This window comes from Bowmanella denitrificans (genome assembly GCF_039522935.1).
GTDB lineage: Bacteria > Pseudomonadota > Gammaproteobacteria > Enterobacterales > Alteromonadaceae > Bowmanella > Bowmanella denitrificans.
In genome coordinates this window covers 1-115343 of the sequence record NZ_BAAAEI010000021.1, presented here as the reverse complement: position 1 = coordinate 115343, position 115343 = coordinate 1, and the positions used below count along the sequence as shown (strand labels likewise).

Genomic DNA, 115343 nt, shown 5'->3' with positions numbered 1-115343 from the left:
AGGCTTTAGATGAGGTATCCAAAAGTACAGGACCACAACTTTTGGAAATTCTTATTGCCAAAGGTTCTCGTGATGATTTGGGACGTCCAACCTCAAGTCCTCAACAAAACAAACTCAGTTTTATGCTCCAGGTAGGAAGTACCTGATGTATGGGGAAATACTGTTAAGCGAACCGCTGGTTGTTTTACAAACAGACAATGTACTTGAGACCTGTAAGGGACTTTTGGCGAACAAACAGGTGTTGTTAGTGACCAGCAACAGTTTCAGCAAAGCCGGTTGGCCCCGAACATTGCAAGAGCAGACGGGAATTGATATTTGTGCCGTTGTTGACAACATCCAGCCCAACCCACAGAGGAAGGATTTGGAATCACTGCATCAGCGTCTTAAAGGTGAGTCTGTCGAGTGTGTTTTGGCCTTAGGTGGTGGCAGCGTGCTGGACAGTGCTAAAGTGCTATCCAGGATGCTTACAGAGCAGTCCTTAAGTGAGAACTGGTTAGCTCCTGAATGCCTATGGGAGGGACCACCCATACCCGTGATAGCAATACCCACCACGGCCGGCACAGGTTCAGAAGTCACGCCATTTGCGACTGTTTGGGACAGTCAGGAACAGAAGAAATACTCATTAGGGCAAGTTCGGCCAACTACGGCTATTTTTGCACCGAGTCTGACTCTAAGTCTGAACAGAGAGCAAACCTTATATCCGGCCCTCGACGCCTTATCCCATGCATTGGAATCTTTGTGGAACAGACATCGTTCAGAATTAAGTGAATCCAGGGCACTTAAAGCTATTGCCCTCATATGCGATGCTCTGCCTAAGACGCTGGCTCAGCCGCACAACATTGAGGCCCGCACCGCTCTGCAGCAAGCGGCGATGTGGGCTGGGCTGGCCATTAGTGAAACCAAAACGGCCATAGCCCATGCGATTTCTTACCCGCTGACCTTAAGTTATGCGATGCCTCATGGGTTGGCATGCAGCTTTACCTTAAAGGCGATATTGGCCGAGCAACAGGCTTGCTTTAATGTTCCGACACAATATGTCGATAAAATAAAAGCGCTACTGGATAAGTTGCAGTTGAGTGTGGAAGTTGAGCGGTTCGTATCGCCGAGCAAACTTTTGGCCGAATTCAATACTGATTTAGACCCGACTCGTGCGGCGAACTATGCGGGAGACATCAGTCACCAGGCACTAAAACGGATCTTAGAACGCAGCCTGTATACCAGCAAGAGGTGCTAATGAAGATTCAAACATTATTATTCGGCGCAGGACAGGGTGCAGGTGTGTTTATTGACAATACCGCATCCGAGCGTGAATTTGTTGGGTTCCTGGATAATGACCAGAGAAAATTTGGCAAACAATTTTACGGAATTCGAGTGTATGCGCCAGCGGATGTCAAAAGCCTGCAATTTGACGAAATAGTTATTACAACCCAATGGGCTATAGATGTAAAAAATCAGTTGCTAAATGAACTGGATATTCCCGATAAAAAAATAATACTACCGCATAAAAATTTACTTAAAAAACCAACACCATTTGTTCAGAAAGAAACATTGGGTTTGGCTAGGCTAATTGTTTTAGAACTCAGTTCCCTAGCGCAAAAGTTAGATGTTCCAATGGTGGTGGATTTTGGCACACTGCTTGGATTAGTCAGAGATGATGATATCATTCCTTGGGATGATGATGTTGATTTTTCCGTACCATTGTCCTTTAAGAATGAGGCGGAAGAGTTATTGCTGAATTTTTTATCCTTGGAACTTGGTGGGGTAAATTGGCGGGTTGAAAGAATTATAGATAAAAACGAAAATGTTTCAGGTTTATTGCTTAAGTTTTCATGTCCAAGTCAATATCTAAACGAGTTTACAACATCTATCTGCTTTAGAGAAGTCCGAAATGGTCAGGCATTACATTTACCCAGCCTGGGAATGTGGTATGCACCTGAGAAACATTTTAAAGATATAGATAAAATTTTTTGGCGAGAGCAGATTATTCAAGTTCCGCTCGATTATGAAGACTATTTGACATTTCAGTATGGTGACTGGAAAACTCCCAAAAAAGATATGCAGTTAACTGACTATGCCAATTTGAATACGGTTTCCTTCCAAGAGGTTGAGCTGGCATCCCTTCAATCAGTCATTATACAGAAAGGCTGACTTGTGCTGACTGAATCCACTAAGTCTTTATTGAAAAAATTGAAGCCAGTCACTTTCGAACAGCTGGGAAAATATCGCTTTATGTTGTTCGGTAGTGGTGGATTCGCTAAAAGAATATATAAAGAGTATAAGAAATGTATTGTTGGTCTTATTGAGTACGAAAACGCTTTACTCAATGCCAAACCAAGTCACTTTGAATCTATTTGGTTTCTGCCTGAGCAGGCATCGGGTACAGTTTTGCTAGGGACAGGTAATGGGACTTTCCAGTTCAATCAATTGTGCGCTCTTTCTGAACAGGCTGCAGATAGAATAGATGAAATTCTTGTGGTTGACCCTTACCTGAGTCTGAGAGGTTTTCAGTTTAGTTCCCTCGATAAAAATATCCTGCTTTTCGAGCATGCAGATGGAGTTGTCAGGCACGGAAAACATTTGTCAAAATTAAAAAAATACTTTTCTAGACGGGGCTTTAATACGTTATCAATATGCCCACTTATGCTCCTGTACTATAGAGATTTTTTAAAGTGCGAAAATCTGTTGATATTTAATGGTCAGCGTAAACTCTATGATATTGTTTTTGACTCGTTTCCTAATAAAAAATTAACCTATATAGAATATGGTTTTTTTCCTCAGAGTGAATATTACTATTTTGATAAGAAGGGCGTGAACCATCGATGTTCGCTAATGAATGATAGCTTGGATTGGATAGACAAACATCATCTACTTGAACTTGAAAAAATAAAATCTTTCTTTTTAAAAGATTTTAAATCTGTTGCTCTTGACTATATACTAGTGCCATTGCAAGTTCCTGATGATGCCAACATCTTGAATTGCAGTAGATTCACTAATGGTATGCAGGAATTCATTGACTATATTGATAGCGAATACTCAGCGCGAGAAAGAGTGGTTTTTAAACCTCATCCTAAGGATCCCTATCAGCATCAGTATGATTATAGGGGCCGCGAAGTGTCGGAGTTACCTTTTCTGACTTTGCTGAAGCATGCCAAATCTGTTCACGGTATTACGTCAAGCACATTGTATGAAGCCGCGTTAGCCGGCGTTGACGTGATCTCTGAAGGAACATCAGTTTTAAACCAGCATATAGACCAGAAAGACAAGTTACTCGCTGCAATGGTAGAGCGTCAGATTCATGTTGAAAACAGCGACCCGCGCTATTGGTTAGATAAGTATAGTCATATCGATCTTACCATTTGTTAGAGATATACCGGTTGTTTAGTTTGATCTTGATTTAAAAGTTATTAGGTGAGCTCTAATGAGTAGAAAAATTCTAGGTGGTTCAATATACGTAGGTTGTGGGGATGATCGTAGAGAAGGATTCCTACATTGTGATACCAGGGCCATAGCTGGTGTGGATGTCGTTTGCGACGCTTGGGAATTATCTAAACATGCGCAAGATTTAAGTGAAGTCTACTCCCGCCATATGTTGGAGCATCTAACTTCGATGGAGGCCGATGCCGCATTAATTGATTGGCACAAAGCGCTTAAAATCGGAGGGAAAATTTATATTGTTGTTCCAGATATGGATTTTCACGCCAGGCAATGGCTTGATGCCGAATGGAATGAAGATACGTTAAGAGATAAAACATCCCAAGCTCGCCATAGTTTTGCTGGATTCTATGGTTGGCAACGAGAGTGTAACCCCAAAATGGCTGATTATAATAGGTCGTATTGGGATGTTCACAAGTCGGGTTATAACAGTAAGAGACTTAAGTTTTTGCTGGAAAGAGCAGGCTTTGTGAATGTTAAAACAGAAATAAAGAATCATGTCCACTTGGTCGCTACAGCAGAAAAGAGTATGAATAGAGGTGAGAGACAGATCTCAAATACCTATGCTAATATACGTAATGACCATAAAAATCGATATGAGTTTGCTGGTGTTCAGATCGGATATGCTCCTCACTTACATATATTAGATTTGGCATGCGGAATTGGTTATGGGACGTTGATGTTGTCAAAGATGTGTGGTGCAAATGTCACTGGGGTTGATATTGACAAAGGCGCTGTCGATTATGCTAATGAACATTACTGTGATAGCCATATTCAATACATTTGTGCTGATGCATTAAACGTTGAGCTGAATGATAAATTTGATGTGATAGTTTCGTTTGAGACTATAGAGCACGTACATTTTGATTTGGCTTTGTTGAAGAGATTTTACACATTTATGAAACCAGGTGGGCGATTGATTTGTTCTACGCCGAACCAAGATGTGATGCCTTTTGACCCAGATAAATACTCATTTCATGTCAAACACTACACCAAACGAGAAATCTCTCAGCTATTAGACTATGCAGGTTTCGAAAATATTCAGTTTTATACTCAGTACGACTCGGTAAATGGTGTAGTAAAAGAGGGGGATGATGGTTCCTTTTTTATCCTAACTGCAGAAAAAGGTGGAGTCTAGGTAATGCAAGATGACACGCCTATTGATGATTTAATAAAAGGAAAACGCTGTATTGTTGTTGCCCCATCAGGGTATTTGAAAGGGAGAGGTTGGCCGTCCAAACAATTTATCGAATCCTTTGATTTGGTAGTTAAAGCTTCTGATACTTGCGAGATATATGATGCGCATGGTGAACTTGGATCCCGATGTGATATTTGGTATGGACTACCACTCACAAACACATTTGAAGCAGATTTACAAGCACTCATTAATCAACAAGTTAAATTAATGGTGTTACAACCATGTATTGAAAGTTACAAGTTGATTTGGGATGAATGTATAGTTTGGTTGGATAATAAACTACGTACTGCTCCTTTACAGTATGATATTGCAGATGTTGAGCACTATAAAAGTATCGTGAAGAAGATAGGCTGTTTCCCTTATAGCGGTCTCTTTGCCATCAAAGACTTGCTACACAGAGGAGCCAGTGAAGTTTATGCTTATGGCCATGATTTTTTTCGTACAGGTTATTTTAAAGATTCCGAAATTTACGATGTGATTAATTCAGGCTGGCATCTACTTGAACCTCAGATGCAAGCAATGTGGCAGTTGCTTAAAGATGAGCCCAGATTTAATTGCGATTTAAATCTAAAAGAAATACTGCATAAGAAATATGCTAAGAATGAAGAGATAGTTCCTTTTAATGAATTTATTGTTGCAGAGCTTAAGCACTTTAGTAGATTGTCTCACTTTTCAAAGCCACTGATATTCAGAAGTTTTACTGCGGACAAGTTTCATCAGTTTTGCACCGCACTGGTTGAGCACGTTTCACCATCATCAATGACCATAGTCTGTCAGGAAAATTTTTCGCTTGGTCTCAATATGCAAGGTTGTAGCGTGCTGGAGGTCTCGACAGGACAGTTTTCAACATCCGAAATCCTGACGTTACTGGCCGGGGAGGTGGGAAAATTTGACAGTTGTTTCATTCCTTATAATGGACAGCAGCTGCATACATACTTAGATATTTTTGCTGTAGTTAAGGAACTTAAGATTAAGAACCCATACCTTGTGAGTACAAGGGGAGCTATGAAGCGAATTATTAATATTGAAGAAATCATTGACGAAGCCTCCAAATATAAGGAGCTGCGAAAAGAGTTTCGCTATCTACAAGACAAATATGACAGAAAAGAGGTGCTCTAGTGGCCGTTCCGTCTAATTATCCAACCTTTGCCTTTATCGGTTGTGGTCAAGTCGGTAGTCGTCACCTACAAGCATTGGCACTGTTGCAGGAGCCGGTGAATATCACGGTAGTTGACTCAGCAGAATCGGCGCTAACGAGGGCGATGGAGCGCTTTGGCGAAGTGGGGGGCGACGTTGAACGGCTTGAACTACTTACTGAACTACCCAGTAATCGCCATTATGATCTGGCAATTTTTGCATCTAACGCTGACATAAGATTTAGCTTGTTGAAAGGACTGGCTGCCTGTAATTCTGTGAAAAATATCTTGTTTGAGAAGGTACTTTTTCAGAAAGTAGAAGATTTACGTGAGGCTCAATCCATTCTGGAATTGAATGGCATTTCCGCATGGGTAAATTGTCCCAGACGTTTTATTGAAGGGTACCGGCAGATAAAGCATTGTATTGATACTGGCATGCCCATTACGGTCGAAGTCAGGGGAACGGATTTCGGATTGGCCAGCAACGCAATTCATTTTATCGACTTGTTTGCGTTTCTGGTAGGAACTGAATGGTTCGAAAGTTGGCAATATGATTTTGAAGAATCGGTCAGACCCGCGAGAAGGGCTGGCTGCTTTGAGGTGTTTGGGAAAATCTCAATTAACCATGGCCCTCATAAGTTTGTCATGGAATGTGTGCACCAAGATGATATTGAACGTATCGAAGTGTGTATTGCTAATGAAGTTAAGGTGTTCCGGATAAATGAAATTGAAGAGCGGATTCACTTCACGGACAAAGTGAGTGGTGAAGAACGACATGAGATTTTTCACATACCGCTGCAAAGCCAGGTGACTCAGCATCATGCCAAGAGCATTGTAACTAGCGGGCAATGTTTGCTGCCTACTTTTCGACAATCTGGCGTGTTACATGAGCGGATACTCTCAATGTTCCAGACATTCTTGGCTGCGCAAGGAGTGGACACCAGCCATGGTTGTCCAATCACATGATTAGGTGGAAAAAATGCTCTGGTTGATTGGTGCAGGCCCGATGGCCGTGGAGTACGGCCGTGTATTGAATGCGCTGGGGCGGTCGTTTATTTGCATTACAAGAAGTGAACGTTCGGCTCGGGCATTCGCCAAACAGATTCAGGCTCCTATTTATAGCGGAGGCCTGAAGGCATTTCTGGCTAAACAACCAGAAATGCCCGAAAAGGTGATCGTCGCCACAGGTATTGAGGTTTTGGCTGATTGTACTCTGGCGTTAATCGCTTATGGGGTGAAACAACTGTTGGTGGAAAAGCCTGCCGGGGTTGACCTGGCTACCATTGAAGGGCTGGAGCATGCGGCGGCCGGTCACTGTGCTCAAGTCTTTGTGGCCTACAATCGTCGATTTTATGAATCGGTACTTTATGCAGAGAAGCTGCTTAACGAGGACGGTGGTATCAAGTCTTTGGTATATGAGCTGACCGAATGGTCCCACTTGATCGCCGATCATCCCTTCGACAATAAGGTTAAGCACAATTGGTTTTTGGCCAATACAAGTCATGTAGTGGACTTGGCCTTCTATTTTGGCGGCCGTCCAACCTCTTGGTCCAGCTTCACTGCAGGCGCTGTAGACTGGCATCATCGCAGTGCTAATTTTGCCGGGGCAGGTTTGACACAAAAGGGAGCGTTGTTTAGTTATCATGGCAATTGGCAAGCTCCTGGACGTTGGAGTCTGGAGTTACTGACACAGAAACGTCGATTGATTTTCCGTCCTATGGAGCAATTGCAAGTACAGCTGCTGGGCTCGGTGGAGATAACACCGGTTGAAATGACCTATGCATACGACCAGCAGTTTAAACCGGGTGTCTACCTGCAGACAGCCAATTTCCTTGAGGGGCAGTTTGCACGGCATTGTGGCCTTGCAGAGCATGTCATAAATGCCCGGCTCTACTGCAAAATGGCAGATTATGAACAGTAGCGGCTCGACATTACTTAACGATATTACAGTGGTGATATTCACCTATGAGCGCCACTGTTTTTTAAAGAGAAAACTCGCATTTCTGTCAGAAACCGGTCTAAAAACACTGATCGCCGACGGCAGTAGCAGCAACTACGATGGCCCACTGCCGGACAACGTCCGGTATTTCCATCTCCCCGAGTTAAACGTTTATCAACGTCTGACGTTTCTGGCCAATCATGTGGATACGAAATACGTGTTGCCTTCGGCCGACGATGACTTTGTGTTTCTGCCTACCCTGGAACAAGGCGCATCCTTTTTAGAACAAAACCCGGATTTCAATTCGGTGCAAGGTAGCTGCTTCGTATTCCAGCAATATTTCTCAAAGTCCAGTGTGCAGTTCTTTGAAGTTGGCAGATATGCCAGGGAATTTTCACTGGTGGATGAGGATCCTGCGCTTCGTCTGAAGACACACTTTGGGAATTACATGCATAACTTTTATGCCTTACAAAGAAGCTGTGTCTGGCGCGAGTTTTATAAGGAATTTAATCCCTACCTGATGCCGCACAGTAGCTACTACCAATACAAACCGGCAATGGGGGAGTTTTGCCACAGTTTTGCATTAGTATCCTTTGGCAAGCATAAGGTATTGTCAGAACCTTGGATGTTACGCGAAAACATGCCCAAGTTTGATGTAGTGACAGTAGATTACGAAGAGGCTGTTGAAAATTTGGATAAGGATTATCTTGGGATACTTGCCGACTTTGTCGTTGCCCTGGAAACATATCGAGACCCGGCCTTCGATTGGAAGTCTCTTACCAAAGAGCGATTAAGGGATTTTATTAAGTTTGGTGCCGGGTTGGTGCCTAAAACCCCCAATATGGCCTTCGGCGACCTTGAGACATTGTTGGCCGAGCAACCATTCAGTCAGTCCATCATTTTGGCATTTCATGATTGCCATCAACTTATCACCTCCCATTCAGAGGCTGTGTATGCTTGGATGATTCAAAATTGTGATCCATTGGAAAGTCTATATGGTCGGGGGTGGCGAGAGGACATGAAACGTCGTTTTAAAATCTTGGTTGAGACAATGGATAACTATGTACTGTTTGGGGCTGGGGAGCATACTAAGGCTTTGCATGAAATCGGTGCGCTTGATGAAAGACTTGTTGCTATCGCAGATAACAATTCTAAAATTTGGGGTACAAACTTACTTGAAAAGCCTTGTATTCAACCAGATCGTTTACTTGCTTACTCTGCCAATGTCATCATTTCGTCAAAACAGCATATTGCCGAAATTCAAGCACAGCTAGCGACGTGTTTTGGTGCCCGTGTTAATGTTTATACGCTGTATTGAGCGTCGCTTCGTCAAATAGTGTTCGCGACTGTGTTCTCACGTTCGATTTGTCATACCGGATGGCTCAGGAGTTTGGGCGTGCAGCCGATAACAAGGTGTCGTGCATAGCGGTTAGACAAAAGCTTAAATGACCTGCTTGGATTTAGGCATGATTTTTTTGAAATTTTTCGTGATAGGGTGTCATGTCGTTAGATAACTTATCAAAGCAATTGCCTCCCCTGCTGGTATTAGCGGGTGGCTTGGGTACCAGATTGCAATCGATGGTCAATGAGGTACCAAAACCCCTGGCACCAGTCTGTGGCAAGCCATTTATGACCTATCTTATCGAGAACTGGATTGCACAAGGTGTGCGTTCTTTTATTTTTTTACTGCATCATAAAGCCGCTATTTTTGAACAATATATCGCATCAGCCGCGATGACTGAGCTGCTGAGTCATTGTTCTGTTACCTGTGTGCGTGAGCCCAAACTGCTTGGCACAGGGGGCGCTGTTGCGAATGCCATCCGTTTACTGAAATTGAACGGGGATGTGCTAATTACCAACGCTGATACCTGGTTGGACCGAGGGTTTGACCAATTTCCACAAGATGATCGCAACTATATTGGTGGCGTCAACATACAGGATGCAAGCCGCTTTGGTACCCTGGCCCTCATCGGAGAGCGAGTCACCGCATTTAGGGAAAAACAGGGGGGGCAAGTGTCGGGCTGGATAAATGCCGGAATCTACCGATTGAAAACGGAGACATTCCTGGGTAAGGGCGACGGTCAATTCTCCATTGAGCATGATGTTTTACCGCAGTTGGCTGCTCGGGGGGAGCTGTCCTGTGTGAAGTTGGACGGCGACTTTATTGATATCGGCGTTCCTCAAGATTATCTGCGTTTTTGCAATTGGATTGCACTAGAAAGGCTTTGTAAATTGTGAACTTAGCATTATTCCAAATTCGTGAAAACGCCACCATCCGCAATGCGTTGAAGCAGATCGACCTGAACAACTATGGTGTTATTTTTGTCACTGACATTACCAATGCGGTAATTGGTATCGCCACAGACGGCGATATCCGAAGAAGTTTGTTGCAGGGCAAAACCCTGGATTGTCAGGTCAGGGAGAGCGCAAACACTAACTTCGTCTGGGCAGATGATAATGCGAACAGAGAGTTTCTGCTCAAACAGCTGGATCACTGCATCAAGATCATCCCTATTCTGGATAGCGCCAAACATTTGATTGGTCTGGTATCCAGAGACAGCGTGCCACTACGTGACGAGTCACCCGTGTATGCCAGGGCCAGGGCACCGGTGCGGATCAGTTTTGGCGGGGGCGGCTCTGACCTGACCCACTTCTTTGCCAAATCGATGGGCGCAGTGATCAACAGCACCATAGGCATATACAGCCATGCAACATTGCGATTACGGGGCGATTCGAAGGTCTTTATTCATTCCCGGGATCTCAGGCAATCGGTTTGCTTCAACAATATTGAAGAAGCTAAAAACATTAATGGCAACTTTAGGTTAATTGCCGCTTTGCTCAAGGTCATCCAGCCTGAATTCGGTTTCGAATTGTATCTTTATTCTGATTATCGAATGAAATCTGGGTTGGGAGGCTCGGCTGTATTGTCGGCTGCCGTGCTTGGCTGTTTCAACCAGTTTCGTCAGGATCGTTGGGATTTGCATGAACTGGCGGAGTTGGCCTACCAGGCCGAACGCCTCTATCTGGGCGTTGCTGGCGGTTGGCAGGATCAATACGCCAGCGTGTTTGGAGGGTTCAATTTTATGGAATTCAAGATGGAGCAGAACATCGTTCACCCGTTGCGAATTCACCCTGACGTGTTGTGTGAACTGGAAGAAAACCTGCTGTTGTGTGACTCCAACCTGGAGCACGATTCTGGTGAAGTGCATGAAGATCAGCGCCGCCAAATGCAGAATGAGCATGTCAATGACAAGGTAAAGCAAAATGTTGAGTTGACCTACTGTATGCGCAACAACTTGCTACGGGGACGCTTGGACTGCTTTGGTCGGGATCTCGATACAGCCTGGCAGTTAAAACGTCAGTTCAGCAATAGAATCTCAAACAGTTACCTGGATCGTGTCTATGACGAAGCAAAAGCCCAGGGTGCGTTGGGTGGAAAATTGCTCGGTGCTGGTGGTGGTGGCTTTTTCTTATTTTACGTTCCGGCGTTTCGGCGATTAGAGTTAATGGATGCGTTGGAATCCCAGGGAAATAGAGTCCAGCAATTCAGATTCGAGGCGGACGGGCTGAGAGCCTGGACCGTGCGCGATAACAATTAGTAAGCAAAAGATTATGCAGTTAAATATTGGTAAATTCGAAATTGGTGCCAACCGCACCTTTGTTATCGCCGAGATTGGCAACAACCACAATGGCGATCTTGCCAGGGCCAAAGAACTGGTGGATCTGGCGGTTGAGATGGGAGTGGATTGTGTCAAATTTCAAATGCGTCATCTCGATCAACTTTATCGCAAAAGTTCTCTACAGCGCTCTGGCAATGACTTGGGCACTGAGTACATATTAGATCTGCTTTCGCGTTTTGAGTTATCGCTTGCCGAACATCGGCAATTGGCAGATTACTGCCTCAGCAAGCACATCCTTTATCTGTGTACTCCTTGGGATGCAAGTAGTGTGGAGATATTGGAATCCTTTGGTGTACCGGCTTATAAAGTGGCGTCGGCTGACCTGACTAATATTCCTTTATTGTCCAGGTTGGTAAAAACCGGCAAGCCACTGATCCTTTCCACGGGCATGAGTACTGAAGAAGAAGTGCGCATGACGGTGGATTTTCTTAATGCACATGGTGTGGCTTTTGTGTTGTTGCATTGCAACAGCACCTATCCGGCACCTCTGCATGACATTCAATTGCGTTGGATGGAAACGCTCAGAGCGTTGCATCCGCTGGTCGGTTACTCAGGGCATGAACGAGGCATCGCCGTATCCCTGGCCGCTGTGGCACTGGGTGCTAAAGTCATTGAGCGACATTTTACCTTGGACCGAACCATGGAAGGTCCAGATCATGCAGCAAGCCTGGAGCCCTCGGAGTTCAAAGCATTACTTACCGGTATCCGCGAAATAGAACAAAGTTTGGGCAGCAATCAGCACAGACAGTTGTCACAAGGCGAAATGATCAACAGGGAAAACTTGGGTAAAAGTCTGGTGGCCGCCAAGTCACTGAAAAGGGAACAGGTGCTGACGGAGACCGATATTATGGTACGCAGCCCCGGTCAGGGTCTGTCACCCCAGTGTTTTATGCAATTGGTGGGCAAAACCCTGCAACGTGACATGCAGGAGGAAGATTTCTTTTTTCCGTCGGATTTAAAGGAAATAGCCATTTCGCCAGGCCAATATCGGTTCAGTCGCCCTTGGGGGGTGCCGGTGCGCTACCATGATTTCAACCAATATCGCGCTTTGGTCAAACCTGACTTTTTTGAGTTTCATCTTTCCTATGCAGACATGGATCTGCCCATTGGCAACTACCTTTCGGGTACCTACGATATGGACTTTATCGTCCATGCACCTGAACTCTTCGCTAACAGCAGATTGATGGACTTGGCCTCACAGGACGAACAGTACCGGCGTTATTCGATTGCCGAAACGCAGCGGGTTATTGATATCACTCGTGCCCTCAAAAGCTATTTTCCCAGCACTGCACGTCCTATGATCGTTGCAAATATCGGCGGATTTACCATGGATGCGCCGATGAATGGCCAGGACAGAACCCGCTATTACGAGACCTTTGCCGACAGCTTGCAATACCTGGATCTTGACGGGGTGGAATTGATCCCGCAAACCATGGCGCCCTTTCCCTGGCATTTTGGCGGGCAGCGCTATCAGAATCTCTTTGTGGACGCCGATGAGTCTTTGCAATGGTGTGAGCGTTTGGGATTGCGCATGTGTTTCGATGTGTCTCATTCGCGACTGACTTGTAACCATTTCGGACAGGACTTTTATCAGTTTGCCCGCAAACTGGCCAAGGTGACAGCTCACCTGCATCTTGGCGATGCCAAAGGCGTCAATGGTGAAGGACTGCAGATTGGCGAGGGCGATCTGGATTTTGCCAGGTTGGCAGAAGTGCTCAGAGAAGGTTGTCCTCAGGCCCCTTTTATTCCAGAAATCTGGCAGGGGCATAAAAATAATGGGGAAGGTTTTTGGATTGCCTTGGAGCGCCTTAATGGCGTTCTGTGAGCACATCAGGTGTGATTGAGGGTACGCAGATGGACAAAGAAAATCTATTGGGAGTCATGCAGGGACGGCTGTTACCCAAATATCAGGGGCGCTACCAGGCGCATCCGCTGGGCTACTGGCAACAAGAATTTACCATCGCTGCACAGTTGGGGCTGGACTGTATCGAGTTTATCGTTGATCTCAACGATCTACAGGATAATCCCCTGATGAGTGCGCCGGGTAGGGACGAGATTCGGGTATTGACTTTACAGACGGGGGTTCAGGTTAAAACCTTTTGTGCCGATATCTTTATGCAGCAACCTTTGCATGATGAGAATAGCAATAAATCCGGGGCGAGCCTTATGGTACTGCAAAGCTTGTTGGTGGCTGCCAAGGAGTTACAGGTTTCAGATATCGTTATACCTTGCGTCGATCAATCCTCATTGGCGAGTGATAAGCAGATGGAACGTTTTGTTCAGGCCATTAAGCCGCTGTTGTCTGAATGCGAACATTATGGGGTCAACTTGTCTCTGGAAACAGATCTGGCTCCGGAACCTTTCGTCCGCTTACTGGACCGGCTCAGTTCCGCGCGTGTGACCGTTAACTACGATATCGGCAATAGTGCAGCCTTGGGTTATGACCCTAAGGTAGAACTGAGCCATTATGGTGACAGGATCAGCGATATCCATGTCAAGGACCGGGTACTGAATGGTGGTCCGGTAGTGCTGGGGCAGGGGGATGCCGATTTTGAACGCTTTTTTGATGCGTTGGCCGCTTATCGTTATAAAGGTCCGTTTATCATGCAAGCTTATCGAGATGAACAAGGGGTGGACATTTTTAAGCAACAGCTAGATTGGGTGAGACCCTATTTGAGGAGTCATGGTGAGTAATGTGATCTGTATTATTCCTGCCCGTTCAGGATCCAAGTCAGTCGCAGACAAGAATATCGCCCCTTTGGGTGGTTTTCCTATAATGGCTTACAGCATTGCAGCAGCTAAGCTCTGCCAGCAAGTCGATCGAGTCATGATTTCCACCGACTCTCGTCGTTACGCCGATATCGCGCAGAAATTTGGCGCAGAGGTACCGTTCTTGCGCCCTGAAAATCTGTCTACTGACACGTCGACGGACCGCGACTTTCTGCTGCATGCCATGCAGTGGCTACAAACCAACGAGGGACACTGCCCAGAATACTGGCTGCACTTGCGTCCAACTACGCCTTTGCGGGAAAGTCACTTATTGGGGCTGGCGATCGAGCAGATCCAAATGAATGAACAGGCCACCTCACTGCGTTCGGGACATAAGTCACCGGAGTCGCCGTTGAAATGGTTCACCCGCGATAGCGACGGATGTTTTCGTGGGCTGGGTGACGATGATGGCAGGGAGAGATACAACCTGCCCAAAGAACATTTCCCCCAGGTTTATATTCCCGACGGCTACGTGGATGTGGTCAAGGCGTCCCATATTCTGAATCATCCTACTATTCATGGGGACAGTATGATGGGTTTTGTATCTCCGGTCTGTACCGAGGTCGATTCGCCGCAGGAACTGGATTACATAAGATATCAACTCGAGGTCAACGGCAGCGAGTTACTCGATTATTTGCAGCAACATTTTTCCGAACTTAAGGGGTGCTATTAATGGCTGGCGGTTGTTTTTCCCATGTCCCTGTAGATGTCAAAAAGATTGAGAGTCGCTATCGTCGTATTGTCACGCCCATCCCTGTGCCACAAAGTGTTCCGTTATTGGAGGAGATGTATCGCCTGGAATCCCGTTCCATGCATGGACAACTACCTATCTTGTGGGACAAGGCCGAAGATTTCCAGGTACATGATGCCTGGGGCAATACCTGGATCGATTTTACCAGCACGATTTTTGTCGCTAATGCTGGTCACGGCAACAGGCGTATCTTGCAAGGGCTGCAAGAGGTTTTGGATAAGCCTCTATTGCATACTTATACCTACGCCAATAAGCCACGTTTAGATTATTTGCGCTATCTCATCGCTAATACACCAGCCCAGTTCGAAAAGGCGTTTATGCTGTCTGCCGGCACCGAAGCAACGGAAGTGGCGTTAAAGTTAATGCGTTTGCAGGGTGAAAAAGCTGGCAAGAAACGAGGGGGGATTGTCTGTTTTCAAGGTGCCTTTCATGGCCGTACTTTGGGGGCACAGATGATGACAGGCAATGATGGCGCTAAGGCGTGGATTGGCTATCAGGATCCGAATATTCATCATTTGCCCTTCCCATATCCGTGGGACGACAAGGTGAAGGCAGACCCCCGAACCTTTTTCCGTCAGCAACTTGAGAGTTTGCTTGAAAAACACCAGTTGGATGCGGGTAAAGATATCTGCGGCTTTATGCTGGAAACCTTTCAGGGCTGGGGCGCGGTATTTTATCCAAAAGAGTTTGTCCAGGAGTTGGTGGCCTTTGCCAAAGCGCATCAGATTTTAGTGGCCTTCGATGAGATGCAGGCCGGATTCGGCCGCACGGGGGAACTGTTTGGTTATATGCACTACGAGGTTGAGCCGGACCTGCTATGCCTGGGCAAAGGAGCGAGCTCAGGTTTACCTTTAGCGTTGGTAATGGGGTCGGCAAAGATTATGGATCTGCCTGATGTGGGCTCAATGAGTTCCACTCACTCGGCCAACCCTTTGTGTTGTGCTGCAGGGCTGGCGAATCTGCAGGCTATGTTGGAAGACGGCCTGATAGACAACTCCCGGCGGTTGGGGCAGTTGTTCCACGAGCAATTGAATGCATTGAAGGATAAATATCCTCAGCAGCTTCGTATGGTTTGTGGCAAAGGTTTATTGGCAGCCCTGATTTTTCAGGATGAAGCTGGACGTCCTTTGAGCAAGCTTTGTGATTTGATCAGCGAAAAAGCCATGCAGAATGGATTATTAGTGGTGCATACCGGTCGTGAATCCATCAAGTTGGCACCGCCTCTGAGTATTCATCAGGAGGCCCTACTCGAGGGCATTTCGGTGTTGGACGAATGCATTAGCTCGGCTTTGGAAGAATGTCATGATTATTGATGTGCGCCACACTGGTATAGTGGTATCGGATTTGCCCCGAGCCGTTGCTTTTTATAGTGCTCTGGGTTTTGTCGAGTTTTCCAGAGATGTTGAAACCGGTGCCTTTATTGAACAGGTGACCGGCATTGATGGCGTGAGATTGGAATGGGTTAAACTGAAGGCTCAAGACGGCTACCTTCTGGAGCTGTTACAGTACCACTCCCATCCTGACACACCGTCCACCCGAACAGCCCCTTCCAATCAATTGGGCTGTTCCCATCTGGCCTATTCGGTTGCTGATATTGTGCTGGCCTGTCAAAAAATCATCGAAGCGGGTGGATCCTGTGTGAATCCACCTGCCATTTCCCCGAATGGCAAAGCGAAAGTGGCTTATTGCCATGATCCTGAAGGCGTACTGATGGAGGTAGTTCAACCCTTATGACCACAAAAAGGAAACTTGATTGTTGTTTATGCCAGCATAACAGTGCCACGGTGCACTACCAAGGGGTGATTCGGGATGGGGACTTTGGCAGATGGACGCAGGCTGAACAACAGGTGGTTCGCTGTGACGGTTGCGGTCTGGTCAGATTATCCGACAATCCCAACAGCCCCGACTACTACCAGTCTGAGGAGTATCGCCAGGCATACAATGGCAGTGCTGTCCATCAGGACTACATCCGTATGCATGACGGCGAACAACCGCCTCGTCTTGAACATGTTGGTATTGGTCATTTTCGTGACAAGCAGGTACTGGATTTCGGGGCTGGCGGCGGTGCCTTTTTGGACCATATAAAAGGTGTGGCTAAGCAGACCTATGCGATTGAGCCTTTTATTGGTTACCACCAAGCTCTGAGCGCTCGTGGTCATCAGGTTTTTAGTGACGCCCACATAGCCAAAGGCCAGGTTGCAGAGCAGATAGATACCCTGGTGTCATTCGGTGTTATTGAGCATGTCGACGACCCCTTACAGTTCTTATGCGATGCCTATGACTTATTAAGGCCTGGCGGTAAGATGTTTCTGGAAACTGACAATCTCAATGACGTTCTGCTGCAATTGGGGATACCGGCATTCGAGCCTTTCTTCTACCGCACAGCCCATCTTTGGTATTTCGACCAGGCTAGTTTGGTCAGGCTGGCGCAAAAGGCGGGCTTTGCTGATATCAAAGTCTCTTTCCGGCATAATTTTGACCTGTCCAACGCCCTGATGTGGGCAAGAGATGGTAAGCCGACCGGCAACGCTAAGCTGCCTCTGCTCGATGAGCGGATCAACAGTGCATGGCAGGATTTTGTGATTGGGGCCGGCCTGGCGGACTTGATCTGTGTGCAGATGGTAAAAGGGTAGCAAAATCTTGGAATTGGGACTTGAAGGTAAAAGAGTGGTGGTGACCGGTGCCAGTAGAGGGATCGGAGCCGCTATTGCTGAGCGCTTTTTGGCAGAAGGCGCACATGTTTGTCTGGTTGCCAGACACCAACCTGATCTGGGTGCTCTGCGCCTATTGTTACAAGAGCGCTATGCTCATCGGGTAGTAGCTCAGTCTTGTGATTGTACACAGCCGCAACAATTAGACGAGCTCCGGGCATATCTGATGGATACTTGGGGAGGCGTGGATATCCTGGTGGCTAATGTGGGCGACGGTAGAAGTGTTGCTGACCCCATTCCAACCCCGCAGCAATGGCAACAGACTTGGCAAAGCAATTTTGAGAGTGCTTTACAGACCGCACGCACTTTTATTTCAGATCTGCAGCATAGCAAGGGAGTCTTGTTGTTTGTGTCATCTATCGCTGGCAAAGAGGCCTTTGGCGCACCGGTGGACTATTCGACCGCAAAGGCGGCTCTGATGGCCCTGGCCAAAAATATGTCGGCAAAGCTGGCAAAGCAGGTTCGTGTGAATGTGATCGCACCTGGCAATGTGTATTTCCCAGGGGGAAGCTGGGATGAAAAACTGCAAAAAGAGCCGGAGCGTATCCAGCGCCTGATTGAAACATCCGTGCCCATGGGGCGTTTTGCTACACCAGAGGAGATTGCCGCGCCGGCGGTTTTCTTATGTTCTGATCTGGCTTCCTTTATCACGGGGTCTACCCTAGTGGTGGATGGTGGTCAGACTGTGGGAGTGGGATAAATGGCGTCAGACTTAGACCGGCTTTTCAGACTCGACAATCGCGTAGTGATCATCACCGGCGCGATGGGGTTGTTGGGGCAACGGCATGCGCGTGCAGTGGCCGCATATGGGGGCATACCTGTGCTGTTGGACCTCCAGAAACAACCTTTACAGAAGTTTGCCCAGCGTTTGGCGCAGGAATTTGCCATCGATGTGGGCGCATATAGTGTCGATATCACCGATGAAATACAGATAGCCGCAAATTGCCATGCACTGCTGGAGCGTTACGGCAAGATTGATGCTCTGGTCAACAATGCTGCCAATAATCCGAAAATGGAGCAGGGCAGTGACAAGAGCTTTTCCAGATTGGAATATTTCTCTGCGCAGATATGGCAGCAAGACATCGCCGTCGGGCTGACCGGAGCTTTCCTATGTGCTAAACATTATGGCTTTGCCATGACCGAGAATCCTGCGGGGGGAAGCATTGTGAATGTTGCCTCCGATTTGGGCCTCATTGCACCAGACCAGAGGCTGTATTCGCAAGCCGATATGCCCATTGAACAACGACCGGTCAAGCCTGTTACCTATTCAGTGGTTAAGACTGGTCTTATAGGCCTTACCCGCTACCTAGCCACCTATTGGGCTGAAAATGGGGTGAGAGCCAATGCTATTTGTCCGGGAGGGGTCGAGAATGGTCAGCCTCAGGATTTTATAGAGCGGTTGTCTTCCAGGATCCCAATGAACCGTATGGCGCGGGTGGATGAGTACCAAGGAACGCTGGTATGGATGCTGAGTGATGCTTCCAGTTATTTAAACGGGGCCGTGGTTGCCGTGGACGGCGGCAGAACAGCTTGGTGATGATTATGGATACGACAACTTCCAATTCGCGCCATGTTAATTTAAGCGCCTACGAAGGGGTGGAAGCCCTTGAAAACTTTACACCTGAACGTTTTGCCGACTATTGTCGCGATAAGTTGCTGTCTAGTGATAAGTTTGTCGAATTTATCCGACAGCACTGCGCGCACGACCCGGACTGGCAAGGCAAGGTGGCCGAAATAGGATCGGGCAACAGCAAGTTACTGTACAATTTGGAAAAGCAGGGACTGCTGAAGGAAGGGCTGGGGATTGAAATCAGTCGAAGCCGTCACGAGTTTGCCAATAAATTTGCAGAGCATATCGGTAGTCAGCGGGTCACAAACCTCAACGAGGATGTATTTAATCTTCCCACACTAACTGGGTACGACTTGGTAATTGGCGTCGATATAGTGTTGCAATTGATATCCCCATTATTTGATAAGGCCGAAGATCGTTTGCTGGACTGGGTGCATAGCTCACTTCGCCCAGGTGGCCGGGTGTTGTTCGAATTGTGGGATTTTGAATATTTTAAAGCCTTGTTGGCACAGTCCGATAATGCGTTGAGGTTATGGGAGGAATTTCCTGCCAGTGATCCTTTCGAATACTGCCTCGCTACGCTCTCCTTCGATGATAACAAAGACATTGTCTGGGATAAAAGATTCATTAGGCGCAGTTGTGGGCAGCGTTCCGAATTCTCCAATATCTTGCGACCCTACTCACCAGAAGGAATAACCAAGATATTAGCCCAAGCCGGTTTTGTTAATCCATTGGTTATCGACTGCTCAAAGGAGGGGCCGGACGGGGCTCAGGGCGAGTTCCTGGTGTTGGCACAAAAGGCATTGTAGTGATGCAGGAAGGTAACCTAGTCATTATCCTAATAAGGCAGTGAGGCCAGTTGGCTAAAGTAAAAATGTAATCAGTCGATACTTAGTAATAGCAGTGGGTTGGGCAGAATATGAAAGCAGTAATCCTGGCAGGTGGGCTGGGAACAAGGATAAGTGAAGAGTCGCACCTAAAGCCAAAACCTATGATTGAGATAGGTAACAAACCTATCCTTTGGCACATCATGAAGATTTATTCTTCCTATGGAATCAATGATTTCATTATCTGCTGTGGTTACAAAGGGTATGTCATCAAAGAGTACTTCGCGAATTATTTCCTGCACACCTCTGATGTCACCTTCGATTTGGGTCAAAACTCAATGCAGGTGCATTCTAATCATGCTGAACCCTGGCGAGTGACTTTGGTAGATACTGGTGAAACGACTCAAACAGGTGGAAGAATAAAGCGAGTCGCGCAATATTTGGATGATACTTTTTGCTTGACCTATGGCGATGGTGTTGCCGATGTTGATTTAAACAAGTTGATTGATTTCCATCACTCCAATGCGGGACTTGCAACCGTGACTGCTGTTATGCCGCCTGCACGATGGGGAGATCTCACGCTGTCTGGTGACAACCGAATAGAGATGTTTAATGAAAAACCTGTCAATGATGGTCGTTGGATTAACGGGGGGTTCTTCGTATTGTCTAAGAAGGTTCTAGATTTCATTCAGGATGACTCCAGTGTTTGGGAGAGAGAACCAATGGAAGCCCTCGCTGCAGGAAAAAAGATATTTGCCTATCAGCATAAAGGTTTTTGGCAGGCCATGGATACGCTCAGAGAAAAGAACTTGCTTGAGGAGTTGTGGGCTTCCGGCAAAGCGCCTTGGAAATTATGGGACTAATATTAAAAAGAAATAATATCCTTGCGTGCAATAGATAACGATTTAATTAGAGTGGTGAAGAGTATTTTATGAAACTGGATAAAATTGAAGTTGATTTCAAAAATGGTTTGGTTAATTACGAAGTCAATAGTGAAAAATATTCTGCCACAGTCAACAGCAATGAAGGCTTCAATGCTATTGCTTCCGCCATGTTGAGAACCGGCTGGGACAATAAGTATGTATATAGTTTTACTTGGCTTGGTCGCCCTATTATTCAACTGCCAGATGATATGATTCGTATACAAGAAGTTATCTATAAAGTAAAACCAGATGTTATTGTTGAAACTGGTGTTGCTCATGGTGGTTCTTTGATTTACTACGCTTCCATATTAAAAGCTATGGGCAAGGGACGGGTCATAGGAATAGATATTGAAATTAGACCACACAATCGTGTTGCGATTGAAGAGCACAGGATGTTTGATGCCATCACCTTGATTGAAGGTGATTCAGCGGCGGAGCAAACCATTGAACAGGTGAAAGCTCAGATAAAAGAAAGTGAAAAGGTAGTAGTTTTTTTGGATGCAAGACACACCAAGGAACATGTTCTGAAAGAGCTCGAAGCTTATTCGGAGCTAGTGTCCCCTGACTCCTATATCGTCGCTATGGATGGCATTATGAGAGATCTAGAAGGAGCCCCGCGAGCTGACGACGACTGGTCATGGAACAATCCGTGCGAAGCTGCCTTAGAATTTACCGAAAAGAATAGTAACTTCAAACTGGAAGAGCCCGGCATTCCTTTTAATGAAGGTAACATTAGCGATCGGGTACTCACTTATTGGCCATCGGCTTATATCAGGCGAGTTATCTGATAATAGTAGTGCCGACCTATTTTACACAGGAGATAGCCATGCCCAGCGTATATTTTTCTGAAGACGACATGTGTACAACGCAAAAACTTCAGGTAGCAAGAGTGCAAAAATGGTTTTTAGTTAATGGTTGGGATGTTGTGAAAGACCCGGCCGATGCAGATATGCCTATTTGTCTTACATGTAATGGTTGGAAATTGCTTACTGAAAACTCTTTCAACCGAATTAACCGCTTGCAAAAAGCAGGGGTGGCCGAAAAATTGGTTGTTTTGGGCTGCATTAATGACGCTCATCCTGAGAAAGTGGCAAAAGTCCATTCAGGTAAGACAATATCCAATGCAAAGCTGGATGAACAAATCGATTCTTTGATTCCTGATGCAAAAATTAAATATGCAGATGTGCCACATTGTTCTGAATTCAGAACCAAAGAAGACTATCGTGTTTACGATATAAGTAAGCAGTTTGTTAATATTGCTAATGGTTGTTCCTTTAATTGCTCTTTCTGCCATCATAAACCTGGCCTAGGTGAGAGAAGAAGTCGCACTAATGAAGACGTTCTGGCGCAGATCAAAAGGTTGGTTAAGTTGAATGTCAGAAAAGTAGTTTTAACGGGTATGGAAACCTCCTTTTATGGTATGGAGCACGGCACTAATTTTGCGGAGTTGTTGGATGCCGTTTTAAAAGTTGACGATTCGTTTGAGGTACATATTGCCCAATTTCAACCTCAGGGCATTCATAAAATGTTTGATACATTGTTACCGCTAGTGCAATCCAAGCGCATCACTGATTTCCAATTGCCCATTCAAACAACGAGTTCCCGTCTCTTGAAAATGATGAAGAGGACAGACAGAACGTCGGACGTTGCCAGCTTTATCGAAAAGATGAGAGAAAAGAATAATCGTGCCATTTTACGGACGGATCTGATCGTCGGCTGGCCTACGGAAACAATGCAGGAATTGGACGATTCTCTGGCGTTTGCAGTGAAGTACTTTGATGAAATAGCTGTTTATGCGATCGAGCTGGATCCTGACTTACCGGCCTGGAAATACCATGAACAGGAGTACAGTGCTGAAGAAAGAAATCGACGCGTCAGGTATGCGCGTGATTACATTGAAAAGCATGGGAAGATGGCGCATTGCGGCCAGCAAGATGATGCCACTATGCAAGAGGTCGAAGCCAAAAGGCAGCAGATGCGTATGGCTCGTGGCGTTGCGTAATGAGCATTAAAGAATGAATATCATGAACAACATTCTCATTACCGGTAACCAAGGGTATATAGGACCTGCGTTAGTTGCCATTCTCAAAGAGCAATATCCATCGAGCACTGTCACGGGGCTGGATACCGGTTTTTTCGAGAGCAGGCCGACAATACAAAGAGCCTATCCCCAAATATTACCAGATTACCAGATGGTCGGAGATGTGCGCCAGTTAGATGCCTCCGTACTCAGCGGCTTTGATGCTGTTATCCATCTCGCTGCCATTTCAAATGATCCTATGGGGGAGACATTTTCTGATGTAACCAAACAGATCAACTTGGAAGCTTCGAAAGATTTAGCCCGGCGGGCGAAGATGTCTGGCGTAAAGCGTTTTGTATTTGCTTCCAGTTGCAGTGTTTATGGTGCATCTGATGACAATGCTTTCGTCAATGAAGAATCGCCTCTTGTGCCTGTTACAACCTATGCGAAAAGCAAGGTGTTGATGGAGAAGTATCTCTCCTCATTAGCCAGTCCCGATTTTCAAGTTGTTTGTCTCAGGTTTGCCACTGCTTGCGGCGCCAGTTCACGCTTACGTCTTGATTTGGTGTTGAATGATTTTGTGTACACGGCTCTCACAAGCAACAAGATAAAGATCCTTTCAGATGGCTCTCCCTGGCGTCCTCTGATTGATACTCAGGACATGTCTAGGGCATTGATTTGGGCATGCTACAAGTATTCTGATTCAGCCCTGCCTTTTTTAGCAGTAAATGTTGGTCGTAACGATAACAATTTTAGGATTTCTGAATTGGCAGAATGTGTTGCCTCGCAGCTCCCGCGAACGCAAATTGTGCTCAATAAAGATGCTTCGCCTGACAAGCGTTCTTACAAAGTCGATTTTAACCGATTCAAGCAATTGGCCGGAGCTGATGTACCTCAGATGTGTATCACGCAATCAATTTCGCAACTAATTGACTGTATCGAGCCCATGCTCAGTCAGGGAGGGGGGACACAAATGAATGACTATAAACGCTTACATATTCTCAAAGGGCTAATAGAAGCCAAACATCTTGACAGTTGCTTGTACTGGAATAGGAGCCCGGCTGTATGAGCCAGTGCCGAGCTTGTGGAGGAGAACTGGCTTATATGATGGCAAATCTTGGAGTAACGCCTTTGGCCAACTCATATCTCCAAGAAGACAGATTGGATAAGGAATCTGCCTATCCCTTGGAAGTTAAGGTGTGTGGTGAGTGCTATCTTGCACAGGTGACCACTGCCGTAGATCCAAAGATTATCTTCTCTCAATATGACTACTTGTCATCTTATTCCTCTAGTTGGCTTCAACATGCTAAGCAATATTCGTTAGCTGCAGTTGAAAGTCTTGGATTGGGAAAAGACAGTTTAGTAGTAGAAATTGCTAGTAATGACGGATATCTGTTAGGTAATTTTGTAGAGAGGGACATTCCTGTTGTGGGGATTGAACCTGCGAGCAATATTGCTGAGTTGGCTAATTCTAAGGGGATCCGCACAGAGTGCATTTTCTTTGGAGAGACGTCGGCTAAGCAATTGCTCAACAAATATGGTAAGGCCGATCTGATGGTTGCTAATAATGTGTTGGCGCATGTGCCCGATATTTGTGACCTTATTGCAGGAATGTCCTTAATGTTGTCTGACGATGGATTGTTGAACATTGAGTTCCCGCACCTACTCAGCCTGTTACAGCATAACCAATTCGACACAATCTACCACGAGCACTATTCTTATCTGTCGTTGACCACAGTAGATACTCTTTTCCATCGATTTGGATTACGTGTCCATCATGTGGAGGCGCTGAGCACACATGGCGGGTCTTTGCGAGTCCATGCCAGTAAAATTAAGCGTGATAGGGTGGTCTCTAACGCCGTCTTAGAAACAAAAGAAGCCGAGCGCACTTATGGTTTGATGGATGCCAATGCTTATGTCCATTTTCACCATACAATCAAGAAAATACAGTCTCAACTGGTGCAATTTATTGTTGAGGCTAAAAGGTCTGGTCATAGCCTGGCAGCTTATGGTGCGGCAGCAAAAGGAAATACATTGCTCAATTATTGTGGGTTGAGCAAGGATGACATCGATTTTGTCGTAGACCTTAATCCATTGAAACAAGGTAAATTTCTACCTGGCAGCCATATTCCAATTTTGCCACCAGAGGCACTGGCAGAGCATAAACCCGCCTTTATTCTGATTCTGCCGTGGAACTTGAAACAAGAGATTACGGAGCAACTTGCTTATTGCAGAGATTGGGGGGCAAAGTTCCTCGTGGCTGTTCCAGAACTCACCCTACTCTAGGATACGTATGACTGAATATCATCATGACCTTCAAGCTGAAGCAGAAGCTTTCAATGAGCGAATATCTGAACGAACCAAAGCCGGATTTGTTCCTGATCTCAGGCGTGCACAGCGCTGTGAATATTTCTATAAAAGTTTTTGGCGCGACCCTAAGTTTATGGATTTATATGTTGGCGAGATGTACCGCAATTATTCGCGGATGATTACCGCCTTTGCTGGCAGTAAAAAGCGGATTCTTGATGTCGGTTGCGGTCCTGGATATTTCGCTCTAGAACTTGCCAGGGAAGGGCATGAGGTTACTGGAATTGATATTGCTGCAACAGCAATAGCAGAAGCTGAACGCGTTGCGGAAGAAAATCCTTATGTGGAGCATTTTGGTTCACTTAACTACGATGTTTGTTCAATTGAAGACCTAAGTGAGGAAGATAAACAGTTTGATGTCATCCTATTTTCCGGCGTGTTACACCACTTGGAAGATATAAATTTGGCCTTGAACAAGGCCAAAAAGCTGTTAAGTCCAAATGGTATTATTCTCGGTCATGAGCCCTGCCATGAAAAATGGCAAGACAAAGATGCTGCAGTTGTTGGCGTCATACGTTGTTTGCTGGCTGCTACAGGTCACTGGTATGAGAAAATTGGTGATGTTTTATCTGACACCAGCGAATCTGCATGGCCACAGTTAGCGAGTGATATTAAGGAAGAATATGTTGAAGAAAGGGACAAATCAGAAGCAGGCCAGTCGCCCCATGACAATACTTTTACGGGAGAAGCAATATTGTCTTGTGTGCAAAAGCACTTTCGGTTGTTGGAATACAAGCCCTCCAGTTCTTTCATTTATAGGGTCTTAGGTGGCATCAGAGGTGATTTACATAAGGAGCATCAAATTGCGGAATTGCTAGCTGCGTTTGACAAGTATGCCGTGGAGAGCCAAATCCTCAATCCTAATTACTTCTATTTCTGTGCCAGAACAGTATGAATGTGCAGTATCTGAAAATCGATGGAGCAGCGTTGATAAATTTAGAGCGGCATTGTGATGGTAGGGGTTATTTCCGACGAAACTATTGTGCATTGTGGATGAAAGAGCATGGTTTTTCCGCACTGCCTCTTCAAATAAGCGAGTCTTTTAATACACACCAATTCACGTTGCGAGGTATGCATTTACAATCTGCTCCTCACGAAGAAGTTAAGCTTGTAAGCTGTATTAAAGGTAAGCTTTTTGATGTGATAATTGATTTGAGACCATTGAGTAAAAGCTACTTGCAGAGTTACTGGGTTGAGTTATCAGAGTTTGACGATCTCTGTTTATATGTCCCAAAAGGTGTTGCTCATGGTTTTATGACTTTGGTCGATAATACTATTATAGAATACAAAATATTTGAGGGGACCTACTCCCCTGAGCATGCTAGAGGTATCAGTTGGAATGACCCTGTTCTCGATAAGATCCCTTGGCCTGCAGCCCCCCAAGTGATTTCCGAGCGTGATAGCAGCTATCCTTTTCTGAGTCTATGTGAGTAATAAAGATGGATGTATTAATATTTGGTACAGGTCGTGCTGGTCAAGAGGCATATAAAACCCTAACCAGTAGCGGAAGGTACAACATCGTGGGATTTTCCGATAACAACTCAGAAAAATGGGGAGACAAATTTTTCTCTCTGGATATCATAGCTCCAGCGGACATAGGTAAGCATATTAGTTTTGACATTGTTTTAATTGCAAGCGAATGGTTTCCTGATATTAGACAGCAGCTGTTGATAGAAAATATATGTAAGGATGAAGAGATATTTGAATTCACTATCAATACCAGCGTTGATATTAGCAAGATTAACTCGGTCTACAATCAAGATAACTTAAAAACAGTCGCAAATCATGACTTCATGCATGATGCTCTCTTTCAGGCCGCCTATGCAAGAGGGTTAAAAGCGCTTCATCATAGAAATAGTTCAAAACATATAGAGTACTTTGTCGACTGGCGTGCGCATACCCTGATTTGGGCAGCAAAGCAAGCTCTCGCCACAAAGGGGGACTTCGTCGAATGCGGAGTGAACTACGGATTTTTTAGTTCAGTATTGATGGAGTATTTAGATTGGGATATACATGACAGAAAATTTTATCTCTGTGACACATTTTCGGGCTTAGACGAAAATTTACTTTTAGACGAAGAAAGAACTTCAGGTGCCGCTGAATCAAGTGATAAAGCTAAATTGAAAGGAGCTTATGTGTCCAATGTTGAAAGTGTAAAAGAAAACTTTTCTCAATGGAGAAATGTTGCTTTTATTATTGGAAGCGTGCCCGACTCACTTTCGCAGATAAAAGCTGGGAGAGTCGCATTTCTACACATTGACATGAATTGTGCGAAGCCTGAAGTTGAGGCGTTAAGGTATTTTTGGAATTTACTTTCACCGGGTGCTATTGTGCTGCTTGATGATTATGGTTTTCCTGGGCATGAGATGCAGAAAAGAGAAATGGATAAGTTGTCGACAGAGTATGGATTTAATATTCTCAGTCTTCCTACCGGTCAAGGATTAATCGTTATTAATTAGTTTCCATTCCAAGGGGGGGGTATGTTTAAATCTCAGCTTGATTTGACTTTTAAAAATGTGACTATTAAGAAGGGGGCTGTTTTAACTGAAGATCAAATAAAGTTTTACAATGATAAAGGGTATGTGAAGCCTATTAGAATATATGATGAAATTGAGATGGAGGAAATAAATTCTTATATTGAAAGTTTATTGAGTGCGTCAGCTAAAATAGGTAGATATGGACTCAATTGTTATCACTCCAAGTTGCAAGGTGTGTGGGATATAGCTACAAATAGCCGAATTTTAGACTGTGTGGAGGATATATTAGGCGAAGATATTATATGCTGGGCTTCAGCTGTTGTGTGTAAAAACGCTCATTCGTCGAAAGTTATTCCGTGGCATCAAGATGCTGTTATATGGAATTTGACACCTGCACGAACTGTGAATGTATGGTTAGCTCTAGATGATGCTGATGTAGAAAATGGTGCAATGCAGTGGATCCCCGGAAGTCATAAAAAAGGCCCAGTGAAAATCGATTCTGAGTTTTCAAGTAATGAAATAGATATCAACTTGTTAGAGACTAATTTACCTCAAATAAACAGCTTGAAGGCGGGAGAGTGCTCGATTCATGCAGATATGTTAGTACATGGCTCCCCAGCCAATTTAAGCTCGAGAAGACGTTGTGCTATAGTTTTTAGATATTGTAGCCCAGATGTTAGAAGTATTGATGAAAAATGGGCCGAAGAAATTGAGTCCATTATTTGTAGAGGACAAGATGAAAGTGGCTACTGGCGTCATCATCCAAGGCCTCTCAATAATGATCTTGCAAAAGTAAGCGAATCTGCATTGTCTTCTGTAAGGAGGCAGTAATTCTATCTACCCATCTAAATGATTGTTATAAAATTCATGTAAGCTACATGCTCAACCAGCATAGTATGTAGTACAAATTGAAGGTTATTTGGGAGCTCGTTTTGGACTTGATTTTTATAAGATGAATGACTTCAGCATATACAATGTATAACAAAGTATAACTCTCCATACTATTGCGACAGCGCATTGCTTACTTTCCAGCCAACCCTCTGCTATTCTTAGGGCTGAGGTTTGAGGGGGGCTTATGTTAGAGATTAACAGTACCAAATCCAATGCGTCTTTACTGCAACAAGTGCAGCAGAAGCAGAATTCGCTGTTTGAAAAGCTGGCTTCCGGTAAGCGGGTGAACAGTGCGGCTGATGATGCGGCGGCCCAGCAGATTATTGATCGTTTGACGTCGCAAACATCCGGTGTGCGTCAGGCCTATAACAATGCCTATGACGGTGTGTCCTTGGCCCAGGTGGCTGAAGGCGGGTTGTCTGGCATTAGCAATGATGTTAACCGTATTCGCGAACTGTCTGTGCAGGCCGGTAGTGGCATTTTGACCGATGCGGACCGTAAGGCACTGCAAAAAGAAGTGTCGCAATTACAAGACAATATTAAGCAGACCATCGACCAGACCGAATTTGCCGGCAAGCCGCTGCTTTCTGGTGAAGGCAATGTAGATTTTCTGGTGGGTGCCAATTCAGGGCAGTCCATCAGTGTTGGCACCAAAGATATTGCCGGTGGTTTGAGTGATGTGCTGAATATTGATATCAGCACCGCCAAAGGTGCCTCTGATGCCTTAGAAGTTGCCGACAGTGCCGTAGAGTATGTTGGTTCTGCCCGGGCTGACCTGGGGGCCACCCAGAATCAGTTTGAAAGTGCCGCACGTAATCTGGCTAATACCGAAGTGAATGTACAGGCGGCCAGAAGCCGTTTGCAGGATCTGGATTATGCACAGGGCTCAGCGGACAAAGCGGCCAATGATATATTGGGGCAGGCATCCATTGCCGTACAGGCCCAGGCTAACCAGCAGAAAGGGCAGGTGCTGGCGCTGCTTGGTTAAACTTTGCATTTTGAAATATGATAACGCCGCACTTGTTGCGGCGTTATTGTTTGTTTTCCTATTTCTTCACAATGCCGGCCAGTTTGCCGTTGTCCAACACCAGCAAAGAGGTAATGCGGTTTTTTTCCATCAGAGCAAAAGCTTCGGCCATCTTAGCATTAATATCGATGCTCTTGGGATTGAGCGTCATCATCTGTGCGGCAGTTAAATCGAACACGTCTTTTTTATACCGGGTAAAACCGCGGCGAATATCACCGTCTGTGATAATGCCATAGCCCTTGTCTGCCTCGACAATAGCTATGCCTTGCTGACCACCGCTAATGGCATCGACGATGTCGGCAAAGCTGGCGCTGGTTTTAACTAACGGCAGATGATCTTTAATCATTTCATCCTGCACGCGCGCCAGCAGGCGTCGGCCCAGACTGCCGCCGGGATGAAAGCGGGCAAATTCTTCGGGCTTAAAATCCCGAGCTTTCATCAACGTCACCGCCAGGGCATCGCCCATGGCCAGGGTGGCTGTGGTGGAGGCGGTGGGGGCCAGTTGTAATGGACAGGCTTCTTTTTCTACCCCGACATTTAATATGGCATTGGCGGCCCGGCCCAGACTGGATGTGGTGTCCCCGGTCATACCAATCAGAAAGTTACCATTTTCTTTTAAAAACGACAGCAGTTTGACCACTTCTTCTGTTTCACCGGAATTGGAAATAGCGACAAAAATATCTTCCTTGGCAATCATTCCCAAATCGCCATGGTAGGCTTCGCCCGGATGCATAAAAAAACTGGGGGTGCCGGTACTGGCGAGCGTTGCGGCTATTTTTCTGCCAATCTGCCCAGATTTGCCCATGCCGCAGACCACCACCCGCCCTTTCGTGCTGAGTATGCTTTCTACCGCCAGGCTGAATTGACTATCCAGTTTGTCTGACAGTTGGCTGATAGCCTGGGCTTCGATGTCAAAAACGTCTTTGGCAATATCTAGGTAATTCAATGGAACACTTCCTGAACAGGCTTGGCCTTGGCTATTTGGGGTATTTTGACCGATACAACGGGGATTTGTCGAATCTGTTGGTGGTTTTGGGATTGGGGGGCGTCGTTTCAGATGAAATTTTGTCTTACACGTCCTTGTGTAAGACCCTTCGGGCCGCCATTAGACTGCTGGCGTCAAATTTCATTCCAGATGATTTTTTGCAACCAACATCCTTGTCGGTTGCCCTTCGGGCCGCCATTAAACTGCTGGCGTCAAATTTCATTCCAGATGAAATTTTGCAACCAACATCCTTGTCGGTTGCCCTTCGGGCCATCATTAAACTGCTGATGTCAAAAATCGCTCCTGGCGATTTTTTGCTGTTACCGTCCCTGGTAACAGCCCTACGGGCCGCCATTAAACGACTGGCGTCAAAAATCGTTCCAGACGATTTTTTGTGCGGTTCTTAAGCGCTTGATCACAAACCTGAATCTCTCAGGTTGCGATTGACCGGGTAATGGTTAAAATCCAAGGGTAGAATGTCGGATACAAAGATATCAATCAGTTATCCGTTTCTTTATCGAGGGCTGAATGCCATTTCAGTCAGGTTTAATGTCACGCGTGGGTTGTCCGCAACTTTGAGGTCGCTAAGGTATGAGTAAAATTCTGATTATCAGTGGGCTGGAGGCTCGCCGGATAAGTCTTCAGACGGTACTCACCTTTATGGGCGAACACTGCGATTGCGTTGCGCCTGACCAGGCCTTTGACTATCTGGCTAAGCAGGGCCCCTATGCCTGTGTGTTGCTGGATGCCGATAGCGGCGAACTTAACGATAAACTGTTACAACTGCATCCGGCTCAGCCTTTTATTATGGTGGGGGCCGATGGTATGGAACATCAGGGCAACCTGGTGGGCGTATTACCAGAGCCGGTAACCTATCCCCAACTGACCCAGATGTTACATCGCTGTCAGGAATACCTGCAACGCCGTCCCAGCCAGGGTGGCGCGGTACAAAACAAAACAAAACTGTTTCGCAGCCTGATAGGTAAAAGCAGCGGCGTGCAGTTGGTGCGCCATATGATTGAGCAGGTGGCACCAACCGATGCCAATGTGCTGGTACTGGGGGAGTCTGGCACCGGTAAAGAGGTGGTGGCGCGCAATGTACATTACTTGTCTAATCGTCGCGAAGGGCCGTTTATTCCGGTCAATTGTGGTGCCATTCCTGGTGAACTGCTGGAAAGTGAGCTGTTCGGGCATGAAAAAGGGGCATTCACTGGCGCGGTGAATTCAAGAAAAGGCCGGTTTGAACTGGCCGAAGGTGGCACGTTATTTCTGGATGAAATTGGCGATATGCCGCTGCAAATGCAGGTTAAGCTGCTGCGGGTGCTGCAGGAACGCAGTTACGAGCGAGTTGGTGGCACTAAGCCCATTCAATGTGATGTGCGGGTGATTGCTGCCACACACCGCGATCTGGAAAATATGATCACCGACGGCAAATTCCGTGAAGATTTGTACTACCGGTTAAATGTGTTTCCTATCGAAAGCCCGCCATTGCGTGAGCGTAAAGAAGATATTCCGCTGTTGTTGCAGGAACTGGTGTCCCGTGCCCTGAGTGAATCCGGGCGCAGCATCAAGTTTACCGAAGGTGCGTTGAAATCCCTGATGGAGCATCACTGGGCCGGTAACGTTCGTGAATTGTCGAATCTGGTGGAACGCCTGCTGATCCTTTACCCGGATAAGGTGGTGGATGTCAGTGATTTACCGCATAAATACCAGCACCATCAGGCCGATGATTATCAGCCTGAGTATCCGGAAGAATTGCTGGAACGCGAAGCCATTAATGCCTTGTTTGGTGATTTTACCGAAGAAGATGACGAACCCGATGATACCGGCTTCAGTCAAGCAGAAGACCTGGAAGCCGGCGGGCAGTCCCAAGCTCTGCCAGAACAGGGATTAAACCTGAAAGAATACCTGGCTGAGCTGGAGGTTAGTTTAATTACCCAGGCACTGGAACAGCAGGAATGGGTGGTGGCCCGGGCCGCCGAAGTGTTGGGTATGCGCCGTACCACATTAGTTGAAAAAATGCGCAAGTACGGTATGAGCAAAGGCGACGAATAGCCCCACGCCTCATTATGCTGCCCTATCAACCACTGGCTTTTTTCTGAGCCAGTTCTGGATTGTACTGTGTCTTGCATCTGACCGGTTGGTAATTGTAACCAGCAAGGTTAAGCTGACAGTTCCTTAACGCAAATTGAGATGCACACTATGCCACGTATTCTGGCTTTTTCCGGCAGCAGCCGTAAGGATTCATTTAATCAGAGGCTGGTAAGCATTGCCGCTGATGCCGCCAGGCAGGCCGGTGCCGAGGTCTCGCTGATTAATCTTGGCGATTATCCTATGCCAATCTATAACCAGGATTTACAGGATGAGCAGGGGCTGCCCGAATCTGCGGTGGCCTTTAAGCAACTGTTAATTGAGCATGACGGGCTGCTGATTGCGTCACCTGAATACAACAGTGCTTTTAGCCCGCTACTTAAAAATGCCATTGATTGGGCGTCCAGAGCCACTGAACCTGGTGAGGCGCCGCTTGTGGCCTATCGAGGTAAAACGGCGGCCATTATGTCTTGTGCGCCAGGTGCGTTGGGGGGCTTACGCGGCCTGGTATTTTTAAGAATGCTGTTACAAAACATTGGCGTGATGGTGCTGCCGGGGCAGCGAGCCATTGGCCAGGCGGGCTCTGCATTCACCGAACAGGGGCAGTTAAAAGACGCTGAGCAGCAACAGGCTATCAGCAAATTGGCTGTAGAGCTGGTGGACACCCTGAATAAGCTAAGCCGTTAAGGAGCCGTTTATGCAAGATGAGGCCTTGATTCACGCACTGCTGCTGGATGGCAAAGGCGGTGCGTCGGTATTGGATTGGCAAGGAGTGAAAAACTGGCAGCCGCAGGACGGGGTGTTGTGGGTGCATCTGGATTACAGCCAGCCGCAAAGTATTGAGTGGCTGGAGCAGGGGGCTGACCTTAATCCCGTGGTCACCGATGCATTACTTACCGGTGAAACGCGTCCCAGAGCCATTCGTATCGACAACGGTTTGTTGCTGGCCTTGCGTGGCGTCAACTTAAACCCCGGTGCCGATCCCGACGATATGGTATCGATACGGCTGTGGGTTGAGCCAGGGCGCATCATCAGCACCAGAAAACGTCGTTTGCTCTCTGTCACCGATGTTGCCAATGAATTAAAAGCCGGGCAGGGCCCGGCTCGCACCGATGAAGTACTGGCCAGTTTATTGTCCAGACTGGTGGCGAGAATGTCTGATACGGTGGATTATTTCGAAGATCAGGTGGCTGAATTCGAAGAGCAGGCACTGGAGCAGCAAAATGCCCAGATGCGCGCCGAACTTGGTCGGGTGCGGCGGCAGATTATCTCTCTAAGGCGCTATTTGGCGCCGCAACGTGAAGCCATCTCTCAGTTGTTGTCTGACCGTATCGATTGGTTTAGCCGCGATGTACGATTAAGTTTTCAGGAAACCCTGGACAGCTTAATGCGCCATGTGGAAGACCTGGATGCGGTGCGTGAAAGGGCTGCCGTTACTCAGGAAGAAATAGGTAATCATCTGGCCGAGCAGATGAACAGTCGCATGTATGTGTTGTCTATTGTGGCCGCGTTCTTCTTACCCTTGGGTTTTCTGACCGGGTTGCTTGGCATTAATGTCGGGGGCATTCCTGGTGCCGAGAACCCATTGGGCTTTGGAGTGTTTATTGCCCTGTTGGTGTTGGTTTGTGGATTGCAGATTGTGTGGTTCAGGCGCAAAGGCTGGCTGTAAACTCAAATTTTATACAATTTAACCGAGAGCTATTGAGTTTTTAGCCAGTTGCTCCATATTGAAGTTATGAGCATTCTTCGGTACCGCCACGTGCGTCAAGCTGTATACCGGCCTCGTTACTTTAGTCTTTTTACAACGGCGTTGTGTTTGCTGGTTTGTTGGCTGGGTAACAGTGCAAGTGTTACCCGTTCCGTCGGCGACTCTTCTGTGCTCACTGTCACGCAATATGCTGACGCACAGCTGTTGCAAACGGATCTGGACAGAGACGACTCCAGTCTGGTCGGCTCAGTATCGAACGTCAGCGCTCTAACCCAGTCCTACTTATTCGTTCCTGCATCCCCCCAAGCCATATACAACGCCAGTATTGGGCTGCCACAGCCGCGGGCCCCACCTCTGGCAAGCTGAACCATAAAAAATTTACCCCGTATCGCCTATACTTAAACCTCGGTTTCTTAGCGAGCGGGCGACGTTCAGTTTGTTGGAGAATCCAAAATGACAGATAAAATATTGAAAACTCAGGCTTTAGGCCAGGTTACCCAGTTTTGCTCTACCGAAAGCGTTGAGCCGTTAAACCTTGATAGTGCTGCCGTTAAAGTAGTAACAGATTTTACCCGCCGTAGTCCCCAACTGATAGATAAGGACGTATCTGTTGACCAGGCGCTGTTTATGATGAAAAAGGGCCATGTTAAGGCCAAGTTGGTAGTGGACGCCGATGAGCAGTTTCTCGGTATCGTCAGCTTTGCTGACTTAAGCAGTCGTAAAATACTGATGATCGCCAATCAGCGGCAGCAGGACAGAAATGAGCTGACGGTGGAAGATGTGATGGTGCCACGCCGGGAGTTGCAAGGTATCAGCTATGCGCAACTGAAAAATGCCACTATCGGCGATCTGGTCAATACGCTGCGTAGTTTGGGTGAGCAGCATATATTGTTGGTGGATGAACTGGGGCATTTACGCGGCCTGATCTCGTCCAGTGATATTGCCAGGGCCTTGCACATACCGCTGGATATCAGCCTTAAAGCCAATAGTTTCAGAGATATTTTCAATGTCCTGCACGAGCATACTGAGCTGGTCTGACAACCTGTGATTCTGTGGATGGCAGGCTGCTGGCCTGCCAATATTCCAACTTTTGTCAGGCCGCTGGGCCTGTCATTCCTTTGCGTAATCCGCTAAAATCCGCCTCCTTTGTAAGCAAGATTTGATAGCTGATTTATGTTTGAAATCAATCCGGTAAAAAACGCCTTGGCGGATGTCCGGGAGCGCTCCAATGCGCTCAGGGGGTATCTTTGACTTCGATAGCAAGCAAGAACGCTTAGAAGAAGTCAATCGCGAACTAGAAAGTCCCGATGTTTGGAATGAGCCAGAACGGGCCCAAGGGCTGGGTAAGGAAAAAGTTGCCCTGGAGAAAGTAGTCGACACTATCGTCGCCCTGGAAAAAGGTGCCGAAGATGTAGAAGGCCTGCTGGAACTGGCGGTTGAGGCCGAAGACCAGGAGACTTTTGACGAAGCAGAAGCGGAGCTGGCGCAATTGATGGCCAAGCTTGAAGATCTGGAATTTCGTCGTATGTTCTCTGGTCCTAACGACGCCAATGACTGCTATCTGGATATTCAATCCGGTTCCGGTGGCACAGAAGCGCAGGACTGGGCCAATATCATGCTACGCATGTATTTGCGTTGGGGTGAAGAGCACGGCTTTAAAACCGAGCTGATTGAAGTTTCTGAAGGCGAAGTGGCGGGCATTAAGAGCGCCACCATCCGTTTTCAGGGCGAGTATGCCTTTGGCTGGTTGCGGACCGAAACCGGTGTACACCGCCTGGTGCGTAAATCGCCGTTTGACTCGGGGAACCGTCGTCACACTTCCTTTGCCTCGGCTTTCGTTTACCCGGAAATTGATGACGATATTGAGATTGAAATCAATCCGTCTGATTTACGCATCGATACCTACCGTGCCTCTGGCGCGGGAGGGCAGCACGTAAACCGGACCGACTCGGCCGTACGTATTACCCACATACCCAGTGGTATTGTGGTGCAGTGTCAGAATGACCGTTCACAGCATAAAAACAAAGATCAGGCCTTTAAACAGTTGAAAGCCAAGCTGTATGAAATGGAACTGATGAAGCAAAACGAACAGAAACAAGCCATGGAAGACGGCAAGTCGGATATTGGCTGGGGCAGCCAGATTCGTTCCTATGTGCTGGATGACTCCCGTATCAAGGACCTGCGTACCGGGGTAGAAACCCGCAATACCCAGGCCGTACTGGACGGTGGGTTGGACAGATTTATACAGGCCAGCCTTAAGTCCGGCCTGTAAACGCAATCAGTAATCAGGAATACACAGCAGATGACAGACATTCAACAAGATGAGAATAAATTGATTGCGGAGCGCCGTGGCAAATTGGCCGAGATCCGCAGCAATTGTCCGGCCAATGGTCACCCCAATGAGTTCCGCCGTGAGCACTATAGTCAGGATTTGCAGGATGTCTTTGGTGATAAAGACAAAGAAGAGCTGGTTAGCCTGAATACACAGGTGAGTGTGGCGGGTCGTATACTGGCCAAGCGCGGCCCCTTCCTGCTGCTGCAGGACATGAAAGGCCGCATTCAGGCCTATGCCAGTAAAGAAACACAGCAGGATATTAAACAGCGTTACGGCACCTTGGATATCGGCGATATCATCGGCGTCAGTGGTGCACTGCATAAATCCGGCAAGGGTGATCTGTATGTGGATATGGCCGAGTATCAGTTGCTGACCAAGTCGCTGCGTCCGCTGCCTGAAAAGTTCCACGGCCTGGCTGACCAGGAAACCAAGTACCGCCAGCGCTATGTTGATTTGATTATGAGTCAGCAGACCCGTGACACCTTCAAAGTGCGCAGTAAGATTATCAACGGCATCCGTAAGTTCTTGTCTGAACGCGATTTTATGGAAGTGGAAACGCCGATGTTGCAGGTGATCCCAGGTGGTGCATCGGCCAAGCCTTTTGTGACACACCATAATGCACTGGATATCGATATGTATCTGCGTATCGCCCCGGAGCTTTATCTGAAGCGTTTGGTGGTGGGCGGCTTTGAGCGGGTGTTTGAAATCAACCGCAACTTCCGCAACGAAGGCTTGTCTACCCGCCATAATCCTGAGTTCACCATGATTGAGTTCTACCAGGCGTATGCGGATTATCATGATTTGATGGACCTGACCGAAGATATGCTGCGTACTTTGGCGCAGGATGTATTAGGCACCACGGAAGTCATTAATACCATCCGTGATGCAGATGGTAATGTACTGAACGAAAAGCGCTATGACTTTGCCCAGCCCTTCACCCGTCTGAGCATGGGCGATGCCATTTTGAAATACTGGCCAGAAGCCGATGAGGCCGCCATTCGCGATCCGCAGAACAATATGGATAGCCTCAAAGCAATGGCCAAGAAGCTGCATATAAAAGAGCCGGAAGTGGACGGTATTTGGGGCCCAGGCAAGTACCTGTGCGAAATTTTCGAAGCGACAGCCGAAGAGCAGTTGGATCAGCCGACCTTTATCACTGAGTATCCGTGGGAAGTGTCACCGCTGGCGCGTCGTAACGATAAAAACCCCTTTATTACCGATCGCTTCGAATTCTTCGTTGGCGGCCGTGAGCTGGCTAATGGTTTCTCTGAGCTCAACGATGCCGAAGATCAGGCTGCCCGTTTCCGCAAACAGGTAGAAGAGAAAGAAGCCGGTGATGATGAAGCCATGCATTACGATGATGACTATATTCGTGCGCTGGAATACGGCTTACCGCCAACAGCAGGTGAGGGTATTGGCATCGACCGCCTGGTGATGCTGTTTACCGACAGTCCCACCATCAAAGACGTGATCCTGTTCCCGCATATGCGCCCGCAGGCTGAATCTTAATAAATAAAAACGCCTCTCTCGCAGAGACGCAGTGAACACGGAGTGGTAGAAGTACCGCTCCGTTTTTTGTTTTGGCGTGACTAAACTTTGCGATACCAGTGAAGCCATTCTAGGACATTAATTTTGCATCTGACCGAAAATCAATTGGGAAGCCGAATTATTCACCATGCAATAGCTTTACATAAAGAGGTTGGTCCTGGACTGTTCGAATCGGTCTACGAGGTCGTGTTGGCTGATGCATTGGCTAAAGAAGGGTATAAGGTGGAACGTCAATCGGTCGTTCCCATTGTTATTCGCGGGATCCAATTCGACGAAGGATTCAGAGTGGATTTGATAGTGGAAGACAAGGTTTTACTGGAGTTAAAATCTGTCAGTGACATACACAATCAGCATAAAAAACAGCTGCTGACCTACCTGAAGTTAACAGGAATAAAGCTTGGGTACGTATTGAATTTTGGCGCAGCAACGATGAGAGAGGGCATTGTTAGGATTGTCAATGGACTAGTTTCCTGATTCATCTCTCAGCGATTTCTGCGCCTCTGCGAGAACAGAATTTAATTAGTGTTCGTGGCCGCAGCCGCCTTCGCCGTGCACATGGCCATGGGCCAGTTCCTGTTCGGTGGCGTCACGTACCTCAAGTACCTCTACATCAAATTTCAGGGTCACACCTGACAGCGGATGGTTACCATCTACCACCACCTCGTCATCAGTGATATCAATAATCATCACCGACTGTTCACCGTCATCTGTGGTGGCGCGAAACTGCATACCCACTTCCACGTCCATGCCTTCAAACATAGACTTGGGAACCAGTTGGATCAGTTCGTCGTGACGCTCGCCATAGGCGTTGGCAGGTTCTACTTCGGTAACAAACTTATCACCGGCTTGTTTGTCCAGCAGAGCGTCTTCCAGCCCCTGGATCAGAAAATGCTGACCATGCAAAAAACTCATGGGCTTGCCGTCACGGGAAGAGTCAATCTGCACATCTTCTGTGGTACTGACGGTGTAGTGCATGGTTACAACTTTGTTTGGGGCAATTTTCATGGATAGATAGCCTTAATTTTCAAGTGAATAGGGAAGAGGTAACACCTCGAACAGCACGTCAGGTTGTTGCTTGCTGCGTAGTAAGGTACCAGTTTGCGTATCGTTAGGTAATACAGCCAGCAGCCAAGTCTCTTCGCTTAACGTCGCACAGCTTAACACAGTGCCGCTGCGGCGCCAGTTTTCCTCAAGCTGTACTTCCAATGCATCGCCAGGCGTCATATCGGTCGCATGCCTGGCATGAAGAATGTAGGCTGCCCGTTTGTTTTTACCCAGGTAACGGGTACGTGCCACGGTTTCCTGACCCATATAGCAGCCTTTGGTAAAACTTATGGCATCCAGGGCCTGCATATTCACCATCTGTGGCACAAACTCGGCACTGGTTTGTGCATTAAGTTTTGGCAGACCGGCCTGAATATCCAGCACCTGCCAGAGATTTTCCGTATAAAGGTGCTCTGACAGCGTCTCAACGATCTGGGTAGACAGTGGTTCATGCAAACCCACTATATAGCGAATGTCCGGGCTGTCTTGTCTTATGATCACGGATCTGTCGGTGCAACTGATGCCAAGATGGGTTTGCGGTAACTGACAACCCTGCTTTGTCAGCCAGGCTTCTGGATTTGGCCCGGCAATACCAAACCAGGTTAAATCGGTTTTGGTTAATGCGACTTTGGAAAATACCGCATATTTTTTCAGCTCCGGCAGCGATTTCTCTATTGCTTCACTGTCGCTCAACATAAAAATCTCTTCGCCCTGGCTAAACACCTGATACAAAGCCCAGGCCTTCCCTTTGGCATCACAATGGCAGGCGTACATGGCTTTATCTGCGGTTAAGCGCTCAAGATCCTGGGTTAACTGGCCTTGCAGATATTTCAGTCTGTCTTCACCGCTGGCCTGAAGCAGGGAAATCTGGCTAAGGGGGATGACAAAATTTGTCGGTAAGCTTGTGCTATTGGCAATAGATTGAATTGAAGGCATGAAAAGTCAGCAATTGTCAGCAATGCCGGGATCATGGGGGTAAAGCTTAGGTTAAACAAGATCAGTTTGGTGAATTGAGTTAATATGCAGGCAACCCACAAAGTTGTTAAAGAGAGGGCAGGATGTTTACGATGCAAAGAGTCAACCGGATCCGCTGGGCATGTCGCCGTGGCATGCTGGAGTTGGACGTACTGTTTCAACCTTTTTTTGATGAGGCGTTCAGTGAATTGACCGATGACGACAAGGAAACCTTTGAGCGGTTACTGACTTGTGATGACCCGGATCTGTTTGCCTGGGTAATGGGCCATCAGCAATGTGATGATCCTATGCTGGCCGCTATGGTCGGGACCATAGTTAATCGTGTCAAAGTATAGGATTGAGCTAGGTCATTCAGAATTACAACAGCGATGTCTGGCCGGCTTGTACGGCCTGTTGATCGCCTCTGTGTGGTGCTGGCAAGCGCAGGTTTTGCCCTGGCAATGGTGTTGGCAAACACTGGTTACATTGTTTTTATTATATTTGCTGTACCGTCGCTTGAAACAACCTCAGCAAGTTCGTATTTTCAGTCTGTCCGAGCAAGGAGACTGGCAATGGCTGGATGAACAACCATCCGGCTTAATGCAGATTTCATCCTCAAGCCGGGTTACGGCCTGGTTAGTGTTTATCTCATTGCATGATGCATTTGATAAGCATCAGCGCCAATACCTCTGTGTGTTTCGCGATGCCGTATCAGTCGCCGACTATCGTCGTTTATGTCGTATAATCAGCCAAGGCGTTCACCCCGATTTGGAGGGCAACAGATGAATATCAGACAATTTACCCCGGAATCTTTGCCCAAAGTACCCGCCATGTTACTTCGGGCAGCGGTTAAATCTGGTCAGCAGGCTCCTGCGCCGCAGCTCCCTGAATTGGTATTGCGCTGTGAAGGATTAAAAGCCGATTCCGATAAACTCGACGAGTATCATGAACTGTTGGCCTGGGATAAAGAACAGGTGCATCCGTGCTGGCTGCATTGTCTGGCTTTACCACTTCACCTCGGCTTATTGCTGGATAAAGGTTTTCCTTTCAAAGTCATGGGGCTGGTGCATATGGAGAATCATATCACCCAGTACCGACCCGTTAGCCGCCATGAGAAGTTGTCTATTAGTTGTCGCTTCGATAAGTTGCGCCGCCACCGGCTTGGCTGGCAGTTTTCGCTGCTGACGGATATTCAGGTGGGCGAGGAGATGGTTTGGCAGGGGCGCAGTGTCAGTCTTGTAAGACAGGGGGATTTGCCGAAAAGAAGCCTAGCTTCCAGCTCAGCCAATTTACCTGCAGGACAACTCTGGCATCTGGATGCCAGTTTGGGTCGTCAGTATGCCAAGGTATCGGGTGATTATAACCCCATCCACTTGTATCCCTGGTCGGCGCGTTTCTTTGGCTTTAAATCGCAAATTATTCATGGCATGTGGAGTAAGGCGCGCTGTATTACCGCGTTGGCACCATTGCTTGGAGAGGCTTACAGCCTGAGTGTCAGTTTTCGCAAACCGGTATTTTTACCTTGTGAAGTCAGTTTTCATTCTGAAGAGGGTGAGAATGGTGGCAGCTTCACCTTGGGATCTGCCGATGGTCAGGATTTACATTTGAGTGGAAAATATCAGGTTGTAGTGGCCCCACATTAAACTGGTCAACCGATGTGAAGCGGAGATAAATTCTCCGCTTCGTTCCATCAATAAAGCCTTATCTAGCTGGCTTGATAACGCTCAGGAATAAGGACAGATGGTTGAGGGTTGTCCTGCAGATCGGGGTAGTCCAGATTGTAATGCAGTCCGCGGCTTTCCTTGCGTAACATAGCGCATCGCACAATCAGCTCAGAAACGGTCACCAGATTACGAAGCTCCAGCAAATTGTTGCCTACTCTGAAATTACTGTAGTACTCGTCAATTTCCTGCTTAAGCAATTCTATCCTGCGCATAGCCCGTTCGAGGCGTTTATTGGTGCGTACTATGCCTACGTAATCCCACATAAACAGACGAAGCTCATGCCAGTTATGCTGAATTACCACTTCTTCATCAGAATTACTCACCTGGCTTTCATCCCAGGGTGCAATGTCTTCGTATATATCTTGCTGCTGCAGTCTGGCCTGAATATGTCGGGCTGCGGCTCTGGCAAATACCACACATTCCAGCAGGGAGTTGCTGGCCATGCGATTGGCGCCATGTAAACCGGTATAGGCCACTTCACCGATGGCATAAAGATTTTCAACATCGGTTCGCGCATCGAAGTCTGTCATTACGCCGCCGCAGCTGTAGTGAGCGGCAGGTACCACCGGAATCGGCTCACGGGTAATATCTATGCCCAGAGAGCGACATTTGCGATAAATAGTAGGGAAGTGCTTTATAACAAAGTCGGCAGGCTTGTGACGAATGTCCAGGTACATACAGTCAGCACCCAAACGCTTCATTTCAAAGTCGATAGCACGAGCCACCACATCACGCGGGGCGAGTTCCGCCAGTTCATGAAACTTATGCATAAAGCGGGTGCCGTCGGCATGGGTCAGGTAAGCCCCTTCACCACGTAAGGCCTCGGTAATAAGAAAATTACGCGCCTGGGGGTGATACAAGCAGGTGGGATGGAACTGATTAAATTCCATATTGGCTACCCGGCATCCGGCCCGCCAGGCCATGGCAATACCATCACCACTGGACACATCCGGGTTGGAGGTGTATTGGTACACTTTACTGGCACCACCAGTGGCCAGGGCCACAAAGCGACTTCGAATCACTTCCACCTGTTCCAGATTGCGGTTCCAGGTATAAGCTCCCAGCACTCTGTTGGTGTTTAGCCGGCTTTTGATCAAATCAACCGCATTGTACCGCTCAAACAACTGAATATTGGGGTGCTGACGCACAGCATCTATCAGGGTGGTTTGCACTGCCTTACCGGTCGCATCGGCGGCATGCAGGATGCGTCTGTGACTGTGCCCGCCCTCGCGGGTCAGGTGGTAGCGCGCTTCCCCTTGTTCATCCGTTTCCTGATCAAAAGGAACGCCAAAATTGATCAACCACTGCATGGCCTGCTTGGCGTTACCCGCGGTAAATTCCACCGCAGCACGCTCACACAGCCCGGCACCAGCCACCATGGTATCTTCCACATGGGAATCTATTGAGTCGGTTTCGTCAAATACCGCGGCAATGCCACCTTGTGCATACATGGTTGAACCTTCACCAACAACACTCTTACTCAGGACAATGATTCGACACTGCTGAGCCATTTTTAACGCCAAACTCAGGCCTGCTGCGCCGCTGCCTATGATTAAAAGATCACATTGATGTTCAACCGCTTGATGCATGAGGTAAACTGTTCAGGTTTCATTGAGTTTGGGCATGATACTATATCTTGCGGGTTTGGTATGAATTCCTGTATCGGGCCAATTTTTGCTGGGGACTTGTCGACTTGATTGGCATGCGGTTGGTTACGTGTCAGCCGCACGTTGTTCATGTTGGATGCAAGTTTAAAAAATAATTTCGAACTTTTTTTCAGACCTCGTGTCTATTTAGGTGCTTGCAAGAGCCAATGCATCAGAAAAGCGGTTCAAGAGGGGATGTGGCTCGGATGAGCGAGCAATTTACAGATCAACAATTGGTTGAGAAAGTACAGCAGGGCGACAAAAACGCGTTTAATTTTTTGGTCATTAAGTACCAACATAAGGTCGCCCACTTGGTATCCCGATATGTTAAGAACACTGGTGATGTAGCTGATGTAACTCAGGAAGCTTTTATCAAAGCATACCGGGCATTGCCCAGTTTCCGTGGTGAAAGTGCTTTTTATACCTGGTTATATCGAATAGCCGTTAACAGTGCGAAGAATTATCTGGTGGCTCAAGGTAGGAAGCCGCCAGCCAATGATGTGGACGCAGAGGAAGCAGATTTTTACGACGGCAGCGATGCGCTTAAAGAGAATAGTTCTCCTGAGCGTACGCTGATGTCGGAACAGATGGAAAAGTTGTTGTTTGACACAGTCGACAAGCTGCCCGAAGATTTACGTATGGCAATTACCCTACGTGAGCTGGAAGGGCTAAGCTATGAAGAGATCGCTACCGTTATGGATTGCCCTGTGGGTACAGTACGGTCACGTATCTTCAGGGCGAGGGAAGCGATTGATAAGGTCATTCAGCCCCTGTTACAGAAATAGCCGACACGTGAAAGTGCCCGCGTTAATCAGGAACTTTGTTTAATGAAGCAGCAGAAACTGGAAAACCTCTCGGCCCTGGTAGACGGTGAACAATCCCTGCAGGGGTTCGAACTGGATATGCAGGCCGAACAGGAACTGGTCGAAAAATGGCGCAACTATCACCTTATTCGTGACGGATTGCGTAAAGAACTGCCTCCTCAACTGGACTTCGATATCAGCAGCAAGGTTGCTGCGGCGCTGGATAATGAGCCGACAATACTGGCACCAAAGAAAAAACGTATCCAGGATTTACCTGTGATTGGTCATGTTATTCCGCTGGTTCGCCAGGGGGGGCAATTCGCGATTGCAGCCTCTGTCGCCGTGGCTATGATTCTCGGAGTGCAGCAGCTCAACCAGACACAGCCTGATCAACCCTTTAATTCGGCACCAGCTCTGGCGGTGCCGGGTATGCAACAAGGTGGATTGTCACCGGTGAGTCTGGAGCAAACCAGGCCGTTACCGCAAACTGATGCACTGGAACAGAAACGCAGAATCAATGCCTATCTTAGTGATCATGAACGGCAGATGCGTTTAAAAGCCAATCAGTTTGATAAAGTTGATGAGCAAAATACCCAGCCCGAGGCGCAGCAAAACTAATATGCGGCGCTGGTGGTATGCCCTTCTAATTTGCATTTCTTTTTCCGCTGCTTCGCAATCTGATGACAGCGCTCAGGCTTGGTTGGACAAGATGGCCTCGGCGCTTAAGCAGCTTAATTACCAAATTTCTTTTGTATTGATTCAGGCCAATGGCGGATTCGAACCCTATCTATGGCGGCATGCCGTAATGGAGGGGATTGAGGTGGAGCACCTGAGCCTGCAAAATGGGCCAGGACGGGAAATTGTCCGCATTGGTGACCACGTCAGCTATTTTGAGCCTAATGTCCCTGCCTATGCCATTCGCTCGGCCAATATTAATGGTCCGTTACCCGTTACCTTGTTTCGCCAGCCAGAATTGCTACAAAACGCGTATGATTTTGTTATGGTTGGACGCAGTCGGGTATCTGGCCGCTCAGCACAGCAAATCCGTATTGTTAGTAAAGACAAGAGCCGATACGGCTTTAACCTGTGGTTAGACCAGGACAGCGGTCTTATCCTTAAACTGGATATGATGAACCTGCAAGGCGAGCCACTGGAACAGGTTCAGGTAACCTCATTGCATGTTACGCCAGAGCCTGACGAGTATTTTTCCCGTATTGAAGCTGCCAAAATGCCGCAAGCTGTACATTTGCCTGATTTAGATTCAACAACCGCGAAATGGCAAGTGAACTGGTTACCCGTCGGTATGGTGGAAGTACGTCGTGACATGCACCGACTGCCTCTGACCGGCCAGATGGTTGACTATGTGATGCTCAGTGATGGGTTGGTGAATGTGTCATTGTATCTGCAAGTGGTTGATCCAGGTTCTTCGGAAAATGGTTGGTTAAAATACGGTGCCAACACCTTGCTTTCCCTGCAAAAAGGTCCGGTAGAGATTACCGTTGTGGGTAAATTACCTCCGCAGACTGCCAGTGCTATTGCCAACTCAGTACAAATTGTCGGAAACGAACCATGATCGAAGAATTGGGTGTTATTAAGAAAGTCGATCAGGATCATATCTGGGTGGAAACACAGATCAAAACCACCTGCGGTGGTTGTGTCGCCAATCAGGATTGTGGAACCGGTGCTATCGCTAAAACCTTATCACCGAAAAGCCAATTGTTGATATTCCGCTGTACCAAACCGGCTAATGTCGGCCAGAAAGTCAAGCTGGGCATTCCTGAAGATGATTTACTCAGTGCCTCAGCCTTAATGTATATGTTGCCGTTGTTGGTGCTGATTGCTTCAGCGTTAGCTGCCGAATCATTGCTGCCAATGTTAGGCGTGTATCATGAACTCTGGACAGTTGTGTTTACTGCAGGTGTCACAGCGCTAAGTTTTTTGCAGATTCGCCGACATCTTCAGGGCAGCAAAGGGCGAAAATACCAACCCAAGCTACTTGAATTGGTGCCCTTGCGGGGCACAGGAATTGATATCAGGGAAGTCACCGATAACTAGTTGTGATTTATTCTTGCACCTTCATCACTACAACAAGATCGCAAAGCGCGAAAGAAAACGGTAAAATCGCCGCCTTACATAATTAGTCCAGCTTTCAGATCTTAAGTAGGAATGTCAGACATCAACATGCAGCTCAAGCATATCCGTAATTTCAGTATTATCGCCCACATCGACCATGGTAAATCCACATTGTCAGATCGCCTGATTCAGCATTGCGGAGGCCTGACCGACCGGGAAATGGCTGCGCAGGTTCTGGATTCCATGGATCTGGAACGTGAACGTGGCATTACCATCAAAGCTCAGAGCGTTACGCTCAATTACAAAGCGAATGACGGTGAAACCTACCAGTTAAACTTTATTGATACCCCAGGACACGTGGATTTCTCTTATGAAGTGTCGCGTTCACTGGCTGCCTGTGAAGGTGCATTGCTGGTGGTGGATGCCGGTCAGGGGGTGGAAGCGCAGACACTGGCTAATTGCTATACCGCAATTGAGATGGATCTGGAAGTGGTGCCAATTCTGAACAAGATTGACCTGCCGCAGGCCGAACCTGATCGCGTCGCCGCCGAGATTGAAGATATTGTCGGCATCGATGCCATGAATGCGGTGCGCTGCTCAGCCAAAACCGGTATCGGCATTGATGAAGTACTGGAAGTGATTGTTAAGCAAATTCCACCACCGCAAGGTAACAGCGAAGGACCTTTGCAAGCGCTGATTGTGGACTCCTGGTTTGATAACTACCAGGGCGTCGTGTCATTGGTAAGAGTGATGCACGGTGAACTGAAAGCCGGTGACAAGATTAAAATCATGTCCAATGGCCAGGTTCATCAGGTGGATAAAATCGGTATTTTCACCCCTAAAGCTACCGATACCGGTGTATTACGCACCGGTGAGGTTGGCTTTATTATTGCCGGTATCAAAGAGATCCATGGTGCGCCGGTCGGCGATACTATCACTCTGGCGAAGCAACCTGCGGAAAAAGCCCTGCCTGGTTTTAAGAAAGTGAAACCTCAGGTTTATGCCGGTATGTTTCCTATCAGCTCAGATGATTACGAAGATTTCCGTGATGCTTTGTCTAAGTTGAGTCTGAATGATGCTTCCCTGTTCTTTGAACCAGAAAACTCCAGTGCACTGGGTTTTGGCTTTAGGATCGGTTTCCTCGGCATGTTGCATATGGAGATTGTGCAGGAACGCCTGGAGCGCGAATATGATCTGGATCTGATCACCACAGCGCCTACCGTGGTTTATGAGGTACTGACGACTAAAGGTCAGACCGTACAGGTGGACAACCCATCTAAGTTGCCGCCGGTAAACGATATTGAAGAGATTCGTGAACCTATAGTGGAAGCCAATATTCTGGTGCCCAAGGATTACCTGGGTAATGTGATTACTCTGTGTATTGAGAAACGTGGGGTACAAACCCATATGACCTATCACGGTAATCAGGTGGCGGTGACCTATGAACTGCCAATGGCCGAAGTGGTCATGGATTTCTTTGACCGTTTGAAGTCTACCAGCCGTGGCTTTGCTTCACTCGATTATAACTTTAAGCGTTTCCAGACCGCCGATATGGTGCGTTTGGATATATTAGTTAACGGCGAGCGGGTGGATGCGCTGGCTGTTATCACGCACAGAGAAAATGCCCAATACCGTGGCCGGGATCTGGTAGAGAAATTGCGTGAACTGATCCCCAGACAGATGTTTGACATTGCCATTCAGGCGGCTATCGGTAACCATGTGATAGCGCGCAGTACCGTTAAACAGTTGCGTAAGAACGTTATCGCCAAGTGTTATGGCGGTGACGTAAGTCGGAAGAAGAAACTTCTGCAGAAGCAGAAAGAAGGTAAAAAACGGATGAAGCAGGTAGGGAATGTGGAGCTGCCGCAGGATGCCTTCCTGGCCGTACTGAAAGTAGGAAAGTAAATGGCAAATTATTTCTCGATAGGCCTGGTACTGGTTACCCTGGCATCTGGCCTAATCTGGCTGGCGGACGCTCTGCTTTGGGCACCTAAGCGCAAGGAAAAAATGGCGCTGGCCAGAGCCAGCAATCAAGCCAATCTGGACGATGAGACCTTGCAAAAAATTGCACCAGAGCCTTATCTGGTGGATACAGCCAAGCAGATCTTCCCGGTCATTGCCTTTGTGCTGGTATTGCGTTCGTTTTTGTATGAACCCTTTCAGATCCCTTCAGGTTCGATGATGCCAACCTTGTTGGTGGGGGACTTTATTCTGGTGGAGAAGTTCACTTACGGTCTGAAAGATCCGGTCGCGAGAAATAAATTTATTGAGGTGGGTGAACCTGCTCGTGGCGATGTGGTGGTGTTCAAATATCCTGAAGATCCCAACACCGATTTTATCAAGCGAGTCGTGGGGTTGCCGGGTGATACCGTGGTGTATCGAAATAAGCAGGTATTTATCAAACCCGCCTGTGATGTAACGGTAACTCCGCAATGCCCCGGTATGAAGCCAGTTGAACTGACCTTTGAGCAGCGTGGTGAATTTTTCCAGGATCTGGTGCCTCTTGAGCGTTTTACCGAACAACTTGGTGAAGTGAGCCATCAGATTTTGCGTAATCCGGCCGTTCCCCCTCATGCACAGATGTATTACAAGCAACCTGGTACCGCAGCCGACGAATTTCTGGTGCCAGAAGGCCAATATCTGGTACTGGGGGATAATCGCGATAACAGTCGTGACAGCCGCTACTGGGGGTTTGTGCCAGACGATAATTTAGTCGGTAAAGCCGTGGCGATTTGGATCAGTTTTGAATTTGACCGTGAACCCAGTAGTTGGGTGCCTGGTTGGATCCCAACTGGTGTGCGTTTTTCCAGAATTGGTGGTATCCACTAGATGCTGGATCCTTATAAAGGCCTGCACAAAAAGTTAGGCTATCAGTTTAAGGATATTGGCTCACTGGAACTGGCGTTAACGCACAGAAGTGCCGCCAAACAGCACAATGAACGCCTGGAATATCTTGGTGACTCGGTGCTGGGCATGGTGATTGCCAGGGCCCTTTATCTGCGTTTCCCCGAGCAGCCAGAAGGCAAGCTGACCCGAATGCGGGCTACTTTGGTGAAAGGCGATACACTGGCCGAACTGGCGCGGGAATTTGAACTGGGTGACTTGCTCAAATTAGGGCCGGGAGAATTGAAGAGTGGTGGTTATCGCCGTGATTCTATTTTGTCGGACGCCATGGAAGCCCTTATTGGCGCCATTTTTCTCGAAGCGGGCTTAGATACCGTAGATAAACTGATACTGAACTGGTATGCCAGTCGTATTGAGCAACTGGACCCCAATGTACATCCCAAAGATCATAAAACCCGTTTGCAGGAATATTTGCAGGGCCGGAAGTTACCCTTACCTGACTACGAAGTGGTGGATGTGAAGGGCAAGTCCCATGACCAAACCTTTGTGGTGGAATGCCGGGTGGCCGAACTGACAGATGCGGTGCGGGCTAAGGGCAACAGTCGTCGCCGTGCTGAACAACAGGCCGCAAAAATGGTACTGGAGAAACTGAACCATGCAAGCTGAATCTACAACCTACTGCGGCATGGTGGCCATTGTGGGTCGGCCCAATGTGGGTAAATCCACTTTGCTGAATAAACTGCTGGGGCAGAAAGTCAGTATTACCTCGCGAAAACCACAAACCACCCGTCACCGTATTCTGGGGATTGATACCGAAGGTGAATACCAGGCGATATATGTGGATACGCCAGGGCTACACAGAGAAGAAAAGCGTGCCATCAACAAACTGATGAACCGTGCAGCCTCAAGTTCGTTAGGTGAGGTGGGGTTGGTGTTGTTTGTGGTGGAAGGCACCCGCTGGACCGAAGACGATCAAATGGTATTGAGTAAGATCCAGGATTCCGGTCTTGAATGCTGGGTGTTGGTGAATAAGATCGACCAGATTAAAGACAGGGATGCCTTGTTGCCACATCTGCAATGGTTATCCAGCCAGCATGGCTTTAAACAGGTTATACCCGTCTCTGCCAAACAAGGCAGTAATCTGGAGCGCCTGCGGGAACTGGTGCAACAAAGCTTGCCCGAGTCTGAGTTTTATTTTCCTGAAGACTACGTGACCGATCGTTCGTCACGTTTTATGGCGGCGGAAATTATTCGCGAAAAGCTGATGCGTTTTACCGGCGATGAATTGCCCTATTCGGTGACGGTGGAAATAGAACAGTTTAAGTTGTCTGACAAAGGCGTCTACCAGATAAACGGTCTGATTCTGGTGGAGCGGGACAGTCAGAAAGCCATGGTCATTGGCAAGGGCGGCCAACGTCTTAAGACCATTGGTCAGGAAGCCAGACAGGACATGGAACGCTTGTTTGACAATAAAGTGTTTCTGGAACTTTGGGTGAAAGTGAAATCCGGATGGGCAGATGATGAAAGGGCGCTGCGCAGTCTGGGGTATGGAGACAACGACTAACGCCACCGGCTAACAGTGCAAAGAGGCTTTGAACTGCCTCTTTCACGACTGCACTGTCCCCGCTTTTGGAGAGAGATTATGTTGGATAAACTTGCTGACATTCGCCGGGAGTACAGTCGCGGGGGATTGGACCGTCAGGATTTGCATGACGACCCCATAGTACAGTTTGACGCCTGGTTGAAAGACATTATTGATACCGGGCTACCTGATCCGACCGCAATGACAGTCGCGACCGTTGATGCCAATGGGCAACCTTCACAGCGTATTGTGTTGCTTAAAGATGTCAGCCCTGATGGCTTTGTGTTTTACACCAACCTGGGCAGTCGTAAGGCTGAAGAGCTTAAACAAAACCCGCGTATTTCCCTGCATTTTCCCTGGCATATCATTGAACGCCAGGTAAAAGTCTGTGGCGTGGTGGAGTCGCTATCCAGCCTGGAAGTCAGCAAATACTTTCTGTCCCGCCCCCGAGAGAGCCAACTTGCGGCCTGGGCCTCACAGCAAAGCCGCCCAATATCGACCCGGCAGTTGCTGATGAGTAAATTTGCTGAGGTAAAAGACAAATTTGCCAAAGGGCAAGTGCCGTTGCCCAGCTTTTGGGGTGGGTACAGAGTTATTCCACATGAAATCGAGTTTTGGCAGGGGGGCGAGCACCGATTGCACGACAGGTTTGTGTATCGTCGTCAGCCCGACAACACTTGGCAGATAGAACGTTTAATGCCTTAAGGCGCTAACGTGATTGACAGCCATTGCCATCTGGATTTCAGCGATTTTGATCATGACCGGCAGGTGCAGATTGCACAGGCAAGGCAGCATGGCGTTACAGATATCGTTATCCCAGGTGTCAGCGCTGCGCAATGGCCAAAGCTGATTACCTTATGTCAGGCTAATTCCCACCTGCATTTCGCCCTGGGCCTGCATCCTTATTTTCTGGCCGACTTTCAATCTGAACACCTTGAGCAACTGGACGGCCTGTTGCAGGAATATGCAGGGCAGGTGGTGGCCGTCGGCGAAATAGGTATTGACCTGGCCATCGACGCCGACGCAGGGCTACAGGAACAGGTGTTTATGGCGCAGTTAAAATTGGCCGAGAAGCACCAACTGCCGGTGATTATTCACCACCGTAAGTCTCACCATCTGATTCTGCATTGCCTTAAAACGGTGCGCTTTACGCAGGGCGGTGTGATACATGCCTATTCCGGCTCAAAGCAGCAAGCCCAGGCTTATATTGGGCAGGGGTTCAAACTAGGGGTTGGCGGCACTATCACTTATCCCAGAGCGCGTAAAACCCGCCAAGCCATAAGTCAGGTGCCACTTGAAGCTTTGCTGCTGGAAACCGACAGCCCGGATATGCCCATGAGCGGGCGTCAGGGGGCTAGAAACAGCCCAGTATATCTAAGCCAGGTACTTGACAGCTTGGTTGCCCTTCGCCAAGAGTCCCGTCAACAACTGGAAAGGCAAACCGAGCAGAACACCCGCCAGTTATTTAAACTCAATAGGTCTTGATGCTGAAGATGGCGCTGTCACCAGTTTACGGTAACGAACCTTATAAAAAGCACGGGTCACCAGTACACCAATCGCAAAGGCAAGCAATAACAGCGCGTATGTTTGCTGGCGGCGGTGATCCTGAACCTGAGTCTGGAAATGCATGATGGCCTGGCGGTCCATAATAAGGCGAATGTAGCCCAGTAGTTTATCGTCCTGAAACACTTCTTTGACGTACAGCATGGGTTGATTTGATACCTGAGTTTTGAACATATCAACCAGGTCCAGACTCTGTCCGGCTTCGTACATTAACTCACCATATTCATTATGCAAGGTGGCATTTAACACGTGGTTGTCTTCCACCAACTGCTGCAAGGTGCGCTGTACGGCGTTAATATCCTGATCCTGCATCAGGCTGGCGGCCAGTTTTGCGCTATGGGAAACCAGGCTGTTACCTAACTGATCCGCCTGGGCGCTTAAAATTTGCTGATCCTGCTCAACGCTGGATAGCCAGATATTAATACCAACAGCCGCAGCCACCACCGCCAATCCCAGATTGGCCAGACGTTTGTAGATGGAATAGGTGCTGGGTAACCCCCATTCCAGATGAAATAAATGCTTGGTATTCATATGCCGCTACAATAGGGGAACGGTGGTTAATTGCAAGTACATAGTAAGGTTATTCACCCTATAACCCCGTTAGCCTGTAAGTCAGTCATGTCCTGTTCGTTCAGCCCCAGTTCCTGATGAAGAACGGCCTTGGTATCCTGCCCGAGCAAAGGGGGCGGATGGCGGTAAGTCACCTTTGAAGCACTGAACTGGATTGGATTACCAACAAAAGGCAGATGGCTTCCATCAGGTAAGTCGAACTGACGCCTAAGTTGGCGGTGCTGTACTTGCGGGTTGGCAAAAGTCTGCGCCAGATTGTTAATAGGGCCACAGGGAATGGTGGCGGCTTCCAGCTCTGTCAGCCAGCTCTGACTGGACTTTGTGAGCATGATGGATTGAATGGCTGCAACCAAGTCTTCCCGGTGCGCTACCCGTAATGCGTTAGTTTGGTAACTCGGGTTGTTTTGCAACGATTCGCAGCCAGCCAGGGTGCAGAAGCGGGCAAACTGCTGGTCATTGCCGATGGCCACAATAATATGTCCGTCGGATGTGGCAAAGCATTGATAAGGAACAATATTAGGATGGCTGTTGCCCTGTCTTTGCGGTGACTGACCCGAAACCAGATAATTCATCGCCTGGTTAGCCAGACTGGCCACCTGTACATCCAGCAAACTCAGATCAATGTGTTGCCCGGCACCTGTGCTGTGGCGATACAGTAACGCGGCCTGAATGGCGTTACAGGCATATAAACCGGTCAGAATGTCTGCTACCGCAACGCCGGTTTTTGTTGGCTGGCCGTCGGGCTCTCCGGTGAGACTCATCAGCCCGCCCATGGCCTGCACCATAAAATCATAACCGGGCCTGGATGCCAAAGGGCCGCTTTGTCCAAAACCAGTAATAGAGCAGTAAATAAGTCGCGGATTAAGTGATTTCAGGCTGGCGTAATCCAGACCATACTTGGCTAATCCGCCGACCTTAAAATTTTCCACCAGTACATCTGCCTTTGCTGCTAATTGGCGAATAATGTCCTGGCCCTGAGGCTGGCCGAAGTCTACTGCTACCGATTGCTTATTGCGGTTGGCAGCACAAAAGTACGCGGCATTTTGCTCAAAGTTATCCACAAAGGGCGGTCCCCAATTGCGGGTATCATCACCTTTACCTGGCGGCTCAATTTTGATCACCTGGGCCCCAAAATCGGCCAGCATCTGTGTCGCCCAAGGGCCTGCCAGTATGCGGCTGAGATCCAGTACCTTAATACCACTCAGCGCACCGGCTTGAGATTGCTGCATTGGGCCTCCTTTTCATTGCTTTGGGTCGCTATGCTACAACGGTGTGACGTATTTGCTAACTGCTTTTGCCGTTCCTGGCTATTGAATTGTCAGAGTAAGCCTGCAAGAATCCTGGGTCTTATTTCGCCAGTCCTGTCAAGGTAGCCGTAGTGACCGAATTACAACTGACTTCGGAGCAGCTTTGCTCCAGCGCCTTCTTACAAGATCTGTTTGCCATCCCTGACCTGCAGTTGTTTCATCTGGCCAGTAGCAGAGTTTGTACTAACCTGAGCGAAGCCCAGTTAGGCGGGATAAGTTGTTCTTTATCTGGTGCGGCTGGCTCTGTGACCGCACCTGATTGGCAATCTGCTGAGTTGGTGGTTCGTGCACAAGCCCTGACCCTGGAAAAATTGCTGGCCGTGCAGGATGCAATGCAATCCTGGTTGCACATTGGTGCGATACAAAAACGTTTGGTGGACGATTGTGTGCATGAGCCAGCCGCTGCATTGTCGGTGCGGGTTTGTCCACAAGGGCTTCCCCAGGGAGTACTGCAGCAACTGGCATTAAGTCTGCAAATTGAAATGAATCTGCTAGCTAGTGCGCCGACCCTGACTAAGCCGGGCTTGTTGGTGATGGATATGGACAGCACGGTTATTCAGATGGAGTGTATTGATGAGATTGCGTTGCTGGCTGGGGTTGGTGAACAGGTAGCAGAAGTCACTGAGCTGGCGATGCAGGGCAAGCTGGATTTCGCTCAAAGCCTGACCGAAAGGGTTGGGTGTTTGGCTGGCGCCGATGCGCAGATATTGCGTCAGGTCAGAGACCGGCTGCCATTAATGCCGGGACTGGAGCGTTTGGTGCGAGTACTTAAGAGCAAGGGCTGGAAGATAGCCATTGCATCAGGCGGCTTTACCTTCTTTGCCGATTACCTGCAACATCGATTGGGCTTGGATGCTGCTGTTTCAAATCAACTGGAAGTCGTTGATGGCAAACTGACTGGTAAAGTTCAAGGCGGTATAGTCGATGCCAGGGTCAAGGCACAGACTCTGACAGACCTGGCCAGGCAGTTTGGTATTGCCCCGGAGCAAACCATTGCAATGGGAGACGGTGCTAACGATCTGGTGATGATGGACGCTGCGGGCCTTGGCGTGGCTTATAAGGCTAAACCCTTGGTGCTGGAAAAGGCCGATGCGGCAATTCGCTTTGGTGGCCTGGACGAATTACTGTATTTGTTAAGGTAGGGTGATGGCAAAGGATCTTCAGCATAAATCCCTGTATCTGGATGGTGGCGACCACCAGTTGCACCTTTGCCATATCAGTCAGGTTGGTAAAGAGCCCGGCCCTGGCATATTAATGGTGCATGGCTCTATCGAGAATGGCCGCATTTTTTATAATGAAAAGGGGCGGGGGCTGGGGAGTTTTCTGGCCAGACAAGGTTTTGATGTCTATGTACTGGACCTGCGTGGCCGGGGCTTAAGCACACCGTCCATCGCCAGAGGGGCGGAGCATAGCCAATGGCATTACATTAATGAAGATCTGCCAAGGGCGATGGAACTGGTCAGCCATCGTCATCAGGGCAAATTCAGTGTGGTGGCCCACTCCTGGGGCGGGGTGTTGATGATGGCCTGCCTATTGCGTCATCCGCAATGGATTGAACAAATTGAACGCCAGGTGTTTTTTGGCAGCAAGCGTAGCGTCAAAGTGCATAACCCAGAGCGTTGGTTGAAAGTAGACTTGGTCTGGGGGCTGGTTTCGCCGCTGGTATCCGGTTGGTATGGCTATTTGCCGGCCAAGAAAATGGGGCTGGGCGCAGACAATGAAACCTTTGCTAACTGGCGTGATGTGACCAAATGGGTGAAACAGCGTCGCTGGCAAGATCCAACGGACGGTTTTGATTATCAGGCGGCTGCCAAAAGCCTGCAGCTACCTGTAACCTGGTTTATTACCGGCGTGAAGGACCATGCACTTGGTCATGTCAAAGATATGCAGCGTTTTATGGCCGAGCTGGGCATGGCTGATGCTCCCCAGTCATTGCTTGGCATAGCCAATGGTAACAAACTGGATTATGACCATATCAATATCCTGACTCATCCCAGTTGCCAGAATGATCATTTTACTCAGGTAGCCGGTTGGCTGTTGGGCGGGCAAGGCTAGTTTGTTTCATTCCTGAAAAACGCTGCTATTATGAAAAAAACGCCAAGATATTCAGGTTATTAGGAGCTGTATCCTACATTGGATAGTAGGGTGTATTGTTGGTCACAACAAGCAGGGTGCCCTATGCTGTTTCAAGTCGTTCACACCATTGGCTCGTCAGTGTATTTTGTGTTTTTTATCCTGTTTTTATGGATGAGCCGGATTCCCAGAACCAATTCAGGTGCCATATGGTGGGCTGCCGCTATTGGCTGTGCTCTATTGGCACGCCTGGTGTTGCTGGTGACACAAAGTGTTGACAGCCTCTGGTTGCCGTTGGCTTTGTATGCGTTCTTCAATATGTTGGAGAAGTTGCTGTTATATACCGGGTTGCTACGTTTTCTCAATCTATCCAGCTCAACAGCCTGGTTTTGGTATGGATTTATTCTGATTGAGGCTTTGATGCTAGTCAGTTGGGGGGCCGACTGGTCAATTTGGCTATTCCGTATCAGCTTTGCAGCGTTCAATGTGACTGTGCTGTTGAATATGACCTGGCGCATATATCAGTATAAGTCACCGCCCGCTAAGTCACTGCTGCGTATCTGTGCTCTGATTTGTCTGCTTTTGGCGATCCACTGGGCCAGCGTGTATCCGGTCATCTATCATTTCCGCGAATGGAGTGTGCAGGGCTTTTTGCTTGGTACCCTATTAGTGTTGGGACTTTATCTGTCGCTGCTGGCTGCTTTGTTGCAGAGTTTCCAGAGAAGGTTACTGGATGCCGAAGAGCGGGCCTTGAACCTGGCATATCACGATCCGCTTACTGGTCTGCGTAATAAGCTCTATGTCAATCACTTGTTTGAACATGCCGTGACCTTAGCAAATCGGCCACATCAGTTAATGGCTGTGTTCTACATAGATCTGGATGACTTTAAACCCATTAACGACAATGCGGGCCATAAGGTTGGCGATCTGGTATTAAAGGAAATGGCCAAGCGTCTGAAGTCCAGTTTGCGCAGCACGGACATCTGTGCCCGAATTGGTGGTGATGAATTTGTCGTGATAGCGACTCAACTTGATAATGCTGAACAGGCGCATGGCATTGCCGACAAGATATTGGCTCAATTACTCCTGCCGGTTAAAATCAAAGCGCACAGGTACAATCTGGGTGCCAGTATCGGCATAAGTCTCTACCCACAGTGCAGCATCAAGCTTAATGAATTGATTGAACAAGCCGATTGGGCTATGTATCAGGTTAAGCGCGAAGGAAAAAGCGGCTATAGAATATTTACGGGTAACCAAGGGGATTCTCAACCCACTTCAAGTTGATGTTATCGTTGATTTTTACTACAGAGGGCTGGCGGGTTTATTTGAATTTGATAGACTTCAAGGCCATCAACGAGGAGATATGTATGAAAAAAAGAAGCGCCATTGGGTATGAACATGAACGAGGAACTATTCAGGACAATGCCCTAAAAGCATTGGTCACCAGTAAGCTGTTCAGCACGCGGGTGGTGAAAGCGAAAAAGGGCAAAGGATCCTATTCCAGAAAAGGGCGTAATTCGAAAGATTACGCCCTTATTTTTTGGTTTAACAAGGTGCTGATGTTAAACCTCATGGCCTGAACTGTTTGCTTCAATATGGTGGCTGTTAAAGCCATATCGGTACATCACTTCCGTTGTTATATCCAGTAAATCCACCGTTGCCGCCACATTCCACAATTGTTCTTCCAGCATTTTTGCCTTATGCACGGCATAGCCATTCACGTAGGTAAGCTCCGAATGAAGTAAACTGATATCCGGTCGGCCGGTTTTGGTTATAAAAAGCTTCAGGGCAAAAAAACGTCCTTTCCCCATCGCCTGGCTGATAAATTCACGGCGCAACGCATCATTGCTGAACTGCATAGCGAGTTTGACCTGAATGGCTTGCTGTATATTGGCTTGTTTGGGGTTGAAGGCAACAAAGAGTTCAAATGCACTGGGAACATTGTGGGTACGCATACCCTTTAAACTGTGTTCAATGAAGTTACGGCTTTCCATGCGAGCTGCGTAAAGTACATAGAGATTACGATGTTGTTCGTCACTTCGGTAAGTTAAAAGCGGTGCCAGACTATGTTCAACGGGTACGCGAGCCAGGCTGTCGGGTAACAACTGTATTCCGTCTTTACGAATAAAGGCCGCCAGATTAAGGATATTCGCGGCATAGATATTTCGCAAAGCTTCACCAATGCCAGCCATTTCCTGTTGTTCATGTACAGGTTTAAGACTGCGCCGGTTGTTTTTTATCAGTTCCTGAAAGAAGGCTTTGGCGTGCTGTTCGCGGCTGCTGTCACCTAACATCAGGTGCACTATATTACGGTCTGCACTGACATGTACCACGTCGTAATAAATGCCGCTGAGCTGATGCTTTTGAGTGAGTTTCTGCAATTTGGGCAAACTGATTTCCAGTTGAACGCCTGCATCCAGGGGAAACTGATGCTGCAATTCAATACGCAAACCACTGGCAGAGAAATCCTCACTGACACCGCTAAGGTTTAGATCCTGATGCACCAACTGCACAGGGGTTCGAAGCAGAAAACGGGTTTCACGACGCAACTCCTGGTATTTAAAACGGAAAGGTAAAATAGCGGCAGGTGCGCGGTTGCGCGGATGGCAGAACAGCTGGAGTTTGGTCAGCAATTGTTTTTGCAGTTTACGTTTCTGATATGCCTGTGTGGCCCATTCACTGCTAATGTCTGTTATCAAGGCGATATGGCGCAGATTTTTCAATCTGGACATCAGCCGCGGTGGCGGTGGCTGGTTTTGCCGCCTTACCATTTCGCTGACTGAGTCGGGCAGAGAGAGTGGCAAATGGCATTGCTCGGGGTGCATTTCACTGAGCTGCAACTTAAACACCCGCCAGCTGATTTTGCGCGAACCGTAGGCCAGAAAAGCCCCCTTCAATTCAGGGTTGGCATCCAGCTCTTCCATGCTGGCAGAATAAAAATAACAACGCCCCTGCGTAACATGGGAAAACGCAAACAGGACCATCTCGCGCTGATTTGCCTCACGTGCAAGTAACTGTTGCAAACGTTGGCGACCAAACAGGTAACCAAGTCTCAGGTGATTATCTTCGTCCTGCCAGTAACGAAATATTTCCCTGTTGCAGTCATTAAACAGCAGATACTGAGGCTCTAGCTCGTCTCCGTGCTGGGCAATGTATACCGGCACTGAGGTAATATTGGGAATGTAGTATTGCTCGTAGCCTTTGGCGACAATAGCGTCAATAGTATTGTCCATATTGACCTTGTAGCGGCGCTTGTTACCCTGGATGAAACGCTCAAGGAATTGATCAAACGCTTTTTGTTCCTGATCAAAGAGACGCTTCAACGCCAGGCGCTGTTCTTCCCGGCTGTGATCTATGTCGGTTACCAGGTAATGCACGCCTTCGCCACGACTCAGTCCATAGTCCAGTTCCAGGCCGCGAAAATGTACGGTTATTTTTTCGCCGGGTTTAAACATGTAGCGTTTATGCGCTTTAACCTTTAAACCACTAACCGAGATATCAATACTGGTCGCATGCACGGATTCCTTAAGTTCGGTAAAAAGCTCTACCGGCACGACAAAATTCATGCGCTCTTCACGGCGTTGATGCACACCTGCAAAGTCGATTAATGGCGCCACATAACGACTTTCCAAAGGCAGGCTCTGCTGAGTATCGGCCTCACCACTGAGCATTTCGCCTTCGGCCAGCTGTTTGCTGTGCATAACCCTGAAATTATTCTCGGTGTTACAAACAGCTTCATACACTCCCAGGGTGTAAGCGCCGAAGCAACGTACCTGACGCTCAAAAACTTCCTGGGCAATGTCATCCAGATAATGGGTGATACCGTCGAATTCGTACGGCAAGCATTCACCATCTACTGAGCCGCGAAGGTCGATAATACGCTGACAAGGCTTAGCCTGGCGTTTTAGTTCCATCTTCAGTAGGAAACGTTTAGGGCGGGGCACGTTTGCCGCCACCTGGGACAGGATCTGGTTAAAAGCCGGTTCCTTGACCACAGGTTTCAGCTGTTCGATAAGTTCCTGGTATTGTTCGATTCCTGCTGCCATTGCCCTTTATCAAGCTCGTCTGTTATACCTATATTATCGGTAGTAAAGGAATTTTCTTGCGCTGGCAAGTCATATCGCATTAAAACTTCCTGCGTAACATCCAGTACTTCAACTAAACAAATCACATTCCACAGGCGATCCTCCAGGATCCTGGCCTTATGGGTGGCATAAACACTGACATACTTCAGCTCCGCGTCAAAACTGCTGGTGTCTGGGCGTCCCAGTTTATGCAGTATTAACCTGAAAGCGCGAAGCTTACCTTGCTCATGAGTCATATGTATAAAGCGGTTTGTAAGGTCCGTGTTGTCCAATTGGCCTTGGAAAATAGCATTAGCCACCATGCCGGGCTTGTTACGATCCATAGCAAGGTACAACTCCAGCGAGGCGGGTTCGGTAGCATTGCTGAGCTGTTTTAATCGTTCGTTAAAGTAGCGCCCAGCCTGGCGACAGAACAGCAAGGATAAATCTGCCAGCTCTGGTTCGGCTTGATAAAACAAGGCGCGCATAAAATCATGGGTCTGGCTGGGACGGACACTGGCGTCAGGAATGAAGCTGGCGCCTTGACGACTGAAAAACAAGCTGGGGTTAGGGATGTTTGCATTGGCGATACGCCGCAGGGCTTCACCTAGGTCAAGCGAGTCCTGAGTTTCAGGATCCTTGGGAAGTTTTCGCCTGTTGCGGTCAAGTAATTCGGTGAAAAAACGCGCTGCATCCTGACCCGGAGAACTGTCGCAATTTTGCAACTGTAATCTGACAATCTGTTCCTGCCAGGCCCGGACTTGATAGGGGATGTCTTTAAGCTTATATCGGCTGGTCAATGATTGCAGTTTGGGGAAACTAAGCAACAGTTCACTTTGTTCTGGTACTGGTCTTGACAGTCGCAGTTTAATGCCCTGGCTGGATACGTCTTCAGTTGCCGCCATCAGGGTCGTCCCGGCTATTTTAAGTTGCACGGGCGTTTCCAGTTTAAATCTGTTTTCACTGCGCTGGCTGCGGTATTGAAAGCTCACGCCTAAAACCTGTGCTGCATCAGCAAGTCCAGCATGAGCTGATTTTTGCAGAACCCGCAGGGCCACAGTACTACCTTTGGGTTGTCTGTATAGCTTGCTGGCATGTTCATTGGTAATGTCATGCATCCACAGTATATGACTGATGCCGCGCATTCGGGCCAACAGCCTGGCTGGAGTGGGGCGGTTTAGTTTCCGAACTGTTTCGCTCAGGGAGTCAGGGAGTGTCGTAGGAACATAGGCTTGTTCAGGACTGGCTTGTGTCATTTGTATTAAGTGCACGCGCCAGCTCTCCTGACGCGCGCCAAAGCCGAAAAACGCCTGGCGCAAAGCTGTGTCAGCCGACAGTTCTGTCGCACTAGCCGAATACCAATGTGTCTTTCCTTGTCGCTCGACTTGAAAACTATACAAGGTGTCTTTTATTTCCCCAGCGTCACAACGTTGCCATTGATGTATACGGTTTTTGCTCAGAACCTTATTCAATTGACCTGCGTTATCTTGCTGCCAATACTGCCAAATACAGCTGTTTGCGTCGTTAAGCAATGCATATCTGGCCTGCAGTGAGCCTTGTTCTGTTTGACAAATAAAGACCGGCAAGCCCACCATATTGGTGAGCAGATACTGTTCAAATCCCCGGGCCAGGATAGCCTGTAGAGTATTCTCAAGGTTGACTTTGTAGCGGCGCTTGTTACCGCGAATAAAGTTTTGCAGAAATTCATCAAATTTTGGAGTGGCAGGCGCGCTAAGGCGGCGCAAACAAAGGTATTGTGCGTCGTTACGCTGCTCAATGCGCACGACCTGGTATGCCACACCAGACTTATCCAGCAGGTATTCCTGCTCAAGCCCGAGGAAACGAATATTTAGATGTTGCCCTAGTGTGAAGGTGGCGGAAGCAGGTGTCTTGATTTGCATTCCACCAACAGAAATGTCAACACTGCTGGCCTGAATACGTTGGTGCTGTTGTACGGCTATTTCCAGACTAACAACAAAATTCATCCGTTCTTCGCTACGGGTATTGTATCCACGAAAGCACAGAATATCGGCCAGGTAGCGCTGGCCTGACGTTACTGCTTCAGGTGCGGCTTTGACAGGAGCAGCGTTTTTACTCGCGACTTTGCTGTTTATGGCTTCAAATACCCCGATAGTGTAACAACCATATACCCCCAGCAACCGCTGGAATTCGGCAATTGCAACGGCCGAGATAAAGTGATCGATACCATCATGGTTAAAGACACGGCACTCGCCACGTTCTCTCAGATCAAGAACGCGCTTGCAGGGCGTACTCAATCTTTTCAATTCCATTTTTAGCAAAAAGATTTCTGATTTCGGCGCCTGTGGCAGCAGTTTCACCAGCAACTTATCTAAATGTGGGGACGTTACATGAGGAACGAGCTTTTCGATAAAGTTGGGTTCCAGTCCTTGAGGGTACTGCATGATGATGTTTTATTTAGTAGTTAATGGGCCTACAATCCTGATGTTTATCTGTTCTTCCTGAAAGCGTGAAAACCATATAGATACTCATTACTTCTGTCTATTTTTTTTCCAACTATTTGTTGCAGAGTTTGTTCTTCACTCCGATTTATGAACAAAGCTGGTATGCTTAGCGCCATCATTGGATCTTATTCGTTTGGCGATGGCAAAAAGAAAAACAGCCTTTGTTTGCAGTGACTGCGGTGCAGAATTCCCGCGCTGGCAGGGCCAGTGCAATGATTGTGGTGCCTGGAACACCATTTCGGAATTTGTTGTCTCACCGGCTAAAAGCGGTGTCGACAACCGCCGACATGGTTATGCCGGGCAAACATCGGCGCAGGTGCAGACCCTTAACAATATAGACTTACAGGCACTGCCGCGTTTCTCTTCCGGTTTTAAAGAACTGGATAGGGTGTTAGGCGGGGGAGTGGTGCCAGGTTCAGCCATTTTGATTGGCGGCTCACCTGGTGCAGGTAAAAGTACCTTGTTATTGCAAACCATGTGTAATCTAGCCAAACAGCGCGAAGCACTGTATGTCACTGGTGAGGAGTCACTGCAACAAGTGGCACTTCGGGCGCACCGGCTGGGTTTACCTACCGATAAATTGAAATTGCTGGCAGAGACCAGTATTGAAACAATCTGTGATGTGGCGTTGACACATAAGCCACAACTGATGGTTATCGACTCCATTCAGGTTATGCATGTGGCTGATGTGCAATCGGCACCGGGCAGTGTATCTCAGGTCAGGGAAAGCGCAGCTTATTTAACCCGTTTTGCCAAGCAGCAGCATATCGCCATGTTGATGGTGGGGCACGTAACCAAGGATGGCAGCCTGGCTGGCCCTAAAGTGTTGGAACATTGCATAGACTGTTCAATGATGTTGGAAGGGGATGGCGATAGCCGTTTTCGTACCTTGCGAGGGCAGAAAAATCGTTTTGGCGCAGTTAACGAGCTAGGGGTTTTTGCCATGACGGATAAGGGCTTACGTGAAGTCAGCAATCCGTCGGCGATATTTTTAAGCCGTGAAGAAGAGGCATCGCCGGGGTCATTGGTGATGGTGATTTGGGAAGGCACACGACCTCTGCTGGTTGAGATTCAGGCGCTGGTGGACTATTCACAAATGGCTAATCCACGTCGCCTGGCGGTGGGACTCGACCAAAATCGCCTGGGTATGTTGCTGGCGGTTCTGCATCGTCACGGCAATATCCAAATGAACGACCAGGATGTGTTTGTGAATGTGGTGGGTGGGGTTAAGGTCAATGAAACCAGCGCCGATCTGGCATTGTTGATGGCGATGATTTCCAGTTTCCGTAATCAGGCCCTGCCACGCGAATTGATCGTGTTTGGGGAAGTGGGACTGGCGGGGGAAATTCGCCCTGTACCCAATGGCGCTGAACGCTTGGCTGAAGCCGCCAAACACGGCTTTACCCGGGCTATTGTGCCGGTAGCCAATATGCCTAAACAGCCAATTCAAGGCATGCAGGTGACCGGGGTAAAACGCTTGGCTGAGGCCCTTGAAGCACTTTAATGGTCTCCCTCATCTGGTGACGCGAGCGCCTCCAGCTCGCGTTTTAATAAAGAGTCATCGCCCACATTCAATTCGATAAGACGACGCAGATTAGAGGCACTATCGATATCAATCATATTGATTTTGATACCCACCTGGTTGTCATCTGCGTGCATAATCTGGCCATCCAGCATAATGCTACTAGCCATGCCCGGCAAACTTACCACCAACAGTACAGATTCTTTCTGATCGGCACTAAAGTCGTGCGGGCAGGTTATCAACACCCCTTTTAGGGAAATATCTACCAAGCCGCATTGCCATTTACGCTGCCCCTGACGCAGTTCACAAGGCGCGGAAAAAACAATGCGGGTAAATTTTCGACGGTTTTCTGTTGTCATCGTATTAGGCCTGACCATATTGGTATAAGCATAGTCACAGATACACATAAAATACATATTCAATCTAAAGCTAATTGTATGATTCATAGTGGAAAAACCAAGCCTGCAAGCGAAATTTGCTGATAACTCAGTACTGGCAGTATCTGGCGGATGGTCTGGGGCAAAAATAGCAGTGTGGTTTAATAACAAAAAACAGCAGGTCTGGCCTGCTGTTTTCTACTGGAATGCTGCAGCCTCCTGCTGCAGGTAGTCGAACCATTTACTTACTGATTTTCTTGTACTTCAGTCTGTGTGGTTCGACTACGTCCTTACCAAAGTTTTCTTTGAGCCAGGCTTCGTAGTCGGTGTAGTTGCCTTCGTAGAAGTTCACCTGACCTTCGTCGCGGTAATCGAGAATGTGGGTGGCCACCCTGTCCAGGAACCAGCGGTCGTGCGAGATAACCATGGCGCAGCCTGGGAATTCCAGCAATGCGTTTTCCAATGCGCGCAGTGTTTCCACATCCAAATCGTTGGTTGGTTCGTCAAGCAGTAGCACGTTGCCACCGGCTTTTAACAGCTCTGCCAGGTGCAATCGGTTGCGTTCACCACCAGACAGATCCTTAACAAATTTCTGCTGGTCGTTGCCTTTAAAGTTAAAGCGACTGACATAAGCACGGCTGTTAATTTCAAAGCTGCCGATACGCAGAATATCCTGGCCGTTAGACACTTGTTGCCAAACGGTTTTGTCACCATCCAAGTGGTCGCGGAACTGTTCAACGCTGGTCAGCTTGACAGTATCACCCACCACAATTTCACCACTATCAGGTTGTTCAATACCGCTTAGCATACGGAACAACGTGGATTTACCGGCACCATTGGGACCAATAATGCCAACGATGGCACCCTTGGGCATAGTAAAGCTTAAATCGTCGATCAGTACCCGGTCGCCATAGGATTTACGCAGGTTTTTAACCTCAATCACTTTGTCGCCCAGACGCTCGCCGGGTGGGATAAAGAGTTCGTTGGTTTCATTACGTTTCTGATAATCGCCGCTGGACAGCTCTTCAAAACGCGCCATACGTGCTTTGCTCTTGGCCTGACGCCCTTTGGCATTGCTGCGTACCCATTCCAGTTCCTGTTTGATGGAGCGCTGGCGGGCTTGCTCGCTTTTCTCTTCCTGTTCCAGACGTTTGTCTTTTTGCTCAAGCCAGGACGAGTAATTGCCTTCCCAAGGAATGCCGTGACCGCGGTCAAGCTCCAGGATCCATCCGGCCACGTTATCCAGGAAGTAACGGTCGTGGGTAATTGCGACCACTGTGCCTTCATAGTCGTGCAGGAAGCGCTCTAACCAGGCCACAGATTCTGCATCCAGGTGGTTGGTGGGTTCGTCCAGCAACAGCATATCGGGTTTTTCAAGCAGTAATCGGCACAGTGCCACACGGCGACGTTCACCACCAGACAGCTTACTGACATCGGCATCCCAGGGCGGCAAACGCAATGCATCGGCGGCACGTTCCAGGGCATGGTCCAGATTGTGCCCGTCTTTAGCCTGAATAATGGCTTCCAGTTCCCCTTGCTCCTTGGCCAGCGCATCAAAATCCGCGTTTTCTTCTGCATAAGCCGCATAGACTTCATCCAAACGCTTCAGCGCATACACCACATCTGCGACAGCCTCTTCGATATTGCCCCGTACATCTTTGCTTTCATCCAGGCGAGGTTCCTGCGGCAGATAGCCAATCTTAATGCCTGGCTGAGGGCGGGCTTCACCTTCAATGTCTGTGTCAATGCCGGCCATAATGCGTAGCAGTGTGGATTTACCGGCCCCGTTTAAACCCAAGACACCAATTTTGGCGCCAGGGAAGAAGCTGAGTGAGATATTTTTAAGAATTTCGCGCTTGGGCGGCACGATTTTGCCAACCCTGTGCATGGTGTAAACGTATTGAGACATGAAGTTCCAAGCTTTGCTGGTTTGAGATGACGGATATTCTAAACCAGATATCCATATGGTTAAAAGGCGCTGACCGGACGCTTTATAACAGTAAATTTTCGCTTATGGCGATTCGGTGGCAGGCAATGAGCGCTTACCTATGTACATCCGGGGTAAAATGACTAGAATATGGCCTCTTTTTCGCAGACCGAGCCGGCCAACGACGGCCCCCATTCCCTGAGGAGAAACGATGCTTTCACGCGCCATGAATATCCAAGATTTCGACCCTGAACTGTATCAGGCCATTCAGAATGAGACTCAGCGTCAGGAGCATCATATTGAGCTCATCGCCTCAGAAAACTATTGCAGCCCCAGGGTACTGGAAGCACAGGGCTCTCAACTGACCAACAAATACGCTGAAGGCTACCCGCATAAGCGTTATTACGGTGGTTGTGAATATGTGGATGTGGCCGAAGATCTGGCCATTGAGCGTGCCAAGCAACTGTTTGGCGCTGATTATGCCAACGTACAGCCTCATTCCGGCTCTCAGGCCAACAGTGCAGTATTTATGGCGCTGCTGGATGCCAATGACACTGTGCTGGGTATGAGCCTGGCTCACGGTGGTCACCTGACCCATGGCGCTAAGGTGAGCTTTTCCGGCAAAACATACAATGCGGTTCAGTATGGTCTGAACGAAGAAACCGGTGAAGTGGATTATGCCCAGGTTGAAGCGCTGGCCCTTGAGCATAAGCCGCGTATGATTATTGCTGGTTTTTCAGCTTATTCCGGCATTATGGACTGGTCGCGTTTCCGCGCTATTGCCGATAAGGTTGGTGCATACCTGCTGGTGGATATGGCGCACGTTGCCGGTTTAGTCGCGGCGGGCTTATATCCTAACCCACTGCCGCATGCCCATGTGGTGACCACCACCACGCATAAGACCCTGGCGGGTCCTCGTGGCGGTCTGATTTTGTCGTCCTGTGGTGACGAAGATATCTATAAAAAGCTCAACAGCTCGGTATTCCCGGGTAATCAGGGTGGCCCTTTGTGTCACGTTATCGCTGCTAAGGCCGTGGCCTTTAAAGAAGCGCTGCAGCCTGAATTTAAGGCGTATCAGCAACAAGTGATTGTGAATGCCAAGGCCATGGTTGCGGTGATGCAGGCGCGCGGTTACAAAGTGGTATCCAATGGTACTGAAAACCACCTGTTCCTGCTTGACTTGATTGACAAAGATATCACTGGTAAAGATGCGGACGCGGCACTGGGACGCGCCAATATCACGGTTAACAAGAACTCGGTACCCAATGATCCCCGTTCTCCCTTTGTTACCAGTGGTTTACGTATTGGTACACCGGCTATTACCCGTCGGGGCTTCAAAGAAGAGCAAGCTAAGCAGGTAGCGACCTGGATCTGTGATGTGCTGGACAATATGGGCGATGAGTCTGTGATTGAGCGCATCAAAGGCGAAGTGGTCAGCCTGTGCGAAACCTTCCCGGTTTATGCCTGATACATACTACAGGCAGACAAAAACGCAGCCTTGAGCTGCGTTTTTTTATTGCCGCTTTAGGCTACTGTTTCTATATATAAACTCGCTTACCCAAATTTTAATAGTGTCGAATCTGTTGATGGAACAACCAAGATGCATGGCTTGACCATTTTATCTCTTCTGTTATTGGATGGTGTGATATTGCCATCACAATTAACCTTAGCCACACAAAGCCCCTCAGCACTGCAATATGTGTTGAGTGAAGAGCAGGACAAGCGCGCGGTTAATACCATTGGTTGCATTATGAACAAGCTGGATATTGATCTCGAACTGTTGATGTTGCCATGGGCAAGAGCCAAACGTGAATTAAACGAAGGTAAGGTCGATGGCGTGTTTCTCACCTCGCCCGATGAAATCGCGGGGGGAATCAGCTCTTCACCTATCCTGCTTGAAAAATGGTTTCTATTTCAGCGCAAATCAGTTGTGGAGCAAGGGGCCAGGGACAGGCTTGGCGTGGTCAGGGGATCAGATATTGAGAACTGGCTATTAGACAATCAACTCTTGCCATTGATAAAAGCACGAGACACTGCACAGTTGGTTCAGCAATTTGAAGCGGGACGCATCGACTACTTTGTTGCAGACGATAGCCAGGTTCGCTTTCTTTTTAAAGCACCGGTTGGTCATCGTGAATTTCTGCGTTATGTTCCTAAAACCTTGACGTTTTCTGCCGCTGTTGTACAGCGTTTTCCTGACTTGCAGGAACAGTTTAACGCTACTATTGATAAATGCGATCCTCAGGTTCGAGCGCTATCTGATAGTGAACGTCAGCAGGTAAAGGACTTTATTACTGAACACCTTTTGCATCGTTTTAATGGCACGTTGCAGCCGATGATAGAACAGTGGCTACTAAGGGTTAAGGAGGCAAGCCCGGACATGCTGGAAAAGCTCGAAGCGCAATGGCAGGCAGAGTTACAAGGGACATCGGGGGCACTGATCAAACAGATAGTGCATAACGGGTTGGCGCAAAAGCTAAGAGACATTCAGCAAGAACTGAGTGTTATTGCTGAGCTTATGCTGACTCAGCAAAATGGCGAGTTAATTGCTGCATCAGTGGTGACCTCAGACTACTGGCAAGGCGATGAACTGAAGGTTCAGGCGCTGAGTTATCAGCCTCTGTATATCAGTTCATTGCACTATGATGCCTCAACACGCCAGTTTCTCACCCATGTCAGTCTGGCGTTATCCGCAAATGGGCAAAGGTACATTCTGATTGTTGGCGTGCGCCTAGAGCAACTGCTCAAACAAGGGGCACTCAGACTTTAAACCGCCCTACATTGTCATTCAGGCCCTTGGCCATACTGCCAATATCATCAGATACTTGTTTGGTGTCACCGACAATGCTGACACTCTGTTGCGACAAACCATGCAGGGCACTGATGCTGCGATTAATCTCATCCACCACCTGGCTTTGTTGTTCCGTGGCGGTGGCAATTTGATAAATCATATCATTGGTTTGATTGACCGCCCCCTCTACATCGGTGAGCGAGTGGCGGATTTTTTCTGACATCTGCACAACACCCTCAACCTGGTCGGTCCCACTATTAATTGCGTTAACCGCTTCAGTAACGCCACTCTGTAAACCCTCAATCATACGCTGGATATCTTCAGTTGATTGTTGGGTGCGGCTTGCTAGGGTTCGCACCTCATCGGCCACCACGGCAAATCCGCGCCCTTGTTCGCCCGCTCTGGCGGCCTCTATCGCTGCATTTAAAGCCAGCAGGTTAGTCTGCTCGGCAATACCCCTTATCACATCTAACACTTGCGCGATGCTTTTTGATTCATCGGCCAATTTTGTGATCACAGTACTGGCATGGCTGACTGCGCCGGAAAGTTTATTGATACTAGTGACGGATTCGCCCACTATGGCGGTTGAGTGAGTGGTTTTGTCTTTGGCTTCCCTTGTGCTGCTAAGTGCACTTTGTGCGTTGTTGGCTACCTCGTGTACGGCATGACTGAGTTGATTGACGGCGGTTGCGATTTGATCGAGATTTGAACCTTGCTCCCCGGCAATCTCTTTACCCTGTCTGGCAGAGTCATTGAGGCGGGTGACGGTTTTATCCAGGCGGTCTGCATCCATTTTGATCATTTTGATCAGCTCCTGCAGCTTCGCCATCAGGCCATTAAAGGTGCCAGCCAAGAGAGACAGTTCGTCTTTGCCTGAGCTATTCAGACGACCTCTTAAATCGCCTTCACCTTCACTGATGGTGGCTATCATACGGTTTAACTCGTTGACCCTGTTGGTAACTAATCTGGGACCCAGCACGATGCTGAGTCCGCTAGCCAATACAACCAGTAAAATAACCATCAGCAGAACATTGCGCTGCCGATCACCAGCCGCTTTGGCTTCCGCCGTTGTTCTGTCTGCAAGCTCTTTGACCATGGCGCCTGTCAAATCATAATGATTACGCAGTCTGGAAAAATCCGTCATAACCTTGGTACTGTTATAGGTTGCTGCCTCGGCTGTTTGCCCTGCGTCTGCCATAGCAAACACTTGTTTGGCAGCGTTGTGCCAGGTTTCATAATCCCGGTCAAAGTCTCTGATAGCTCTGGTGACATCCGGATAATCCGCCACCAAAGCGCGTACCTGATTCATGCGATCGAGGGCTTGCTGGGCATTTTCGTCAAACTCGTCACGCTCTTTTTGAAAATTCGCCAGACCCAGGTACTTCTTGGTGACATAGTTTTGTGAGGCAGTAAGCGCCTGGTACAGATCACGATCCGCATTTAAACCAATGTCTATCGCATTCATAAAGGTACTGGACAACAGATGGGCATCGGCAGACAGTCGTTTTCCGTTATTCATACTGAGAATACTGACGACGATCACCAGTACGCTAATGAGTAGCAGTGGCAGAGAAAACTTGGTACGAATAGTCAGATTATTCAACTCGATCATACAACGGCTTCCTTTGTGTCGGATACATCCTAAATTGTGTTAGACCAGGGGCAGCAAGGACCACTTTGTTAGAATAACCATAGCTCAAGTAGGTGAAGGTTAATAAAAATATCGAATGCTGCCTGACTTGTTGGGACAGGGGACATCAGCTGCACAAGATAACTCTTTGCAAGCCATGATTTTGTCAACTATAGGTAGGAGCTGTTTATGGTTACACCATTGAAAACAGCAGCTATGGGATTCACAACAGGGACATCGATTATGAAAAAATACCTGCTTCCTTTCTTACTTTGCTTGGTTGCCAATCCGGTTTCGGCAGAACTTAGTCAACAGGGAGAGTTTTACGCAAAGCTAAATGTTAACGGTCAATTAGCTGATGAGGGCGAGGACAGCTTCAGCGAAATTCGCAGCAATAATTCCTGGATAGGCGTAAAGGGCGATATCCGCCTGCAAGAAGCATTGTCAGTGGTTTACCGACTTGAATGGAAAGTCGATATTACCGGGGAAAAGGGCGTTGATAACCTGACGGAGCGTCCACAGTACGTGGGATTGCGAGGGCGTTTTGGCGAATTGACGCTGGGACGTAATTTTACAGCTCTGTGGATGGCACAGGGAAAAATAGATTTATACAACCACTATGAAGGTGATATTGCCGCCATTTGGAAAGGGGAAAATCGTCTGTCTGATGTGGCAACCTACACCTCACCAACATGGCATGGTTTTCATGCCGTGCTGACTTATCAGGCTGAGAAGTCCTCTGCAGGGGATGATGCTATTTCAGCAGGACTGTTTTATGGTGACGCTAACCTAAAGTCTTCCGCCTGGTTTGTCGCACTGGCACAGGACTTTGATGTGGCGGGCTTTGATGTCACTCGCGCCTCAGTTCAACATAAACTGGGCGCTGGCAAGCTAGGCATTATGTTGCAACGACAGGACCCCTCTGCTGGTGGTGACGCCCGTAATGGTGCTCTGGCCAGTTACAGTCATCGCTGGGGGGAATGGGAATGGCGCGCTCAGTTACAGAGTATGGAAGATGACAGAACCTACAACCTGGGATTCGATTACCATCTGGGTAAGCAAACTAAGGTCTATGCCTGGGCTGCTCATATTGAACAGGATGACAATCCTGATCGGCGCTATCTGGCCCTGGGCTTTGAACATAAGTTAAGTATTGATTTTTAATATCCGCATTATCTGGGTTGAAAAAGCAGGGTAAAGCCCTTGCTCTGTAAGTCTTCCACTCTGATATGCAATTGCTGACCGTCTAGCCGGTAATGCAGGCGCTGAGGGAAGTCGTGACCTGCGTTGACAAAAGTGGCACTATTCTCAGTGCAATATTGTAATGCGAAGGCAACGGGCAGCGCATTTTCACTGACCTTGGCCAGATAAAAGATTTGACCTTGCATCACCAGCAGACGCAAATCTTCACTGCTTTGTCCTTTGCTACTGTTGCTGCCTGCGTGCCCCTCAAAACTGTTGTCACTGACTTTTTGCCAGTTTTCCCACAAGGTTTTGTCGCCTTTTTGCATCTGCCACTGCCCCAACAACCAGGATAATGCGCCTAAGTTGTCACAGGTTGCTGCCGCTGAGGGATAAGCTATGGCAAGCAAAGCTGACATTAATAGTATTCTCATGATGCCTGGGCCTCTATGACTGTTATCCGAAGCGTTTTTTTGATAGCTTAGCGGCGGCTGCCAGGCTCTACAACTGTGAGAGCTTGTCGGTGGCAGAATTTTCCTTCCTGGAGTGACCATGTATTGTCCCTTTTGTTCTGAACAGGAAACCAAGGTAATTGATTCCCGACTGGTGGCCGATGGCCATCAGATCCGTCGTCGTCGTGAATGCCTTAAATGCCACGAACGATTTACCACATTCGAAACCGCCGAGCTGGTGATGCCCAAGGTCGTGAAACGTGACGGCTCTCGCGAACCCTTTAACGAAGAAAAGCTGCGCGCCGGTTTGCAGCGTGCACTTGAGAAACGCCCAGTCAGTACAGAACAAGTAGAGAAGTGTGTTAACCGGGTGATGTCTACGCTACGCGCCACAGGTGAACGCGAGGTGGACAGTAAACTGATCGGCAATGTCATTATGAATGAACTAAAGGAGTTGGACAAAGTGGCCTATGTGCGCTTTGCCTCGGTGTACCGCTCCTTCGAAGATATTCGCGAGTTCGGTGAAGAAATCGCCCGTTTGGGAGACTGACATGTCGCAATTCAGCCAAGCCGAGCATCAATGGATGGCTAATGCCTTGCAACTGGCAGAAAAAGGGCGTTATACCACCTCACCTAATCCAAACGTTGGCTGTGTGATTGTTTCTGCCCAAGGTGAACTGGTTGGAGAAGGCTGGCATCAGCAGGCTGGTGGCCCACATGCAGAGGTGTTTGCCCTAAGACAAGCCGGGGATAACGCCAAAGGAGCTACTGCCTATGTAACGTTGGAGCCATGCAGTCATTATGGGCGCACGCCCCCTTGTGCTGAAGGTTTGATTAAAGCCGGCATCAAACGTGTGGTGGCCGCTATGCAGGACCCTAACCCGCAGGTCGCGGGACGTGGTCTGCAAATGCTGCAAGATGCCGGAATTGATGTACAGGTCGGCCTGTTGAAAAGTCAGGCCGAAGCCCTGAACGCAGGATTTATTCAACGAATGACGCAGGGACGGCCCTTGGTGACACTGAAGCTGGCGGCCAGTCTGGATGGCAAAACCGCGATGGAAAATGGCCACAGTCAGTGGATTACCAGTGAACAAGCACGTTTGGATGTGCAGCGTGAAAGGGCGAAAAGCTGTGCCATTTTAACCGGCTCAGGCACCGTGATGATTGATGATCCCATGCTGAACGTGCGACTTGATGCAAATCAGTTGGGCATAGATACCCCGGTTGTACGTCAGCCTCTGCGGGTTATCGTCGACAGCCGTAACCAGCTCACCCCAGAATATCGTTTGTTTAGTTTGCCTGGGCCGATTCTGCTTGCGAACAAGTCAGTTAGCCCCCATTTGTACCCTAAACAGGTTCGTCAGTGGCATTGTCAGGAAAAGGGCAAGCGGGTGAGCTTGCCCGCACTGTTGACCCATTTGGCCGAGTCCGGGGTGAACAATTTGTGGGTGGAAGCAGGCGCGGCGCTGGCCGGTGCACTGTTAGAATATAAGCTGGTTGATACATTGATGCTGTATCAGGCGCCCAAGATCATGGGGGATAAGGCAAAGGGTTTGGCACTGATGCCAAGTCTGAGTCATATGCAGCAAGCCATTGCCCTGCGCTGGCAGGATATTCGCCAAGTGGGCGAGGATCTGCGCCTGACCGCCCAAGTTGTCTATCCATCTTCCCAAACGGAGTAACCTATGTTTACAGGTATTATTCAGGCCGTTGGTCATATTCGCGCCATTGAGCCCACCGGTGGTGATGTGCGTTTGACCGTTGATAGCGGCAAACTGGATATGAGCGACGTGGCACTGGGGGACAGTATTGCCACTAATGGTGTGTGCCTGACAGTGGTAGATTTTTCGTCGCAGCACTATGTGGCCGATCTTTCCGCAGAAACCCTGAAACGCTCCGGGTTTGCTCATTACAAGGTGGGACAGAGGGTGAATCTGGAAAAAGCCATGCTGGCGTCTACCCGTTTTGGCGGACATATTGTCAGTGGGCATGTGGATGGGGTGGGTGACATTTTATCTGTGCAAAGCAGCGCCCGTGCGGTGGAAATATGGGTACAGGCGCCGGATGAGCTGGCCCGCTATATTGCACAGAAAGGCTCAATTACCGTGGATGGTGTCAGCTTGACGGTAAACGATTTGGACGGCGCCAGATTTATGCTGACCTTGGTGCCCCATACCTTGAAAGAAACCAATATAGGTGATTATCAATCCGGCACTAAAGTTAACCTTGAAGTTGATGTGGTTGCCCGCTATTTAGAACGTTTGTTGCTGGGAGAAAAGGCCGCACAATCGGGGGCCAAAAAAGACATCAGTATGGCGTTTTTAGCCGAACACGGATATTTAAAAGGCCGCTAACGATACAACGAGGCTGCCGACAAATCGGTAGCAGATTTACCCTACAAAATTGAGTGGAGACTATGGCACTGAATAGCACCCAGGAACTGATTGACGATATCCGTCAGGGCAAAATGGTGATCCTGATGGACGATGAGGATCGGGAAAATGAAGGTGATCTGATTATGGCGGCGCAACATGTTACGCCGCAGGCCATTAACTTTATGGTGACCCATGCACGGGGCCTGGTCTGTTTGCCAATGACGGCGGAGCGTTGTAAACGCCTGAACCTGCCGTTGATGGTGACCAACAACGGTGCACAGTTTTCCACAAATTTTACCGTTTCCATTGAAGCGGCCAGTGGTGTTACCACCGGGATTTCTGCCGCTGATCGCGCGCGCACCGTGTTGGCTGCAGTGGCACCTGATGCTAAAGCCGGTGATATAGTTCAGCCCGGACATATATTTCCGTTGATTGCCAAAGATGGGGGAGTACTGAATCGGGCTGGACATACCGAAGCCGGAGTTGACCTGGCACGGTTAGCCGGGGCTGAGCCTGCCGCCGTGATTGTTGAAATTCTCAATGACGACGGCAGCATGGCCCGGCGCCCGGAGCTGGAAAAGTTCGCCGAAAAGCACGGCATAAAGATTGGTACTATTGCCGATTTGATTGAGTACCGGAACCTCAATGAAACCACCATTGAAAAAGTGGCAGAGTGCCGCCTGCCCACTGAGTTTGGTGAGTTTGACCTGATTACCTATAAAGATGAAATCGATGATCAACTGCATTTTGCCCTGCGCAAAGGCAGTATTGAGGGGGATGTGCCAGCACTGGTGCGGGTGCACCTGCACGATACCTTTGGCGACTTACTGGCGTCCCAGCGCTCATTAGATCGCAGCATGGGCCTGCATCAGGCTATGGCGCGTATCGCCGATGAAGGCGGTGTGCTGTTGATTCTGGGTAAGGAAGAATCCAATCAGGATTTGATTGCCAAGGTTCGCCAGTTTGAAGCCGAGGATAAAGGTGAACAAGCGCCTGCACCAGGTTGGACTGGAACATCCCGAACAGTCGGAGTGGGCTGCCAAATTCTAGCGTCTCTTGGGGTGCGTAAGATGCGGCTGCTAAGCAAACCGAAGAAGTATCATGCATTATCCGGCTTTGGCCTGGAAGTGGTGGAATACGTGAATTAAGCTCAACCTGGATGGAAACCATATTCCATCCAGCCTGCCTGTAATTTTAGCCATTCACCTAAACGGCGGCTGTGGTATGATACGCGCCGTTTTGATTATGGGGATAGAGCATGAATATCATCGAAGGTAACCTGCGCGCCACCGGCAAGAAATTTGCCGTTGTTGTGTCCAGATTCAACAGTTTTGTAGTGGAAAGCCTGGTGGAAGGCGCCCTGGACACGCTGGAGCGGGTAGGTGAGGTCAATGATCAGGATATCACTCTGGTACGGGTGCCTGGTGCTTATGAGCTTCCAGTGGTGGCTAAAAAATTGGCCGAAAAGCAAAAGTTTGATGCCATTATTGCCCTTGGAGCCGTTATTCGCGGTGGTACCCCACATTTTGATTTCGTGGCTGGTGAATGTAACAAAGGCCTGGCGCAGGTATCGTTAGAATTTGGTATTCCTGTAGCCTTTGGCGTTATCACTACCGACAGTATTGAGCAGGCCATTGAGCGTTCAGGTACCAAGGCGGGTAACAAAGGTGCTGAAGCGGCGATGGGCGCACTGGAAATGGTCAATGTCATCGACCAGATCGAAGGAGTCTGAGCGGTGAAACCATCTTCCCGTCGTAAGGCTAGAGAACTGGCGCTGCAAGGTATTTATTCCTGGCAGATGTCAAAAAATTCAGCCCACCAGATTGAACTGCACCTGGCGTCTACCAATGACATGACCAAGGTAGACCTGGCATTTTTTCAAGAACTGCTGCGCGCCGTAATCAATGACAGCGCCGAGCTTGATGCGAAAATTCGCCCTTACCTGGGGCGTTTGCCAGAAGAGCTGGACCCTGTGGAAAAAGCCATTCTGCGTCTGGCTACCTATGAGCTGGTAAAGCGTGTTGACGTGCCATACAAGGTAGTGATTAACGAAGCCATTGAACTTGCTAAGGCTTTTGGTGCCGAAGAGAGTCATAAATTCGTTAACGGGGTGCTGGACAAAGCGGTTCGTACCCTGCGCAAACACGAGCAAGCCTGATTCCTGTGAAAGAATTCGACATTATTGCCCAGTATTTCAAACCGCGTAGCCATGTGCGCCGGGACGTGCAATTGGGAATAGGGGACGATTGCGCCATTGTCAATGTGCCGCAAAATCAGTCCCTGGCAGTGACCACTGACACTTTGGTCAGTGGTGTGCATTTTCCCGAAAACACCCCCGCCAGGGCCATTGCCCATAAAGCGGTGGCGGTCAATCTCAGCGATTTGGCCGCCATGGGGGCGGAGCCTGCCTGGATTAGCCTGTCACTGGCCATGCCCAATGTGGATGAGCAGTGGCTGGACGAGTTCTCTTTGGGAATGCAGGAACTGACTGAATATTACTCGGTGCAATTGATCGGTGGTGATACCGTAAAAGGGCCTCTCAGTATTACCCTGACAGCACAGGGCTTTGTGCCTAAAGATCAGGCCTTGACCCGTGCCAAAGCTAAGCCAGGAGACTGGTTGTATGTTACCGGTACCCTGGGAGATGCCGGATTAGGGCTGGATATGCTGCAGGGGAAAATGGATGTACCACCAAAGCATCGTAATTTCGTTGCCAACCGTCTGAATTACCCTACCCCTAGAGTACTGGTAGGAACGATGTTAAGGCGCATCGCCAGCAGCTGTATCGATATATCCGATGGCCTGATTGCTGATCTACGGCATATTATGCAGGCATCAAATTGCGGTGCGATATTGCAGGTGGACAAATTGCCCTTGTCAGAGGCCATGCGCGACAGCGTTGCCGGGGAGCAGGCACTGCGTTATGCACTAACCGCCGGTGACGACTACGAACTATTGTTTAGCGTATCCGAAGAGCAGAAAGGCAATCTGGACCTGGCGATGACCACGGCCAGTGTGTCGGTCACCTGTATCGGCCAATTAAACGGTGTGCAGGGGAAACTGGAACTGCGCGATGGCAAGGAGCGTTACGCCTTTGAAGGACAAGGCTATCAGCACTTCAGCTAAATCCAATCCTGTACATTTACTAAGTCTGAAAAATCCTGCCCATTTCCTGGCGCTTGGATTTGGCTCAGGCCTGGCACCCTGGGCACCTGGTACATTTGGCAGTCTTGCCGCCGTGCCGCTGGTTTTACTGGCCGCTTTTAGCGGCAGTGCGCTTTATTTGCTTGTGACCTTGGCGGCTTGCGTGGCCGGCGTCTGGATCTGCGGTAAAACCGCCAGGGATATGGGGGTGCACGACCATAGTGCTATCGTCTGGGATGAAGTGGCCGGCATGTTGCTGACCTTTATGCTGGCGCCTGTCAATCTAACCACGCTGGTGGCTGGATTCATTCTATTTCGTCTGTTCGATATTGTTAAACCCTGGCCCATCAGCTATCTGGATAAGCATATTCATGGCGGTCTGGGTATTATGCTGGACGATATTCTGGCTGGCATACTGGCCTGCCTGAGCCTGCACGGGCTTATTTATCTGGGCTGGGTGTAATCGTCGCCTCTTGGCGTTGGTTTGGATAGACCATACCACCGGCGCTAAATGTGGCTCTCTAAGACTTATTTAGCGTAATGCGTATAAGCCGCCCAATAAAAAGGATGGCGGTAACGAGGATTGCTGGCAAATTCTATCTGGGTCTGTTGTAGCGCTTTAGCATAGTCTTTTGAATCCCCCAGATATCGATAGAAACTCAGCATAAATTCAGCGGAAACTTTATCCGAAATTGGCCACAGCGTAGCGATAACGTTGTTGACGCCGCTGACCAGAAAGCCTCTTGCCATACCTTGCAAGCCTTCTCCTTTAGCCAGCGAAAGTAACAAATATCGTCAACTGGCTGTAATGATTTTAAGTTGTGAGGTGGGCGCTAGAACAAGATGCCGGACTACCCGGCATCTGCTGGAGACGTTAATTTGGGGTGGTTAGAAAAGCCTGGACCTGAGCTTGTATGCCAGGGCCGTCGATTTGCAGTTCTGCATACATCTCTTCCTGCGTGCCCTGCATAATAAAACTGTCGGGCAGGCCAAGTGTCAGTAAGCGGCTGCTCAATTGCTGGCGGTGCAATGATTCACCCACTGCGCTGCCCGCACCACCTTGAATGGCACCGTCTTCCAATGTGACCAGCAATTTGTGCTGCTGGGCCAATTGTTTAATCAGCGCATCGTCTAAAGGTTTGACAAAGCGCATATCTGCCACCGTGGCATTGAGTTTTTCTGCTGCCTGTAGTGCACCGGGCAGCAAAGTGCCAAAGTTAAGAATGGCAATGTCCTGGCCCTCCCGTAACACTTTGCCTTTGCCAAGCTCCAGGGCCTGCATTTGTTCTTGTACTGCCACGCCCATACCTTGACCACGAGGGTATCTTACTGCCGCAGGACCGTTATGCAGATGGCCGGTATACAGCATCTGGCGGCACTGATCTTCATCTGACGGCGTCATAATCAGCATATTGGGAATACAGCGCATAAACGGAATATCGAAAGCACCCTGATGGGTAGGGCCATCCGCTCCCACCAGTCCGGCGCGATCAACGGCAAAAAGCACCGGCAGGTTTTGCAGTGCCACATCATGGATCAACTGATCGTAGGCACGCTGCAGGAAGGTGGAATAAATGGCCACCACAGCGTTATAGCCTTCTTTGGCTAAACCTGCGGCAAAGGTCACCGCATGTTGCTCGGCAATGGCCACATCAAAATATTGCGCAGGATACTGCTGGGAAAACTTCACCATACCCGAGCCTTCACGCATAGCGGGTGTAACGGCCATTAACTTTTCATCCTTGCTGGCCATATCGCATAACCAGTTGCCAAAAATGGCCGAGAAGGTCGGGCCTGACGCTTTCGCTTTAGGCAGACTGTTGTCACTGGGGTTAAATTTAGGTACGGCATGGAATTTAATCGGATCTTTTTCCGCTTCTTCGTAGCCTTTACCTTTTTTGGTCACCACATGCAGAATATGCGGGCCACTCATTTGGCGCATATTACGCAGGGTATCCACCATACCGTTCACATCATGGCCGTCGATGGGGCCGATATAATTGAAGCCCAGCTCTTCGAATATGGTACCAGGTACCACCATTCCTTTAATGTGTTCTTCGGCGCGGCTGGCAAACTCCTTGATAGGAGGTACGTTGGAGAGCAGTTTTTTACCGCCGTCGCGAATGGAGTTAAAGAAACGCCCGGTCAGCAGCCTGGCCAGGTGACTGTTAAGGGCTCCGACATTCTCTGAAATCGACATTTCGTTGTCGTTGAGTACAACTAACAAGTCTTTTTTAATATCGCCAGCATGGTTCATCGCCTCAAACGCCATGCCCGCAGTCATGGCACCGTCGCCAATTACTGCAACGGTTTTTCGCCCCAACCCTTCTTTTTCTGCCGCCACCGCCATGCCTAAAGCGGCGCTGATGGACGTCGAGGAATGGCCGACGGCAAAGGTATCGAATTCACTTTCCAAAGGCCAGGGGAAGGGGTGCAGCCCACCTTTTTGCCGGATACTGGGCATGCGTTCCCTTCGTCCGGTCAGAATTTTATGCGGATAGGCCTGGTGGCCCACATCCCAAATCAGTCGGTCAAAGGGCGTGTTATACACATAGTGCAGCGCCACGGTTAATTCTACCGTGCCCAATCCAGAGGCAAAATGGCCGCTGCTCTGACTGACACAGGTCAGCAGATATTGGCGCAGCTCCTTGGCCAACTGGCGCAGTTTATCCTGAGGCAGCTCACGTAATTGCTGCGGTGTATCGGCCAGAGCCAGAATGGGGTAATGGGCTAAATCCAGAGTCATGTGCACTTATTATTTTAGTGGTTACGGTCAATGATATATCCGGCGAACGACCGCAAAAGATCCGTATTGTAAGGTAAAGGCTGCAAGGCTTGAAGTGCTTGCTGATAAAGTTGCTGTGCAAGCCCTTTGGCTCCTTCCAAACCCAACAGCGCCGGATAGGTACTTTTGTTTAGGAATTGGTCAGAACCCTGACGTTTTCCCAGTGTTTGCGTATCGCCGGTCACATCGAGAATATCGTCTTGCACCTGAAATGCCAGGCCAATGGCACCGGCAAATTTCTGCAGTTGCAATCGCTGCTCAGTAGGCGCGTCAGCCAAGATGCAGGCCAGCTCTACTGAAGCAGTGAGCAAAGCCCCGGTTTTGCAGCGGTGCAAAATTTCCAGTTGCTGAATATCGATTGGTTTGTCAGTGGCGGCCATATCCAGTGCCTGTCCGCCGCACATGCCCTGATATCCAGACGCTTTGGCCACGGCACTCACCAGGTGGATGCGCCTTTGCTGGCATTCTGCGCTCAGAGGGTAATCGCACAGCAGACTGAAAGCCAGGGTTTGCAGGGCATCGCCAGCCAGTATAGCGGTCGCCTCATCAAACGCGATATGACAAGTGGGTTTACCGCGGCGCAGGTCATCGTTGTCCATCGCGGGCAAGTCATCATGCACCAGGGAATAACTGTGGATACATTCAAGGGCCATCGCGGCCGCATCCAGGTCTTCCTGTCTGACCTTAAGCATACTGCCTGTTGCGTATACAAGGGCAGGCCTGACGCGCTTGCCACCCATCAGCAATGCATACCCCATGGCGTCTTTGAGCCTGGGAGCTAGATCCGGCAATCCCTGAATCTGAGTCTGCAACAGATGGTTGATTCTGGCCTGATACTGGCCGAACTCTTCTAGCCAATCCTGTGACATGTTTTATTCGCCAGCGTCATCAAAGGGAACTAATTCAGCCTGACCTTGTTTTTCCATCAGGATGCTGACCTTTTGCTGTGCCTGACTTAGTTTTGACTGGCTGTGCCGGGTAAGTTCTATACCTCGTTCAAACTGGGCTAACGCCTCTTCAAGGGGCAAATCGCCGCCTTCCATTTGCTTGACTATGCTCTCAAGTTCGGCAAGGGATTGTTCGAACGACAAATTTTCAGTTTTCTTTCGGCTTGTCATAGGTGTTTGCTGGCTATTGATTGCCCGTCAAAACAGGTGCTGGCGGGGCTGGGAACTGGCTTCGCACCTTACCCGAGGGGGCAATTATGGTCAATCACTTTTACCCCCGGCAAATTGTTGCTTTAGAAAGATTCTGGTGGGTCGATAAATTGGTGAGCCAAGTCAATAAGTTAAGATTGGCCCCTAGATCAATATAATGATTTCTGAACATTGTCGAATTCGGCGAGTTACGGCAAACTTGTTATGGGAATATGCTTTAGGGCATGTTTATCAGAAAAATAGCTAATCTGGTGATAGTCGCGCATTCGGGGAGGACGGAGTGGATTTAGCAACCCTTATCGGCATGTTGGGTGCCGTTGGTTTTATCATTATGTCCATGATCCTGGGTGGCGACATTATGATGTTTGTCAACGTCCCCTCTATCCTGATCGTATTTGGTGGCTCGCTGTTTGTGGTGATGAGTGCGTATACCATGGGGCAGTTCTTTGGCGCTGGTAAAATCGCTGTCAAAGCCTTTATGTTTAAAATTGAGGCGCCTGAAGAGTTAATCGAAAAGATTGTAGAAATGGCTGATGCCGCCAGAAAAGGCGGTTTTCTGGCCCTGGAAGAAGCAGAAATCAGCAACCCTTTTATGCAAAAAGGTGTAGACATGCTGGTGGATGGTCATGATGTAGATGTCGTGCGTGCCACGTTGGCTAAAGACATCAGTCTGACTTCAGAACGGCATGAATTTGGCGCATCTATCTTTAAAAGCCTGGGGGATATTGCGCCTGCCATGGGCATGATAGGTACATTAATCGGTCTGGTGGCCATGCTATCGAATATGGATGACCCAAAGGCCATCGGCCCTGCCATGGCGGTGGCTTTGCTGACCACTTTATATGGCGCGTTCTTTGCCAACGTAGTGGCTTTACCTATTTCACAGAAGTTGGGTAACCGTGCTGGCCAGGAAAAGCTGAATCAAAGCTTGGTACTAGATGGAATTCTGGGTATTGCCGATGGTCAAAACCCCAGAGTGATCGAAGCGCTGCTGAAAAATTATCTGGCTGCCAGTAAGCGTGCCACGGGCGACACCGAGGAGTAGGGCGAATGGCAACTGAAGAACAGGAATGCCCCAAATGCCCATCCGGGCTACCGGCCTGGATGGCAACCTTTGCCGACCTGATGTCGCTGCTGATGTGCTTTTTTGTTCTGTTGCTGGCCTTCTCAGAAATGGATGTGCTGAAGTTTAAGCAAATTGCCGGCTCGATGAAGTTCGCGTTTGGGGTGCAGAATAAAATTGAAGTCAAGGATATTCCCAAAGGCACCAGCGTAATTGCCATGGAATTCAGACCAGGTCGACCCGATCCCACCCCCATTGAGAATATTCAGCAGCAAACCATTGAAATGACCCAACAGATGTTGGAATTTCAAGCGGGTGACGAGGACTCCGCCGGTGGCCGTCAGAAACAACGCGGCACTCAACGTGGTGGAAAATCACAGCAAACCGCGCAGGAAACCGCCAGTAGCTCGTCACAGGCCGCCAGTCAGGAACAAACCAACGAGTTGGTAAAGAAAATCGCCCAGCAGATGGAAAAGCAGATTCTTGATGGCGCCATTGAGATGGAATCCCTTGGGCAGCAGATTACGATTCGCATCCGTGAGAATGGTGCGTTTTCCGCGGGTTCTGCGTTTCTGCAACCCCAATTTATTCCGGTACTGCGCAAAATTGGCAGCCTGCTGGTGGATATTCCGGGTCGCATTGAAGTATCAGGGCATTCGGATAACCAGAACATTGCCAATGAACTTTATCGCTCCAACTGGGACTTGTCGGCGCAACGCGCCGTTGCTGTAGCCGAAGCCATGCGTGGTGCCGAAGGCTTTGATGAATCCCGAATGACCGTGGTGGGCATGGCTGATAATAAACCGCTGGCACCAAATAATACCGCTGAGGGAAGAAGTCGTAACCGCCGGGTGGAAATCGCCATTAACCAGGGCTCGCCGAAAGAGTCCAAGCCCATTTCCATTGTTGAACCGGAAGGGAGTTAAGTGGTCAGTAAATCAGTCGTCAGTCGTCAGTCGTCAGTTGGCATAGCCGGGGGCGACCTGAACTGCCAACTGGATAGTAACCACGGATTTTGAAGCTATTGTTGTTGGGCTTAAGCCCAACCCACAGTGGGTCGAAATTGATTTCGACAGCAAAGTTCGGATAAACACAAAGAGTCAGAGTAGATTCCGACAGCAAAACCCAGTCCAAGCGCCGTTGGTCGGACTTGAGTCCGACGGGATGTAAGCCGTCAGAACTGAGTGGTCAGTAATCAGTAATCAGTTAGCAGAAATCCGTTGACAGAGCATGAGCGCGAGTCAGACTGAACTGCCAACTGCCAACTGCCAACTGCCAACTGCCAACTGCCAACTGCCAACTGCCAACTGCCAACTGCCAACTGCCAACTGCCAACTGCCAACTGCCAACTGCCAACTGCCAACTGCCAACTGCCAACTGCCAACTATGGCCGAGTCTGCTATACTCCGCGCACTTTTGCCCTAGGTTGTACCCGTCGATGAAATTTATTCTTAAGCTGCACCCGGAAATCTCCATCAAGAGCGACTCGGTGCGCCGCCGTTTTACCAAGATCCTTGAATCCAATGTGCGTAATATTTTTAAGCCGTATGAATTCAAAGTGGCGGTGTGGAATAAATGGGACAAGCTAGTGATGGAAGCCAGAACCGAGACGCCCGAGCAGGCTGCTTTGGTGGTGGACCAGCTTAAACGCATTCCGGGTATCGAGCAGTGTCTGCAGGTACGACAAAGTGAATACCAAGATCTGGACGATATTTATCAGCAGGTCAAAGCCGTTTGGCACGACAAGCTCGCTGGTAAAAGCTTTGCGGTCAGGGTTAAGCGCCGCGGCAAACACGAATTCAGTTCGGTGGACGTGGCCCGTTATGTGGGCGGCGGCCTGAATCAGCATTGTGAAACCGGCGGCGTTAATCTTAGCAAGCCCGATGTGGTGATAGAGCTGGAAATTGATAAAGAGCATCTGCTGATTATCGATGACAGATTTAAATGTCTGGGCGGTATGCCATTGCCCACCCAGGAAGACGTGGTATCGCTGATTTCCGGTGGCTTTGATTCCGGCGTGGCCAGTTACCAGATGATTCGTCGTGGTGCCCGCACCCATTACTGCTTCTTTAATCTTGGTGGCAGGGAACATGAAATCGGGGTTAAGCAGGTGGCCTGCTACTTATGGAAACAATACAGTACTTCGCACCGGGTTAAGTTTATTGCCGTGGATTTTGAGCCAGTGGTGGCGCAAATTCTGGAACGGGTGGATAACGGCCTGATGGGCGTGGTGCTAAAACGTATGATGATGCGCGCCGCCAGCATTGTCGCGGATAATCTGGATATCTCGACTTTAGTGACAGGCGAGGCATTAGGCCAGGTATCCAGCCAGACCTTATCTAATCTGGCGGTCATTGACCGGGCCACAGAAAAATTGGTGCTACGGCCGCTGATTTGTTGGGACAAGTCAGACATTATCAGTCTGGCCAGACAAATCGGCACCGAAGATTTTGCCAAAGGCATGCCGGAATATTGCGGTGTGATATCCAAAAAGCCCACGGTCAGAGCCATCCTCAGTGAAGTCGAGGAGCAGGAAGCTAAACTGGATGCCGATCTGGTGGACCGTGCGGTCAAAGCATCCAATGTGCTGGATATTCGCCGTATGGCGCAGGAAACTGAAGCCGAAGTTCCGCAGGTGCAAACCAGCGATGCCTTACCCCAGGGGGCAGTGGTGCTGGATATCCGCAGCCCCGAGGAGGAGGAAGACAATCCTCTGACGGTGGACGGTCACGAGGTGAAAACCCTGCCGTTTTTCCGTCTGGCCAGTCAGTTTGGCGATTTGGATCAAAGCCAGGAGTATTATCTGTATTGCGCCCGCGGAGTGATGAGCCGTATGCAGGCTTTACTGTTGCATGAACAGGGCTATCAGAATGTTAAAGTGTATCGCCCCTGATGCCGGCCTCCCTGGCCGGGCAAGGCTGATATAGGCTATAGGCTGGCGAAGCCGAATTTTTCATCCCGCCAGCCTTCAACACCACCAATCATTATTTTGACCTGAAAGCCAAACCGGGCAATCAGCTCGGCAGCCTTGTCTGCACCGTTACAATGCGGCCCTGCACAGTAAACTACAAATGCTTTGCCAGCACACAGATCCTGTAAAACGGCGGGACTCATCTGTGTTCTGGGCAGATTCATCGCCCCTGGCACATGCTCACGGGCATAGGCATTGGGGCCACGTACATCCAGCAACACAAAGTCAGGTTGTTCCTTTTTCATGGCTTCCTGTACATCGGCGCAATCGGTTTCAAATGCCAGTTTGGCGGCAAAGTGTCGCTGAGCTTCTTGAGGAGCGGCGGCGGGAATACGCATTACTTCAGATGGTGTCATATCATTCTCCTGTTTTTACCCTCACAGCGAGGATATGTGCATTAAAACAGGGGCAGCAGTTGCAGAACATTGACCTGTTTAACAAAAAAAGTTAATTTTCAGCCATGAAAAATAGCACAGCACATCACGTTGCTATCTGTGTTTATGACGGCTTATCCATGCTGGAATATGGTGCGGCGGTGGAAATATTTGCCTCCCATGGCCGTGACAGGGGCGACTGGTACCAGACACAAGTGATTGGTACCGATCACAATCGCATCCGCTTAAGTGGCGGTGGCTGGCTGGAAGTGGATAAAATGATTGGCTCCCTGGCTGACTTTGACACTATCCTGATGCCGGGCTGGCGTCATATCGATGCCGAGGTTCCAGAACCACTCATCCAGGCATTGAAACAAGCCAGCGAGGCTGGCAAGCGCTTGGTATCTTTTTGTTCGGGGGCCTTTGTGCTGGCAGCCGCTGGAGTATTGGATGGAAAATGCGCCACTACCCATTGGAAGTATGCCGAGGCTTTTGCCCGCCGTTTCCCGGCGGTGAAGTTGCAGATAAACCGCCTCTATGTGCAGGATGGCAATGTCCACACCTCTGCAGGCAGTGCGGCTTGTCTGGATTTATCGATTCAGCTGATTCGTGAAGATTTTGGTTTAGAGCAAGCCAATCGCACCGCCAGGCGTCTGGTGGTGCCGGGCCATCGGGATGGTGACCAGCAGCAGTTTATCGAACTGCCGGTGCCTAAACGGCGAGGTGAACTGAGCAAAACCCTTGAATGGGCTATACAAAATCTGGCGGCAGGATTAACGGTGGAGCGATTGGCGCAGCAGAGCCATATGAGCCGCCGGACCTTTGATCGCAAGTTCAAGCAAAGCTTTGGTCTAAGCGCCAAACAATGGCTTTTAAATGCTCAACTGGAACAGGCCAGATACTGGCTGGAAAGCTCTGACTTACCTGTTGAGTTGGTGGCGCAGCAATGTGGTTTTGCCACTGCTTTATCTTTACGACTGCACTTTGAGAAAAACCTGGGGCTAACCCCCAGCCGCTACCGAAAGCAATTTAATTTGCTGGCCTGCCATGCTTAATTGCCTGCCAAAGTGCCTGATGTTGGGGTAAAGACATACCCCGCTGCGCCGCAGAGCGAACCAGAAAGCCGTTGATATAATCCACCTCCGTTTGCCGCCCATGGGTAAAATCCTGATGCATAGATGAGAAGTTAGCAGCAGTGGCGTTAATCACCTCGGCAACCTTGTTATTCAAATCATCAGATCCCGGAATGCCAAGGTTTTGCATAAGCTTGGCGGTTTCCTGATTGAGGGCCTGGATCTGCACCTGAAACTCCGCTGATGCCAATTCACCATTACGGATATTGTGCAGGGCGGTAAGGGGATTAATCACTGCGTTAATAGCCAGCTTAGCCCACTGCAAAGGACGAAGGTCCCGGTGCCATTCGCTGGGTGGCAACAGGTTGGTGATTAGCTGTTGCACTTGCATCATGGTATCACTGTCAGGCTTTTGTACCCAACTCAGATCGGTCTGCCCGCGGCCGGTTTCCTGTACCCTGATGCCTTGTTTTAGCGCGGCCAGCCGGGTTATGGCCAATGCAACGGGGTGGGCAGGCAAGAGTGCACGGCACTCATGTTCAGTGCCAAGACCGTTATGCAACAATATCAGTGGCTGTGAACTGAGGGACGGCTTAAGGGATTTCAGTGCTGGCAGTATCTGATAGGCCTTGAGTGGCAATATCAGTAACTCACTGCCACGCAATTGCTCCTGGCTGATTGACGGGGGCGTGAAAGTATCCAATCTGCCATCAATTGACTGAAAATGGATAGCTTGCAATTTAGTATCTCGGCCGATCACTGCATAATCCACCCCCGACCATTGGCAACGGGCCGCCAGCAAGCTGCCGATCGCCCCCTGGCCCAGGATCACTACTTTCATTTACGCTTGCCCATTAGTTTTTGCATCAGCCTGACAAGCAGAATCAACAGGTAACCCAGAGCAATGCCAAGTAAATTGGCCTGTAAATCTTCCCAGCTACTGTGACGATGTGGCACCCAGTGCTGAGACAATTCACTGAGTACGGCAAACAACACCAGCATGCAAGCCTGCCAGGCAGGGTGATAGCGCAGGCTATACCAGCATAACCAGGTCAGGCCAAGGAAAAAGCTAATGTGGTGCTGTTTGTCATTGCTGCCGTCAACCAGTAAATACTGGGTGGGTAACCATAACATGACGCAGAACACCGCCAGTGCCAGCAGCATTAAAATGAAAATCCATGGATGTTTGACGCGCCTTGCGATCTTGCTTCGCCAGCTAGCCATGCATGCCCCCTATATTGGCTAACTGTGGCCATCTAAGTGCCCAGGGCGGAGTAAACTTCTCCACTTCCCGGTTGTATTCCGGGCTGTTAAAGTGTTGTTCTGCCGCTGGCTGGCAGATAAAACTGAAGGCATTGTTTTGGTAGGTAAATCTTAGGGCCAGAGCGTGCAGATAGGTGCGATCGGCTGGTGTAGCGCCATAATGTGAGTCGCCCAGTATGGGCGCGCCAAGGCTTTTCATCATTACCCGAATTTGGTGGGTTTTACCTGTGTGTGGCCGTACCACAAAAAGCCGCAAGCCGTTCCCCAGTCCGGCACTGAAAAACTGACTGACTGCTGGTGACAATTTGCTGGTGGACAGCTTCCACTGACCACGCCTGGCTTTTTGCATATCGCCAATCACGGCACCTTGTTTCTTAGCCGGTTTCTTGTCTGACAGGGCAATATAGTATTTTTCCACCTGGCGTTTGGCGAACAGGCCAGACAGCGCTGCTGCTGTGTCAGCATTTTTGGCTATGAGTACCAAGCCTGAGGTGACTTTATCCAATCGGTGCACCGGCCACAACGGACGGCCACCCAATTGTTGGCTAAGCATGGTCACCAGGCCGATGTTCTGGCCTTCCTGATGCATACCAATAGTGGGCGGTTTATGGACGGCGAGGAAATCGGGGTGGTCAAAATGTACGTCTAAGGTCATGCAATGGCCAATGGCAACTTAAGGGAGCCCCTACAGTTGCTGGATGAATTTTATGGCCTGATGGTACTCCAAGTCGCTGATGAGGTCATGTAGCTTACCGCGATTTTCCTCCGTCAAAGACAAGCTGCCCAGTAAACTGTCCAATTTGGACGGAGAGATAAATTCGTTGCTTTGCAGCATAGCGACCAGTGTTTGGTAAGCCTGCGGATCAGCCGTTGCTTCTGTGACTGCAGCGCTGACCAAAGAGGGACCCGACAAAAGCGCCTGTATCTCTGCCAGGGTCGCATCTAAATCATGAGTAAAGGCAGGGTAATGCTGCATTGCGTCAGCGGATGCCGACTTAAGGCCGTGCTCCAATGTCGAAGCACTTTGATATAAAGGCGTCATGCCCAGATTGCCAGCCACGCCTTTAAGGCTGTGTACCAATTGTCTGGCTTCCTGCCATTTTTTGTCGGTCATCAGTTGCCTGGTGTGCTCAGCAGTCAGGCCGTATTGGTTAACAAAGCGTTTGAGCATATTGTTCAATAGTTGCTTGTCGCCCCCTAATTGCTGCAAGGCAAATTCCATATCCAGATACTGAGCCATCCGCCCCTCCTGCATTTCGTTCGTCCAATAACTTCTTACACTTAATGTTAACAGGAAATCGGCAAGGTACGAGGCGAATGAAATATCTATGCGCTATTGCCGGTCGCCATTTATCTGGCGTTTCAGCCCTTGTATCGGACAACAACCATTTGTTCGGTTGGCAAGGCTTGAAATAAGATTAATACTACCCATCTATGGGGTCTTGTATCCAAACTAGGATCAATTTTGCAGCAGACAACAATGACTTTTGCCGAGCGCCTGGCCAAACTGAGCCAGGCTGATATTGCTGATTCGCTGAAAGGCGTACTGCGTGGTATAGAAAGGGAAACGCTGAGGATTAATAGCAACGGCAGTATTGCTCAGACGCCTCACCCCAAAGCCTTGGGTTCCGCCTTGTGCCATGAATATATCACCACCGATTTTTCTGAAGCACTGCTGGAGTTTATTACTATACCGCACGCCGACCCCCGCCAGGCGCTGGCGCAGTTGCGTGATATTCACAAATTTGTATTGGAACGTATTGGCGATGAACGACTGTGGCCAATGAGCATGCCCTGTTACATAGAGAGTGAAGACAGTATTCCCATTGCCCAATATGGCAGCTCGAATGTCGGCAAGATGAAAACCTTGTACCGGGTGGGGCTGAAAAACCGCTATGGCAGCATGATGCAAGCCATTGCCGGTGTGCATTTTAATTTTTCCCTGCCGCAGGCATTCTGGGATAAATGGTTACCAGCGGTGTCTGCCACAGACGCTGATCAAGATGCTGTATCGGCTGCCTATTTTGACATGATCCGCAATTATCGCCGCTTTTGTTGGTTAATTCCTTATTTGTATGGCGCGTCACCGGCATTGTGTGGCTCCTTTATTAAAGACAATCAGTCCAATCTGCCGTTTGAGCGTTTGCCCACCGGTTCCTATTATCTGCCTTATGCCACGTCACTGCGCATGAGTGATCTGGGTTATACCAACAAGGCCCAATCTGGTCTAAATGTTTGTTATAACCAACTGGACAATTATGTTGCGTCGTTGCGCCAGGCCATTAATACCCCGTCTGCTGATTACGCCAAATTTGCCGGCAAAAAAAATGGGCAATACCAACAGTTAAACAGCAATGTATTGCAAATCGAAAACGAGCTTTATTCTCCCATCCGGCCCAAACAACCCACACGTAAACTGGAAAAGCCCACGGATGCGTTGGCAGAGCGGGGGGTCAGTTACATTGAGGTGAGGGCGCTGGATGTCAATCCATTCAGTGATGTGGGGATTAGTCTTGAGCAGTTTTATTTTCTTGAAACTTTTCTCGTGTATTGTGCCGTTTGCCCAAGTGCTGAAATGCGTGGAGAAGATTTCGCAGAAACCGAACGAAACCTTCGCTCCGTGGTAGTGGAAGGTCGCAAACCTGATCTGATGCTGAGTCATAATGGCCAGAGCCAAACGTTGCAAGACTGGGCGCAGGAACTGCTTAAGGGCATGGCAGAGGTGGCTGTGATATTAGACAGCGTGCAGGGAGGGGATGCTTATCAAAGCGCAGTGCGTACTGAACTGGACAAAGTTCTGGACCCATCGCTGACGCCTTCAGCCAGGATTCTTCAGCATTTGAAAGACACAGGACAAGGTAGCGGCGCCTATGCGCTGGAAATGGCAGAGTATTACAAACAGACGCTGGCGCAGCATCAGTATAGTTATCACAGCGAAGCTGAGCTGGAGCAACTGGTGGCCGATTCGTTAGCTGCACAGGCAGAAGGGGAGCGCCAGGATAATGTTTCTTTTGATCAATTCCTGCACGACTATTTTGCAGTGGCTGACAGAACCTGTGCCTGATTGCGCCTCAATCGGGGCTGAAAAAAGACAAAAAAAAGCCTGGCTTCAAAGCCAGGCAACAATTTACAAGGGACACACTCAAACACACAATCATTGAGAGTCACGCTAAAGGAAGAAGTTCAGTCCGATGCAAAAAAAAATTTTATTCCCGTTAATCTGTTGTCTGCCTTTGTTGTTGGCGGGCTGTGCCACCAGTCCACCTAAGGACAGCAGCAATATCTGTGAAATTTTTTACGAAAAACGTGACTGGTACGATGCGGCTTCTGATATGAAGGATAAATGGGGGGTGCCTATTCATGTGCCCATGGCAATGATGTATCAGGAAAGCTCTTTTCGCCACGATGCCTTGCCACCCAGAGACTACGTATTTTTTGGTTTGATCCCCTGGGGAAGAATCAGTTCAGCCTATGGCTACTCTCAAGCTAAAACTCCCACCTGGCAAGACTACGTGCGTGAAACCGGCAACGGTTGGGCGTCGCGGGAAGATTTTGATGATGCCATGGATTTTATGGGCTGGTTTATCAGCAAAACCCACAAGATTAATGGTGTGTCCAAATGGGACGCTTATGCTCAATATTTGAATTATCACGAAGGTTGGGGCGGCTACAAGCGCAAGACCTACAACCAAAAAGCCTGGCTTAAGAAAGTGGCAGGCCGGGTGAAAGAACGATCGCAGCGCTATGCTGTGCAACTGAAATCCTGTCAGGAAGACCTGGATAAAAGTTGGCTGTGGCGCATGATCTTTGGTTAAGCCTCGATACACCGGATAGGCAAGTTATACCGTTGCAGTTAAAAAAAGTTAGGCCCATAGTCGATCTCTGATGCAGGTAAACGACTGATAGATAGTGTTTAACTGTAAGGAATCGACCGTGACTGACACCAAAGGCCCAGCCTCCTACTTTCCCTCCATTGAAAAGAAATATGGCCAATCTATTCAACACTGGCTGTCATTGTTGGACAGCCTGCATGGGTTGAAACATATGGAACAAGTAACCTGGCTCAAGGAACAGCATCAAATGGGCCATGGTCATGCCAATGCGTTGGTGGCCTATAAAAGGTCGACAGACTCTGGCTTACGGAATTGAGTATCAATTTGATGAAATCTGTTAATCCCTGAACTGGCGGTTGCCGTACATCGGCAGGTTTCGCATTATCCCCTTGGTACTGGCTTACCCATGGTCAGTTGCCAGAGAAACCAAGGAGATGACTTGATGCGGGTGTTGTTTTTACTGATTGTGGCGCTGTTATGTTGCAGCAAAGACGCCTTTGCACAGCTCAGGCTACCAGCGCTGCTGTCTGATGGCGCGGTGCTTCAGCGGGATAAGTCGTTGCAGATCTGGGGCTGGGCCAGTCCTGAAGAGCGCATCAGTCTGATATTTGATCATCTGCATCTAATCGCCACGGCTGATAGTCAGGGGCGCTGGCAAATCCAATTGCCTGCACAGCAAGCCGGTGGCCCTTACACCTTCAAGTTTGTCGGCCAATCACAACAGATTCAGCTTAACGACCTTTACTTTGGGGATGTCTGGCTGGCATCCGGCCAATCCAACATGGAACTGCCGGTTCGACGGGTGCTGGAAAAATACCCGCAGATGGCCAAACGTAAAAGCTTTCCCCTGATCCGCCAGTTTTTGGTACCCAGAGCCTATGATTTTCAGCATCCCCATGAAGATTATCCGCAGGTGGCATGGCGCACAGCCAGTGTTGAGCATATTCAGGATTTCTCCGCATTAGCCTATTTTTTTGCCGAAGCGCTTACCAAAGCCGTGAATGTCCCCATTGGTATCATCAATAGCAGTTACGGCGGCTCGCCGGTGCAAAGCTGGATGAGCGAGCAGGCACTGGCAAATTTTCCCGATGAGATGGCGACTGCCAAATATTTTCGCAACCAGGCTAACATCGACGCACTGGAAGCCGACAATCAGCAAAAGCATCAGCAGTGGCACCAATTGGCTGACCATCAGGATTTGGGCCTGTTGAGTGACCCTGCCTGGTACAGTGCCACGTTGCAGGACAAAGATTGGCCAAGCCTGCATATGCCTGGCTTTTGGCAAGAACAGGGCGAGTCGTTTTCGCATGGCGTATTGTGGTTGCGAAAATATCTTCATCTGACTCAGCAGCAAGCCAAACAAACCGCCATATTGCGACTGGGCAGTATCACTGATGCGGACCAAACCTATATCAACGGCCAGTTGGTCGGCAATACCACCTATCAGTACCCGCCGCGTATTTATCAGGTGCCGGCGGGGCTGCTTAAAGAGGGGGAAAATACTCTGACCATCAGAGTCTTAAGTCATCGCGGACAAGGGGGCTTGGTGCCGGATAAGCCTTACGAACTCAGATTAGTGGATGAACGTATCGATTTAAGCGGAGACTGGCATTACCAGATTGGCACTGACATGCCGCCGCTGGCCAATGCTGAGTTTATCGCCTGGAAGCCGCTTGGCTTATTCAATGCCATGCTGGCCCCCGCCACCCGTTTTGCCATTAAAGGAGTGATCTGGTACCAGGGCGAGTCAAACACTGGTGCACCACAGCACTACGCAGACATGTTTATGGCGCTGATCCAGGACTGGCGCTTGAAATGGCAGCAACCCGCTCTGCCTTTTGTGTTTGTCCAGCTTTCGGCCTTAAACCCTTACCAACATGAGCCGGTGCAAAGTAACTGGGCAGCGTTACGTCAGCAGCAATTGCAGTCTCTGGCGCTGGATAATACTGCCATGGCCGTTAGCTTTGATTTAGGCGAATGGAATGATATTCACCCATTGGAAAAAAAGCGGCTGGCACAACGAATGGCCCTGGCAGCCAGGCATCTGACTTATGACGAGGGCGACTTGGTGTATTCCGGTCCACTGTTTTCACATCTAATCCGCAAGAAGAACAGCCTGCTGCTTGCCTTTAACCATATGGGAACTGGGTTGACGGCTAAAGGCCAGACCTTGACCGGCTTCACCCTGGCAGGTAGTGATGGCAGATTTGTTAACGCCAAGACCAGAATTGACGGACGATATGTCAGATTATGGTCAGATGAGATTTCAGAGCCTGTCGCGGTGCGTTATGGCTGGCAGGATAACCCCCAGGATGCCAACCTGTATAACCTGGAAGGGCTGCCTGCCTCTCCATTTGAAGCAAGGCTGATGCCCAATAACTAAAATTACGTTATGTATCAGTGATAGAGTGCGGCTGCGATGCGGTAGAGGATTCAAGGCAAACCCGGTTACGTCCCTGACCTTTGGCCTGATAAAGGGCCTGGTCTGCGGCAATGAGCGCATCGTCAAAGTTTCTTTGAATGGCATTAAAACGCGCTACGCCGAAACTGGCGGTAATACTGACTGACAGTCTCATGGTTACTTGCAGGGGGGTGTCCTGAATAATGCCGCGTAATTTTTCTAACAGATTGATGACCTGAGCTTGATCCGAATCAATGAGCATCAGGGCGAATTCTTCGCCACCCATGCGGCCAAATACATCGCCTTTGCGGATATGCTTGCCGATAAGGTCGGTAAAGTGCCGAAGAACCTTGTCACCCACATCATGGCCATAGGTGTCGTTAACCTGTTTAAAGTGATCAATATCCGTAATGGTGACAAATACCTTGTGACTTCCTTTGCGTTTAAACCGGCCCCATTCCCGCTCCAGTTGTTGCAAAAATGCCCGCCTGTTGGCTATGCCGGTCAGCTCATCGGTCAGCGCCATGGTCTGGAAGCGCAGTTCCAGAGTCTTTCTTTCGGTAATATCCTGCGCGCTTCCTTCAAACCAATGGTGGTTGGCAGTGGATACCTTGGCTAACTGATGAAACCAGCGTATCTCCCCGTCTGTCGTAACAATGCGATGCTCTATATTTAACTCGCCGGTTCGAACTGCCCAGGCCATGCCATCTTTGAGGGCTTGTTTTTCTTCCTCAGGAACCAGCCCCAGTAGCGTGTTAAAACTGGCCTCAACCGCGCCGGGCCTGTATCCGTAAAGCTCAAATAAAATATCTGACCAGCTCATATCGCCAGTCACCAAATTACCATTCCAGTAGCCCAACTTAGCGGCCCGTTGCGCACTTTGCAGTTTTTGATTGACCAGGCGCATGCTTTGTTCAAGGTGTTTATGGTCAGTGATATCTGTCATATAGCCAAACCAGACCACCTGGCCATCCTCTAACTGGTGGGGCCTTGAGTGAATCTCCCGCCAACCTGCTCTGGGTTTGACCACTCTGAATTCATACCGCCAACTTTTACCCAGGATACTGTTTTTCAGGATGGTCTTAACCAGCTTGCTCACATCATCAGGATGAACGTTGGTCAGACCATATTTAGCATCCTCTTTTAATTTTTCAGCAGAGACGCCAAGCATTCTGACCATGCCCTGATTAACATAAGGAAAGTGACCGTGGCCTTTTTTGTCGAGGATGAACTGATAAATGGCACCGGGGATTTGCTCTGAGACACGGTTTAAAAAGGTATAGGTTTGCGTCAGCTCTTGCTGGGTTTTGATGGAATCAGTGACATCCAGATGGGTACCGCACATACGCAGGGCCCGGCCGCGTAAATCCCACTCAATAATTTTGCCAGTTGACTGAATGATGCGCCAGTCGCCAGACTTGTGATACATCCGATATTGGCAACTGAATTCGTGGGTCTGCTGGTTCAGATAGTTATCCATGGTGTTTTCAATGATGCGCAAGTCCTCTGGATGAACCAACGAGATAAACTCCCCCAGTGAAATTTCCCGTCGTTGATGAGACAACCCCAGCAGATGATGCCAGCCAGAATTAACCAGGACTCGCTGGTCCTGCAAACGCCAGTCCCAGGTGCCGATATTGGTGGACTGAATGGAGTATTGCATTTGCTCTGATTCCAGTCGGCTTTCCATTGCCGATACCGACACAATCAAGGCAACCAGAGCAAGGCTGTTGACATAAAACCAGGTGCCAAGAGGCGGATTCTGCAAGCTTGAAAAAATTCCCTGATGATTTAATGCTGCATAGAAGGCTAACGCCGAAAAGCTTAGCACCACCCAGGATGTGGCAGCCAAATTGGTACGCAGGGCAATCCAAAGCAGGCCGAGCACCGGCAGCAGGGCCAATGCAGGAGCTACCGGACTGTACTCAAATACAAACAGTTCTAAGCCAATGAGTAGCATCATGCCAAAGACCAGCAAGTTAGACGCATTAAGCAGCGCCGCCAGACGGTTTAGATTGAACACCAGCAGCGCAATGCCAAACACCAGCATGCCGGTAATGTCACCGAGAAACCAGGACAGAGCTGCAGATGGGAAATCCTGCTGTGGGATCACGCCATTGAGGGTCAGTACGCCAACCCCCATTAAGGCCATCAACAATGGGCAGCCAATTACAGCAATAAGGGTAAAGTAATAAAAGTCTTTGCTGCGTTCCATTTGCACGTCGAAATGCAGGCGCTTAAGCAGGTAGCAAGCAAAATAAATGGCAGACAAGGATGCTACGCTAATCGTTAAAGACAGGAGGAATCCGTATCCTGTCACCACCATTTCCTGGAAGATGCCGCCCAGTAGTATCGCCGGCCACAGGCGCATGTCCCAGCGCAGCAATAGCGCAACGGCGATACCCACAGGGGGCCATATCAGGCTGATATTGTAAGTGAGGGTGGCGAGTTTAACGCCTAAATAACTGAACAAGGCGTAACTAAACGCCAGAACCAGAAATTGTACGGCATAATTCAGCGTTTTTTGTAGCTGGCTTGTTTCACTGACGCTAAGGTGCTTAAAGCGCTCGGGCATGCATGATCCACTGACTACTGTTCCCTGATGTTATGCTGACAGTCTAGTCGAGGATCTGGTTGTGGGAAATTTTAAACCTGTTGACCTTTTGATTCGCTGCTGAAAAATCTTACTCAAAAGGTCAACAGGCTTTAAGTAACACCAGCAGCGCGCCATTGCCGCCCCATTCCAGCGGTGCCTGATGAAATGCCAGTACGTCGGGGTGTTGTACCAGCCAGTTGGGTACGGATTTTTTTAATATATGTTCACCTAAACCGTGCACTATGCAAACACAGTAGCAATGTTGTTTGACAGCAGTATGCAGTAAGGCGGCGATTTCCAGTTTGGCGTCATCGCGCTTCAAGCCATGTAAGTCCAGAATCAGGTCCGGTGGGTAGTCGCCACGGCGCAGGCGTTTTACTTCATAACTGTCACTGCCGGGCTTGGTGTATTTAATCGGCTGATTTGGGTCAAACCAGGCCTCAAAACCGTCAGAGAAAGCGAAACTGGCCGCTGCCTGACGGGCCTGGCGTTGCGCAACACTGTGCTGGTTAGTCCGGTTTTGTCTAAGGTCTGCGGTTTTATGCTTGCTGGCCGGTGGGCGAGGGGGTATTTTGTCCTGCTTGATACGTCTGACGCCCTGAACTTCGCTGCGAAACAGCGATAACTCTTCTTCGTTCAGATCGGATTTCTTGGTCATAAGGTAGAGAGCCAGGGCAAAACTGGCGGCATAATAGCAAGCCTGTGCTCAAGGGCAAAGTTTGGCTGACTTTACTATCGGCAGTCGGTCAGGTAACTGGCATAATAGGCGCGCATTTTTTTTCAGGTAGAGATTTATGACAGACAAGCTTAAATGGCCAGATGCCGTCACCGACTTACAAACAATTCTGGATATGATGCGCTGGGCCATGAGCCGTTTTAATGAGGCAGGCTTGTATTTTGGGCATGGCACCGACAACGCCTGGGACGAAGCGGTTTGCCTGGTACTGCAGGTATTGCATCTGCCGCAGCAGGATCCGGCTGCACTGTACAACGCACGTCTAACCCAGTCAGAAAAGCAGCAGGTGGTAGAACTGGTGCAGCGGCGGGTGGATGAACGTATCCCGCTGGCGTATCTGACTAATCAGGCGTGGTTTTGCGGTTTACCATTTTACGTGGACGAGCGCGTACTGGTACCACGTTCGCCCTTTGCCGAGCTGATTATCAATCAATTTTCACCCTGGCTGGACTTTGAGCCGGACAACATACTGGATATGTGCACCGGTAGTGCCTGCATTGCCATTGCCGCAGCCCATACCTGGCCAGACGCGCAAGTGGATGCAGTGGATATCAGCGCGGATGCGCTGCAGGTGGCGGATATCAATATTCAGGAGCACGGCCTGGGCGACAGGGTATTCCCGATTCAATCGGATCTGTATCAAAACCTCGGTGGTCAGCGCTATGACCTGATCATTGCCAATCCTCCCTATGTGGATGCCGAGGATATGGCTGATTTGCCCGAAGAATTTCACCACGAACCCGAACTGGGTCTGGCGGCCGGTTTTGACGGGCTGGACCTGGTGCATCAATTACTCAAAGATGGGCCGGATCATCTTAGCGAGCGGGGCTGGCTGTTTATTGAAGTGGGTAATTCCATGGTACATATGGAACAGCAGTATCCTGAGCTGCCATTGAGTTGGCTGGACTTTGAACAGGGTGGACTGGGTGTGTTTGCCATCAGCCGTGCTGATCTGGTGGCCTATTGGAATCAACAAGCAGGATAACAACAAGACTATGGCTGGAAATCATTTTGGCAGACTTTTCACCGTGACCACCTTTGGTGAAAGCCACGGCATTGCCATCGGCGGTGTGGTCGATGGCTGCCCACCGGGGCTGGCGTTAAGTGAAGCTGATCTGCAGGTAGATCTGGACAGGCGCAAACCTGGCACCTCTCGTTATACCACGGCCCGTCGTGAAGATGACGTGGTAAAAATACTCTCCGGCGTATTTGAAGGTAAAACCACCGGTACGTCCATTGGGTTACTAATCGAAAACACCGACCAACGTTCCAAGGATTATTCCAATATCAAGGATATTTTCCGGCCTGGTCACGCCGATTATACCTATCAGCAGAAATACGGCCTGCGTGATTATCGCGGCGGCGGTCGTTCCAGTGCCCGGGAAACTGCTATCCGGGTGGCGGCGGGTGCCATTGCTAAAAAATACCTGAAGGACAAACTAGGTATTGAAATCACTGGTTATTTGTCGCAGTTGGGGCCAATCAGGCTTGAACCGGTGGATCTGGCCATTACCAACGACAATCCGTTCTTTTGTGCTGACCCTGGCAAGCTGGACGCGCTGGATGAATATATGCGCGACCTGAAAAAATCCGGTGACTCCATTGGTGCCAAGGTGTCAGTGGTGGCCCGGAATGTGCCGGTGGGGTTGGGCGAACCGGTGTTTGATCGCCTGGATGCAGATATTGCCCATGCCATGATGGGCATCAATGCGGTAAAAGGTGTTGAAGTAGGCGACGGTTTTGCCGTAGTGGAACAAAAAGGCTCCGAACACCGTGATGCCATGACGCCAAACGGTTTTGCCAGCAACCGAGCCGGCGGCATTTTGGGGGGAATTTCCAGTGGCCAGGATATTCTGGTGCATCTGGCCTTAAAGCCCACATCCAGTATCAGTGTGCCGGGCGACACCATCGATATACAGGGCAACGCGGCCGAGATTGTGACCAAGGGCCGTCACGACCCTTGCGTTGGTATCCGCGCCGTGCCCATTGCCGAAGCCATGCTGGCGTTGGTGCTGATGGACCATTTCCTGCGCCATCGTGGGCAGAATGCCGACGTACAATCACACACACCTATTTTGCCAGGACATCTTTCTGAGTAACCTATCATTACCTGGTCGCGGCCCGCTGATTTGGCTGGCCCTGGCCTACCTGCTGTACTTCGGTCAACTTGGGGTATTAACCCCTTATCTGGCCATGTTTTTGGATGGCCGTGGTTTAAGCTCGGTAGAAATCGGCCAGTTGCTGGGCCTGATTACGCTGACCCGTATTTTGGGGCCGAATCTATGGGCCAATCTGGCTGACCGCAGCGGTAAATGTCTGCGTATCCTGCAACTGGGTGCACTATTGGCCCTGGCCAGCTTTTTTGTGATTTTTTTCGCCGACGGTTTCTGGGGCCTGACCTTATGCTTCGGCCTGATCATGATGTTCTGGACCGCCATCATGCCACAGATGGAAGTGATCACCCTCAACAGTGTCGGCGGTGATGCACATCGTTATAGCCGTATTCGCCTGTGGGGCAGTATGGGCTTTATTCTGCTGACCATCAGTGCCGGGCGCTTAATTGACTGGTTTGGTACCGAAGTGTTACTGGCCATTTGTGTCAGCTTGCTGGCTGCCTTGTTGCTGGTCAGCAGTCGCTTACGTGAGCCGCAGCAGGTGCCGGATGATACGCCGCACACCGGGTCTATCTGGAGTAAAATATACAGCCCGGTGTTTCTGGGCTTTATTCTGGCCCTGTGTTTATTGCAAGTGGGCTTCGGCCCCTATAACAGTTTCTTTACCTTGTATATGAAAGACCTCGGCTACAGCGGTTTACAAACCGGTCTGCTGTTATCTTTGGGGGTGGTCGCCGAGATCCTGATTTTTCTTAAAGCTGGTCGCCTGATTCAACGTTTTGGTATAAAGCAGATGCTGCTGGTGAGTCTGATCCTGACCGTGATTCGCTGGTGGGTATTGGCGCGCTTTGCCCACTTCCCTGGTATTCTTATTCTGAGTCAGTGTATTCATGCTGCCAGCTTTGGCCTGACTCATGCCACCGCCATTCAGTTTATCCACCGCTATTTTGGCCGCCGCTTCCAAAGTCGCGGTCAGGCCTTGTATGTGAGTCTGGCGGGAGGACTGGGGGGCGCTATCGGTAATTATGCTGCCGGGCTGCTGTGGAACCAGGGCCAGGGTGCTGAACAGACCTTTATTGCTGCGGCTATGGTGGTGGCGGTGGCCCTATTGGTGATTGTGCTGATCCCGGCCAGAAAACTGCAATGTGAAGAAATACCCAGGCCGGTCTGACTCAGACCGGCTCACCCCAATACAGCTTTTTACAAAGCACAACATCTCGCCACACAGCTCTCACAGCTCTCAGACACTGACTTGATTATTCTGATGTCACACTCAAAACATCAGGAACACGTTATGTTAAAGCTGGAGCCAGCGTTCAAATTATCCGCTATTGCACTGACCTTTGCCCTTGCCCAAGGGGCTTATGCCCAGGAGCAGGTTGAAAAGATAGAAGTTGTACACAAACGCAGCAGTATTTTGTCCGAGATTACCGAAAACAGTGAAAAACTGATTGCCATGCCCGGCGCATTGGGCGATCCGCTGCAGGCGGTATTTGCCCTGCCAGGAGTCGTGGCTGCCGGTGGTTCGATGGCGGCGCCCGCCGTGCGTGGTTCGTCCCCTAGTGATAACAGCTTTGAAGTGGACTTTATGCCGGCCGGCTATATTTTCCATGACTTTGGCAATTCCATCTTTAACAAACACCTGTTGCAAGACTTTCAGCTGTATTCAGCAGCCTATGGTCCCAGCTATGCCAACGTTACCGGCGCGGTGTTTGATGTGACCTTGCGTAATCCACGCCATCAGAATGTCAAAACCATTGTGGATATGAGCATGTTTAACTCCGGTGTGTTTGTCGAAGGGGCCATTAGCGATAATCTGGCGTTCTACCTGTCCGGACGTAAAAGCATGTTGCCGCTGTTTTTCTCCAAAGGTGAAGAGCTGGAAGACGAAGACGGTGAGAAGACCGGCGTGGTCATTAACGACGCGCCGGATGATAATGACTACCAGGGCAAACTGGTGTGGGAGCCCAACGGTAATAACCAGTTCAGTCTGTCTTTTACCGGTGCCAATGATAGCGCGGCGGCCAATTTTAATGAGCGGGCCGAATTGTCATTGAAGAATCCTGAATATCAGGGCGATGCAATCTTTAAACGCGGTTTTAACAGCCAAAGTCTGATCTGGGATCACTTTGCTGATGACTATCAGTTTAAGCTGGGCGTGGGGGGGCTCAGCGGTGATGAGCGCCTGGAATACGGTAAAGCGGCCACAGGTACGGATGGCTTTTACCAGGACGTTAAGAATAAACAAGTGTCGCTCAAAGGCCGTTTAAATTACCGCTTAAATCGCCGTCATCACCTGGTGGTGGACGCGGCCTATTATGATCAGCAGGTCAACGTAGATTACGACATGTTTTTGTACACCTGTACCGAATTGGATCCCGATTGTGACCTGAATAAAGGTGAGCGCATTAAGGACCAGCGTAAGGTGGACTTTGCCAGCCAAATGTTGTCGGTGGCGCATATCTGGCAGCTTAGCGAGGCGCTGGAGTCTGAGCTCGGCGTGCAGTGGCATCGCAATGATCTGACCGATGAGAATTTTGTTAACCCCAGACTGGCTCTTCGCTACCAGTTGGATGACAGCAATCGTATTAACTTCAAAGCCGGCCGCTATAACCGCATGCAGGATATTCCCTATCTGATGGAAGAGATAGGTAATCCGCAACTGAAATCTCAGACGTCAATGCATACCAGTCTGGGATTTGAGCAGGACCTGGCGGATGAGTGGAGCTGGTCGCTGGAAACCTATTACAAGACCATGGACAAGCTACCTCTGGCGCTAAACGGTTATGCTGATGCGGATAAGCTGTACAGCAACGAGGTGGAAGGGCGGGCCTATGGAGTGGACCTGATGATCAACAAAAACCGCACCGAAGATTGGTATGGCTGGTTGTCGGTTAGCTATGGCAAGAGTGAGCGCACCGACCTGCGCACGGATATCACCCGTGATTACTATGCAGATACGCCGCTGGTGATCAATGCCGTGTTTAACTATCAAATCAATGAGCGCTGGAATGCCGGCTTTAATTTAACCGCTCGCAGCGGTCAGGCCTATACGCCCATAGTGGGTGTTAAACATAATCCTGACTTTGAAGGGCGCTTTTTGCCGGTGTATGGCGATCCTTTCTCTGAACGATTCGATACTTATGGTCGCCTGGATGTGAGGCTGGAGCGTAAAGTCGATTTCTTTGGTCTGGATGCCAAGCTGGTGATGGAAGTGATGAATATCCTCGGCGTGGAAAATATCAGCCATGTGGATCTGGATTATCGTAAGGTCAAGTCCACGTCAGATTTGATTATCAAGGAGGAAGAAGATGACTTTGGTATCCGGCCTTCAGTAGGTTTTAGTGTGACCTTCTAAGCAGAAAGGTTAAATGACAAGCCAGACACCAGCTGGCTTGTCAGTCTGATAATTTTCATACATCAGGTATTTCTCTGGATAAACAATAAACCCTATGCCTTTGCTATAGTAAGTCGTGACGTCGGGCTGAGGCGACTACTGCACCTAGGGTGAGTCAGAGGAGGGTTGTTGTATAGATTACAAACACGCATCGGTTTACATCGTTTCACCATGCGCACTGTGATTGGTCTGAGTTTACTTTGGTATCTGCCCGTTAGTGCGCAGGACGCCAGTACTGCGGATAGCCAGATCGAAAAAGGCCGGGCTCTGTATGCAGAAGCCAACAATTACCTGATGACCATGCCGGCCAGGGCCCTCAATACCCTGCAAAATAACCTGCCATTTTTACAATACCTCAGCCCTGAAGAGCAGTTCGATTGGTACTTCGCCACCTATCGCGCGGCTAAAGCGATGGATAAATCTGCCATTGCAACTCAGGCACTGGAATCCCTGGTGGAGTATGATGTAAACCAGTTTCGGGCGCACAAACAGGTATCACTGCTGAGTGCGTTAGGCATTTATTTTCGTGAACACCAGGCCTTCACCTTGGCCGGGCGGGTGTTTCAATGTGCTATCAGCCGAAGCGTGACTATTGACCAGAAGCTGGCGTTGTCTGTCAGTTTGGCGCTTATTTTCCGTTTTCAGGCTGACTATGAGTCGGCCACTACCATGTACGAGGCGGTTATTCGTAAAGCGAAGCAAGTCGGCGCAACCATCCATCAGGCCAATGGCAACAACAATCTCGGTGTGGTGTTACTGATGCAAGGTGAGCCGCTGGCCGCGGCGCCGCATTTTGCTGAAGCGCTGGAATATAATCAACTGGCAGGCAGACGCAGTGCTATGACAAACAGCGGGATTAATCTGTTACTGTCATACCTGCTGTCTGGTCAGAAAGAGCGTTATCTGCGTTTGGACACCAGGGTTGCGCATATGATTAAAGGCAGTACCAACCAGTCTAAACAAGCCTATTACGCCGCGCTGCAACTCCTTAATCAAGCCAGTCAGCAAGGCGGCGCCGATGAAAAAATGCAGGCTGATTTCTTGCACAACTTTGCCAATATCGATGATTACGGGATCCAGACGATTCTGGCCCGCATTGCACCGCAATTTGGCATGGTGGGTGATTTGCCTGTTTTTATGCCAGAAAAACCGTTACCCGCGCTAATAGACTGGTTTGAAGCACAGGCTATTTGTCAGCAGGTTGGTAAAGAGAGGTTGTCGGCACAGCAACTGGCCGCCGACTTGCTTGCTACCCGTTAGTACACGGCTTGGGCCGTGGCTCAGCCGGTGATACAATCCGCGCCGGTTATTGTGGTAGTGGAGCCGTTGTGTCAGACGTACATCAGGTTGAAGATTTAATCAGGTTGTTTAACGGCCAGTTTGCGGCCAGTCATAACACACGTCTGGTGCGCGGTAACCATGAGCCTTTGTATTTGCCAGCTAACGCGCAAACCCCATTTCATCAGATTATTTTTGCCCATGGCTATTACGCCAGTGCCCTGCATGAAATTGCCCATTGGTGTCTGGCGGGGGCAAAACGCCGTTTGCTGGAAGATTATGGTTACTGGTATTGCCCGGATGGGCGCAATGCCGAGCAGCAGGCGGAGTTCGAGAAAGTCGAAGTCAAACCTCAGGCCATTGAATGGGGCTTATGCGTAGCTGCGGGCAAGACCTTTCGGGTCAGTACCGACAATCTTAATGGCGTAGAGCCGGATCGTGCCGCCTTTAGTCGCGCCGTGCGAGCTCAGGCCGTTAAATATCTGCAAAACGGCTTCCCGCCCAGAGCCAGGCAGTTAATGCATTGCCTGCAAGACTTTTATCAAACACCAACCATCTGTGCGGCAGACTTTGCTGTGGAGGAATATGATGTCCTTTAAACTAGGGCTGATAATCAACCCCTATGCCGGTATTGGCGGTGCTCTGGCTTTGAAGGGCAGTGATGGCAAAGAGATAAGGGAGAAGGCGCTGGCCATGGGGGCAAAACAGCTTGCGCCCGAGCGTACCCGTCAGGCGCTGAGTGTTTTACTGCCCTATGCGGATAGGCTTGACATCCTTACCGCATCCGGACCGATGGGGGAAGACCTGTGCCGGGAAATGGGCTTTCGCTGCCGCTGTATTTATCAAAGTCCTGCTCAGTCTGAGCCGCAGGATACCGAAAATACTGCCCAGGCACTGATGGCAGAACCAGTGGATTTATTGCTGTTTGCCGGCGGTGATGGCACGGCCCGCAATATCTGTAGCGCGGTGGAAGACAAAGTACCGGTACTGGGGATTCCGGCTGGCTGTAAAATTCACTCCGGAGTTTACTGCGTAACGCCTAAGGCTGCCGGGCGGCTGGTAGAAATGCTGGTGCAGGGCGAGCTGGTCAGTTTGCTTGAAGCCGATGTCATGGATATTGATGAGTCTGCCTTTCGCGACGGCAAAGTACGGGCCCGCCGCTACGGCGAAATGCGAATTCCCTCTGAGCTGCGCTATGTGCAGGCAGTCAAAATGGGCGGCCGGGAGTCCGATGAGCTGGTGCTGGAAGATATCGCCGCCCATGTGATTGAACAGATGGACGATGAGCTGTTTATTATGGGCTCGGGTTCGACCGTGGCGGCCATTATGACGGAAATGGGCCTGGAAAATACGCTGCTGGGGGTGGATTTGGTCCGGCATCAGCAGTTAGTGGCCAGCGATCTTAGTGCTGGGGAATTACTCGAAGCGATTCAGGGCCAGCCAGCCAAGTTGGTGATTACCTTAATTGGTGGTCAGGGACATACTTTCGGCCGTGGCAACCAACAACTGAGTCCGGCGTTGATTCGGGCTGTGGGCCGGGACAATATTCTGCTGGTGGCCACTAAAACCAAATTGCAGTCACTTAATGGCCGGCCGTTGATTGCTGATACTGGCGATGCAGAACTGGATAAGGCATTAAGCGGGTTAATACCGGTGATTACCGGCTTCCACGACCAGGTACTTTACCCGGTTGCTTCACCCGAATAACGTCTGTGTATTGCTAAACCACAGAGTCACAGAGGGCACAGAGAACTGCACACAAAGCTTCTCGCTGTGACAGAGGCACGAAGAAATAGACGCAGAGTTTGCTGCAATTGCTTGAGATCTTGGTGTCTCTGCGGTGAAATATAGTAGTAAGGAATAACATGTCAGAGCAACGTTTTAATCAATTTGTCGATGAGGTGGAAGCCGCCTTTGACCAGGCAGTAATGGATGGCAGCGATCACGAGCTGTTTATTTCCAGTTACCTGAGTGGACATTTTTCATTGATGGTGGCCCGCGCTTTAAATAGTGCGGAATATTGCCTGGAGAAACTGGACAGCGCCATGCAGCAAAGTCTGACGCAGGCTTTCGCCAATCGCGAACTGGAAAGCGCCGATCAGGCTCAGGTACAGGCACTGTGGCAAAAAATGCTGAGTAAATAGTCAGCAGCAGGCTTTTGGGGCGAGCAATCTTGGTATGACGTTCAACCTTGTACCTGTTTCTAGCCAGGGCGCCGTGGTGCAATGAAAGGCATGCAGAGCAGCACTATAGGCAAGGTGCGGTATTCTATCTTTGTTGGGCTAAAGCCCAACCCACAGTGGGTCGGACTTAAGTCCGACATCCCGTTGACTGTTTTACGCTGCCGCCCGGGCTTCCTGCCCGGAAAAGAAACGGCTCAACACTCTATGATATTTACCGCCAGACCGCCGCGAGCCGTTGACTGTTTTACGCTGCTGCCTATCCCTGTGCAGCCGCTTGCTCACCCGCCTTCGCCCTGGCGATAAAGTGTGATTTATCTGGTGCTACGGCGGGTGACCGGGCTTCCTGCCCGGTAAAGAAACGGCTTAACACTCTATGATATTTACCGCCAGACCGCCTCTAGCCGTTTCTTTGTACTTCGACTTCATATCGTTGCCGGTGTCCCACATGGTTTTGATCACTTTATCCAGTGAAACCTTATGGTCGCCGGTGCCGCGCATGGCCAGGCGGGCAGCGTTAATGGCTTTAATGGAGCCCATGGCGTTACGTTCAATACAAGGCACCTGCACCAGGCCACCGACCGGGTCGCAGGTCAGGCCCAGATTATGCTCCATCCCGATTTCGGCCGCGTTTTCCACCGCCGATACACTGGCCCCCATAATTTCTGCCAGGGCGCCGGCGGCCATAGAGCAGGCTACGCCCACCTCACCCTGACAGCCTACTTCGGCGCCGGAAATTGAGGCGTTTTTCTTATACAGAATGCCAATAGCTGCAGCGGTCAGCAGATAACGCACGGCGGTATCTTCATCCACGGGGCGCACAAACTTATCGAAGTAACAGAGTACCGCCGGAATAATCCCCGCAGCACCGTTAGTTGGAGCAGTTACCACCCGGCTGCCCGCCGCGTTTTCTTCATTGACTGCCAGGGCAAACAAATTGACCCAGTCCATGGCGGCCATAGGGTCGGCGCTTTTCTCGTTTTGCAGTTTGCGATACAAATCCGGGGCACGACGTTTCACTTTCAGCCCGCCAGGCAGTATGCCTTCGGTCATTTTGCCTTTTTCCACACAGGCCGCCATCACCTGCCAGATATGCCAGAGCTTGGCGCGGATTTCCTTGTCGCTTTGAAATACCTGCTCGTTTTTCAGCATCAGGGTACTGATGCGCATACCGTGCTCTTTGCAGTGCGCCATCAGCTCGGCGGCGGTTTCAAACGGGAAGGGCACCGGTTTTTCATCATGCTTGAGGGCGGTGGCTTTTTCGTCCTCGAAGTCTTGTTCCTTAATAATAAAGCCGCCACCAATGCTGTAGTAAGTCTGGCTGGCCAGTAGTTCTTCGCCCTGGTAAGCAAAAAAGCTCAGGCCATTGGAATGTAATTTCAGGGTTTTTCGGCGGTGGAAGACAATGGCACCTTCACGGGGGAAACTCACGTGCTTTTCGCCGCCTAAGTTGATTTGCTGGGTTTTATCTATATCCGCCAGCATGGCGTCAACCTGATCCACATCCACGGTTTCCGGATCGTGCCCCAGCAGCCCTAAAATGACTGCTTTACCTGTGCCATGGCCTTTACCCGTCTGACCCAGTGAACCGTACAACTCGGTTTTGACAAAATCAGTGCGCTCAAACAGCCCCTGGTCTTTCAGATCCTGCAAAAAGGCTTTGGCGGCACGCATAGGGCCGACGGTATGGGAGCTGGACGGGCCGATGCCAACACTAAACATGTCAAATACACTGATCATAGGGTTCTCTTTATGGATTTCTTATAACTGACCAATATTGACCATTCTGGTCAATCTGACAAACAGACAAAAGTAATAGTGCGGATTAGAAAAGTTAATGCGATGTAAAGTTTCGCGTAAACAACCGCAAAGACTCGCGCTTTTAGATTGACCATTCTAATTTCTATCGTTAGCCTGATTTAAGGCTGCTACACCATTAGAAACAGGCGCTAATTCTCTGATATGGAATGGAATATCGACACCCTGATATTGTTGCTTATCCCGCTGACCAGCGCTTTGGTGGGGTGGTTTACTAACTATCTGGCAGTCAAAATGATGTTTTACCCGCTGGAGTTTGTCGGCATCCGGCCTATCTTCGGCTGGCAAGGGCTGATCCCTGCCAAGCGTCGCAAGATGGCAGAAATTGAAGTGGAACTGGTATTGGGCAAATTGCTCAGTGTCGAAGAAATTGTCAATCGGCTGGATGCCGGGCAACTGACCAGTGCCATTGAACGCCGCCTTAAGCAGGTGCTCAGACGCATCGTTAATGATGTGATGCAGCAATCCGCCCCTAACTTGTGGGCCGCATTGCCGGTGCAGGGCAAAAACCTGGTGTACAGCCGGGTGGAACTGGATATCCCTAACGTGGTGCGCAAGATGGTGCACGATTTCCAGCAGAACGTGAGCGAAATCTTTGATATCCGCGAAATGGTGGTGGAACAACTGTCTAAAGATCCCGAGCTGATTAACGAGATTTTTCTCAAAGCCGGGGCCAAAGAGTTCCCCTTTATTGAGCGTTCCGGCCTGTATTTCGGTTTTCTGTTTGGTTTGCCCACTATGCTGATTTGGTCGTTCTACCAGTTCTGGTGGATCCTGCCCTTAGGCGGCCTGATTGTTGGCTATGCCACCAACTGGATTGCCATCAAAATTATCTTTGAACCTAAGCGACCGCATAAGGTGGGTATTTTTACGGTTCAGGGGATGTTTTTGAAACGCCAGAAGGAAGTGTCGCGGGTTTATGCCGAGATTATCGAACAGAAGCTGCTTAACTCCCAGAATATCACCCATGCGGTATTAAAAGGCGCAGGTTCAGCGCAGTTGCTGGAACTGATTGAGCTGCATGTTAATGATGCCATTGAGCGCTATGTGGCACTGGCCCAGCCATACTTTGCCCTGGCGGTGGGCAGTGATGACTATTTCCGGATGAAAGAAATGGCGGTTAAGCGCATCTTTGAGGACTCGGATAAATTTCTGCACTATGCCCATGACTATGCCAATGGCGCGCTGAATATTGGTGAGGATCTGCGGGTTAAGATGGAAGCCCTGAGTCCGGAGGAATTTGAAGGGGTGCTTCGTCCGGCGTATAAGCAGGATGAATGGAAACTGATTATCGTTGGTGCGGTATTAGGAATGCTGGCCGGGGTAGGACAGCTTTATTTGATGTTGTTGTAGGTTGTCGGCAAAGGCTTCTCGCTGTGACGCTAAGTTCGCAATGATACTTTCAAATACTCTGTGTTCTTTGTGCCTCTGTGGTTATTTACGATTTTTTTGGAAAGAATTTTTCACCACAGAGTCACAGAGAGCACGGAGAAGAGCTTGGGTTATTAGGATATCTCTGCGGTGAGAGGTTTCGTGTCTTTTAGTGTGGTTTGCGGTCAAAGTGAATTTATAAGCCACATCACCGTGAAAAACACGAACGACACGAAAAGGTTTGTCGCTGAGGCGCTAAGTTCCCAGTAGTGCTTTCCAAATACTCTGTGGTCTTTGTGGCTCTGTGGTTATTTATGATTTTTTGGAAAGAATTTTTCACCACAGAGGCACAGAGGGCACGGAGAATAGCTTGGGTTATTAGGATATCTCTGCGGTGAAGAAGTATCGAAAACTGAAAAACTATGTGTATTGATACAGGTGTAATAGATAGCGTTAGAATCAGCCTGTTTTGACGAAGTTTATCAAGAATGTACACTCACTTTCCCCAAGCGCCGGACACCCAACCCTTTGTAAAGCTTGAAGAAGGTGAAAACGTTGCGTGTTTACTGAGACCTCGCTTACACTGCATTCTTACCTTCCCCACAAATGCGCTAAGCGTGAAGTTGCAAAGTGTAGTGTTAACTATTTGAACATAAGGGACTACTGTGAAGATGGAAGGGCAATGTTACCGACGAAAATGCGAACATTATTGCGAGTTCAATATAATAAGCTGTTATTTTTACAGAGGACATCAGTCATGAATGGAAAATTTGGTGTTGTAGGTATTATGGATGGCTGGAAGAAGGGAGATTTGCCCGGGAATCAGATGGTCAATATCGTCCTAAATTCCTATGGGACCTTGAATGATAGTTCGGTAGCAATTACTGCCCAACTGGCATCAGATCAAGAAGTCGACTATGCCGTTGATCAACTAATAAAGGACCTTGAAGTTGCTCGCAAAAAGGCCAAGGAAAAGATCAAGAAAACGAATGAGAAGATTCGGTCCTCGCTCAGCGAAAAATAACAAGGCCAGGCACGGCGACGGCTTTTCCGTTGCGGCATCGCCTTCACTGCAAAGCCGCGCGTGCTGGCGGCGTTATATTTTCCTGGGAGACGTGAAGGAACGATGAATATAGAAAAATGGGAGAAAATTCGGTCGAAAGGTAAAAAGAGGTTCATTTGGGTTACTGGAGTTCTGGGTTGGGGTGTTACGACAGCTGTTATATGGTCGATAATCATGGAGCTTTATCAGCCATCAACTGACATTTGGATTCGACCATTAATAGCACTTATCATCTTTCCAATAGGTGGAGTAGCTTTTGGGCATCTGACTTGGAAGTATTCTGAAGAAAAGTACGCGGCCCTTAAAAATGAAAAAATATAACAAGTCGTTGAACGCATGCGCCAGCAAAAAGCGCTGGCACGGACTCGCAAACTACGCTCGCCCGTTAACGGTGCGTCCTGTTTTTCTCAGGAATCGTGAAATAAATGGATTTAGCTAAATATCAAAAAGTAAAAGTTGTCCTGTTTGGTTTGCTATTACCTACACTGCTTTTAGCTTATACCGTTCTTTTGTTATTGTCTGGCGAGGTGGTTTTCTGGGCTCACTCAGCTACAATTATTTATCATTCTAACGAAGCTTATTTTTTATCTTTACTTTGGTTTGGTGCTAGTGGTTGTATGTATAGTTATTTTCTACTGCGTCCATTAAAACTTTTCTCGCATTCTAAGCGAAAATTAATTCTTAATTTTTCAACGTTTTTACTTTGTGTAGGTTTATTAGCAGCCATATTTTTAGTATAAAAACATAACAAGTGACAGTGGTTAAAGAACCAACAAACTGAGCAGTGCTAATACATCATCTCTTGCGAAACGAATAAGTAACAATCCTGCTAACCTGGCACGCAGGTAGTTATACAAAGGCAAGCAGTAGCGCCGGGCATACCTATCCACAGCTTAGATAGAAATATGCTTTACCCCCAAAGCGCTGGAGGAACCTAAACTGATTTCGCCAAAAAACCACCCGCCAATACCCGAAATGCCTCAATGGCCTTAGGTAGCACAGTTTTAGGCTCTGGGCTGGCCGCGACCCAAAGGGCGGCATTGAGTGTGGCAGCACCATTTAGCAGTCGGGCAGCGGCTTCGGCATCGACTTGTGGCAGGATGCCACATGCCCTTGCTGCTTAACAACATTCTTAATACGCATTGCCCTACAAGGCACTAATACGCTGGCGCAGCCGCGGCGCGGCAAAATCTAAAAAGCTGCGCATTTTCAGCGGCATCATGCCACGGGAGGTATGCAACAGATGTATGGGCAGTGGTGGCGGTTCAAACTCCGGCAGAATAATCTGCAATTTGCCCTGTGCAATAGCATCGGCGGCTTGATAATGCAGTAGCCGGGTAACCCCCACCTGACGTATTGCTGCACATAATGCGGCGTCATTGTTGGTGACTGACAGCCTTGGCTGAATATTCAGTTCCTGCAATGTGGATGAGCCTGGCTGGGTAAAGCGCCAGGTTGCCACGGCGCGGTTGGTGTCGGACGTTACGCAGGGCATATGCAAGAGATCATCCGGGTACCTGGGCACACCTGTTGTGGCCAGTAGCGCTGGGTTTGCACAAGCGATCACGCGAACCTGACCAACCTGGGTCGCCACCATTGTGCTGTCGGGCAGGCGGCCAATTCTGACCGCCATATCCACATGGTCCTCAATCAAATCCAGATTATGATCCGCCAGTAGCAAGCGCACCTTAATGTCGGGATACAGGGCCAGAAATTCACTAATGAGCGGCAGCACATGTAAGCGGCCAAACATTTGCGGGGCGGTGACCACTAGCTCGCCCTTGGGTTGGGTATATTCGCCTGTGGCCTGACGCTCGGCTTCCTCAACCTGTTCAAGAATGCGCTTACAAGCCGCTACATAGTGTATGCCCGCTTCAGTCAGACTGAGTTTGCGGGTAGTACGCACCAGTAAGCGGGTGCCGAGTTGCTTTTCCAGCTCAGACACTTTGCGGCTTAAGGTGGCCAGCGGCACGCTCAATGCTTTACTGGCGGCAGAAAAACTGCCGGTATCCGTCACCTTAATCAGCATGGCCATGGCGTCAAGACGATCCATTTTATTCCATTAATCGGAAATATATTTCTCAAAATTACCTGATTATCTTGTTATTTGAAAGATGTCAGACTGCTTCGTGAACAATAAACAGGAGGCCTGACGGCATGCATTCCACTTCGACAGACTGCCCACAACCGGCCATTGGCTATGACCATGTGGGCATTCGGGTATCCAACCGACAACGGGCCCTGCGCTTTTATCAGGGGCTGGGATTTCGTGAAACCTACCGCATTCCCCGTGGTGAAGCCAATGAGATGGCCACGCCGGCAGGGGTGCGAATTAACCTGATTTTTAATGGTGCCACACGCCCTGGCGCAAAAAATGTGTTGCTGGATGAGCCTGTCAAGCTTCCGGGTATGACACATCCGGCCTTTTTGGTGGCTGATATTCAGCAGTTTCAAAACTGGCTGACACAGCAGGGCATCGTGATTACCGAAGGCCCTAAGCGCATCGGGCCACGCCGGGTGGCCCTGTTTATCCGTGATCCGGACGGCAATGTACTGGAGTTTAATCAACTGATCCCTGCGGAGGGCGAAAACCATGAAACTGTATGATTTAGAGGTATCGGGCAATTGCTATAAAGTGCGTTTATTTGCTGCCCTGGCGCAGATTGAGCTGCAACTGGTGCCGGTGGATTTTAGTCGCAACGAGCATAAAAGCGCGGCCATCTGTAGCCTGAATCCCTGGGGCCAGGTGCCTATTTTGCAGGACGATAATCTGGTGTTACGTGATGCCCAAGCCATCCTGGTGTACCTGGCCGGACGTTACGGCGGTGAAGCCTGGTGGCCGGGTGAGGCCCATCTGCAAGGGCAGGTGATGCAGTGGTTGTCGGTGGCCGCCAGTGAAATTCAGCATGGCCCTAATGCGGCCCGGCTGGTGAAGAAGTTCGGTGCGCAGTTGGATATGCAACAGGCGCAGGCGCGCAGCGAACACATTCTGGGCCTAATGGATAAACATCTGGCGGAGCAGTCATGGCTGGCCGTGGGCAGGCCAACCATTGCCGACTGTGCGGTATTTCCTTATGTGGTACTGGCCTGGGAAGGGGAGGTGGATATTAGCCCTTATCAGCATATTCAAGCCTGGATAACGCGTATAAAAGCATTGCCTGGGTTTATTGGTATGCCTGGGGTTAGGTAGTCTCTCACTGGGATTCAAACTCGTTGGCCAAGTCAACAAGGTAATCCGGTGCTCTGCTTTTGTTTTTATACAACAGAGCACTATCTCCGAATGTGCATCAGGGCGTGAGCGCACTTTGTTAATTCCATTAACCAAAGAGTAATTCTGCTCTGAAATTATCATCGA

116 protein-coding genes (1 of these 116 running past the window's edge) are annotated in these 115343 nt (G+C 49.1%); 89 read left to right on the top strand and 27 right to left on the bottom strand.

Annotation, left to right across the window (positions count from 1 at the left end; genetic code table 11):
- The 30 genes from aepY to ABD028_RS17035 all read left to right on the top strand — a co-directional run.
- Nucleotides 1-146, top strand: partial view of a phosphonopyruvate decarboxylase gene (gene aepY / locus ABD028_RS17180; protein ID WP_343846517.1) — the 3' end only. It extends 976 nt beyond the left edge of the window; 146 of the gene's 1122 nt are visible here — the last part of the coding sequence; the start codon falls outside the window, past its left edge; it ends in the stop codon at nucleotides 144-146.
- Nucleotides 146-1234, top strand: coding sequence for a phosphonoacetaldehyde reductase (locus tag ABD028_RS17175; protein ID WP_343846515.1), 1089 nt, complete (start codon nucleotides 146-148; stop codon nucleotides 1232-1234). The genes aepY and ABD028_RS17175 overlap by 1 nt, the downstream gene beginning before the upstream one ends.
- Nucleotides 1234-2148, top strand: coding sequence for a nucleoside-diphosphate sugar epimerase/dehydratase (locus ABD028_RS17170; RefSeq protein ID WP_343846513.1), 915 nt, complete (start codon nucleotides 1234-1236; stop codon nucleotides 2146-2148). Before ABD028_RS17175 ends, ABD028_RS17170 begins: the two co-directional genes overlap by 1 nt.
- A 3-nt stretch (nucleotides 2149-2151) precedes the next feature.
- Complete coding sequence (locus ABD028_RS17165; RefSeq protein WP_343846511.1) at nucleotides 2152-3363, top strand: capsular polysaccharide export protein, LipB/KpsS family; 1212 nt, start codon at nucleotides 2152-2154, stop codon at nucleotides 3361-3363.
- Nucleotides 3364-3418: 55 nt separating this feature from the next.
- Entirely contained in the window at nucleotides 3419-4570 is a 1152-nt protein-coding gene (locus ABD028_RS17160; RefSeq protein ID WP_343846509.1) for a methyltransferase domain-containing protein, read from the top strand.
- Between the two features lie 3 nt (nucleotides 4571-4573).
- Nucleotides 4574-5749, top strand: coding sequence for a hypothetical protein (locus ABD028_RS17155; RefSeq protein ID WP_343846508.1), 1176 nt, complete (start codon nucleotides 4574-4576; stop codon nucleotides 5747-5749).
- Nucleotides 5749-6732 carry a Gfo/Idh/MocA family oxidoreductase gene (locus tag ABD028_RS17150; RefSeq protein WP_343846506.1) on the top strand — a complete coding sequence of 328 codons (984 nt, stop codon included), beginning with the start codon at nucleotides 5749-5751 and terminating at the stop codon, nucleotides 6730-6732. Before ABD028_RS17155 ends, ABD028_RS17150 begins: the two co-directional genes overlap by 1 nt.
- 13 nt (nucleotides 6733-6745) lie before the next feature.
- On the top strand, nucleotides 6746-7687 hold the full coding sequence (locus tag ABD028_RS17145; RefSeq protein ID WP_343846504.1) for a Gfo/Idh/MocA family oxidoreductase: 942 nt from the start codon (nucleotides 6746-6748) through the stop codon (nucleotides 7685-7687).
- Nucleotides 7647-9023, top strand: coding sequence for a TIGR00180 family glycosyltransferase (locus tag ABD028_RS17140; RefSeq protein ID WP_343846503.1), 1377 nt, complete (start codon nucleotides 7647-7649; stop codon nucleotides 9021-9023). The genes ABD028_RS17145 and ABD028_RS17140 overlap by 41 nt, the downstream gene beginning before the upstream one ends.
- A 182-nt stretch (nucleotides 9024-9205) precedes the next feature.
- Entirely contained in the window at nucleotides 9206-9943 is a 738-nt protein-coding gene (locus tag ABD028_RS17135; RefSeq protein WP_343846502.1) for a sugar phosphate nucleotidyltransferase, read from the top strand.
- Nucleotides 9940-11304: a GHMP family kinase ATP-binding protein gene (locus ABD028_RS17130; RefSeq protein ID WP_343846500.1), complete on the top strand. Its 1365-nt coding sequence runs from the start codon at nucleotides 9940-9942 to the stop codon at nucleotides 11302-11304. The genes ABD028_RS17135 and ABD028_RS17130 overlap by 4 nt, the downstream gene beginning before the upstream one ends.
- A gap of 13 nt (nucleotides 11305-11317) precedes the next feature.
- The gene (locus tag ABD028_RS17125; RefSeq protein ID WP_343846498.1) at nucleotides 11318-13210 is read left to right on the top strand and encodes an N-acetylneuraminate synthase family protein; all 1893 of its coding nucleotides are present in this window, start codon (nucleotides 11318-11320) and stop codon (nucleotides 13208-13210) included.
- Nucleotides 13211-13239: 29 nt separating this feature from the next.
- Nucleotides 13240-14079, top strand: a complete 840-nt coding sequence (locus ABD028_RS17120) for a sugar phosphate isomerase/epimerase family protein (protein WP_343846497.1) — start codon at nucleotides 13240-13242, stop codon at nucleotides 14077-14079.
- On the top strand, nucleotides 14069-14827 hold the full coding sequence (locus ABD028_RS17115) for an acylneuraminate cytidylyltransferase family protein (RefSeq protein ID WP_343846496.1): 759 nt from the start codon (nucleotides 14069-14071) through the stop codon (nucleotides 14825-14827). The genes ABD028_RS17120 and ABD028_RS17115 overlap by 11 nt, the downstream gene beginning before the upstream one ends.
- The gene (locus ABD028_RS17110; RefSeq protein ID WP_343846494.1) at nucleotides 14827-16218 is read left to right on the top strand and encodes an aspartate aminotransferase family protein; all 1392 of its coding nucleotides are present in this window, start codon (nucleotides 14827-14829) and stop codon (nucleotides 16216-16218) included. Before ABD028_RS17115 ends, ABD028_RS17110 begins: the two co-directional genes overlap by 1 nt.
- A complete protein-coding gene (locus tag ABD028_RS17105) occupies nucleotides 16208-16639 on the top strand; it encodes a VOC family protein (protein WP_343846493.1) in 432 nt (143 codons plus the stop codon). Before ABD028_RS17110 ends, ABD028_RS17105 begins: the two co-directional genes overlap by 11 nt.
- A complete protein-coding gene (locus tag ABD028_RS17100) occupies nucleotides 16636-17538 on the top strand; it encodes a class I SAM-dependent methyltransferase (RefSeq protein WP_343846492.1) in 903 nt (300 codons plus the stop codon). Before ABD028_RS17105 ends, ABD028_RS17100 begins: the two co-directional genes overlap by 4 nt.
- Before the next feature lie 7 nt (nucleotides 17539-17545).
- A complete protein-coding gene (locus tag ABD028_RS17095; protein WP_343846491.1) occupies nucleotides 17546-18316 on the top strand; it encodes an SDR family NAD(P)-dependent oxidoreductase in 771 nt (256 codons plus the stop codon).
- Nucleotides 18317-19153: an SDR family oxidoreductase gene (locus tag ABD028_RS17090; RefSeq protein ID WP_343846489.1), complete on the top strand. Its 837-nt coding sequence runs from the start codon at nucleotides 18317-18319 to the stop codon at nucleotides 19151-19153. It begins immediately after the preceding gene.
- A gap of 5 nt (nucleotides 19154-19158) precedes the next feature.
- Nucleotides 19159-19995: a class I SAM-dependent methyltransferase gene (locus tag ABD028_RS17085; RefSeq protein ID WP_343846487.1), complete on the top strand. Its 837-nt coding sequence runs from the start codon at nucleotides 19159-19161 to the stop codon at nucleotides 19993-19995.
- Between the two features lie 110 nt (nucleotides 19996-20105).
- Nucleotides 20106-20876, top strand: a complete 771-nt coding sequence (gene rfbF, locus ABD028_RS17080; RefSeq protein ID WP_343846486.1) for a glucose-1-phosphate cytidylyltransferase — start codon at nucleotides 20106-20108, stop codon at nucleotides 20874-20876.
- Between the two features lie 68 nt (nucleotides 20877-20944).
- On the top strand, nucleotides 20945-21724 hold the full coding sequence (locus ABD028_RS17075) for a cephalosporin hydroxylase family protein (protein WP_343846485.1): 780 nt from the start codon (nucleotides 20945-20947) through the stop codon (nucleotides 21722-21724).
- Nucleotides 21725-21762: 38 nt separating this feature from the next.
- Nucleotides 21763-22938, top strand: a complete 1176-nt coding sequence (locus ABD028_RS17070) for a radical SAM protein (protein ID WP_343846483.1) — start codon at nucleotides 21763-21765, stop codon at nucleotides 22936-22938.
- Between the two features lie 13 nt (nucleotides 22939-22951).
- Nucleotides 22952-24025: an NAD-dependent epimerase/dehydratase family protein gene (locus ABD028_RS17065; protein ID WP_343846481.1), complete on the top strand. Its 1074-nt coding sequence runs from the start codon at nucleotides 22952-22954 to the stop codon at nucleotides 24023-24025.
- Nucleotides 24022-25242: a class I SAM-dependent methyltransferase gene (locus tag ABD028_RS17060; RefSeq protein ID WP_343846479.1), complete on the top strand. Its 1221-nt coding sequence runs from the start codon at nucleotides 24022-24024 to the stop codon at nucleotides 25240-25242. The genes ABD028_RS17065 and ABD028_RS17060 overlap by 4 nt, the downstream gene beginning before the upstream one ends.
- Nucleotides 25243-25249: 7 nt before the next feature.
- On the top strand, nucleotides 25250-26218 hold the full coding sequence (locus ABD028_RS17055) for a class I SAM-dependent methyltransferase (protein ID WP_343846478.1): 969 nt from the start codon (nucleotides 25250-25252) through the stop codon (nucleotides 26216-26218).
- On the top strand, nucleotides 26215-26757 hold the full coding sequence (locus tag ABD028_RS17050) for a dTDP-4-dehydrorhamnose 3,5-epimerase family protein (protein WP_343846477.1): 543 nt from the start codon (nucleotides 26215-26217) through the stop codon (nucleotides 26755-26757). The genes ABD028_RS17055 and ABD028_RS17050 overlap by 4 nt, the downstream gene beginning before the upstream one ends.
- A 5-nt stretch (nucleotides 26758-26762) precedes the next feature.
- The gene (locus ABD028_RS17045) at nucleotides 26763-27782 is read left to right on the top strand and encodes a TylF/MycF/NovP-related O-methyltransferase (RefSeq protein ID WP_343846476.1); all 1020 of its coding nucleotides are present in this window, start codon (nucleotides 26763-26765) and stop codon (nucleotides 27780-27782) included.
- Nucleotides 27783-27803: 21 nt separating this feature from the next.
- Nucleotides 27804-28631: a phytanoyl-CoA dioxygenase family protein gene (locus ABD028_RS17040; RefSeq protein WP_343846475.1), complete on the top strand. Its 828-nt coding sequence runs from the start codon at nucleotides 27804-27806 to the stop codon at nucleotides 28629-28631.
- A gap of 244 nt (nucleotides 28632-28875) precedes the next feature.
- Nucleotides 28876-29679, top strand: a complete 804-nt coding sequence (locus ABD028_RS17035; RefSeq protein ID WP_102795705.1) for a flagellin N-terminal helical domain-containing protein — start codon at nucleotides 28876-28878, stop codon at nucleotides 29677-29679.
- Between the two features lie 58 nt (nucleotides 29680-29737).
- On the opposite strand, the gene ABD028_RS17030 is transcribed toward ABD028_RS17035, so the two are convergent.
- Nucleotides 29738-30664 carry a KpsF/GutQ family sugar-phosphate isomerase gene (locus tag ABD028_RS17030; protein ID WP_343846474.1) on the bottom strand — a complete coding sequence of 309 codons (927 nt, stop codon included), beginning with the start codon at nucleotides 30662-30664 and terminating at the stop codon, nucleotides 29738-29740.
- Between ABD028_RS17030 and ABD028_RS17025 the strand changes: the two genes are divergently transcribed.
- The 8 genes from ABD028_RS17025 (at nucleotide 30664) to ABD028_RS16990 (ending at nucleotide 38859) form a co-directional block, all read left to right on the top strand.
- Complete coding sequence (locus tag ABD028_RS17025) at nucleotides 30664-31110, top strand: hypothetical protein (RefSeq protein WP_343846473.1); 447 nt, start codon at nucleotides 30664-30666, stop codon at nucleotides 31108-31110. The genes ABD028_RS17030 and ABD028_RS17025 overlap by 1 nt on opposite strands.
- 184 nt (nucleotides 31111-31294) lie before the next feature.
- Complete coding sequence (locus ABD028_RS17020; RefSeq protein ID WP_343846471.1) at nucleotides 31295-32758, top strand: sigma-54 dependent transcriptional regulator; 1464 nt, start codon at nucleotides 31295-31297, stop codon at nucleotides 32756-32758.
- Nucleotides 32759-32905: 147 nt separating this feature from the next.
- Complete coding sequence (locus ABD028_RS17015; protein ID WP_343846668.1) at nucleotides 32906-33481, top strand: NADPH-dependent FMN reductase; 576 nt, start codon at nucleotides 32906-32908, stop codon at nucleotides 33479-33481.
- A gap of 10 nt (nucleotides 33482-33491) precedes the next feature.
- Nucleotides 33492-34463, top strand: coding sequence for a zinc transporter ZntB (gene zntB / locus ABD028_RS17010; RefSeq protein ID WP_343846469.1), 972 nt, complete (start codon nucleotides 33492-33494; stop codon nucleotides 34461-34463).
- 492 nt (nucleotides 34464-34955) lie between these two features.
- Nucleotides 34956-35540, top strand: coding sequence for a CBS domain-containing protein (locus tag ABD028_RS17005; protein ID WP_343846467.1), 585 nt, complete (start codon nucleotides 34956-34958; stop codon nucleotides 35538-35540).
- 135 nt (nucleotides 35541-35675) lie between these two features.
- A protein-coding gene (prfB, locus tag ABD028_RS17000) for a peptide chain release factor 2 (protein WP_343846465.1) occupies nucleotides 35676-36774 on the top strand; the annotation gives its coding sequence in 2 pieces (ribosomal slippage) (nucleotides 35676-35750 and nucleotides 35752-36774; 1098 coding nt in all).
- Nucleotides 36775-36804: 30 nt separating this feature from the next.
- Complete coding sequence (lysS, locus tag ABD028_RS16995; RefSeq protein ID WP_343846463.1) at nucleotides 36805-38346, top strand: lysine--tRNA ligase; 1542 nt, start codon at nucleotides 36805-36807, stop codon at nucleotides 38344-38346.
- Nucleotides 38347-38469: 123 nt separating this feature from the next.
- Entirely contained in the window at nucleotides 38470-38859 is a 390-nt protein-coding gene (locus ABD028_RS16990) for a GxxExxY protein (protein WP_343846461.1), read from the top strand.
- 45 nt (nucleotides 38860-38904) lie between these two features.
- Here ABD028_RS16990 and ABD028_RS16985 read toward each other — a convergent pair whose 3' ends face one another.
- Together ABD028_RS16985 and ygfZ are read right to left on the bottom strand one after the other, a co-directional pair.
- Nucleotides 38905-39390: an FKBP-type peptidyl-prolyl cis-trans isomerase gene (locus tag ABD028_RS16985; protein ID WP_343846459.1), complete on the bottom strand. Its 486-nt coding sequence runs from the start codon at nucleotides 39388-39390 to the stop codon at nucleotides 38905-38907.
- Between the two features lie 12 nt (nucleotides 39391-39402).
- Complete coding sequence (gene ygfZ, locus ABD028_RS16980; protein WP_343846457.1) at nucleotides 39403-40365, bottom strand: tRNA-modifying protein YgfZ; 963 nt, start codon at nucleotides 40363-40365, stop codon at nucleotides 39403-39405.
- Nucleotides 40366-40487: 122 nt separating this feature from the next.
- On the opposite strand from ygfZ, the gene ABD028_RS16975 reads away from it, so the two are divergent.
- Genes ABD028_RS16975 through ABD028_RS16965 form a run of 3 tightly spaced genes read left to right on the top strand, consistent with a single transcriptional unit; the run spans nucleotide 40488 to nucleotide 42026 of the window.
- A complete protein-coding gene (locus ABD028_RS16975; protein WP_102795690.1) occupies nucleotides 40488-40739 on the top strand; it encodes an FAD assembly factor SdhE in 252 nt (83 codons plus the stop codon).
- The gene (locus ABD028_RS16970) at nucleotides 40726-41169 is read left to right on the top strand and encodes a protein YgfX (RefSeq protein ID WP_343846455.1); all 444 of its coding nucleotides are present in this window, start codon (nucleotides 40726-40728) and stop codon (nucleotides 41167-41169) included. Before ABD028_RS16975 ends, ABD028_RS16970 begins: the two co-directional genes overlap by 14 nt.
- Nucleotides 41166-42026 carry a MaoC family dehydratase gene (locus ABD028_RS16965; protein WP_343846453.1) on the top strand — a complete coding sequence of 287 codons (861 nt, stop codon included), beginning with the start codon at nucleotides 41166-41168 and terminating at the stop codon, nucleotides 42024-42026. Before ABD028_RS16970 ends, ABD028_RS16965 begins: the two co-directional genes overlap by 4 nt.
- Before the next feature lie 62 nt (nucleotides 42027-42088).
- Here ABD028_RS16965 and nadB read toward each other — a convergent pair whose 3' ends face one another.
- Complete coding sequence (gene nadB, locus ABD028_RS16960; protein WP_343846451.1) at nucleotides 42089-43696, bottom strand: L-aspartate oxidase; 1608 nt, start codon at nucleotides 43694-43696, stop codon at nucleotides 42089-42091.
- 263 nt (nucleotides 43697-43959) lie between these two features.
- Here nadB and rpoE point away from each other — a divergent pair, with 263 nt between their 5' ends.
- The 10 genes from rpoE to ABD028_RS16910 all read left to right on the top strand — a co-directional run bounded on the left by rpoE (nucleotide 43960) and on the right by ABD028_RS16910 (nucleotide 52540).
- Complete coding sequence (gene rpoE / locus ABD028_RS16955; protein ID WP_102795970.1) at nucleotides 43960-44538, top strand: RNA polymerase sigma factor RpoE; 579 nt, start codon at nucleotides 43960-43962, stop codon at nucleotides 44536-44538.
- A 42-nt stretch (nucleotides 44539-44580) separates the two neighbouring features.
- Entirely contained in the window at nucleotides 44581-45174 is a 594-nt protein-coding gene (locus tag ABD028_RS16950) for a sigma-E factor negative regulatory protein (RefSeq protein WP_343846449.1), read from the top strand.
- 1 nt (nucleotide 45175) lies between these two features.
- Nucleotides 45176-46129 (top strand): MucB/RseB C-terminal domain-containing protein, encoded by a 954-nt coding sequence (locus ABD028_RS16945; RefSeq protein WP_343846447.1) that lies wholly within the window; start codon nucleotides 45176-45178, stop codon nucleotides 46127-46129.
- Nucleotides 46126-46611 (top strand): SoxR reducing system RseC family protein, encoded by a 486-nt coding sequence (locus ABD028_RS16940; RefSeq protein WP_343846445.1) that lies wholly within the window; start codon nucleotides 46126-46128, stop codon nucleotides 46609-46611. The genes ABD028_RS16945 and ABD028_RS16940 overlap by 4 nt, the downstream gene beginning before the upstream one ends.
- A 126-nt stretch (nucleotides 46612-46737) precedes the next feature.
- Nucleotides 46738-48534, top strand: coding sequence for a translation elongation factor 4 (gene lepA / locus ABD028_RS16935; protein ID WP_102795683.1), 1797 nt, complete (start codon nucleotides 46738-46740; stop codon nucleotides 48532-48534).
- Nucleotides 48535-49458, top strand: coding sequence for a signal peptidase I (gene lepB, locus ABD028_RS16930; protein WP_102795682.1), 924 nt, complete (start codon nucleotides 48535-48537; stop codon nucleotides 49456-49458).
- Complete coding sequence (rnc, locus tag ABD028_RS16925) at nucleotides 49459-50139, top strand: ribonuclease III (protein WP_343846443.1); 681 nt, start codon at nucleotides 49459-49461, stop codon at nucleotides 50137-50139.
- Nucleotides 50129-51037, top strand: coding sequence for a GTPase Era (gene era / locus ABD028_RS16920; RefSeq protein WP_102795680.1), 909 nt, complete (start codon nucleotides 50129-50131; stop codon nucleotides 51035-51037). The genes rnc and era overlap by 11 nt, the downstream gene beginning before the upstream one ends.
- A 78-nt stretch (nucleotides 51038-51115) precedes the next feature.
- A complete protein-coding gene (gene pdxH / locus ABD028_RS16915; RefSeq protein ID WP_102795679.1) occupies nucleotides 51116-51760 on the top strand; it encodes a pyridoxamine 5'-phosphate oxidase in 645 nt (214 codons plus the stop codon).
- 9 nt (nucleotides 51761-51769) lie between these two features.
- Nucleotides 51770-52540 (top strand): TatD family hydrolase, encoded by a 771-nt coding sequence (locus ABD028_RS16910; RefSeq protein WP_343846440.1) that lies wholly within the window; start codon nucleotides 51770-51772, stop codon nucleotides 52538-52540.
- On the opposite strand, the gene ABD028_RS16905 is transcribed toward ABD028_RS16910, so the two are convergent.
- Nucleotides 52517-53149: an AhpA/YtjB family protein gene (locus tag ABD028_RS16905; protein WP_343846438.1), complete on the bottom strand. Its 633-nt coding sequence runs from the start codon at nucleotides 53147-53149 to the stop codon at nucleotides 52517-52519. The two genes, ABD028_RS16910 and ABD028_RS16905, sit on opposite strands and share 24 nt — an antisense overlap.
- A gap of 53 nt (nucleotides 53150-53202) precedes the next feature.
- Nucleotides 53203-54417: a CaiB/BaiF CoA transferase family protein gene (locus ABD028_RS16900; protein ID WP_343846436.1), complete on the bottom strand. Its 1215-nt coding sequence runs from the start codon at nucleotides 54415-54417 to the stop codon at nucleotides 53203-53205.
- Nucleotides 54418-54566: 149 nt separating this feature from the next.
- On the opposite strand from ABD028_RS16900, the gene serB reads away from it, so the two are divergent.
- The 4 genes from serB to ABD028_RS16880 all read left to right on the top strand — a co-directional run bounded on the left by serB (nucleotide 54567) and on the right by ABD028_RS16880 (nucleotide 58148).
- Nucleotides 54567-55637 carry a phosphoserine phosphatase SerB gene (serB, locus tag ABD028_RS16895; protein ID WP_216362523.1) on the top strand — a complete coding sequence of 357 codons (1071 nt, stop codon included), beginning with the start codon at nucleotides 54567-54569 and terminating at the stop codon, nucleotides 55635-55637.
- Between the two features lie 4 nt (nucleotides 55638-55641).
- Nucleotides 55642-56550 (top strand): alpha/beta fold hydrolase, encoded by a 909-nt coding sequence (locus ABD028_RS16890; protein ID WP_343846434.1) that lies wholly within the window; start codon nucleotides 55642-55644, stop codon nucleotides 56548-56550.
- A 123-nt stretch (nucleotides 56551-56673) separates the two neighbouring features.
- Nucleotides 56674-57852: a diguanylate cyclase domain-containing protein gene (locus ABD028_RS16885; protein WP_343846433.1), complete on the top strand. Its 1179-nt coding sequence runs from the start codon at nucleotides 56674-56676 to the stop codon at nucleotides 57850-57852.
- A gap of 83 nt (nucleotides 57853-57935) precedes the next feature.
- On the top strand, nucleotides 57936-58148 hold the full coding sequence (locus tag ABD028_RS16880) for a ribosome alternative rescue factor ArfA (protein ID WP_343846432.1): 213 nt from the start codon (nucleotides 57936-57938) through the stop codon (nucleotides 58146-58148).
- Here ABD028_RS16880 and ABD028_RS16875 read toward each other — a convergent pair.
- Entirely contained in the window at nucleotides 58131-60614 is a 2484-nt protein-coding gene (locus tag ABD028_RS16875; RefSeq protein WP_343846430.1) for a PilZ domain-containing protein, read from the bottom strand. The genes ABD028_RS16880 and ABD028_RS16875 overlap by 18 nt on opposite strands.
- Nucleotides 60569-63055, bottom strand: a complete 2487-nt coding sequence (locus ABD028_RS16870) for a PilZ domain-containing protein (protein ID WP_343846428.1) — start codon at nucleotides 63053-63055, stop codon at nucleotides 60569-60571. Before ABD028_RS16870 ends, ABD028_RS16875 begins: the two co-directional genes overlap by 46 nt.
- A 199-nt stretch (nucleotides 63056-63254) precedes the next feature.
- Between ABD028_RS16870 and radA the strand changes: the two genes are divergently transcribed.
- Entirely contained in the window at nucleotides 63255-64619 is a 1365-nt protein-coding gene (radA, locus tag ABD028_RS16865; protein WP_102795672.1) for a DNA repair protein RadA, read from the top strand.
- On the opposite strand, the gene ABD028_RS16860 is transcribed toward radA, so the two are convergent.
- Both ABD028_RS16860 and ettA read right to left on the bottom strand, forming a co-directional pair.
- Complete coding sequence (locus ABD028_RS16860) at nucleotides 64616-65083, bottom strand: PilZ domain-containing protein (RefSeq protein WP_102795671.1); 468 nt, start codon at nucleotides 65081-65083, stop codon at nucleotides 64616-64618. The two genes, radA and ABD028_RS16860, sit on opposite strands and share 4 nt — an antisense overlap.
- Before the next feature lie 172 nt (nucleotides 65084-65255).
- Nucleotides 65256-66923: an energy-dependent translational throttle protein EttA gene (ettA, locus tag ABD028_RS16855; protein WP_343846425.1), complete on the bottom strand. Its 1668-nt coding sequence runs from the start codon at nucleotides 66921-66923 to the stop codon at nucleotides 65256-65258.
- A 229-nt stretch (nucleotides 66924-67152) separates the two neighbouring features.
- Here ettA and glyA point away from each other — a divergent pair, with 229 nt between their 5' ends.
- The gene (gene glyA, locus ABD028_RS16850; RefSeq protein WP_343846423.1) at nucleotides 67153-68409 is read left to right on the top strand and encodes a serine hydroxymethyltransferase; all 1257 of its coding nucleotides are present in this window, start codon (nucleotides 67153-67155) and stop codon (nucleotides 68407-68409) included.
- Between the two features lie 132 nt (nucleotides 68410-68541).
- Nucleotides 68542-69711, top strand: a complete 1170-nt coding sequence (locus ABD028_RS16845) for a transporter substrate-binding domain-containing protein (RefSeq protein ID WP_102795668.1) — start codon at nucleotides 68542-68544, stop codon at nucleotides 69709-69711.
- On the opposite strand, the gene ABD028_RS16840 is transcribed toward ABD028_RS16845, so the two are convergent.
- The gene (locus ABD028_RS16840) at nucleotides 69701-71344 is read right to left on the bottom strand and encodes a methyl-accepting chemotaxis protein (protein WP_245921456.1); all 1644 of its coding nucleotides are present in this window, start codon (nucleotides 71342-71344) and stop codon (nucleotides 69701-69703) included. The genes ABD028_RS16845 and ABD028_RS16840 overlap by 11 nt on opposite strands.
- 261 nt (nucleotides 71345-71605) lie before the next feature.
- Here ABD028_RS16840 and ABD028_RS16835 point away from each other — a divergent pair, with 261 nt between their 5' ends.
- On the top strand, nucleotides 71606-72526 hold the full coding sequence (locus tag ABD028_RS16835; RefSeq protein ID WP_343846420.1) for a porin: 921 nt from the start codon (nucleotides 71606-71608) through the stop codon (nucleotides 72524-72526).
- An 8-nt stretch (nucleotides 72527-72534) separates the two neighbouring features.
- Here ABD028_RS16835 and ABD028_RS16830 read toward each other — a convergent pair whose 3' ends face one another.
- Entirely contained in the window at nucleotides 72535-72963 is a 429-nt protein-coding gene (locus ABD028_RS16830) for a DUF6265 family protein (RefSeq protein ID WP_343846419.1), read from the bottom strand.
- Between the two features lie 133 nt (nucleotides 72964-73096).
- Here ABD028_RS16830 and nrdR point away from each other — a divergent pair, with 133 nt between their 5' ends.
- The 8 genes from nrdR (at nucleotide 73097) to ABD028_RS16790 (ending at nucleotide 78978) form a co-directional block, all read left to right on the top strand.
- On the top strand, nucleotides 73097-73546 hold the full coding sequence (gene nrdR / locus ABD028_RS16825; RefSeq protein ID WP_102795665.1) for a transcriptional regulator NrdR: 450 nt from the start codon (nucleotides 73097-73099) through the stop codon (nucleotides 73544-73546).
- A gap of 1 nt (nucleotide 73547) precedes the next feature.
- A complete protein-coding gene (ribD, locus tag ABD028_RS16820) occupies nucleotides 73548-74678 on the top strand; it encodes a bifunctional diaminohydroxyphosphoribosylaminopyrimidine deaminase/5-amino-6-(5-phosphoribosylamino)uracil reductase RibD (RefSeq protein WP_343846416.1) in 1131 nt (376 codons plus the stop codon).
- Between the two features lie 3 nt (nucleotides 74679-74681).
- Nucleotides 74682-75350 carry a riboflavin synthase gene (locus tag ABD028_RS16815; protein ID WP_343846414.1) on the top strand — a complete coding sequence of 223 codons (669 nt, stop codon included), beginning with the start codon at nucleotides 74682-74684 and terminating at the stop codon, nucleotides 75348-75350.
- A gap of 62 nt (nucleotides 75351-75412) precedes the next feature.
- The gene (gene ribBA / locus ABD028_RS16810) at nucleotides 75413-76519 is read left to right on the top strand and encodes a bifunctional 3,4-dihydroxy-2-butanone-4-phosphate synthase/GTP cyclohydrolase II (RefSeq protein WP_343846412.1); all 1107 of its coding nucleotides are present in this window, start codon (nucleotides 75413-75415) and stop codon (nucleotides 76517-76519) included.
- A gap of 110 nt (nucleotides 76520-76629) precedes the next feature.
- Nucleotides 76630-77103, top strand: a complete 474-nt coding sequence (gene ribH, locus ABD028_RS16805) for a 6,7-dimethyl-8-ribityllumazine synthase (protein ID WP_102795661.1) — start codon at nucleotides 76630-76632, stop codon at nucleotides 77101-77103.
- 3 nt (nucleotides 77104-77106) lie between these two features.
- Nucleotides 77107-77529, top strand: coding sequence for a transcription antitermination factor NusB (gene nusB, locus ABD028_RS16800; RefSeq protein ID WP_343846409.1), 423 nt, complete (start codon nucleotides 77107-77109; stop codon nucleotides 77527-77529).
- 5 nt (nucleotides 77530-77534) lie between these two features.
- Nucleotides 77535-78497, top strand: coding sequence for a thiamine-phosphate kinase (gene thiL, locus ABD028_RS16795; protein WP_343846407.1), 963 nt, complete (start codon nucleotides 77535-77537; stop codon nucleotides 78495-78497).
- Nucleotides 78466-78978 (top strand): phosphatidylglycerophosphatase A family protein, encoded by a 513-nt coding sequence (locus tag ABD028_RS16790; RefSeq protein ID WP_343846405.1) that lies wholly within the window; start codon nucleotides 78466-78468, stop codon nucleotides 78976-78978. Before thiL ends, ABD028_RS16790 begins: the two co-directional genes overlap by 32 nt.
- A gap of 65 nt (nucleotides 78979-79043) precedes the next feature.
- Here ABD028_RS16790 and ABD028_RS16785 read toward each other — a convergent pair whose 3' ends face one another.
- The 4 genes from ABD028_RS16785 to xseB all read right to left on the bottom strand — a co-directional run bounded on the left by ABD028_RS16785 (nucleotide 79044) and on the right by xseB (nucleotide 82418).
- Nucleotides 79044-79274: a CHAT domain-containing protein gene (locus ABD028_RS16785; protein WP_343846403.1), complete on the bottom strand. Its 231-nt coding sequence runs from the start codon at nucleotides 79272-79274 to the stop codon at nucleotides 79044-79046.
- A gap of 115 nt (nucleotides 79275-79389) precedes the next feature.
- Nucleotides 79390-81261, bottom strand: coding sequence for a 1-deoxy-D-xylulose-5-phosphate synthase (gene dxs, locus ABD028_RS16780; RefSeq protein ID WP_343846401.1), 1872 nt, complete (start codon nucleotides 81259-81261; stop codon nucleotides 79390-79392).
- Nucleotides 81262-81275: 14 nt separating this feature from the next.
- Nucleotides 81276-82169 (bottom strand): (2E,6E)-farnesyl diphosphate synthase, encoded by an 894-nt coding sequence (gene ispA, locus ABD028_RS16775; protein WP_343846399.1) that lies wholly within the window; start codon nucleotides 82167-82169, stop codon nucleotides 81276-81278.
- A gap of 3 nt (nucleotides 82170-82172) precedes the next feature.
- The gene (xseB, locus tag ABD028_RS16770) at nucleotides 82173-82418 is read right to left on the bottom strand and encodes an exodeoxyribonuclease VII small subunit (protein WP_343846398.1); all 246 of its coding nucleotides are present in this window, start codon (nucleotides 82416-82418) and stop codon (nucleotides 82173-82175) included.
- A 319-nt stretch (nucleotides 82419-82737) separates the two neighbouring features.
- On the opposite strand from xseB, the gene pomA reads away from it, so the two are divergent.
- Nucleotides 82738-83502, top strand: coding sequence for a flagellar motor protein PomA (gene pomA / locus ABD028_RS16765; protein ID WP_102795648.1), 765 nt, complete (start codon nucleotides 82738-82740; stop codon nucleotides 83500-83502).
- A 5-nt stretch (nucleotides 83503-83507) separates the two neighbouring features.
- On the top strand, nucleotides 83508-84446 hold the full coding sequence (locus tag ABD028_RS16760; RefSeq protein ID WP_343846396.1) for a flagellar motor protein MotB: 939 nt from the start codon (nucleotides 83508-83510) through the stop codon (nucleotides 84444-84446).
- A gap of 280 nt (nucleotides 84447-84726) precedes the next feature.
- Here the strand turns inward: ABD028_RS16760 and ABD028_RS16755 are convergent, their stop codons facing one another.
- Entirely contained in the window at nucleotides 84727-84876 is a 150-nt protein-coding gene (locus ABD028_RS16755) for a hypothetical protein (RefSeq protein WP_343846394.1), read from the bottom strand.
- A gap of 82 nt (nucleotides 84877-84958) precedes the next feature.
- Here ABD028_RS16755 and thiI point away from each other — a divergent pair, with 82 nt between their 5' ends.
- The gene (gene thiI, locus ABD028_RS16750; protein ID WP_343846392.1) at nucleotides 84959-86413 is read left to right on the top strand and encodes a tRNA uracil 4-sulfurtransferase ThiI; all 1455 of its coding nucleotides are present in this window, start codon (nucleotides 84959-84961) and stop codon (nucleotides 86411-86413) included.
- A 35-nt stretch (nucleotides 86414-86448) separates the two neighbouring features.
- Here the strand turns inward: thiI and ABD028_RS16745 are convergent, their stop codons facing one another.
- Complete coding sequence (locus ABD028_RS16745) at nucleotides 86449-86847, bottom strand: rhodanese-like domain-containing protein (protein WP_343846390.1); 399 nt, start codon at nucleotides 86845-86847, stop codon at nucleotides 86449-86451.
- A gap of 104 nt (nucleotides 86848-86951) precedes the next feature.
- Between ABD028_RS16745 and ABD028_RS16740 the strand changes: the two genes are divergently transcribed.
- Nucleotides 86952-87920, top strand: coding sequence for a helix-turn-helix domain-containing protein (locus ABD028_RS16740; protein ID WP_343846388.1), 969 nt, complete (start codon nucleotides 86952-86954; stop codon nucleotides 87918-87920).
- On the opposite strand, the gene ABD028_RS16735 is transcribed toward ABD028_RS16740, so the two are convergent.
- The 4 genes from ABD028_RS16735 to ABD028_RS16720 are packed head-to-tail and all read right to left on the bottom strand — an operon-like array spanning nucleotide 87895 to nucleotide 90441.
- Nucleotides 87895-88779 (bottom strand): ketopantoate reductase family protein, encoded by an 885-nt coding sequence (locus ABD028_RS16735; protein ID WP_343846386.1) that lies wholly within the window; start codon nucleotides 88777-88779, stop codon nucleotides 87895-87897. The two genes, ABD028_RS16740 and ABD028_RS16735, sit on opposite strands and share 26 nt — an antisense overlap.
- Nucleotides 88776-89162: a VanZ family protein gene (locus ABD028_RS16730; RefSeq protein ID WP_343846384.1), complete on the bottom strand. Its 387-nt coding sequence runs from the start codon at nucleotides 89160-89162 to the stop codon at nucleotides 88776-88778. Before ABD028_RS16730 ends, ABD028_RS16735 begins: the two co-directional genes overlap by 4 nt.
- Nucleotides 89155-89856: a TIGR01621 family pseudouridine synthase gene (locus ABD028_RS16725; protein WP_343846382.1), complete on the bottom strand. Its 702-nt coding sequence runs from the start codon at nucleotides 89854-89856 to the stop codon at nucleotides 89155-89157. The genes ABD028_RS16730 and ABD028_RS16725 overlap by 8 nt, the downstream gene beginning before the upstream one ends.
- Before the next feature lie 30 nt (nucleotides 89857-89886).
- Complete coding sequence (locus tag ABD028_RS16720; protein ID WP_343846380.1) at nucleotides 89887-90441, bottom strand: Hpt domain-containing protein; 555 nt, start codon at nucleotides 90439-90441, stop codon at nucleotides 89887-89889.
- 225 nt (nucleotides 90442-90666) lie between these two features.
- Here ABD028_RS16720 and gshA point away from each other — a divergent pair, with 225 nt between their 5' ends.
- The 4 genes from gshA to ABD028_RS16700 all read left to right on the top strand — a co-directional run bounded on the left by gshA (nucleotide 90667) and on the right by ABD028_RS16700 (nucleotide 95417).
- Entirely contained in the window at nucleotides 90667-92265 is a 1599-nt protein-coding gene (gene gshA / locus ABD028_RS16715) for a glutamate--cysteine ligase (protein ID WP_425542128.1), read from the top strand.
- 127 nt (nucleotides 92266-92392) lie between these two features.
- Nucleotides 92393-93016, top strand: coding sequence for a transglycosylase SLT domain-containing protein (locus ABD028_RS16710; RefSeq protein ID WP_343846378.1), 624 nt, complete (start codon nucleotides 92393-92395; stop codon nucleotides 93014-93016).
- Between the two features lie 118 nt (nucleotides 93017-93134).
- Nucleotides 93135-93350 carry a DUF4287 domain-containing protein gene (locus ABD028_RS16705; protein ID WP_343846376.1) on the top strand — a complete coding sequence of 72 codons (216 nt, stop codon included), beginning with the start codon at nucleotides 93135-93137 and terminating at the stop codon, nucleotides 93348-93350.
- Between the two features lie 126 nt (nucleotides 93351-93476).
- Nucleotides 93477-95417, top strand: a complete 1941-nt coding sequence (locus ABD028_RS16700) for a sialate O-acetylesterase (protein WP_343846375.1) — start codon at nucleotides 93477-93479, stop codon at nucleotides 95415-95417.
- 7 nt (nucleotides 95418-95424) lie between these two features.
- On the opposite strand, the gene ABD028_RS16695 is transcribed toward ABD028_RS16700, so the two are convergent.
- Together ABD028_RS16695 and smrB are read right to left on the bottom strand one after the other, a co-directional pair.
- The gene (locus ABD028_RS16695; RefSeq protein WP_343846374.1) at nucleotides 95425-98010 is read right to left on the bottom strand and encodes a GGDEF domain-containing protein; all 2586 of its coding nucleotides are present in this window, start codon (nucleotides 98008-98010) and stop codon (nucleotides 95425-95427) included.
- A gap of 121 nt (nucleotides 98011-98131) precedes the next feature.
- Nucleotides 98132-98689 (bottom strand): endonuclease SmrB, encoded by a 558-nt coding sequence (gene smrB / locus ABD028_RS16690; protein ID WP_343846372.1) that lies wholly within the window; start codon nucleotides 98687-98689, stop codon nucleotides 98132-98134.
- 136 nt (nucleotides 98690-98825) lie between these two features.
- On the opposite strand from smrB, the gene prmB reads away from it, so the two are divergent.
- The 8 genes from prmB (at nucleotide 98826) to ABD028_RS16650 (ending at nucleotide 107700) form a co-directional block, all read left to right on the top strand.
- Entirely contained in the window at nucleotides 98826-99752 is a 927-nt protein-coding gene (prmB, locus tag ABD028_RS16685; RefSeq protein WP_343846371.1) for a 50S ribosomal protein L3 N(5)-glutamine methyltransferase, read from the top strand.
- A 10-nt stretch (nucleotides 99753-99762) separates the two neighbouring features.
- Entirely contained in the window at nucleotides 99763-100866 is a 1104-nt protein-coding gene (aroC, locus tag ABD028_RS16680; protein WP_343846370.1) for a chorismate synthase, read from the top strand.
- On the top strand, nucleotides 100814-102052 hold the full coding sequence (locus ABD028_RS16675; protein WP_343846368.1) for an MFS transporter: 1239 nt from the start codon (nucleotides 100814-100816) through the stop codon (nucleotides 102050-102052). Before aroC ends, ABD028_RS16675 begins: the two co-directional genes overlap by 53 nt.
- A gap of 123 nt (nucleotides 102053-102175) precedes the next feature.
- Nucleotides 102176-104239 (top strand): TonB-dependent receptor plug domain-containing protein, encoded by a 2064-nt coding sequence (locus ABD028_RS16670; RefSeq protein WP_343846366.1) that lies wholly within the window; start codon nucleotides 102176-102178, stop codon nucleotides 104237-104239.
- Nucleotides 104240-104407: 168 nt separating this feature from the next.
- The gene (locus ABD028_RS16665; protein WP_343846365.1) at nucleotides 104408-105538 is read left to right on the top strand and encodes a hypothetical protein; all 1131 of its coding nucleotides are present in this window, start codon (nucleotides 104408-104410) and stop codon (nucleotides 105536-105538) included.
- A gap of 68 nt (nucleotides 105539-105606) precedes the next feature.
- The gene (locus tag ABD028_RS16660) at nucleotides 105607-106155 is read left to right on the top strand and encodes an elongation factor P hydroxylase (protein WP_343846364.1); all 549 of its coding nucleotides are present in this window, start codon (nucleotides 105607-105609) and stop codon (nucleotides 106153-106155) included.
- Nucleotides 106145-107263 (top strand): ATP-NAD kinase family protein, encoded by a 1119-nt coding sequence (locus ABD028_RS16655; protein WP_343846663.1) that lies wholly within the window; start codon nucleotides 106145-106147, stop codon nucleotides 107261-107263. The genes ABD028_RS16660 and ABD028_RS16655 overlap by 11 nt, the downstream gene beginning before the upstream one ends.
- 158 nt (nucleotides 107264-107421) lie before the next feature.
- Nucleotides 107422-107700: a YfcL family protein gene (locus tag ABD028_RS16650; protein WP_102795628.1), complete on the top strand. Its 279-nt coding sequence runs from the start codon at nucleotides 107422-107424 to the stop codon at nucleotides 107698-107700.
- Between the two features lie 402 nt (nucleotides 107701-108102).
- Here the strand turns inward: ABD028_RS16650 and ABD028_RS16645 are convergent, their stop codons facing one another.
- Entirely contained in the window at nucleotides 108103-109476 is a 1374-nt protein-coding gene (locus ABD028_RS16645; protein WP_343846362.1) for an L-serine ammonia-lyase, read from the bottom strand.
- Nucleotides 109477-109698: 222 nt separating this feature from the next.
- On the opposite strand from ABD028_RS16645, the gene ABD028_RS16640 reads away from it, so the two are divergent.
- The 4 genes from ABD028_RS16640 (at nucleotide 109699) to ABD028_RS16625 (ending at nucleotide 112728) form a co-directional block, all read left to right on the top strand.
- Nucleotides 109699-110907, top strand: a complete 1209-nt coding sequence (locus ABD028_RS16640) for a DUF445 domain-containing protein (RefSeq protein WP_102795624.1) — start codon at nucleotides 109699-109701, stop codon at nucleotides 110905-110907.
- Nucleotides 110908-111682: 775 nt separating this feature from the next.
- Nucleotides 111683-111949, top strand: coding sequence for a hypothetical protein (locus tag ABD028_RS16635; RefSeq protein ID WP_343846359.1), 267 nt, complete (start codon nucleotides 111683-111685; stop codon nucleotides 111947-111949).
- Between the two features lie 102 nt (nucleotides 111950-112051).
- Nucleotides 112052-112309 (top strand): hypothetical protein, encoded by a 258-nt coding sequence (locus ABD028_RS16630; protein ID WP_343846358.1) that lies wholly within the window; start codon nucleotides 112052-112054, stop codon nucleotides 112307-112309.
- 104 nt (nucleotides 112310-112413) lie between these two features.
- A complete protein-coding gene (locus ABD028_RS16625) occupies nucleotides 112414-112728 on the top strand; it encodes a hypothetical protein (RefSeq protein ID WP_343846356.1) in 315 nt (104 codons plus the stop codon).
- Between the two features lie 194 nt (nucleotides 112729-112922).
- Here ABD028_RS16625 and ABD028_RS16620 read toward each other — a convergent pair whose 3' ends face one another.
- The gene (locus ABD028_RS16620) at nucleotides 112923-113090 is read right to left on the bottom strand and encodes a hypothetical protein (RefSeq protein ID WP_343846661.1); all 168 of its coding nucleotides are present in this window, start codon (nucleotides 113088-113090) and stop codon (nucleotides 112923-112925) included.
- 45 nt (nucleotides 113091-113135) lie between these two features.
- Nucleotides 113136-114041, bottom strand: coding sequence for a LysR family transcriptional regulator (locus ABD028_RS16615; protein WP_343846354.1), 906 nt, complete (start codon nucleotides 114039-114041; stop codon nucleotides 113136-113138).
- 104 nt (nucleotides 114042-114145) lie between these two features.
- Between ABD028_RS16615 and ABD028_RS16610 the strand changes: the two genes are divergently transcribed.
- Nucleotides 114146-114595 (top strand): VOC family protein, encoded by a 450-nt coding sequence (locus tag ABD028_RS16610; RefSeq protein ID WP_343846353.1) that lies wholly within the window; start codon nucleotides 114146-114148, stop codon nucleotides 114593-114595.
- Entirely contained in the window at nucleotides 114582-115178 is a 597-nt protein-coding gene (locus ABD028_RS16605) for a glutathione S-transferase family protein (protein WP_343846351.1), read from the top strand. Before ABD028_RS16610 ends, ABD028_RS16605 begins: the two co-directional genes overlap by 14 nt.
- The last annotated feature ends 165 nt before the right edge of the window (nucleotides 115179-115343 follow it).

Excerpts from the sequence above, each read along its gene's own strand:
- ABD028_RS16985 (WP_343846459.1), bottom strand. The coding sequence starts at position 39,390 with ATGAAAATTGCCCCAAACAAAGTTGTAACCATGCACTACACCGTCAGT.
- ABD028_RS16760 (WP_343846396.1), top strand. The coding sequence starts at position 83,508 with ATGGCAACTGAAGAACAGGAATGCCCCAAATGCCCATCCGGGCTACCG.
- lysS (WP_343846463.1), top strand. The coding sequence starts at position 36,805 with ATGACAGACATTCAACAAGATGAGAATAAATTGATTGCGGAGCGCCGT.
- ABD028_RS16675 (WP_343846368.1), top strand. The coding sequence starts at position 100,814 with ATGCCGACGTACAATCACACACACCTATTTTGCCAGGACATCTTTCTG.
- ABD028_RS16940 (WP_343846445.1), top strand. The coding sequence starts at position 46,126 with ATGATCGAAGAATTGGGTGTTATTAAGAAAGTCGATCAGGATCATATC.
- ABD028_RS17145 (WP_343846504.1), top strand. The coding sequence starts at position 6,746 with ATGCTCTGGTTGATTGGTGCAGGCCCGATGGCCGTGGAGTACGGCCGT.
- ABD028_RS17090 (WP_343846489.1), top strand. The coding sequence starts at position 18,317 with ATGGCGTCAGACTTAGACCGGCTTTTCAGACTCGACAATCGCGTAGTG.
- era (WP_102795680.1), top strand. The coding sequence starts at position 50,129 with ATGCAAGCTGAATCTACAACCTACTGCGGCATGGTGGCCATTGTGGGT.
- ABD028_RS16655 (WP_343846663.1), top strand. The coding sequence starts at position 106,145 with ATGTCCTTTAAACTAGGGCTGATAATCAACCCCTATGCCGGTATTGGC.
- ABD028_RS17070 (WP_343846483.1), top strand. The coding sequence starts at position 21,763 with ATGCCCAGCGTATATTTTTCTGAAGACGACATGTGTACAACGCAAAAA.
- ABD028_RS17065 (WP_343846481.1), top strand. The coding sequence starts at position 22,952 with ATGAATATCATGAACAACATTCTCATTACCGGTAACCAAGGGTATATA.
- ygfZ (WP_343846457.1), bottom strand. The coding sequence starts at position 40,365 with ATGCCTTCAATTCAATCTATTGCCAATAGCACAAGCTTACCGACAAAT.
- ABD028_RS16890 (WP_343846434.1), top strand. The coding sequence starts at position 55,642 with ATGGCAAAGGATCTTCAGCATAAATCCCTGTATCTGGATGGTGGCGAC.
- ABD028_RS16965 (WP_343846453.1), top strand. The coding sequence starts at position 41,166 with ATGAATATCAGACAATTTACCCCGGAATCTTTGCCCAAAGTACCCGCC.
- ABD028_RS16740 (WP_343846388.1), top strand. The coding sequence starts at position 86,952 with ATGAAAAATAGCACAGCACATCACGTTGCTATCTGTGTTTATGACGGC.
- rpoE (WP_102795970.1), top strand. The coding sequence starts at position 43,960 with ATGAGCGAGCAATTTACAGATCAACAATTGGTTGAGAAAGTACAGCAG.
- pdxH (WP_102795679.1), top strand. The coding sequence starts at position 51,116 with ATGTTGGATAAACTTGCTGACATTCGCCGGGAGTACAGTCGCGGGGGA.
- ABD028_RS16720 (WP_343846380.1), bottom strand. The coding sequence starts at position 90,441 with ATGGCTCAGTATCTGGATATGGAATTTGCCTTGCAGCAATTAGGGGGC.
- nrdR (WP_102795665.1), top strand. The coding sequence starts at position 73,097 with ATGTATTGTCCCTTTTGTTCTGAACAGGAAACCAAGGTAATTGATTCC.
- ABD028_RS16605 (WP_343846351.1), top strand. The coding sequence starts at position 114,582 with ATGAAACTGTATGATTTAGAGGTATCGGGCAATTGCTATAAAGTGCGT.
- ABD028_RS16650 (WP_102795628.1), top strand. The coding sequence starts at position 107,422 with ATGTCAGAGCAACGTTTTAATCAATTTGTCGATGAGGTGGAAGCCGCC.
- ABD028_RS16710 (WP_343846378.1), top strand. The coding sequence starts at position 92,393 with ATGCAAAAAAAAATTTTATTCCCGTTAATCTGTTGTCTGCCTTTGTTG.
- radA (WP_102795672.1), top strand. The coding sequence starts at position 63,255 with ATGGCAAAAAGAAAAACAGCCTTTGTTTGCAGTGACTGCGGTGCAGAA.
- ABD028_RS17155 (WP_343846508.1), top strand. The coding sequence starts at position 4,574 with ATGCAAGATGACACGCCTATTGATGATTTAATAAAAGGAAAACGCTGT.
- ABD028_RS16975 (WP_102795690.1), top strand. The coding sequence starts at position 40,488 with ATGTTTACGATGCAAAGAGTCAACCGGATCCGCTGGGCATGTCGCCGT.
- ribBA (WP_343846412.1), top strand. The coding sequence starts at position 75,413 with ATGGCACTGAATAGCACCCAGGAACTGATTGACGATATCCGTCAGGGC.
- ABD028_RS17160 (WP_343846509.1), top strand. The coding sequence starts at position 3,419 with ATGAGTAGAAAAATTCTAGGTGGTTCAATATACGTAGGTTGTGGGGAT.
- lepB (WP_102795682.1), top strand. The coding sequence starts at position 48,535 with ATGGCAAATTATTTCTCGATAGGCCTGGTACTGGTTACCCTGGCATCT.
- ABD028_RS17040 (WP_343846475.1), top strand. The coding sequence starts at position 27,804 with ATGTTTAAATCTCAGCTTGATTTGACTTTTAAAAATGTGACTATTAAG.
- rfbF (WP_343846486.1), top strand. The coding sequence starts at position 20,106 with ATGAAAGCAGTAATCCTGGCAGGTGGGCTGGGAACAAGGATAAGTGAA.
- ABD028_RS17135 (WP_343846502.1), top strand. The coding sequence starts at position 9,206 with ATGTCGTTAGATAACTTATCAAAGCAATTGCCTCCCCTGCTGGTATTA.
- ABD028_RS16700 (WP_343846375.1), top strand. The coding sequence starts at position 93,477 with ATGCGGGTGTTGTTTTTACTGATTGTGGCGCTGTTATGTTGCAGCAAA.
- ABD028_RS16670 (WP_343846366.1), top strand. The coding sequence starts at position 102,176 with ATGTTAAAGCTGGAGCCAGCGTTCAAATTATCCGCTATTGCACTGACC.
- ABD028_RS17015 (WP_343846668.1), top strand. The coding sequence starts at position 32,906 with ATGCCACGTATTCTGGCTTTTTCCGGCAGCAGCCGTAAGGATTCATTT.
- ABD028_RS17035 (WP_102795705.1), top strand. The coding sequence starts at position 28,876 with ATGTTAGAGATTAACAGTACCAAATCCAATGCGTCTTTACTGCAACAA.
- ABD028_RS17085 (WP_343846487.1), top strand. The coding sequence starts at position 19,159 with ATGGATACGACAACTTCCAATTCGCGCCATGTTAATTTAAGCGCCTAC.
- ABD028_RS16880 (WP_343846432.1), top strand. The coding sequence starts at position 57,936 with ATGAAAAAAAGAAGCGCCATTGGGTATGAACATGAACGAGGAACTATT.
- ABD028_RS16950 (WP_343846449.1), top strand. The coding sequence starts at position 44,581 with ATGAAGCAGCAGAAACTGGAAAACCTCTCGGCCCTGGTAGACGGTGAA.
- ABD028_RS16905 (WP_343846438.1), bottom strand. The coding sequence starts at position 53,149 with ATGAATACCAAGCATTTATTTCATCTGGAATGGGGGTTACCCAGCACC.
- ABD028_RS16735 (WP_343846386.1), bottom strand. The coding sequence starts at position 88,779 with ATGAAAGTAGTGATCCTGGGCCAGGGGGCGATCGGCAGCTTGCTGGCG.
- ribD (WP_343846416.1), top strand. The coding sequence starts at position 73,548 with ATGTCGCAATTCAGCCAAGCCGAGCATCAATGGATGGCTAATGCCTTG.
- ABD028_RS17125 (WP_343846498.1), top strand. The coding sequence starts at position 11,318 with ATGCAGTTAAATATTGGTAAATTCGAAATTGGTGCCAACCGCACCTTT.
- ABD028_RS17055 (WP_343846478.1), top strand. The coding sequence starts at position 25,250 with ATGACTGAATATCATCATGACCTTCAAGCTGAAGCAGAAGCTTTCAAT.
- ABD028_RS16645 (WP_343846362.1), bottom strand. The coding sequence starts at position 109,476 with ATGATCAGTGTATTTGACATGTTTAGTGTTGGCATCGGCCCGTCCAGC.
- ABD028_RS17105 (WP_343846493.1), top strand. The coding sequence starts at position 16,208 with ATGATTATTGATGTGCGCCACACTGGTATAGTGGTATCGGATTTGCCC.
- ribH (WP_102795661.1), top strand. The coding sequence starts at position 76,630 with ATGAATATCATCGAAGGTAACCTGCGCGCCACCGGCAAGAAATTTGCC.
- ABD028_RS17115 (WP_343846496.1), top strand. The coding sequence starts at position 14,069 with ATGGTGAGTAATGTGATCTGTATTATTCCTGCCCGTTCAGGATCCAAG.
- ABD028_RS16610 (WP_343846353.1), top strand. The coding sequence starts at position 114,146 with ATGCATTCCACTTCGACAGACTGCCCACAACCGGCCATTGGCTATGAC.
- ABD028_RS16885 (WP_343846433.1), top strand. The coding sequence starts at position 56,674 with ATGCTGTTTCAAGTCGTTCACACCATTGGCTCGTCAGTGTATTTTGTG.
- ABD028_RS17050 (WP_343846477.1), top strand. The coding sequence starts at position 26,215 with ATGAATGTGCAGTATCTGAAAATCGATGGAGCAGCGTTGATAAATTTA.
- smrB (WP_343846372.1), bottom strand. The coding sequence starts at position 98,689 with ATGACCAAGAAATCCGATCTGAACGAAGAAGAGTTATCGCTGTTTCGC.
- ABD028_RS16860 (WP_102795671.1), bottom strand. The coding sequence starts at position 65,083 with ATGAATCATACAATTAGCTTTAGATTGAATATGTATTTTATGTGTATC.
- prmB (WP_343846371.1), top strand. The coding sequence starts at position 98,826 with ATGACAGACAAGCTTAAATGGCCAGATGCCGTCACCGACTTACAAACA.
- ABD028_RS16945 (WP_343846447.1), top strand. The coding sequence starts at position 45,176 with ATGCGGCGCTGGTGGTATGCCCTTCTAATTTGCATTTCTTTTTCCGCT.
- ABD028_RS16870 (WP_343846428.1), bottom strand. The coding sequence starts at position 63,055 with ATGCAGTACCCTCAAGGACTGGAACCCAACTTTATCGAAAAGCTCGTT.
- ABD028_RS16725 (WP_343846382.1), bottom strand. The coding sequence starts at position 89,856 with ATGACCTTAGACGTACATTTTGACCACCCCGATTTCCTCGCCGTCCAT.
- zntB (WP_343846469.1), top strand. The coding sequence starts at position 33,492 with ATGCAAGATGAGGCCTTGATTCACGCACTGCTGCTGGATGGCAAAGGC.
- ABD028_RS17120 (WP_343846497.1), top strand. The coding sequence starts at position 13,240 with ATGGACAAAGAAAATCTATTGGGAGTCATGCAGGGACGGCTGTTACCC.
- ABD028_RS16845 (WP_102795668.1), top strand. The coding sequence starts at position 68,542 with ATGCATGGCTTGACCATTTTATCTCTTCTGTTATTGGATGGTGTGATA.
- ABD028_RS16815 (WP_343846414.1), top strand. The coding sequence starts at position 74,682 with ATGTTTACAGGTATTATTCAGGCCGTTGGTCATATTCGCGCCATTGAG.
- ABD028_RS17175 (WP_343846515.1), top strand. The coding sequence starts at position 146 with ATGTATGGGGAAATACTGTTAAGCGAACCGCTGGTTGTTTTACAAACA.
- ABD028_RS17060 (WP_343846479.1), top strand. The coding sequence starts at position 24,022 with ATGAGCCAGTGCCGAGCTTGTGGAGGAGAACTGGCTTATATGATGGCA.
- ABD028_RS16635 (WP_343846359.1), top strand. The coding sequence starts at position 111,683 with ATGAATGGAAAATTTGGTGTTGTAGGTATTATGGATGGCTGGAAGAAG.
- ABD028_RS17020 (WP_343846471.1), top strand. The coding sequence starts at position 31,295 with ATGAGTAAAATTCTGATTATCAGTGGGCTGGAGGCTCGCCGGATAAGT.
- ABD028_RS17110 (WP_343846494.1), top strand. The coding sequence starts at position 14,827 with ATGGCTGGCGGTTGTTTTTCCCATGTCCCTGTAGATGTCAAAAAGATT.
- ABD028_RS16875 (WP_343846430.1), bottom strand. The coding sequence starts at position 60,614 with ATGGCAGCAGGAATCGAACAATACCAGGAACTTATCGAACAGCTGAAA.
- glyA (WP_343846423.1), top strand. The coding sequence starts at position 67,153 with ATGCTTTCACGCGCCATGAATATCCAAGATTTCGACCCTGAACTGTAT.
- ettA (WP_343846425.1), bottom strand. The coding sequence starts at position 66,923 with ATGTCTCAATACGTTTACACCATGCACAGGGTTGGCAAAATCGTGCCG.
- ABD028_RS16745 (WP_343846390.1), bottom strand. The coding sequence starts at position 86,847 with ATGACACCATCTGAAGTAATGCGTATTCCCGCCGCCGCTCCTCAAGAA.
- ABD028_RS16630 (WP_343846358.1), top strand. The coding sequence starts at position 112,052 with ATGAATATAGAAAAATGGGAGAAAATTCGGTCGAAAGGTAAAAAGAGG.
- nadB (WP_343846451.1), bottom strand. The coding sequence starts at position 43,696 with ATGCATCAAGCGGTTGAACATCAATGTGATCTTTTAATCATAGGCAGC.
- ABD028_RS17170 (WP_343846513.1), top strand. The coding sequence starts at position 1,234 with ATGAAGATTCAAACATTATTATTCGGCGCAGGACAGGGTGCAGGTGTG.
- dxs (WP_343846401.1), bottom strand. The coding sequence starts at position 81,261 with ATGACTCTGGATTTAGCCCATTACCCCATTCTGGCTCTGGCCGATACA.
- ABD028_RS17025 (WP_343846473.1), top strand. The coding sequence starts at position 30,664 with ATGGAACACTTCCTGAACAGGCTTGGCCTTGGCTATTTGGGGTATTTT.
- ABD028_RS16730 (WP_343846384.1), bottom strand. The coding sequence starts at position 89,162 with ATGGCTAGCTGGCGAAGCAAGATCGCAAGGCGCGTCAAACATCCATGG.
- ABD028_RS17140 (WP_343846503.1), top strand. The coding sequence starts at position 7,647 with ATGCCCGGCTCTACTGCAAAATGGCAGATTATGAACAGTAGCGGCTCG.
- rnc (WP_343846443.1), top strand. The coding sequence starts at position 49,459 with ATGCTGGATCCTTATAAAGGCCTGCACAAAAAGTTAGGCTATCAGTTT.
- ABD028_RS17005 (WP_343846467.1), top strand. The coding sequence starts at position 34,956 with ATGACAGATAAAATATTGAAAACTCAGGCTTTAGGCCAGGTTACCCAG.
- aroC (WP_343846370.1), top strand. The coding sequence starts at position 99,763 with ATGGCTGGAAATCATTTTGGCAGACTTTTCACCGTGACCACCTTTGGT.
- ispA (WP_343846399.1), bottom strand. The coding sequence starts at position 82,169 with ATGTCACAGGATTGGCTAGAAGAGTTCGGCCAGTATCAGGCCAGAATC.
- ABD028_RS16830 (WP_343846419.1), bottom strand. The coding sequence starts at position 72,963 with ATGTCAGCTTTGCTTGCCATAGCTTATCCCTCAGCGGCAGCAACCTGT.
- ABD028_RS16625 (WP_343846356.1), top strand. The coding sequence starts at position 112,414 with ATGGATTTAGCTAAATATCAAAAAGTAAAAGTTGTCCTGTTTGGTTTG.
- ABD028_RS16835 (WP_343846420.1), top strand. The coding sequence starts at position 71,606 with ATGAAAAAATACCTGCTTCCTTTCTTACTTTGCTTGGTTGCCAATCCG.
- ABD028_RS16640 (WP_102795624.1), top strand. The coding sequence starts at position 109,699 with ATGGAATGGAATATCGACACCCTGATATTGTTGCTTATCCCGCTGACC.
- ABD028_RS17100 (WP_343846492.1), top strand. The coding sequence starts at position 16,636 with ATGACCACAAAAAGGAAACTTGATTGTTGTTTATGCCAGCATAACAGT.
- ABD028_RS17045 (WP_343846476.1), top strand. The coding sequence starts at position 26,763 with ATGGATGTATTAATATTTGGTACAGGTCGTGCTGGTCAAGAGGCATAT.
- xseB (WP_343846398.1), bottom strand. The coding sequence starts at position 82,418 with ATGACAAGCCGAAAGAAAACTGAAAATTTGTCGTTCGAACAATCCCTT.
- ABD028_RS16615 (WP_343846354.1), bottom strand. The coding sequence starts at position 114,041 with ATGGATCGTCTTGACGCCATGGCCATGCTGATTAAGGTGACGGATACC.
- lepA (WP_102795683.1), top strand. The coding sequence starts at position 46,738 with ATGCAGCTCAAGCATATCCGTAATTTCAGTATTATCGCCCACATCGAC.
- ABD028_RS16695 (WP_343846374.1), bottom strand. The coding sequence starts at position 98,010 with ATGCCCGAGCGCTTTAAGCACCTTAGCGTCAGTGAAACAAGCCAGCTA.
- ABD028_RS16900 (WP_343846436.1), bottom strand. The coding sequence starts at position 54,417 with ATGCAGCAATCTCAAGCCGGTGCGCTGAGTGGTATTAAGGTACTGGAT.
- thiI (WP_343846392.1), top strand. The coding sequence starts at position 84,959 with ATGAAATTTATTCTTAAGCTGCACCCGGAAATCTCCATCAAGAGCGAC.
- ABD028_RS16840 (WP_245921456.1), bottom strand. The coding sequence starts at position 71,344 with ATGATCGAGTTGAATAATCTGACTATTCGTACCAAGTTTTCTCTGCCA.
- ABD028_RS17075 (WP_343846485.1), top strand. The coding sequence starts at position 20,945 with ATGAAACTGGATAAAATTGAAGTTGATTTCAAAAATGGTTTGGTTAAT.